Source organism: Delftia sp. DT-2 (assembly GCF_028401915.1).
GTDB classification, from domain to species: Bacteria; Pseudomonadota; Gammaproteobacteria; order Burkholderiales; family Burkholderiaceae_C; genus Comamonas; species Comamonas tsuruhatensis.
In genome coordinates, this window is the sequence record NZ_JAQOTI010000021.1 from 1 (window position 1) to 97377 (window position 97377).

Below are 97377 nucleotides of genomic sequence, written 5' to 3' on the forward strand. Positions count from 1 at the left end.
GAGCCGAGTTCCAAAGAACTTGGCTGTTCGCCTCAAACGCCCACGCTTATCGGCTGTATATTTTTAAGGATCGAAGCAGAGAATTTCTTCTTTACCTCCGACTCGCTGTGATCAGCGAAGCCTTGAATTCTAGCACAGTTTTTAGCGTCGTTGCAATCAAATTTCTTCGATCTTTTCAACACCAGCGATCTGCATCACTCTCTTCAGCAGAGCCTTGCATTGTAGCACGTTTTTTCGCGCTGTCTACAAGACTTTTCTGACTCATCGCTGTCTGCAAGGCAGTGTGGCGACGAGGGATCGAACTATAGCATGGGTTTTTACCGATGGCGTGAAATTCGTGAACTTCCTTGCAGACCAGTGAAGAAGCCACCGCCCCGCCCTCTGAAACCCGCCCGGAGCCTGCCCTGCGGGCAGGCTCCGGGCGCGGAGGCCTTGCTGCCTGCACCAGGAATCGGGCCCGCATAGATAATGCGCGCACGATGGCATTGATTACTTTGTTAGACGCCCAACTGGCGTTCGGGCATGTGGCGCTTCTCGACCACGCCCAGTTTTCCCTGGAGAGCGGCGAGCGTGTGGGCCTGATCGGTCGCAACGGCGCAGGGAAGTCCTCTTTGTTGAAGATTCTTGGCGGGCTGGCCAAGGCCGATGACGGCCAGGTCCAGACGCAGTCCGGTATCCGCATTACTTATGTGGCGCAGGAGCCGGTGCTTGCGCCCGAGCAGACAATCTTCGAGTCGGCATCCGCCGGCATAGCCGAGGTGATTGCCGTGCGCGACCGCTACCTGGCTGGCGCCGAGGGCGAGGATCTCGATGCGCTGCAGTCCCAGATCGAGGCCTATGACGCCTGGAACTGGGAGCAGCGCGTGGAGGAGACTCTGCAGCGGCTGCACCTGGATCCCGAAGCCGTGGTGGGCACCCTGTCCGGCGGGATGAAGAAGCGCGTGGCACTGGCCCAGGCCCTGGTGGCGAGACCTGATGTACTGCTGCTGGATGAGCCGACCAACCACCTGGATCTTGACGCCATCGAGTGGCTGGAAGAGTTGCTGCTGAACTTCAAGGGCAGCGTGGTGACCATTACGCACGATCGATCCTTCCTGGACCGGGTTTCCACACGCATCGTGGAGCTGGATCGTGGAACGCTGCGCTCGTATCCCGGCAATTTCGTCCAGTACCAGCAGACCAAGGAGGATCAGCTGGCCCAGGAGGCCGTGATCAATGCCAAGGCCGACAAGCTGCTGGCCCAGGAAGAGGTCTGGATCCGCAAGGGCGTGGAAGCCCGCCGCACGCGCAGCCAGAGCCGCATCGGCCGGCTTGAGCAGTTGCGGGCCAACCGCGCTGCCCGCCGCGAGGTGCTGGGTGGCGTGAAGATGGACATTGCGTCGGGCCGAGGCGACGGCTACCAGGGCAAGATCGTGGCCGAGCTGACGGATGTGGCCAAGTCCTTTGGCGACAAGAACATCGTCTCCCACTTCACCGCCACCATTTTGCGCGGAGACAAGGTGGGCCTGATCGGACCCAACGGCGCAGGCAAGACGACGCTGCTCAAGATGATTCTGGGCGAACTGGCACCTGACAGCGGCCAGGTGCGGCTGGGGGCGAATCTGCAGGTGGCGTACTTCGACCAGATGCGTCACCAGATCGACATGGATGCCACGCTGGAGGACTTCATCAGCCCCGGCAGCGAGTGGATCGAGATCGGCAGCCAGAAAAAGCACGTGAAGAGCTATCTGTCGGATTTCCTGTTCTCTCCGGCGCGCGCCCATTCCCCCGTTCGCTCGCTGTCTGGCGGGGAGCGCAACCGCCTGCTGCTGGCCCGGCTGTTTGCCCGGCCCGCGAATGTGCTGGTGCTGGACGAGCCGACCAACGATCTCGATATCGAGACGCTGGAAATGCTGGAAGACCTGCTGCAGAACTACGACGGCACCGTTTTTCTGGTCAGCCATGACCGCAGTTTCCTGGACAACGTGGTCACCAGCACCATCGCCTGGGAAGGCCCGGGCCAATGGCGCGAATATGAAGGCGGCGTGCAGGACTGGCTGGATCAGTCCCGCCGCAGCCGCGATCTGGCCGAGGCCGCGCAGCCCAAGCCATCCAAGGAAGAGGCCAAGCCCGTTGCGGCACGCAGCGACGGCAAGCCCAAGCGCAAGCTCAGCTACAAGGAGCAGCGTGAGCTCGATCAGTTGCCCGAAAGCATTGCAGCGCTGGAGGCAGAGCAGAAGTCCATTCGGGAAGCCTTGGCCGATGGTTCGCTGTATGCCAGCGACAATTCCCGCGCCGTTCAGTTGCATCAGCGCGATGGCGAGATCGATGAGCAGCTGATGGAGGCGCTGGAGCGCTGGAGCGCACTGTCGGAGTGAGCTTTCTTCGGACGAAAAAAAGAGCGCCAGGCGCTCTTTTTTTCATGGGTGCCGCCAGGACCGGCCGTTGCACTCAAATGCGGTGGTGAACCTGGTCCGAACCTATGCGCAGCTTGCCCAGCAAGGCGGAGGCGATCTGGTTGAGGGGCAGCACCTCGTCGGCCGCACCATGGGCGATGGCCTCGCGCGGCATGCCGAAGACGATGCAGCTGGCTTCGTCCTGCACGAAGTTGTAGCTGCCCGCATCGCGCATTTCACGCATGGCGACCGCGCCATCGGCACCCATGCCGGTGAGCATGATGCCGTAGGCGTTGCGGCCCGCACAGGCCGCCACCGACCTGAAAAGCACCTCGACCGAAGGTTTGTGGCGATTCACGGGCGGGCTGTCATCCACCACGGCGACATAGTTGGCACCGCTGCGCTGCACGGAGAAATGCTTGCCGCCCGGTGCGATGTAGGCGTGGCCGGGCAGCAGCCGCTCGCCCTGCTGTGCTTCCTTCACGGTCATCTGGCACAGGCTGTTGAGCCGGGCCGCGAAGCTGGTGGTGAAGCCCGGCGGCATGTGCTGGGTGATGACGATGGCCGGGCAGTCGGCCGGCAGATGGGTGAGCACTTCACGGATGGCCTCGGTGCCGCCGGTGGAGGCACCGATGGCAATCAGCTTTTCCGTGGACAGCCGCCCCAGCAGCGACGCCGGTGCAGCCTGGCGCGGCGCGCTCATGCCCGCCGAAGCGGAGACCGGCGCCAACGCGCTGCCGGTGGCGGGAGCCGCACTGCGCGGAGCGACCGGCAGGCGCCGGACCTGGGCCACGGCAGCAACGCGGATCTTGTCCACGATCTGCGCGGCCAGCTCCTGCAGGCCGTTGGACACGCCCACGCGCGGCTTGGCCACGAAGTCGATGGCGCCCAGCTCCAGCGCGCGCATGGTGACCTCGGCGCCGCGCTCGGTCAGCGTGGAGATCATGACCACCGGCATGGGGCGCAGCCGCATGAGCCGGCCCAGGAAGTCGATGCCATCCATGCGGGGCATTTCCACATCGAGCGTGATCACGTCGGGATTCATCTCGCGGATCATCTCGCGTGCGATCAGCGGATCGTTGGCCGAGCCGATGCATTCCATGTCGTGCTGGCGATTGATGATCTCGGACAGCAGACTGCGCACCAGCGCAGAGTCGTCCACCACGATCACCCTGATTTTCCTGTCCATTCCTTTGAACCTTCCTCAAAACAGGTCGACCGAGCCGCCTGCCGTATTGCGTGCCACGACGGCTGCATTGCCGCGCGTGAATTCCTGCTGTACCAGCTCCTCCGGATGGGCGTGTGCCAGGCGCTTGACCATGGCCTTGCCGCTGGCGGGGAAGAACACCACCTTGCGCGGGTAGATGTCCAGCACATCCTCCGAGACGATGGGGATGCGTTCGGTCTGCAGGTACTGCGTGACGAAGGCGGTATTGCGTTCGCCCACGTTCATGGTGGTGAAGTTGTGCATCACCTGCCCGCCGCCGAAGATCTTGGCCTGCAAAGACTCGCGCCGTGCGCCGAGCTTGAGCATTTCGTTGATCAGCAATTCCATGGCGTACGAGCCGTAGCGGCCCGACGCATCGGCGGAGTCGCCGTCGGGCAGCATGAAATGGTTCATGCCGCCCACGCGCATGGTACGGTCCCAGATGCAGGCCGAGATGCACGAGCCCAGCACGGTGACCAGGATCACGTCCTCGTTGGAGACGAAGTATTCGCCCGGCAGCACCTTGACGGCGTTGTGCTGGAAATGCGGGTCGTAGTAGAAGAACGACGCCTCGCCGGGGTAGCGCTGCTGGCGCTTGAGCTGCTCCAGCGAGGAACGCGGCACCGGGTCGCCCGGCGCCGGGTAGTCCGCAGCGGTATAGCTGTTGATGCGCGGCGTGCGGCGGCGCTCCGAAGGCGGCGGGGGCGGTGCGAAGGCGGAGCGGTCTCCGATCATGGGAAGACCCCCTTGTGTGCGGCAGGACCTGCGTCAGCGGCGCTCATAGACCGTCTTCCCCTTGAGCGTGAACAGATCGCGCGAGTCGCTGAAGTTCTCGGCATGTCCGACGAACAGCAGGCCCCCGGGCTTCATGACGCGGTGGATGCGCTCCAGCACGCGGCGCTGCGTGGCCGCATCGAAGTAGATCATCACGTTGCGGCAGAAGACCACGTCGAAGGGATCGCGGAACGGCCAATCGTCACGGATCAGATTGACGTTGAGAAACTCCACCAGGCGGCGCAGCTCGGGCTTGACGCGCACCAGGCCCGCATTGCCGGCCTTGCCCCGCAGGAAGAAGCGGTGCAGGCGCTCGGCGCTCATGCCCTTGATGCTTTCGGCGCGATAGACACCGGCCGACGCCGTGTCCAGCACACGCGAGTCGATGTCGCTGGCCTGCAACTGGAAGCTGGGCGTGGCGCCCAGCACTTCCAGGGCCGTCATGACGATGGAGTAAGGCTCTTCCCCGGTCGAGGCCGCGTTGCACCAGACCTTCCAGGCCGTGCCGGCCGGCTTGCTGCGCAGATGCTGGGCAAAGATCTCGAAATGGTGCTGCTCTCGAAAGAACGCGGTGAGATTGGTGGTCAGCGCGTTCACGAACTCCTGCCACTCCACGCCATCGGACTGGGACTCCAGCCAGTCCAGGTAGGTGGCAAAGCTGTCGTAGCCCGTCTCGCGCAGGCGCCGCGACAGGCGGCTGTAGACCATGGCGTGCTTGCCATCGTGCAGGCTGATGCCGGCCCGCTGGTAGATCAGCGCCTGCACGCGGGCGAAGTCCCGCGACGACCATTCGAATTCGCGCCCCTGGGCCAGGGGCCCGTTGGCTGCCCCGTCGTCGGCGACGGGGCGCGCGGCCAGTGCCGCATTGGAAGAACCGGATCGCATGAGGGCGCTCAGTGCAAGAACGGGTCTCAGTCGGCCGAAGCGACCAGGCCCATGTCCACGTTGTTCATGAGCTTTTCGATGTCCAGCAGGATAAGCATGCGCTCGCCCACCGAACCCAGGCCCAGGATGCAGCCGCTGTCGATGGCGCTTTCGATGTCCGGCGCGGGGCGCACGGCTTCGGGAGCCAGCTCCATCACGTCGCTGACCGAGTCCACCACGATGCCCACCACGCGGTTGCGCAGGTTCAGGATGATGACGACGGTGAAGCTGTTGTATTCGACCTGGGAGCAGTTGAACTTCAGGCGCATGTCCACGATGGGCACGATGGTGCCGCGCAGATTCACCACGCCTTTGATGAACTCCGGCGCATTGGCGATGCGCGTGGGCGGCTCGTAGCCGCGGATTTCCTGCACCTTCAGAATGTCGATGCCGTATTCCTCCTGGTCCAGGCGGAAGGTCAGGTACTCGCGCGCGCCGGTGGCGACGCCTGCAGTCTTAGCGATCACGCTCATTGCTCAGCTCCTCAACTGTCGGGCCCGCGCCGTGGTGGCGAAAGCCATGGTTTTTGGCGGCGCGCAGGCTCTGCCTGCGGCTCCGTCGTTTGTCGTCAGGTATCCCTGTCCCATTCAGTGGCGCGCGCGGCGCACCAGCGCACCCGTGTCCAGAATCAGCGCCACCGTGCCATCGCCCAGGATGGTGGCGCCCGAAACGTTGGGCACCTTGCGATAGTTCGATTCCAGGTTCTTGACCACCACCTGGTGCTGGCCCAGCAGCTCGTCGACCAGCAGTGCCACGCGGCTGCCGTCGGACTCGACCACCACCATGATGTTGCTGGACTGGCTGGTGTCGCTGCGCGGCACACGGAAGGTCTTTTCCAGCGCGAACACGGGCATGTACTCGTCACGCACCTTGACCAGTTGCGTGCCGTTGGCCACGGTGTTGACGTCCTCTTCCTTGACCAGGAAGGACTCGACCACCGAGGACAGCGGCAGGATGTAGACCTCGTCGCTGACGCCCACCGACATGCCGTCCATGATGGCCAGGGTCAGCGGCAGGCGAACGGCCACGCGCATGCCCTTGCCCTGGTTGGACTCGATCTCCACCGAGCCGCCCAGCGCCGCGATGTTGCGCTTGACCACGTCCATGCCCACGCCGCGCCCGGACACGTCGGTCACCACATCGGCCGTGGAGAAGCCCGGCGCGAAGATCAGCTGCCAGACGTCCTGATCGGGCATGCTGTCCGAGACATCCATGCCGCGCTCGCGGGCCTTCTTGAGAATCTTCTCGCGGTTCATGCCGCGGCCGTCGTCGCGCACCTCGATGACGATGGAGCCGCCCTGATGGGAGGCTGCCAGCGTCAGCGTGCCATGCTCGGACTTGCCTGCGGCCAGGCGCTCCTCGGGCATTTCGATGCCGTGGTCCACGCTGTTGCGCACCAGATGGGTCAGCGGGTCGGTGATCTTCTCGACCAGGCCCTTGTCCAGTTCGGTGGCTTCGCCCAGCGTGATCAGGTCGATCTTCTTGCCCAGCTTGCCGGCCAGGTCGCGCAGCATGCGCGGGAAGCGGCTGAACACGGTGGACATGGGAATCATGCGGATGGACATCACCGATTCCTGCAGGTCGCGCGTATTGCGGTCCAGATCGGCCAGGCCTGCCAGCAGCTGCTGGTAGGCCGATGCATCCAGCCCGTGGCTGTTTTGCGCCAGCATGGCCTGGGTGATGACCAGCTCGCCCACCAGGTTGATGAGCTGATCGACCTTGGCCACCGACACACGGATGCTGGTCGACTCCATCTGCGCCTGCTGCGCCTGGGCAGCCGTCTTGGCAGCAGGCTTGGCCGCGGCACCGGCCGGCTGGATGGCCAGCGCGCCGTCGGCCTGGGGCATGCCGGGTGCGCCGTTGAAGAAGCCGTAGGCCTCTTCGGCGGGCGGAATGGCGACCGAGGCCAGGGCGGCGTCGGGATCGTGCGCGGCATGCTCTTCGGCGACGGGGGCTTCGGCCACCTGCACCGCTTCGGTTGCAGGAGCGGCCCCGGTCGCCTCATCGGCTGCCGTAATGCGAACCTGCTCCTTGGCCACGTGGAAGGCGAACAGATCGAGCAGGTCGTCGTCGGTGGACGAGGTCTGCACGGCAAAGAGGCGGCTTTGCGGCTGATCGCAGGCCAGGTCCTCGATGCGGCCCAGGCCGGGAATGTCGCGGAACAGTTCCTTGATGGCCTCGGCCATCTCCAGACGCTCCAGCGGACCGATCAGGATGTGCAGCGAACGGCCGCCGCTGGCGGGCGCCGTTCCGACGGCGCCGCCCGATACGGGCGCGGCAGGCGCGGGCGCCTCGACCGGCGCTGCCACGGGAGCAGGCGCCGGCGCCGGTGCAGCGGCCGGGGCGGCTGTTGCAGGCACGGCACTGCGGCCTTCTGCCAACATCTCGATGCGCGCCACCAGATCCGTGGTGGACAGGGCCTCGCCCTCGTTGCCGGCCTGGTGGCGTGCCAGCAGGCTGCGGCTGGCATCGGCCGACTCCAGCAGCACGTCGACCATTTCCGGAATCGGTGTGATCTCGTGCCGGCGCAGCCGGTCGAGCAGCGACTCCATGCGGTGCGTCAGCTCGGTCACATCGGCAAAGCCGAAGGTGGCCGCGCCGCCCTTGATCGAGTGCGCGCAACGGAAAATGCCGTTGAGCTCCTCGTCGTTGGCCGCCGACAGATCCAGATTCAGCAGCATCTGCTCCATCTGGTCGAGGTTCTCGGCCGCTTCTTCGAAGAAGATTTGATAGAACTGGCTCAGGTCGAAGTCTGCGCCCGCTCCTGCCCCATCCTGGTGTAGATCCGCCATCTTTGGTCCTGCTGTTTCCTGTTGCCCGTACTTATCGGCTCAACGCATTACTTTCTGAATGACTTCGATCAAACGGTTCGGATCGAAGGGCTTGACCAGCCAGCCCGTGGCGCCCGCAGCGCGTCCGGCCTGCTTCATCTGGTCGCTGGATTCGGTGGTGAGAATGAGAATGGGCGTGTTCTGGAACTTCGGGTTTTCGCGCAGCTTGCGCGTCAGGCCGATGCCATCGAGGCGCGGCATGTTCTGGTCGGCCAGCACCAGATCGACTTGTTCGAGCTGGGCCTTTTCGAGCGCATCCACGCCGTCCACGGCCTCCACGACGCGAAATCCCGCTCCTGCGAGGGTGAACGCCACCATCTTTCGCATCGAGGGGGAATCATCAACAGCCAGAATCGATCGCATGTATAGCTCCAACAGACGGGCAATAAAAGGTGGATGGGTGCATGGTCAGCGGTCAGAACAGTTCGACCGAGCCGGCATCCATCTCGCTTTGCGTGACGGGATTGGGCCGGTCGGGTATCGCCGGCAGGCCCAGGGAATCGTCCTCTCCCTCGTCCACACCCATGGTGGCTGCGGCCAACTGGAACGCGCAGCCTTGCAAAATCTTCGTAATATGGGCGATCAGTTGGGAGGACATGTCGTGAAACTGCAACTCGGTCACCGCCAGCCTCAACGTGGACCGGGCGGCATCGAGCTGGGGCAAGGCGGCTAGCGCCTCGCCGGCCAGCTGGCCGTGGGTCTCGTCGAAACGGTCCAGCAGGTTCTGCGTTGCGTGATTGAGAAGGCCTTCCAGGCGCTGCAGATCGCGCATCGCCACCAGCAAGGCATCCTGCAGGTCTGCGGCCACCATGACGGGCATGGGAACGGCAGGCTCGCCCGAAGGCTTGTGCATTGACTGCATTGTTACTCCACCACCAGCGTTTCAGCCCAACGTGCGCCGTGCCTTGCAGCACGGCCAACCCTTGTCAATCGTTCACGGGAATGCCGCGCATCCCTTGGTGTACACGACCATTTGCATTTATGTTCCAAAATGTATCTCATGATAGCGCCCCCGGGGATGCCAGACCACCGCACAAGCCCTTGCGCATACTGCACATCGAGGATTCCGCCGCCGACCAGGCGCTGGCGCGGCTGAGCTTGCTGCGCGGCGGGCTGGTCTGCGAGATTGTCGTGGTCGACACGCTCGATGATGCCGCAGCTGCGCTGCACAACCAGGCATTCGACCTCATCCTGGCCGACTACCACCTGCCCGGCTTCACGGCGCTGGATGCCTGGGAGCTGGTTCGCCGCCAGCCCGGGCATCCGCCCTTCGTGCTGCTGTCCGGCGCCATCGGCGAGTCGGCCGCCGTGGATGTGATGCGCGAAGGCATCAGCGACTATCTGCTCAAGGACCACATCACGCGCCTGCCCCATGTGGTCTCGCATGCGCTGGAAGTGCACGAGGCCCGCCTGGCACGCCGGCGCGCGGCGGCCGAGCTGGCGGCGTCCGAGCGGCGCCTGGCCGACCTGACCGAGCACCTGCAGACCTCCACCGAGCGCGAGCGCGCCAGCATCGCCCGCGAGATCCACGATGACATCGGCGGCTCGCTGACCTCGGTGAAGTTCGACGTGGCCTGGATCGCGCGCAATGCGCCCGAGGGCGGGCTGCGCGAGCATGCGCTGGCTGCGCTGGAGATGCTGGAGCACGCGCTGGGCGCCAGCCAGCGCATCATGATGAACCTGCGCCCCCCCGTGCTGGACCAGGGACTGGTGGCCGCCGTCCAGTGGCTTGCCGAGAATTTCGAGCGCCGCACGGGCGTGCCCACCCGGGTGCGCAGCAGCCGCGAAAGCATGGACATCGCGCCCGACATCCAGGTGGTGGCCTACCGCACGGCCCAGGAGGCGCTGACCAACGTCGGCAAATATGCCCAGGCGCGCCATGTGGACATCGATCTCTCCGACCGCGAAGGTTTTCTCACGCTGGAGGTGACGGACGACGGCGTGGGCCTGGCCGACGGCGCCCGCGACAAGCCCGAATCCTTCGGCCTGCGCGGTCTGGGCGAGCGCGCGCGCACCGTTCGGGGCTGGCTGGATGTCAGCAGTCAAGCCGGACGCGGAACCTCGGTCATCGTCTCCATTCCGCTGGACGATGGCGGCGCTTGCCCTAATATCCCGGGCAATGAATGCTGAACGCCATGGCGGCGTGACCCTTTTTCCAGGAGGCCGACTTTGATCCACGTGGTGCTGTGCGACGACCATGCGGTGCTGCGCCGGGGCATCCGCGACACCCTGGCCGAGGCAGTGGACATCAGCGTCACCGCAGAAGCAGGCAGCTATGCCGAGCTGCGTGAACAGCTGCGCACCGCCGCCTGCGACGTGCTGCTGCTGGACATCAACATGCCCGGCCGCAGCGGCCTGGAGGCCCTGGCCAGCGTGCGCGAGACCCATCCGCTGATCAAGGTGCTCATGGTCTCCATGTACCCCGAGGACCAGTACGCGCTGCGCTGCCTCAAGGCGGGCGCCCAGGGATATGCCAACAAGGCGGGCGATCCGATGCTGCTGATCGAGGCCGTGCGCACGGTGGCCACGGGCCGCAAGTACCTGACGTCCGAAGTGGCCCAGATGCTGGCCGACAGCCTGGCCCAGCCCGCACCCCAGGTGCCGCATGAAAGCCTGTCCGAGCGCGAGCTGCAGACGCTGATCAAGATCGCGGCCGGGCAGCGGCTGACCGACATTGCCACCGAGCTGATGCTCAGCCCCAAGACCGTCAGCGTCTACCGGGCGCGCGTGCTGGAAAAACTGCAGATGAGCAGCAACGCCGAACTCACGGCCTACGCCATCCACAACCAGCTGATCTGAGGCTTTTGCGGCCGGCAGAGCGGAAAATCTGTTGTTTTTCACAACTGCTTACATTGAGGTGCCAAACACCGCGATGCCGCGCTGCAGCAAGGCGACCAGGGGCTGCTCGAGCAGCGGCAGCGTGGCCATCAATCCCGTCAGGCCCACGGTGAGCGTGACCGGGAAGCCCACGGCATAGATGTTCATCTGCGGTGCCACGCGCGAAATGATGCCCAGCACCAGGTTCACGAACAGCAGCATGGCGACCATGGGCAGGGCGATCCAGAAGGCGCTGGCAAAGACCGCCGCCCCCATCTCGTGCAGCCGCATCTGGTTGATGGCCTGCAGGAAGCTGCCGTCCACAGGAAACGCCTCGTAACTCTTGAGCACGGCCATCAGCACCAGCAGGTGTCCGTTGATGACGATGAACAGCAGCGTGGAAATCTGGACCATGAAGCGCGCCACGGCGCTGAGCTGGGCATTGGTCGTGGGATCGAAGAAGCTGGCGAAGTTCAGGCCCATCTGCAGGCCGACCACCTCGCCCGCCACCTCCACGGCGGCAAACACCAGGCGCACGGCAAAGCCCACGGCCAGTCCCACGCCGACCTGCTGTATCAGCGTCCCCAGCGCCTGCGGCGAGTTGATGCCGATCACGGGCTGATCGCCCAGCACGGGCTGCGCGCACACCGCGACCAGGAAGGCCAGGCCGATCTTCAGCCGCATGGGAATGACGCGCTGCGAGAACACGGGAGCCACGGAAAACATGGCCAGCACGCGCAGAAACGGCCAGAGAACTGGCGACAGCCAGGCCACCAGTTGGGCTTCGCTGAAGGTGATCACGGCGGCGTTTCCTGCGCGCGGCGAAGGGCTCAGCCCACCGCCTGCGGAATGGTCTCTATGGTGCGGCGGATGAAATCCACCAGCGTGCTCAGCATCCACGGACCGGCAATGGCAAACACCAGCACGGCGGAGATGAGCTTGGGCACGAAGGCCAGCGTGGCCTCATGCACCTGGGTCACCGCCTGGAAGACACTGACGGCCAGGCCCACGGCCAGCACCACGCCCAGCACGGGCATGGAGATCATGAGCAGCAAGGTCAGTGCCTCGCGGCCGAAGGTGAGCACGTATTGGGAGGTCATGGAAGGATTTCCAATAAAACGGGACTAGACGGCGAAGCTGGCCGCCAGCGATCCGATGAGCAGGTTCCAGCCATCGGCCAGCACGAAGAGCATGAGCTTGAACGGCAGGGCCACCAGCACGGGCGACAGCATCATCATGCCCAGCGACATCAGGATCGAGGACACGACCATGTCGATGACCAGGAAGGGGATGAAGATCATGAAGCCGATCTGGAACGCCGTCTTCAGCTCGCTGGTCACGAAGGCCGGCACCAGCACGCGCAGCGGCGCGGTCTCTGCGGTGACGCCGGCTTCGAGCTTGGCCAGGCGCGCGAACAGCGCAAAGTCCGACTGGCGCGTCTGCTTGAGCATGAAGTCGCGCATGGGCGCCTCGGCCTTTTCAATGGCCTGCTCGAAGGTCGCGGCATTCGTGGTGTAGGGCACATAGGCCTCCTGGTACACGCGGTCCAGGGTGGGTCCCATGACGAACAGCGTCAGGAACAGCGACAGGCCGATGATCACCTGGTTGGGCGGCGCCGACTGCGTGCCCAGCGCCTGGCGCATCAGCGACAGCACGATGACGATGCGGGTGAAGCCCGTCATCATCAAAAGGATGGCCGGCAGGAACGACAGCGCCGTGAAGAACAGCAGGGTCTGGATGGGCACCGAAAAACTGGTGCCACCGCTGCCCTGGCCGATGACCAGCGGCAGGCTGGCGGGCGCGCCCTGCGCCCAGGAGGCCAGGGGCGTGGCGCAGCACAGCGCCAGCGCTGCGGCGCCGGCGGCCTGGCTCAGCGTGCGCGCCGGGCGCTTACAGGAATATTCAGACATTCGCACCGTCCGCAGGCAGGCTGCGCGCTTGCGCCATCGCAGCCGAAAAATCAGCAGGGGCCGGGGCCTGCAGCACATGCAGGCACTGGATGCTTTGCGCCGTGACGCCCAGCACCAGCCGCACGGTCTGCGCGCCCTCGCCCACTTCCACCGTCACCACCCGCTGCTGCGGACCCACGCCCACGGCGCCCAGCACCCGCGACTGCAGGCCGGCTGCGCCACGCAGCGCAGCCGTGCGCTGCTGAAAGCGGCGCAGCAGCCAGGGCAGAGCAGCCATGGCCGTGACCAGGGCCACGACCGTGAGCAGGGTCGGCCACAGCGGGCCCATGCCGGCGCTCTCAGCCACGGCTGACCCGGCGCAGGCGCTCGGACGGCGTGACCACGTCGGTCAGGCGGATACCGAACTTGTCGTTGACCACCACCACCTCGCCCTGGGCGATCAGGTAGCCGTTGACCAGCACGTCCATGGGCTCGCCGGCCAGTGCGTCGAGTTCGACCACCGAGCCCTGGGCCAGCTGCAGGATGTACTTGATCGGCACCTTGGTGCGGCCCAGTTCCACCGACAGCTGCACCGGGATGTCCAGCACCATGTTGATGTCGTTGACCGGCACGTCGCCGCCACCGGCGTAGGGGCGCACGGGCTCGCCCGTCAGCGGGCCGCCCTGTTCCGCCTCCAGCTTGGCGTCGCGCTCGCGCTGCTCGTCCAATGCCTCTGCCCATCCCGAGAACGGATCGTCGCCAGCGGGCTTTTGCGTGTCTTCAGTTGCCATTGTTTTCTCCCATCCAGCCAGCATCGGCACCGCGCAGGCAGTGCTCGACACGGATTGCATACTTGTCGTTGTGAGTGCCGTACTGGCACTCGAAAATCGGAACGCCGCCGATGGAGGCGCGGATCAGCGGCTCGCGGTCGAGTTCGATGAAATCGCCGGGGCGCATGGCCAGCAGCTGCTCCACCGTGGCGTCGGCGCGCGCCAGTTCGGCCACCAGGGTCACCTCGGCGGCCTGGATTTCGCGCTTGAGCACTTTGACCCAGCGGCGGTCCACTTCAATGGAGTCGCCCTGCGTGGAGGAGTACAGGACATCACGGATGGGCTCCAGCGTCGCATAGGGCATGCAGATGTGGATGGAGCCCGAGATGTCACCGATCTCCAGCTGGAAGGCCGTGGACACGACGATTTCGCTGGGGGTGGCAATGTTGGCGAACTGCGGCTGCATCTCCGAGCGCTGGTAGCCCAGCTCCAGCGGATAGATGCCGTGCCAGGCCTTCTTGTATTCCTCGCAGATCACGTTGACCAGGCGGTTGATCACGCGCTGCTCGGTGTGCGAGAAATCCCGCCCTTCGATGCGTGTCTGCAGTCGGCCCGTGCCGCCGTACAGCGTGTCGATGACGCCGAACACCAGCGAGGGATCGCAGACCACCAGGCCGCTGCCGCGCAGCGGGCGGATGGCGACGATGTTGAAGTTGGTGGGCACCACCAGCTCGCGCAGGAAGGCGCTGTAGCGCTGCACCGACACCGTGCCCACCGACACCTCGGGGCTGCGGCGGATGAAGTTGAACAGGCCGATGCGGAAGTTGCGGGCAAAGCGCTCGTTGACGATCTCCATCGTCGGCATGCGCCCGCGCACGATGCGCTCCTGGCTGGAGATGTCGTACTGGCGGATGATGCCCGCCTCGACCTCCTCGGTCGTGGATTTCTGGCTCTCGCCGGTCACGCCCTCCAAAAGGGCATCGACTTCTTCCTGGGAGAGAAACGAATCGCTCATGGCGCCTTGCCTCCCCGGTTACTGAATGATGAAGCTGGAGAACAGCACGCGGCGCACGGGGTTCTTGCCAGGGGAGCGGCGGCGCTCGCCATCTTCGTCCTCTGCATCCTCGTCGCGGCTGCGCTTCTTGGCCTTGGCCTGGTTGCCGTAGCCCAGCGGTGCGGACACTTCGTTGAGCACGTCGGCAGCCAGGCGTTCCTTGCCGTCGCGCTCCAGCAACTCCTCGGCCGTGCGCTGGGACACCAGCATCAGGATGCCGTTGCGGATGCTGGGCAGGTACTGCTTGACCGTAGTGGCCGTCTTCTCGTCGGCCAGCTCCAGCGTGATGCCGATCTGCACGAAGCGGTCGCCGCCCGGGTCGGACAGATTGACCACCAGGCTGTCCAGCGGCAGGAAGGTGGGAACCGTGACGGCCGCCTTGCTGGAGCCGCCCTCCTCCTCATCGGCATTGCTGTGCCGCTTGGACAGCAGGATGAAGGCAGCGGCCGCGCCTATGGCCAGGACGGCGATGATGACGATCAGCACGATCAGCTTCTTGCCCTTGGCCGGGGCGGGAGCTGCATTGTTGGCGGCATTGGGTGTGGCAGACACTGGAATTCCTCTGGGTGAGCGGGACCGCCACGCGCTCGCGCATCATGCGCGGCGCCATGACGCAGCAGGCCCATGGCAGGAATTATTCGGCGATTGGACCTCGGGCCATGGCCTGAATAAGCGCATGAAACCCCGGTTTCTCGCTGGCTTGATGGCCCCCAAACGCCACAGGCCGGGCAGCTTGTCGCCACCCGGCCTGTTCTGAAAACCCGGAAAACGGCGCATGCGCCGCCCCGCAAGAAGCGCAGGAAGAATCAGACGAACAGATCCACCCCGCCTGCCGCCGCGCGGCCACCAGCCTGTGCGGCGCCATTGCCGCCCGTGACGCCGGCGGCATCGACCATGGCGCTCACGCGGCCCTGGCGCGCCTGGGCATCCGCGCCCTGGCGCCCCCCCGCTTCGCCATTGCCGGACTGGCCACCCGCGTCCACGCTGACGCCGGCCAGTTGCAGGCCCTGGGCCTGCAGCAGCTCGCGCAGCTGGTCGGCACCGTTGCCCAGCCATTCCCGCGCCTGAGATTCGCTGGCGCCAAAGCGCACATGGGCCTCGTTGCCCTGCAGGCTGACCTGCACCTGGATGGCCTTGCCCTCATGCTCGACAGACAGCGAGGCGTTCTGGCTCTTGTTGTGCACCCAGAAGGCCACCTGCTCGGACACCTGCTGCTCGCGCTCGGTGGAATTGCCCGGCTGTGCCTGGGCGTCGGGCTGGGCCAAGGCTGCGCCATTGTGTCCGGCGGCCTGCTGTCCCAGGGACTGGCCGGCGTGGGCCGCGCCCACGGCGGCTGCAACCCCATGCAATCCGTTGGCAGCAGACTCTGCGGAGCCGGTGCCACCTTCGCGGGCCCGCTCGAACAGGCCGCGCCATTCCGCGGGCCGCACCGCCGCCATGCCGTTGAGCGCAATGCCCGACGCCAGGGCCGCGTCCTGCCGTACGCCGGGCGCCAGCGCCTGGGGTGTGTGCTCATGCGTGGCCTGGGCTGCAGATGCCGTGCGCGCTGCGGCGGCCGTCAGCGCCGTATCGGACTGCACGGCGGCCAGCACATCGGCCGCCTGTGTCTGTGCCTGGGCGCCCTGGCGCGCAGCGGTATCGGCGGGCGTGCCGGCTGCAGCGGCATCGACTGCGCCAGCCAGCGCCGCCGTGTTGGCGTTCGCGGCCAGCGCCGCGCCTGCGGCATCGCCCGCTGCAGGTTGCGGAGCCATGAAGGCGGCATGCGCCACCACGCCCTGCTCCTGGCGCAAGGCCAGCATGGCGGCACTGCCCCGGCCAGACAACCAGTCGCCCGCCACGCCCTGCAGCATGTCGCGGTCGCCCTTGCCATCGAGGTGGGCGGTCTGCCCGACCAGGCTGAGCCAGGGCGCCTGGCCGTTGGCGGCCAGCAGCATGGCATCGGCCTGCGCGGAAGTGGCCATATCGGCCGTCTCCGCCTGGGGCTGCAGCGGCAATTGCGTCTGCAGCAGCCCCTGCGCCAGGCCGGACAGGTCAGCCGGATCCTTCAGGCTGCCCTGAATTGCGCCCTTGAGGTTGGCCAGCGCGCCGGCCCCTTCATCGCCGAGGACCTGGCCCAGGTCCGGCAGTCCGCCAATGCCATCCATGGCGGCCAGCAGCGAGGAAAAGCCTGCGGCCTGCTCATTGGACGGCGGCTGCGCCGCGCGCGCGGAACGCACGCCCTCCATGGTGCGCTGCATGGCGCTGCGCGCGTCGGCGCGCTGTTCGATCTGGTTGGTGGACATGCGTCATGCCTCCTGGAATGTCAGCCCGAAGCTGCGGCGGAAAAACTGGATGGCCGCACGTTCGTCGGTTTCCTTTTGCTCGCGGCGCATCTGGCCCAGCGCCAGGTCGCGGCGGCGCACCTCGACCACCTTGCGCAGGCTGCTGACCCGCAGCTCGCAGGCCATCAAGGCCTTTTGCGCGGCCTCCAGGCGGATGGCCAGGTCGGCCAGCACCCGTGTCTGCAGGCCGATGGCGTGCTGCAGGCGGTCCATGAACTGGTATTGGTGGAACATGACTTCGGGCTGCACGGACTGGTTCTGCTGCACGCCCCAGCGTGCCTGCATTTCCTGCACGTAGTGCTGCAGCTGGTCCATCTGCGCCTGCGCCGCCTGCTGCGAGCGCTGACGCTCCTGCACCGCCTGGCGCGCCTCGTCACGCTTGCGCGACGCGGCATCGATGGCCACCATCAAGGCATTCAAGGACGACATACCGGGTTTTCCTCCCTGTGTTCGCTGTTGCGTTATCTCAGTGCCGCGTCACCGCATCACTGACCACCGAGCGCGGCGGCCATGCCCGAGATGCTCTCGTCCATGGAAGCCGACTCGAACATGCTTTGCTGCAGAAAGGCCGCCATGGCCGGCTGCAGCCGTATCGCCTCGTCCATCTGCGGGTCCGAGCCCGCCATGTAGGCGCCGACCTGGACCAGGTCCCGGCCCTTCTGGTAGCGCGAATAGACAGCGCGAAAGCGCCGCGCCAGCTCGAAGTGCTCGCGCGAGACCACGTTGTGCATCACGCGCGAGGCCGATTGCTCGATGTCGATGGCCGGGTAGTGGCCCGACTCGGCCAGCGCCCGCGACAGCACGACGTGGCCGTCCAGAATGGCGCGTGCCGCATCGGCGATCGGGTCCTGCTGGTCGTCGCCCTCGGACAGCACGGTGTAGAAAGCCGTGATCGATCCCACGCCGTTGAGGCCGTTGCCGCTGCGCTCGACCAGGGCCGGCAGCTTGGCAAAACACGACGGCGGATAGCCCTTGGTGGCCGGTGGCTCGCCAATGGCCAGCGCGATCTCGCGCTGGGCCATGGCATAGCGCGTCAGCGAATCCATGAGCAGCAGCACATGCTGGCCCTTGTCGCGGAAATGCTCGGCAATGGCCGTGGCGTAGGCGGCACCCTGCATGCGCAGCAGCGGCGGCGCATCGGCCGGCGCGGCCACCACCACGGCGCGGCTGCGGTCCTGTGCGCCGAGGATGTCCTCGACGAACTCCTTGACCTCCCGGCCGCGTTCACCGATCAGGCCGACGACGATCACGTCCGCCTGGGTGTAGCGCGCCATCATGCCCAGCAGCACGGACTTGCCCACGCCCGAGCCTGCGAACAGGCCCAGCCGCTGGCCCCGGCCCACGGTGAGCAGGGCGTTGAGCGAGCGCACGCCGGTGTCCAGCGTCTCGCGCACCGGGTCGCGGTCCATGGCGTTGATGGGGTTGCGGTCCAGCAGATCGGCCGTGACGTCGGCCAGCGGCCCGCCATGGTCCAGCGGCTGCCCCTGCGAATCCACGACACGGCCCAGCAGGCCGCTGCCGATGGGCAGGCGCAGCACGCCGGCCGCCATGGACACGGGCTCTTCAGGACCGTCGCCAAAGCGCAGCGGGGCGACAAAGGGTTCGGCCGGCGTCACGATGGCGCCGCTGGACAGCCCCTGGATGTCGCCCGCAGGCATCAGGAACGCACGCTCGCCGGCAAAGCCGACGACTTCGGCCAGCACCGGGTCCTGGCCTGCCTGGCGTATCCAGCACTGCGAGCCCACCGGCACCTGCAGGCCCGTGGCCTCCAGCACCAGGCCGGTCAGGCGCGTGAGCGTACCGTGGGTTTCCAGCGGAATGTCGCTGTGCAGGCGGGCGCGGGCATTGGACAGCAGCTGCTGCCAGGGCTCGCCTGCATCGGCCAGGGAGGCATCAACCGGCATCGCGTTCTCCGTCATACCAGGTGGAGACCAGGCCCAGCGCGGCCACGGCGCGGCGCCAGCGCTTGTCCATGCCGGCATCGACCTGGGCACCGCCCGATTCCACGCGCACATCGCCCTGGGCCACGCCAGCGTCGCTGATCCACTGCACCTTGGACTGGGCGCCATGCTCGGCGCGCAGCGCCTCGTCCAGCACGGCGAAGTCGGCAGGGTTCAGGCGCACGGTGGCGGCGCGGCCGTCGGAGGCCAGCATGTCCAGCGCCTCGCGCACCACGGGCAGCAGGGCCTGGGGCTGGCTGCGCAGCTCCTGGCGGACCACCTGGCGCGCGATGTCGCAGGCCAGGTTCAGCAATTCCAGCGCCGCATCCGCCTGCAGCTGCTTGAAGCCGGCGTCCAGGCCGGACAGCAGCGCATCCACGCGCTGCGCCGTCTCGCGGCCCGTGCCGGAGACATAGTCATCCATGTGCTGCTGCCACTGCTGCCGGGCTTCCTGACGGCCTTGCTCCAGGCCCTCGGCATGGCCTTCGGCGCGTGCCTGCTCCAGCAATTCATGCAGCCGCTCCTCGTCCACGGCGGGGGTGGATGCCGCCGTGCCTGGCGCGTCGGCGTCGACATCCAGCACCATGGAATCGGCGTCCAGCCGGGGCGCATCGGAGCGCCCGGGCAGCGACAGGCTGTGGAAGCCGGACGAGGAAGCGGGTGTGCGCGCCATGCCGGCGCCACCGGGTGCAGCCTGTGCATCGGGGGCGCCCTGAATGTTCGGCAGGCCGGGCAGGCTTTGCAGGCCGCCCATGTGGTCCACGGCACCAAAGCGCCACTGCACCACCTGGCGCTCGTCAATCTCCTCGGAGGGAATGAAGCGCGAGTTCATCCCACTAGACATAGCTGTCCTCCGCGCCGCTGCCGATGGTTATCTGGCCTTCTTCGGCCAGACGGCGCACCACCTTCAGGATTTCCTTTTGCTGCGCTTCCACTTCGGACAGGCGCATCGGGCCGCGGCCTTCCAGGTCCTCGCGCAGCGACTCGGCCGCACGCATGGACATGTTGGCCAGGATCTTGTCGCGCACTTCCATCGAACCGCCCTTGAGCGCGATGATCAGCGTCTCGGACACCACTTCGCGCAGCACCAGCTGCACCGAGCGGTCGTCCAGTTTGACCAGGTCGTCGAACACGAACATCTTGTCCATGATCTTCTGGGCCAGGTCCGGGTCGTAGTTGCGGATGGTGTCCAGCACGGCCACGTCGGCATTGCCGCCGAGGTTGTTGATCATCTCGGCCGCCGTCTTGACGCCGCCCAGCGAGGTCTTGCGGATCTTGTCGCCACCGGCCAGCACCTGGAACAGCACCTCGTTGAGGTCCTTGAGCGCGGTCGGCTGAATGCCTTCCAGCGTGGCCACGCGCAGCATGACTTCGCTGCGAAAGCGTTCGGGCAGCTGCATCAGCACGGCAGCAGCCTGCTCGTGCTCCAGGTGCACCAGGATGGCAGCCACGATCTGCGGATGCTCGCCGCGCAGCAGTTCGGCCACCGACAGCGGGTCCATCCACTTCAGGCTTTCGATGCCGGAGACATCGCCGCCCTGCAGGATGCGGTCGATCAGCAGCGCGGCCTTGTCGTCGCCCAGGGCGCGCTTGAGCACCGAGCGCACATAGCCGCTGGCGTCGTCCACCAGCAGGCTTTGCGCGGCCGCGTCATCGGCAAAGCGGTTGATGACGAAGTCCACCTTCTCGCGCGAGACGCCGCGCATGTGCGCAATGGTCTCGCCGAGCTTTTGCACTTCCTTGGGTGTGAGGTGCTTGAACACCTCGGCCGCTTCCTCCTCGCCCAGGGAGACCAGCAAGATGGCGGCGTCGTTCAGGCCTCGTTCGTCCATATCTCAGCAATCCGTGTTTGGCAGGCTCAGGTGGCCTCGCCGTTGATCCAGGTCTTGACGATGTTGGCCACCGCGATCGGGTTCTGCTTGGCCAGTTGGCGCGCCTGCTCTAGGCGCACCTGCTCCTGTGTGGGAGACAGATCGACAGCGGGTCCGGCCAGCGCCGGACGGTCCAGCTGCTCGCCCTCGATGGCATTGAGCTGACCGCCCACGGCAGCCGTCTTGCGGCCCTTGAGCATGGGTCGCACCAGGCCCAGCAGCAAGATGGCGCCGAACAGGGCCAGGCCGATGGGCACGCCCAGGCTGCGGGCCATATCCAGCACTTCGGGCTGGCGCCACAGCGGCACCTCGGCCGGCGCTTCGTCCTGCACAAAGGGGGTGCTGACCAGGTTGACGGAGTCACCGCGCTCGGCGCTGTAGCCCACGGTCTCGCGCACCAGGGTCAGCAGTTGCGCCTGCTGCGCCGCCGTCAGGCCGCGCGCTGCGGCGGCAACGGTGGCGGCATCGGTGGCACCACCGGCTGCATTCGGCGCAGCGGCCGCCACCAGGGGCGCATTGATAACCACGGCGGCCGTCAGGCGCTTGATGCTGCCCGTGCTGCCGCGTGTGTGGCGCACGGTCTTGTCCACTTCGTAGTTGGTGATGGACTCGCGCTTGCTGGCAGAGCGCACGGCGTTCTGTCCATCGGCCGCCTGGGGTGCGGGATTGGCGCCATTGACCGGCGCGGACGCGTTCTGGGGCGGCTGGTTGCTGGTGGCGCCGGGGATGCCGGTGGGCTGGGGCGGCTTTTGCTCGCCCGTGCTCTCCACCACCTGCTGGCTGCGCACCACGCCCGCGTCGGAGGACTGGTTGGGGCGGTGCTGCTCCGAGGTCGATTCGGTCTGGCTGAAATCCATCTCGGCCGAGACCTGGGCCTTCACATTGTTCTTGCCGACCACAGGCTCCAGGATATCCAGGATGCGGCGCACGTACTGCTGCTCGATCTGCTGGGTGTAGTTCAGCTGCTGCATGTCCACGGCGTTGGCGTTGCCGTCGGGCGACTGCGACAGCAGCTTGCCCGAATCGTCGAGGATGCTCACGGCCGTGGGCGCCATCTCGGGCACGCTGGAGGCCACCAGGTGCACGATGCCCGCGATCTGCGTGCGGTCCAGCACGCGGCCGGGGTACAGGCTCAGCAGCACCGAGGCCGAAGGCTTTTGCTGCTCGCGGAAAAAGCCGTTCTGATTGGGCAGGGCCAGATGCACGCGTGCGCTTTGCACGGCGGCCAGGGCCTGGATGGAGCGCGTCAGCTCGCCTTCGAGGCCGCGCTGGAAATTCAGGCGTTCCTGGAACTGGGTGATGCCGAACTTGCTGTTTTCCATCAGCTCGAAGCCCGTCACCGAACCCTTGGGCAGGCCCTGGGTGGCCAGCTTCAGGCGCACATCGTGCACGCGGTCGGACGGGATGAGGATGGCGCCGCCGCCTTCCGTGTAGCGGTATGGCACGTTCATCTGCGACAGCTGGGCGACGATGGCGCCACCATCCTTGTCGCTCAGATTGGAGAACAGCACCTTGTAGTCCGGCTGGCGGTAGAACATGGCCGCCGCCCCCACGGCGACAACCAGCAGCACGGCGATCGCGCCCCAACGCAGGCGCTGGCCACGGTCCATGGCCGTCCAGCGCTGCTGCAGGGCAGGCTGGGGGACGGGAGTGGCTTGGGGGACAGGGATTTCAGCGACAGCAGACATCTTGGTTCCAGGTGTTCGAGCCCTGCACACACAGGACCCTAGCGTGCTGTCGATTATTCGAAGTCCGCCGCTTCACATTCGCCCGATAAGCGCGCCGTTTGACCTTCTATTTGCCCGGATGCGAAAACCCTGCCGACCTACGATCTCGTCATCTTGCTAACTCCGATGGAATGTGTCATGGACCTTCGCATCCCCAGTACCACCTCTCCCCTGTACGGCACCCAGCTCCCCAAAGGCGTGGGCGCAGGCGACGCATCGACCAAAGTGGCGGCTGGCGGCTTCAGCCAGGCCCTTCAAGGCGCGCTGCAGTCCGTCAGTTCAGCCCAGAACCACTCCAGCCAGCTGCAGCGTGAAGTGCAGCTGGAGAACCCGGCCGTCAGCCTCGAAGAAACCATGATCGCCATGCAAAAGGCACAGATCGGCTTCCAGGCCACGATGCAGGTGCGCAACCGGCTCGTGCAGGCCTATACCGACGTGATGAACATGCAGGTCTGAGGACGTCCGGCCCCGGCCGGACCCTCTTTGCCCACCCAGACCGCAGACCGCAGACCGCAGACCGAACAGCATTTGCGCGCACCATCGCATGGCTGCGTCTTTCCGGCACGCGCAGGATCCGGCCTTCTTCAAGGCGTTGTTCCGCTTTCGCCGAACCGGGCCTTTGCCCACCCTCCCCATTCCTGGCCGCCCGTCACCGCACGGCCCAAAGCCCCCGTCTTTTTCAGCAAGCGTGACCTCCTCCCGCGCATGGAGGGTCGCCTGCCGATGCGCAGCCCTGCCTGCACCGGCCGGCAGGCGCGTCACGCCGACGCCACCCCGGAAAAGACAAAACCCTCGGGCACGCGTGCCGGAGGGTTGATCAGGACAGGAAAAAGGAAGACGGAGGCTGCTTCAGCTGGCCGAGTGGTAGATGCGCGCCTTGCCCGGTCCGGCGTGAGGGTGTCCATACAGGTCACGTCCATACGTGGCCTGGTCCGAAGCCTGGGGAATCAGCGCCGCCGCCTGGTGCTGGGCCACCACCGCCATGCGCGCCAGCTGGTCGCGCTGCATGGCCATCTGCTCGCCCAGTGCCTGGGCGCGCTCGCGCAGCTCCTGCGTCCAGTCGGCCGCGCTGAAGCGGCGGGCCAGTTCGGAAAACGCCGCCATGGCATCGCGCAGCCGGGTGCTGGACTGCTCCAGCGCGACCGCATCCTTCGATTGCAGCGAGGCGGACACCATCCGGACCACCGCGTCCAGGGAATCGAGCATCTCGCTGAGAGTCATGGGACAGGCCTTGCTGAAAAAAGAAAGCGCGTGCTCGCGCCGGAAGGAAAAAACCGAGAAAGAACCGAACCCGCGCTCAGACGCGCGAGTGCGAGAGGAATTCCTCGGAGTTGGCCAGCAGCTTGTCGGCCACGGCGTCGGCGTTCACGCGGAAGGTGCCGTTGGCAATGGCTTCGCGGATTTCCTTGACGCGGTTGGCATCGAAGTCGGCGGTGGCACGACCAGTTTGGTCCAGTGCGCGGGCCGAGTTCGAGAACGACACGGGAACACCGGCCGCCTTGGCAGGCTGGGCCTGTGCGGAGGATTCCTCGCTGGCAATGGCGCTGGCTGTCTTGGGCTGCTTGGCGGCGGCCTGGGAGGCAGCGGCGGGCAGTTCCGGTTTTTGACCTATCTTCATCTTGATTCTCCAATCGCCCTGGCGGCGTAAGGCGCTGTGCCTAGCTTTCGACTGCCTGGAACAAAACTTGAGGTTTTTTTACTGCACCAGCACCACGCCCTCGGGATTCACCACCCCGGAGATGAGCCGGCCATTATCCATGCGAACCCGCACGGTCTGGCCTTCGCCGGCGGCAGACATGGCCTTGCCCGACGATGTGACGGAAAAACCACCACCATTGACCAGAACACGCACTTCGGCACCCACCGCGAACAGCGCCGGCGTGCGCAGCATGTTCTGGCGCAGTGTCTGGCCTGCGGCCAGCGGGCGGGAAGCCACCAGGCCCACCCAGTCCTGCTGGTTGGCGTAGACGGCGGCCGAATCCTCGGCCCAGTCCACCTCGGCCTGGACGGCGTCGTCGGCCGACAGCGGGCGGCCCGAAGGCACGCCGTTTTGCAGCACCCAGGCAGGCCCCCAGGCCTTGACCGTGAGGGGCAGGAACACATTCCAGGCCACGGCGCCCTGCAGGCAGCGCAGGCCCAGGCGGGTACGGCCCCACAGGCGCGAGCCTGCGGGCAAATAGGGCTCGACCTTGGCGCAGGCGGCCAGGCGCAGGCGGGGATCGAGCTGGCCCATCTGCACTTCCATGCGCAGGGGCAGGGCGCCCGCACCGGCCATGCCCTGCTGCAGGGCCTCGTCGGCAAAGCGCTGGCCGATCTGGCTGAGCTGGGCCGCGCCATCGGGCGCGTTCTGCGCGAACGCGCTGCCTGCCAGCGATGCTCCAGCGGCGAGCGCAGCGCATGCGGCGGCGCGGGCGAAGGCTCGGGCGGCGGAAGGCGGATGGGCGGTGCTGAAGTTCGACATGGCTGGGGCTCCTGACTTGCTCCGGCACCCGTCAGGATGGGCGGGATACATGGAGCGATGCCAGCAAATATAGGGCGGGCGCCGTTTTCCGAAGCGCCGAACTGCGCAGGCAAACGCGCTTTCTTTGCGCTTTAGCGTTCGGGCCCGATTTCCATAATCGACGCATGCCGCAGTCCGTGGGCTGCCGCCATTTCGTCAACCGATCACCGCAAATCCCAGAGGGCGAGGCCGACATGCTCGACAAGATGACTGAACGACTGGACTTCCAGAGCAAGGCGCTGGTGCTGCGCGCCGAGCGCCAGCGTGCAATCGCCAGCAACATCGCCAATGCCGACACCCCGGGCTATGTGGCACGCGACTTCAATTTCCGCGAGGCGCTGACGGCCGTCACCTCCGGCCCCTCGCCCATGACGCTGGCCAGCGTCAGCCAGGGCGGCCACATTCCGCTGCCTGCCGCCGCCTCGGGGCAGAGCGCGCAAAGCCATCTCGGCTACTCGGTGCAGGCCCAGACCAACATGGACAACAACACCGTGGACCTGGACCGCGAACGCGCCAACTTCGTCGACAACGCCGTGCGCTACGAAGCCACGCTGCGCTTTCTGAACGGCCAGGCCAAGACCATGCTGTCGGCCATCCAGGGCCAGTAAGCCGGCGCCACAGACCACAGGAGCTTTCCCATGTCCATGTTCTCCATCTTCAGCATCTCCGGCAGTGCCGTCAGCGCCCAGTCCCAGCGCCTGAACGTCGTGGCCTCGAACCTGGCCAACGTCGATGCCGTGGCCGGCCCCGACGGCAAGGCCTACCAGGCGCGCCAGGTGGTCTTCCAGACCGTGCCCATGGGCGAGGAAGGCTCCTCGGGCGTGCGCGTCAGCGCCATCAGCCAGGACAACACGCCGGGCCGCCGCATCCACGATCCCCAGCACCCGCTGGCCGATGCCGAAGGCTATGTGACGCATTCCAACGTCAGCGCCGTGGACGAGATGGTCAACATGATCTCGGCCTCGCGCTCCTACCAGAACAACGTCGAGGTCATGAACACGACCAAGTCGCTGCTGCTCAAAACCCTGCAGATGGGCCAGTGAGCCCCGTCCGCACCACATTCCAGGAGCCACTCCCATGATCTATGGCGCAGGCAGCGTAGCCAGCACGGCCGACCTCAACAGCAAGAACACCACGAGCAATTCGAACACCGACCCCGCAGCAGCGCAGGACCGCTTCCTGAAGCTGCTGGTCGCGCAGTTGAACAACCAGGATCCCATGAATCCCATGGACAACGCGCAGATGACCTCGCAGATGGCGCAGATCAACACCGTCACCGGCATCCAGCAGTTGAACAAGACCATGGAAAGCATGGCCGGCCAGTTCACGGCCATGCAGGTGCTGCAGGGCACGCAGATGATCGGCCGCACCGTGCTGACCGAGGGCAACACCCTGGGCGTGGGCAAGGAAAAGTCCTATACGGCGGCCTTCGACCTCGAAGGCCCGGCCGCCGATGTCAAGGTGCAGATCACCACGGCCGGCGGCGAGCTGGTGGACACCGTCGAGCTGGGCAGCGGCACTGCGGGCCGCAACTACTTCACCTGGGACGGCAGCAAGTACACGGGCGATGCCAGCCAGCTGCGCTACACGGTGCAGGCCACGAATGCCGACAAGGCCGTGGCCTCGACCACGCTGTCGCCCCACGCGGTGCTTGCCACGGGCACCACCGACGGCAAGCTGACGCTGGAGCTGGACGACGGCACCAACGTCGCCTACACCTCCGTCAAGGCCGTGTACTGAACACCGCACCAAACACCCCAAACCATCGCAGGAGCACACCATGGGATTCCAACAAGGCCTCTCGGGTCTGAACGCCGCCAGCAAGAACCTGGACGTGATCGGCCACAACATCGCCAACGCCAACACCACGGGCTTCAAGTCCTCGCGCGCCGAGTTCGCCGAGGCCGTGGCCAGCGCCGTCGGCTCGGCCAGCGGCCAGAACAGCGGCATCGGCGTCAATGTGGCCGCCGTGACCCAGCAGTTCCGCCAGGGTCCGATCACCACCACGGGCAACAACCTGGACGTGGCCATCAACGGCAACGGCTTCTTCGTCGTGCGCCAGCCCGACGGCAGCACGGCCTATACGCGCGCCGGCAACTTCGGCCTGGACAAGCAGGGCAACCTCAAGACCGTGCAGGGCGACAACGTCATGGGCTACCCCGTGGACGCCACCACGGGAAAGGTGCTGGCCGGCGGCCAGCCCGTGCCCATGGTCTTCCCCTCGGGCCAGCCGATCGCGGCCAAGACCACGACCAAGATCGACGTGAATCTCAACCTCGATGCCCGTGCCACCGTGGCTGCAGGCGATGCCACCAAAACGCCACCGATCCCGGCCACTCCTCGCGCCACCTATGGCACATCGGTCAATGTCTATGACAGCCAAGGCGTGGCCACACCTGTGCAGATGTACTTCGAGAAGGACGCGACCGCCAATACCTGGAAGGTCTATGACGGCCTTGATGACCCTACGGCAAACCCGCCCAAGACAGCGACCTTGCTGGCAACACTGACCTTTGACGCTGCAGGCAAGCTCAAGACAGTCGCTCCCAGCCCTGCGGTTGCCTCCATCCAGACCAACAATCCCAATTCGCCAACCCCGGGCTCCGTCAGTGTGACGCTGGACTTTTCCAATGTCTCCCAGTTCGGCACCAAGTTCGCGGTCAGCAGCCTCAAGCAGGACGGCTATACCGCTGGCGCGCTCACCGGCATCAACGTCGGCAACGATGGCTCCATCGTGGCCACCTACTCCAACGGTGTGACGCGCACCGAAGGCCAACTCGCCCTGGCCGCCTTCACCAATACCCAGGGACTGGGTGCCGTGGGCGACAACAAGTGGGTGGAGACCGCCGATTCGGGCCCGGCGCTGAACGGCACGGCCGAGTCGGGCACCTTCGGCTCGCTGCGTTCGGGCGCGCTGGAGGACTCCAACGTGGACCTGACCGCCGAGCTGGTGAACATGATGACCGCGCAGCGCGCCTACCAGGCCAATGCCCAGACCATCAAGACCCAGGACCAGGTCTTCTCGACCCTGGTGAACCTGCGCTGATAGCCAAGAACTGAGTCAGGAGAGCCGGCATGGACCGCATCATCTACACCTCCATGACGGGCGCCAACGCAGCGGCGCAGCGTCAGTCCGTGCTGGCCCACAACCTGGCCAATGCCGGCACCAATGGCTTTCGGGCCGAAATGTCCACCTTCCGCTCCGTGCCCCTGCAGGGCAGCGGCGCGGGCACGCGCGTGTTCGCGCTGGAGGCGACCTCCGGCTACGTGGACACGCCCGGCCCCACCCAGCGCACGGGCCGCGCACTGGACGCCATGGCCATGGGCCGCGCCTGGTTCGCCGTCCAGGGCCTGGACGGCCAGGAAGCCTACACACGCAACGGCGTGTTCGAGGTTTCCCCCGAGGGCCAGCTGGTCAACAGCAACGGCCAGGCCGTGCTGTCGGACGGCGGCGGCCCCATCGACATTCCGCCCGAGTCCACGATTTCCCTGGGCTCCGACGGCACGCTGACCGCCAAGACCGGCAACCAGCTGCCCGTGGCCGTGGGCCGCGTCAAGCTGGCCACGCCGGCCGAGGACGCTGCGCTGGTGCGCGGCAACGACGGCCTGTTCCGCACGGGCAACGGCGAGCCGCTGCCCAACGACGAGAACGCCCGCCTGCTGTCGGGCGCCATCGAAGGCTCGAACGTGAATTCGGTGGAGACCATGGTCGGCATGATTGCCGCCGCCCGCCAGTTCGAGACCCAGATGCGCCTGCTGCAGACCGCAGAAACCAATGACAAGACGGCCAGCCAACTCTTGAGCATGAACGGCTGAAAGCACTGAAAAGGAAAACGCCATGATCAATTCGCTGTTCATCTCCAAGACCGGCATGGAAGCCCAGCAGACCCAGCTGGACGTGATCTCCCACAACCTGGCCAACGTCTCGACCACGGGCTACAAGCGCGCCAGCGCGGTGTTCGAGGATCTGATCTACCAGAACCTGCGCCAGTCGGGCGCCCAGACCACCGAGCAGAACCAGCTGCCCACGGGTCTGCACCTGGGCCTGGGCGTGCGCACGGTGGCCACCTCGCGCAATTTCCTGCAGGGCGCCCTGCAGCAGTCCAACAATGCGCTGGACGTGGCCATCGACGGCAACGGCTTCTTCCAGGTCAACATGCCCGACGGCACCACGGCCTATACCCGCGACGGCTCCTTCCAGGTCGATGCCCAGGGCCAGCTGGTGACTGCCAGCGGCATGCCCATCGCCAACGGCGTCACCATTCCCCAGGGCGCGACCAAGGTGTCTATCAGCCCCGAGGGCGTGGTCAGCGTGACCATGGCCGGCCAGGCCGCGCCCCAGCAGGTGGGCAACATCGCGATGAGCCAGTTCATCAATCCGGCCGGCCTGGAGCCGCGCGGCCAGAACCTGTTCACGGAAACCGCTTCCTCGGGCCAGCCCCAGCAGGGCCAGCCCGGTGTCAACGGCATGGGCATGATCAAGCAGGGCTACCTGGAAGGCTCGAACGTGAACGTGGTGCAGGAGCTGGTGACCATGATCCAGACCCAGCGCGCCTATGAAATGAATTCCAAGGCCATCCAGACGTCGGACCAGATGCTGGCCAAGCTGGCGCAGTTGTAATTGATCTCTCCCCCTGAGCGGCTTCGCCGCTTCCCCCTCTCTACTCGCTTCGCGAGGGAGGGGGACGACGCCCTCGCTGCGGGGCGGCCCTTGCTCGGCGTCCCTGACCTGGGCCGCGCCGGACTCTGGGGTCGCGCCACATGCCTATGGCTCGCCAGGTTCATGCGAAGCATGGATCACTGAAACACCGGGAACATCGCCATGACCCAACGAACCTTCTCCCTTTCCGCGACGGGCACGTGCCTGGCGCTGGCGGCAGTCCTGTCGGGCTGCACGACGCTCAATGACCCGCCACCGGTGGACATGCCGTCCACGGCGCCGCCGGTGCTGCCGCAGCCCGCCCCGGTGGCGGGCAGCCCCACGGGCAGCCTGTTCAACGCGGCCAGCTACCGGCCCGGTTTCGAGAACCGGCGTGCGCGCCTGGTGGGGGACCTTGTGACGGTGCAGATCGTGGAGCGTGTGACGGCCAGCCAGAAGTCGGATTCGGGCCTCAAGCGGTCCAACAAGACCACGGCCGGGATTTCGGCGCTGCCGCTGTTTTCGGGCAATGCGCTGGCCAATCTCAAGGACCGCTCCAACATCGGCTTCAACAACAACAACGACTACACGGGCTCGGGCTCGACGTCCAGCGACAACACGTTCACGGGCGCCATCAGCACGACGGTGGTCGATGTGCTGCCCAACGGCCATCTGGTGATCGCCGGAGAAAAGCAGATCGGCGTGAACCACAACGTGGATGTGCTGCGCTTCACGGGCACGGTGGACCCGCGCACCATGCAGCCCGGCAGCCTGGTCGCATCGACCCAGGTGGCCAACGTGCGCGTGGAATCGCGCAGCCGCGGGCAGGCCGGGGAAGCGCAGTCAATTGGCTGGTTGTCCCGGTTCTTTTTGAACGTTATGCCGTTCTGATTCTCCGGAGAATGGACAGCATGAAAGTACTGTCCATGCTCCTGACATTGCGCCAAGCGCAGCGCCCCTTCTGGGTTGCAGCCGCCCTCGGCGCCAGCATGCTGACCCTGCCGGCGCATGCAACACGCATCAAGGAGGTCGCTGCCATCCAGGGCGTGCGCAGCAACCAGTTGACCGGCTACGGTCTGGTGGTCGGCCTCGACGGCACGGGCGACCAGACCACCCAGATGCCCTACACCAAGCAGGCCCTGGCCAACTACCTGGAGCAGATGGGCATCTCGCTGCCCGCCACAGGCAACGCGGGCCAGCTGCAGCTCAAGAACGTGGCGGCCGTGATCGTCACCGCCGAGCTGCCGGCCTTTGCCCAGCCAGGCCAGACCATCGACGTGGTCGTCTCCTCCGTGGGCAATGCCAAGTCGCTCAAGGGCGGCACCCTGGTGACCACGCCGCTGCGCGGTGCCGACGGCGAGATCTACGCGCTGGCCCAGGGCAACCTCGTGGTCGGCGGCGCCGGCGCCTCGGCCGGCGGCTCCAAGGTACAGATCAACCACCTGAGCGCAGGCCGCGTGCCGCAGGGCGCCCAGGTCGAACGCGCAGTTCCCACCCCCATCAACGAAGGCGACAGCATCACGCTGGGCCTGAACGCCACCGATTTCCAGACCGCCGACAAGGTGGTGCGCGCCATCAACCAGCGCATGGGCCAGGGCGTGGCGCAGGCGCTGGACGGGCGCACCGTGCGCGTATCCGCGCCCCAGGACCCGGGATCGCGCGTGCGCATGATTGCCGAGATCCAGGAGATGCCGATCGAGACCTCCAAGCCCTCGGCCAAGGTCGTGATCAACGCACGCACGGGCTCCATCGTGCTCAACCAGGCCGTGACCCTGGGCCCCTGCGCCATCGCCCACGGCAACCTGGCCATCACCATCAGCACCACGCCGGTGATCAGCCAGCCCGGCGCCTTCTCGCAGGGCCAGACCGTGGTGGCCCAGAAGTCCGATATCCAGATCAAGCAGGAGCCCGGCAACATCATCAACATGCCCGGCTCCCCGCAGCTCACCGACGTGGTGCGCGCACTCAACACGCTGGGCGCCACGCCCCAGGACCTGCTGGCCATCCTGCAGGCCATCAAGGCCGCAGGCGCTCTCAACGCCGAACTGGAGGTGATATGAGCATCGCACTTCCCAATGGATCGCAGACTGCGGCCAGCAATGCGCTGGCGGCCGACGCCCGGTCCCTCAACGCACTCAAGTTCGCGGCCGGCGAGAACAGCCCGCAGGCCGCGAAGGAAACCGCCAAACAGCTGGAATCGCTGTTCATGCGCGAGATGATCAAGAGCATGCGCGAGGCGACCATGAAGTCCGGCCTGCTCGACAGCGCACAGGGCAACCTCAGCACCGACATGCTGGACCAGCAGCTGTCGGTGGCCATGTCGGGCCAGCCCGGCGGACTGTCGGATGCCATCACGCGCCAGCTGGCCCGCACCATGGGCTCGGAAGCCGCCGAGGATGCCGAGATCTCCGTGCCCTCCACGCTGAGCATGAGCCGCATCGCCTGGCGCAGCACGGCCACCAATGCCAATGGCGCCGCTGGCGGCACCGCTGCCATCGGCGCCTGGAGCGGCAGCCGCAGCAGCGCGGCCCAGTCCGTCAACGCCTACGCACCCGCGCCCAAGGGCCGCGACAACTTCGTGGCCCACCATGGCGACGCCGCGGCGCGCGTGGCGCAGGAAAGCGGCATTCCGGCCGCCTTCATGCTGGGCCAGGCCGGCCACGAGACCGGCTGGGGCAAGAGCGAGATCAAGAACGCCGATGGCAGCAATGCCCACAACCTCTTCGGCATCAAGGCCGGCAAGGGCTGGACGGGCAAGGTCGCCGAGGTCACGACCACCGAATACATCGACGGCGTGGCGCGCAAGGTCACGGCCAAGTTCCGCGCCTACGGCTCCTACGAGGAGTCCTTCCGCGACTATGCGCGGCTGATCACCAGCAATCCGCGCTACGAGAAAGCCATGGGCAAGACCGACTCGGCCCTGGCCTATGCGACCGAGCTGCAGAAAGCCGGCTACGCCACCGATCCCGAATACGCCAGCAAGCTCAGCCGCGCCATCCAGAGCGCCGTTCAGAGCGCGGCACGCGCACAAGCCTAAACCGAGAACACGCCATGAGCCTTTTGAACGTCGGATCCCGCGCCCTGATGGCGAATCAGATCGCCCTGCAGACCACCGGCCACAACATCGCCAACGTCAACACGGCCGGCTACTCGCGCCAGAGCGTGGCCTTCCAGACCTCGCCGGGCCAGAACATGGGCAGCGGCTACATCGGCAATGGCGTGGATGTGAACACCATCCTGCGCAACTTCAACGATTTGCTGAACCGCCAGGCGGCCACGGCCAGCGCCGTGTCGGCGGCCGATTCGGCGCGCGCCACCTCGCTGGCGCAGATGCAGGAAGTGTTCAGCGGCGGCAAGACCGGCCTGGGCGCGGCCATCACGGACATGATGAATTCGTTCGGCGATGTGGCCGGCGCGCCCACCGACCCGTCGGCACGCCAGGTGGCGCTCACGCGCATGAACGAGCTGGCGGCGCGCTTTCGCTCGGCATCGGCCCAGCTCGACGAGCTGGACTACAGCGCCAAGCAGCAGATGGGCAACGATGTGACCGTGGTCAACAGCCTGGCTGGCCAGGTGGCCACGCTCAATGCGCAGATCAGCCGCTCCATCGCCTCGGGCCAGACGCCCAACGACCTGCTGGACCAGCGCGACCAGCTGGTGCGCAATATCAACAAGTATGTGCAGACCAGCCAGATCCCCGCGGACGACGGCACCATCAGCCTGTTCGTGGGCGGCAGCCAGCCGCTGGTGCTGGGCTCCAGTTCGGCCCAGCTCACGCTCAAGGAGGCCACGGAGTTTCCGGGCAGCGGCAAGATGGCCCTGTACTTCCAGCAGCCCGGCGGCCAGAGCGTGGAGCTGACGCCCTCCATGCTGGGTGGCGGCGAGATCGCCGGCCTGCTGCAGTTCCAGGGCAGCGACCTGACCGAGGGCCGCAACCTGCTGGGCCGCATGGCACTGGCCATCGGCGACACGCTGAACCAGCAAAACAACCTCGGCCTGACGCTGTCGGGACAAAGCGGCAGCAATCTGTTCAAGCTGTCCATGGTCAGCAACGGCTCGACCACGGGCGCCCAGTGGACAGGTGCCACCACGCCGACAACCACGGTGGTCGATGCCAGCCAGCTCAAGGCCTCCGACTACCAGGTCGTCTTCGGCAGCACGGCCCCAGCGGGCAAGGTCATCCGCCTGTCCGACGGCAAGGTCACGGACTTCACCGACATGGCCGACCTGAGCTCCAAAGAGATCGACGGCCTGCGCTTCGACCTCAAGGCCGAAGGCGTGCAGGGCAACTCCATCCTGTTCCGCCCCATGGCGGCAGGCGCCCACGACATCCAGGCCGCCGTGCACTCGCCCAACGACCTGGCCGTGGCCAACCCCGTGGCCGCCAGCATCAAGTCCCTGGGCGACGCCACGCTGCAGATGGGCGGCATCCAGGTCAGCGCGGGCTTCGACCTGTCGACCTTTGCCGGCGCCGAGGTGTCGTTCAGCAAGAACGGCGCCGGACAGCTGGAGTACACCATCACCCCGGCACCGGCAGGCGGCATCCCGGCCACGGGCCTGTACACCTCCGGCCAGGCCATCCAGCTGGCGCCGGGCCTGCAGGTCAAGATCACCGGCACGCCCGCCATCAACGGAACCAACAGCGACAAGGTCACGCTGGGCAAGGCCACCGATCCGCAATACGGCACGGCCTACCAGCGCGATGCCGGCAATGCCAGCTCCTTCCTGGCGCTGCGCGACAGCAAGCTCTTCGATGGCTCGACCACGCTGAGCGACGGCTTTTCCACCGCCATGGCCCAGGTGGGCACCCGCACACAGAGCGCGCAGTACGCGGCCAAGCTGTCCGAGACCATCGCCAAGAACCTGGAAGCGGACCGCACGGCCGTCTCGGGCGTGAACCTCGACGAAGAGGCCGCCAAGCTGCTGCAGTACCAGCAGTCCTACCAGGCCTCGGCCAAGATGCTGCAGGTCGCGCAAAGCATTTTCGACAGCGTTCTGCAGACCGTGGGCCGCTGATCACAGGACAGGAGCATTCCACCATGAGCATCTCCCGCATTGGCACGGCCAACATGTACGAAAGCACCATCAACAACCTGAACTCGCGCAACACGAGTCTGGTGGACCTGATGGAAAAGACCACTTCCGGCAAGCGCGTGGTGCGCGCCAGCGACGACCCCGTGGCCGCCGCCCAGGCCGAGCGCGCGCTCACGCGCATCTCCCGCTCGGAAAACGACCAGCGTGTGCTGGGCCTGCAGCGCGATGTGATGGCCCAGGGCGAATCCAAGCTGGGCACCGCCCACGACGCGCTCAAGGACTTCCGCGACCTGATCCTGCAGTCCGGCAACGGCTCCTATGACCAGAAGGCGCGCGATGCGCTGGTGCAGCAGCTCGAAAGCATACGCAACCAGGTGCTGAGCTACGCCAATGCCAAGGACTCCAACGGCCTGCCCATCTTCCGCGGACTGGGCAGCAAGGAAGACCCTCTCACCAACGGCAACCCCGGCACCAATTCCCAGCTGCAACCGGGCCAGGCCACGGGCAGCGAAAACGGCCTGCCGCTGGCGCTGGACGGCTTTGCGACCTGGATGAACGTGCCCACGGGCAACGGCGTGTTCGCCGTGACGCGCCAGTCGCCCACGGGCAGCTCGGCCTATGCCGACCTGGGCACGGTGTCGGACCCCAGCGCCATCACGGGCGCCAGCTACACCCTGAATTTCACCAAGGACGCCACGACGGGCGCCCTGAGCTACACCGTCACCTCCGGTGGCACGACCGGCCCGGCCGTTCCCTACACGGCCGGAGACACCATCACCGTGGGCGGCATGTCGATGAAGATCTCGGGCAACCTGGCCACGGGCGACAGCTTCACGCTGGGCCCCAGCCAGCGCACCGACCTGTTCAGCGTGCTGGACAACGTGATCGCGGGCGTGAAGAACGGCGCCACCGATGCCGGCGCCATGCAGCAGGCGCTGGGCCGCGGCCTCAACGAACTCGACGCCGGCATGAGCCGCGTCCAGGCCATGCGCAGCTTCGCCGGCGACCAGCTCAACCGCGCCGACCGCCTCGAAGACGACATGAAGAACCAGGCGGACCAGCAGGAAGCAGCGCGCTCGCGGGCCGAAGACATCGATATGATCAAGGCCCTCTCCGATGTGGACATGCAGAAGGTGGGCATGCAGGCGGCCTTGCAGTCCTACGCCTCGATCCAGAAACTGTCACTGTTCAACTTCATCAACTGATAACTGCCCGCGCATGCATCCATGGTCCAGTCCGTCCTGAGCTCTCTGACCCTCGGCTATAGGCCGCTCTGGAACCAGGCCCGCCGTCTGGCGGGCGTGCAGCTTTATCTTCACGAGGAGCCCGGCGTCCAGGCCGACGTGGCCCACCTGCTGCGCATACTGCGCGAGACCTGGGGCACGCAGTCGCCGCCGGTGCTGCTGTCGCCCCAATCCCGCCAGGTGCTGTGCGACCTGCTGGAGAACGCCTCCAAGGGAAGCCCCTGGATCGAGGTACGCGGCGACTGGCTGCAGGACTCCGCCATCTATGACCTGGTGCGCCAGGCCCATGCGCGCGGCCTGATGCTGGTCTGGCGCGGCCCGCTGTCCGACGTGCCCGACGCCCAGGCCGCCCACTGGTTTGCCAGCAGCCTGCTGCACCTGCCGCCCGAAGGCGCCTCGGGCATGCCCAACCAGACCGTTCTGGCGCTGCAGCAGGCCGCGCAGGCCGCCGAAGCGCCGACCAAGCTCCAGGCCCTCAAGCAGGCCGCCAGGCCCGCCCCCACCCTGCCCCCCCTGCAACTGCTGGGCGGCCAGATGTATGAAGGGCTGGAAAGCCTGGCCCTGGCCGATCTGTGCCTGGACAGCTTCCATGCGGGCGCCATCGCCGGCTGGCCCGTGGCCGATGCATTGCATGCCCAGCGCCATCACCCCGCCCTGCCCAGCCGCGACACCGTGCTTGCGCTGATGCGTGCCGTCGATGCCGAGCAATCGCTGGACGCCTTCGAGCAGATCCTGGGCGAGGACCCCATCCTGGCCTATCGCTTCATGCTCTACACCAACTCCGCGGCCCTGGGCCTGCGGGGCAATGTGGACTCGCTGCGCCGCGGCCTGGTGATGCTGGGCTACGGCACGCTGCAGCGCTGGCTGTCGGACCAGCTGCCCCACGCCTGCACCGAGCCCAGCCTGATACCCCTGCGCACCGCCATCCGGCTGCGCGCCAGCCTGACCGAACGCCTGATCGAAGCCGGCATCAGCCACGACCTGCAGCGCGAGGTCTATCTGCTTGGCCTGTTCTCGCAGCTGGACCAATTGCTGGGCGAGCCCCTGCCCACCGTGCTGCGCCGCGTACCGCTGTCCGAACGCGTCTTCGACGCGGCCGTGACGCGCACCGGCCCCTACGCGCCGGCCCTGATGATGGCCATTGCGCTGGAATCCGACGATCCTGCACCGATTCGCCAGCTGCGCGAAGACAACGACTTCGAGATCGAGGACGTCAACCGCAACCTGCTGCGCATGCTCAGCGAACTGCAGGTGCAGCCCGCACCGGCGGCCTGATCGATATACGGCGACCCACAGCGGCCGAACCTGCGGCCTGATCTGCAGCCGCTGCCATCCGCAGATTCCGCCCATGAAAAAACCGCCTGGATCTCAGGCGGTTTTTTCATGTCCGGCAGGAAGCTGCAGATGCAGCTGCCGCCGTCAGGCCATGGCTCAATGCATGGCGTGGGGCTGACCGTCGAACATGTGCTCGAACTGTGCCAGCCAGGGCTCGGCCAGCGTGCGGATCTGGGCATCGTTGCGCAGGATGCGCTGCATGATGCGGGCCTTCTCCTTGCGTTGCTCAGGCGCCAGCGGCTCGTCATGGGACTTGAGCCGCAGCTGCTCGATCAGCACGGCACAGGTGCCTTCGTAGCGCGTCACTCCCTCCCAATCCTTGTTCTGTGCGGCCTGCAGCATCTTGGCGCTGCTGTCTTCTATGGCCCGGTAAAAGTCAATCAATGTCAACTCCATTTCTAGGTCCCGGCAACGGCTGGCGTGTTGGCGATATCACGCCAACCATTGGCAATCGGAGCCAACACGTCCTGCGCGCCTTGCAGCAGCGCTGCGTCGTTGCGCAGATTGGCCAGCGTCAGCTGGGTGATGCTGTAGTCGTAGACGGAAATCAGGTTCTGCGCCAGCTCGCCGCCTTCATCGGGATTGACGGAGGCCTTCAGGCCTTCCTCCAGAATGCGCACGGCCTTGCCGATCTGCACACCCTTCTCGCCGATGTCGCCACGCTGCAAGGCTCCCTTGGCCGCGTTCAGCGCTTTCTCAAGCGCGTCGAACAGCAGCTGGATCAGTTGATGGGGCGATGCGCCGTCCACGGAGGACTGGACGCCGACCTGGGCGTAGGCACTTGCAGCACGACGGTTGAGCGATGTGTACATGTTCGTTTCCTTGATGTCTTGTTCTTCGGCTGCAATGCCCGAAAATTTAGAGGCATCGAGCATTGGTTATAGAAAACACGCCCGCCGCTCTGCCCTGCCATCATTTATTCCACTGCGCCACTTGCTGGTTCATGTAAGCGCTCAACGAGGAATAGCTGCCCATCTTGGCATCCAGGGACGCATATTGCGCACGCAGGCGCTTTTCAAGCGAATCGGCCTGGTCATTGACCCGGTCCTGGGATTTGCCGTTGTCCTTCTTGAGCGCCTGCAGACTCTTGTTCTTGTTGTCGAAGGTTCCTTCGAACTCCAGCGCCTTCTTCGTGAAGTCCTTCATGCGCGCAGCAAGGCCTTGCGTATTCGGCTGCCCATCGGTGCCGGCCGAGGCGAACATCTTGCTCATGGACTCCGGGTCCTTCAGAGCTGCCTCGAACTTGGTCTTGTCACTGGCCGTCGTCCCGAAGGCCAGCTTGCCGCCCTTCTGGATCTGTATGCCCATGTCCGACAGGCGCTTGAGCGTGTCGGATCCGCCATCGACCGTACCCGAGAGCACGCTGCGCAAGCTGTTGGTCATGCCCACCGTGGTGGCATCTCCCTGCAGCACGCCAGCGACCTTGCTCTCGGCGTCGTATTTGGTGGAGCTGCCCAGCGCATCATTGAGCGCGTTGTAGGCATCCATAAAGGCCTGGATCTTCTTCTTCATGCCCTCAGTGTCCGAGGACACCGTCACCGTCACCGGGGTGGCGGCCGCCGTCACCTGGTTCACGGTGATGTTCAGGCCAGGCAGGGTCTGCTTGAATTCGTTGGTTGTCGATTGCACCGTGATGCCGTTGACATTGATCTCGGCGTTCTGGGCGTACTGCGCCACGGAGCCCGAGGTAGCGGCGCCATTGAACGCCAGAGCAGAAAGGCTGGCATCGCCACTGGCGCCCACGGTGAAACCGGCATCCGCACCGGTGCTGCGCGAGCGCAGGACAAGACGTTCGCCCTGGGCGTCCTTGAGCACCGAAGCCACCACGCCGGCGCCCTTGCTGTTGATGGCCTGGACCACGTCCTCCAGCTTGGCGCCCGCCGCGATATCGATATCCAGGGGTGTTCCAGGATTGTTGAATTGGGTTCCGTCCGCGTTCCAGGAGCCCATTGTGATGGTGAGCTTGCCCGCGCCGAACTGTGTGGCCGCAGGCATGATGCCGGTGGCCACCGATTGGCTGCGCGCCAGCTTGCCCACCGAGATCACCGAAGATCCCGGCAGTGCATTGGCGTCCGTCACCGAAACCGCCACGGCCGTATTGGTCGAGGTGGCATTGGCCAAACGCCACGTATCGGCATTGGCCAGCGAAGTGGCCGCGTCCTGAAGCGTGGACATCAGGGACTTGATCTGCCCGAACGTGGATATCTTGGAATCCAGGACAGACGCTTTTTGCTGAAGCGGAACCAGTGCCTGCTTTTGCAGGGCCACCAGTTTGGCGATCATTGTCTCGTCCAGGCCGCTGCCGCTGATGCCAGCTGAGCTCAAGGTGGCCATGACCATCCCTTTCTAAGTGCAGAACACCTCCGCGCCACAGCGCAGAACGCGTCCTTGCGAACACGCACACCAAATGCCCGAAGGCATTCCCCGGTATCTTATCGACCGGTTTCTCCCGAACCTGAGGCTTTTTTTGGCTACGCCCTGCGCAGCCAGGCTCAAAAGCCCCGCAGGCTCCCTCTTACTGGATCAGCTTGAGCACCGACTGGGGCAGCTGGTTGGCCTGGGCCACCATCGCTGTACCAGCCTGCTGCAGGATCTGCGTGCGGCTCAGGTTCGCGGTTTCAGCGGCAAAGTCGGCGTCCATGATGCGCGAGCGTGCCGCCGATGTATTTTCTGCCGCCACCTGCAGGTTCGAGATCACAGCCTCGAAGCGGTTCTGGGCAGCACCAAAAGTGGCGCGTGTATTGTTGACGAGATCCAGCGCAGTATCGATGGCCGCCATTGACAATCGAGCGTCTCCAGCAGTGGAGGTTGGCGTGCTGCCCGTACCCGCCAGGGAGCCCAAGGCACCCACCAAGCTAGGGGGCGTGGTAGCCCCATCCACATTCAGCGCCGCCGCATCGCTGAGATCCACAGCCGAAATGGTGATCTGATTGTCTGCTCCGGTGTTGGCACCGACTTGGAACACCGTCGGACTGGAGCTGTTGAGCAACTGACGGCCATTGAAACTGGTACTGGTGACAATACGGGCAATTTCCTGGGACAGTTGCTTGAACTCCTTGTCCAGCGAACCGCGGTCGGTCGTGCCGTTGGTATCGTTGGCGGCCTGAACTGCCAGTTCACGCATGCGCTGCAGGTTCTCGCTGAGCTTGCCCAGTGCGCCTTCGGCCGTCTGCGCCATGGAAATGCCGTCATTGGCATTGCGCATGGCCACATTCATGCCTCGCACCTGGGCGTTCATGCGCTCGGCAATGGCCAAGCCTGCCGCGTCGTCCTTTGCACTGTTGACACGCAGGCCCGAAGACAGGCGCTGCATGGTGGTGCTCAGCGACGACTGGGACGTGTTGAGATTGCGCTGGGCGTTAAGCGAAACAAGATTGGTGTTGATGATGGATGCCATGGGGCAGCTCCTCGTTAGGCATGAACAATGGCCAACCGTTCGACGACCCCAAGCCGCCAGAACGCCAGAAAGCACGCCAGGACTTCCAGCTCTGCCTATCTGATGCCAATGATTGTGCGGAAAAGCCCTTGCGCCAAAGCGCCGATAAAGCCCATGATCTGGCGCCAATTCGCCCTTCGAACACCCTCTTGGCCAACCCTTTCGCCCATAAAAAAACCCCAGGCAGATGCCTGGGGCTTGGAGAATTCCGGCCGCCTCCTTCTTGGGAAGGCCACCGGACTCGCACTATCAGCGCAGCAGGGCCAGAACGCCTTGGGGCAGTTGGTTGGCCTGAGCCACCATCGCTGTACCGGCCTGCTGCAGGATCTGCGCACGGCTCAGATTGGCAGTTTCCGACGCAAAGTCGGCATCGGTGATACGGCTGCGTGCCGACGCGGTGTTTTCAGAAGCCACTTGCAGGTTGGAGATCACTGCATCGAAACGGTTCTGCGAGGCACCAAAGTCAGCGCGCTTGCCGTTGACGGCATCAATGGCGCTGTCCAGGGCAGTGACTGCCGTCAGGGCGGTGGAGGCCGTGGAACCCAGCGTTGCGCCGGCACCTGTACCCTGAGCCACGGTGCCCATGGCAGACGCCAGATCGGACGTGGTGATAGAGATCTGGTTGTCGCTTGCCGTGTTGGAGCCGATCTGGAACTGGAACGTGCCGGCATTGCCACCCGAGCCCGTCAGCAGCTCCTGGCCGTTGAACTTGGTGTTCTTGATCACGCGGGCATTTTCTTCAGCCAGCTGCTTGAATTCCTTGTCCATCGAGGCACGGTCGGCCGTGCCGTTGGTGTCGTTGGCGGCCTGGACTGCCAGTTCACGCATACGCTGCAGGTTCTCACCGATCTTGCCCAGCGCGCCTTCTGCGGTCTGCGACAGGGAGATGCCGTCGTTGGCGTTGCGCACAGCCACGTTCATGCCGCGGACTTGGGCGTTCATGCGTTCAGCGATGGCCAGGCCGGCGGCGTCATCCTTGGCGCTGTTGACGCGCAGGCCGGAAGACAGGCGCTGCATGGTGGTGGACAGCGAGCTTTGCGAGGCACCCAGGTTGCGTTGGGCGTTCAGCGATTGCATGTTGGTGTTGATGGTCATGGCCATGGTGACAGCTCCTAGTGAAATCAATACGTCGCCGCCACGGTGCCCTCGCTTATCGCAAGGCGGGCGGCGGCGGCCCAATCCAACCATCAGCCGTTTTCACATTGATTTGCAACGGCTTTTGGTGGGCTCAGGACTTTTTGTCCCTCTGCTGAGTTGGTTTTCGGAGCTGCCCCGGCGAACTTTAGGGGCGTTGCGAAGATTTTTTGATGCACCCCTCGCACACAGTCCAGAGTCGCCACGTCCCGAAGATGTTTGAGAAGTGGACTGCTCCCGGTCTGGTAGACAAATCCCTGCCTCAGGCCGAGGCGCGTTCAAAATGAACCGCTCCGGTGTATTGACCCAGTGAATTCCCTGCTCAGGTGCTAACGTCGAAGGAAACGACAATGAGCACCCTGATGGAAGACGACATCAAGCGCCGGACAGCCAAGCGCAAAACGGCTCTTGTTCTGGACATCATCCAGGGCAAGACCACGATCCTGGAGGCCAGCCGGTCCGTCGATCTGCCCCCTCCGAGGTTGAGCAGTGGGTCGGTGAAGGCAAGCGCGGCATGGAGAACACCCTGCGCACCAAGTCCCTGGAAGTCAAGGAGCAGTACGAGAAGCAACTACGCGAGTTGCAGGAGGCCTACGGCGAAGCCATGCTGGAGTTGCGTGCCCGAAACAAGCTGGCGTCCCTGCTGGGCAATGAGGACGAGCTGAGGTCGGACAACGGATTGGTGTTCACCAGCCGCAGCGACACGGCCTTGGTCGGGAGCTATGGCCTGCAGCAGGAGTTCATCACCTCCTACAGCCTGGAGCAAAACGGCATGGTCGAGCGCGTGATCAGAACGCTCGAAGACCAATGCGTGCATCGTCACCGGTTCGAAACTCTGCAGCACGCCAGCCGCGTGATCGCAGACTGGATCGACTTCGACAACCACTGGCGTCCTCACCAGGCACTGGCGACGAAGACCCCCGCCGAGACATATGCTTTGGCCGCCTGACCTGTGCAGAAACCGCTGTGTTAATACATCGGTTTCAAGAAGGCCGATTGGTTTAATTTGACACATCTGTCGAGGTATCGCTGGCAGCGAGTTGCCTCCAATCGTTGGCCTCTGCCTCTGCCGGAGGGATGCGCCCAATCGGCATGAGCATTCGGACGTGGTTGCACCAGTACCCCTTGCAGCCCCATTGCACGCCCCATTCGCTCGCCCGTGCAGCGCGCCACCTGAATCTTGGGCGCAATCCGACTCAATGGCGGCCCACACAGCGAGGGGAAGTCGGCTCGACGCTCCTGCACCGTGCGCACGGCGCGCTCGCGGACCTCCGGGGAGAACTTCGGTGACTTGATCATGGCTCCATCTTCTCAAGCGTTGGAGCCTCCTCAAATCCGGGGCGACTCAATTCGCCTACTGAGAGCAGCCCACCGTTGGGCTCAACGTTTTATCAGCAAGGCATGACCATTCAGGTTGTGAACCATCAACGCGTCAGCGGTATCCCGGATCGTTTCCGAAACGAACTGAGTCACCCCTTCGCAACCAAAAGCTCCATAGTCATCAAAGATGACCACCCCGGAAACGACCACACGCGGCCAGATCTTATCGAACGATTCTTTTGCCGAAGCATAAGTATCGACATCGATATGCGCCAAAGAGATTTTTTCAGGAAGGTCACTCAATGTATCCTCCGGAAAAATCCCCACATGGATGGCACATGAAATTGACAGGCTATCGAACAGCGCGGTTACCTGTTGGATGCTTGCATCGGAGTGTTCGCCGCCCTCATACAGGGTATCGAACCTGCTGTCGGCCTTGACAACTCCCTCAAAGGTGTCAAACAGATGGGCTGTCTTGAGAGGCATGGCACTGGCCAAAATCGCTGCCGAGCCACCTCGCCACACTCCGACCTCGACCAGATCTCCCTCTATCGAAGCCTGCTGTTTCGCCAAACTATAAAGCTCATAGCAACGATAGATATCAATCAGAGTATGAGCGCGAGCCACTTCGTAGATATTCAAGAACTCAATATCACAAACCCACGGAGAGTAAGTTGCATAAGGAATTACCTGACTATGTGGATAGCCAGGCTTTAGCGTAGAGAACCTGGTTTTCCGGAGAACATTAATTAATTCATTGCGCTCAGTTCTTAAAATTTCGAGAAATTCTGCTGGGTTACGTGCAGTTTGCAAATTTTCATCGGATTTCATTAAAATCTCATCTCAAAAAAAACTCAATGGCATCCACATCAAATACCGGCACATTACATTTCTCCATTACCTCATAGCGCTCTGGAAAATGATTGTCGATAAATATTGCATCTGGCACCACATACAAGGCCTTGGAAGAGCCATCTGTAATATGGATGATTTCATCAAAAAGATTGAGGGAGATTCTTGCCCGTGATAGCGTCTCGGCAACATTTTTCGCATGTCTGGTGATGAGTACCAGCTTCTTGCGCGCTGCGATGCTCTGGTAGATAAATGCTAGAACAGTCGGCACCGCGAACCCATCGATCACCAAGGTTTCGTCAAGATCCACAAAGACCGTCTCATAGCGGAATTCCATCTCGGCCTTAGTCACGATTCTCCGGTCCACCATTTCGACCCAGCGATTCGCAAGCGCCTTTACATCACGCTCAAGATAGTCATGTACGGCCATCAATGGAAGATTTACCCCCTTGGCGCGCTGTGCAACCATGGTTCCAGCCACACGACAGGAAAACTCCAGCAGTTTCCAACATCCTCCCCTATCCTGCTTGAGCTGGAAGAACCACGGCCCTCGAAACTTCAGGGTGGCATTGATATCCCGTGCAATACCCTCGATGCGAGCATCCAAAGGCAGCAATGAACTACGCATGGAAATACCAGCGCGAACTCGCTCCCGTGTACGCGCACCAATCCATACCAGCCGCCCTTTCCTGTCAGTAAAGCAGTCTACCGTCACCTCATCGCCAGGCAGATATTCCATTAGTACAGGGCTCGCTATCTTGGCGAACGCCATCGATGCCTCGGCCAGGTCATGCACCACCTGCACGCCCTGCCCACCCTGACCGCAGTCGGGCTTGATCACGGCAGGCCAGACATCGACCGCGTCAGGGTTGGGGAACACCTTGGGCGACCAGTCACGCGCCGCGAACATTTGATAGGTAGCACTTTTCTTTCTGGCGACAGCTGTCGTTTCCGGAGCACCATTCACAAGAAAGAAATCCATGATCTGGGTTTTCTCAGAAAGATATTCCATCACAGAGTCGTGAGTCGCAAAGACCATATCGATCTTCAGTCGTGTAATCAGCGCATCGAACTCGGCCTGGAACCCGGGCTCTTTAATGTTAGGGAGCCCTCCAACATAGTTCTCAAAAGTATATCGACCATGATCGTCCATGGACGATGCACCAAATATTTCCACATGGATTGAATACCTGAGCGCCTGATATATTTCTGTTGCATTTTCGGCGCCACAAGGAAAAACAAGCACCTTTACTTTCTTATTCATGAATTGCCCTCGCTATTTTTTCCATTTCATCGATTCCATAGCGATGATCTACAGGCAGAGGAATAAGACCCTTTACCCATCCTGCCTCGATTGCGTCGGGAGCAACTCTATTCAGCACCTCATTCCAATAGGTGGGAGTGAATATTCTCCGGGCCAAGAGCTTGCCCCTTAGTTTTTGATCAGTACAAAGGAATGGATAGCACAAGGGTGCGTCCACCTGCGTGGGAAGGCTTAGAGCATTGTGACAACCCAGCCAAGCGTGAAGCTGTGCGTAGTTCCTGTTGCGCGCTTCACGAGCACTTTGCTGATCAATCGATGCAAGTAGGCGATGGGTCAGAGAAGACATACGCCTGGGCTCCAGATCGCCAAGGCCAGCCTCTGCCGACAAATAGTCGCCGTAACCGGACTCAGGTTCCCCGGCCAGCCTTTTCAACAGATGGCCCATGCGGGAAAAACTACCCTCATCTTGGTCATGACCTAGAGCCACGCTCAGGTTTGAATAAAGGATCCCACCATCAGGGACTCCAAAGAATTTTCGCGGCGAATAAATGTTCGCCATGCAGCTGGCAGGCTCCTCGAACCATGCTTGCGAGCAATCAATGACCACCCGTTCCACAGGAAAGTGAGCCAGCGCTTTTTGGACCTGTCCGGAGCAGATGCCAAAATAATTGACATAGAGCAACCAATCATTACCCCTTAGCGCCACATCGCCCGCGATGCCGAACTCATTGTCAAGCGGGTAATAAAGTACTTCGATCCCCAATTGGCGCAATGGCGCAATCATCGCATCGCAGATGAAGTATGGCATCCATATGCGACCGGGCCTCGGTCTTGCAGACCGCAGCAAGGCGAAGAAAGCCGCACGCGCCGACTGATAGGCCAGTCCCCCCTGATGACGACCAGCCTCGCGCGAGAATGGCAACTCCAGCTCAAAATATCCGCCGATAGCAGAACCCATTAATATCCCCTCGGCTCCAGCATGCCTACCACCTCTTCGGGGGAGTTGAACATCAACACATCGATGATGGAAAGGCCGGAGTGGAACTCTGTGCCAGCCTGAGAATACTCGCGCATCGGTCCATCCAGGAACAGAAGATCCATGCCTTCGCGAGAAAAATCCGCTTGGGAATACAAATTTCGTCCGCCCGGCAAATTCACGTACACGCTGGCCGCTTCCTGCCTGCAGATATCGAGAACACGAGCCGTACCTCGGAGATTCTGATTACCATACAACTCGGAGCTGATCTCCACCACCTTGCTGATGGACAGATAATCCGCCACCGCCAGCACACTCTTCTTGGCCAAGGTGGATATATATCCATCATGAGAAAAAACCACCTTTTCGACCAAATCCCTGACAGACGTGTAATATGGTGCTTTTGAGTAGGATGCAGAAATCTGCGCCAGAATTCTTGCTTCCCATGGGATATCACTTTTAATCTTGATGCTATTTATTTTGACGAATGAACTTGCTTCGCTCAGCGGCACCGTGAAGTACCCCACTTTTCCACCCAGCAACAATCTGTTTCTATTAATCCATCCACCTTTTATAAAATTCACATCATCATAAAAGACAAACTTATCAACCGTCTGCAGCAGCCTGAAGTAACCGATGTATGGAAAAAAATAGGGCTGCATGATGGCAAGCTTCATCCCTTACACCCAATCACAACTTGGACTACATGATGAATCTGTTCATTCGTCAACCCCGGATGCATGGGAAGACATATAACCTTTTCGGCCGCCTCGGATGCCACCGGCAAATTAGATTTTTGAGCTGTATGCAACCCACGATACATGGGGAAGTCACTGATCAATGGATAAAAATAGCGGCGCGCGAAAACTCCAGCGCTCTTGAGTCGCTCATAGAGCTCATCCCGGCTTACCGGATAGGCATCATTGACAAGAATAGGAAAATAGGCATAGTTCGCGACCTTTTCCCCGGCATCTGACAGACACTGTATTCCTGGAACACCCTCCAGAAGCTGCCGATACAGTTCATCTATTTCCCTGCGCTTTAGCAAAATGCCATCGATGCGTTTCAACTGCAGAAGGCCCAGCGCAGCATTTATCTCACTCATCTTCCCATTGATGCCTGGTGCCACCACGGTGGTTTCGTTGACAAAGCCGAAGTTCTTGAGATGATCAATACGCTGCTTGGTTTTGGCATCCGGACAGATGATTGCTCCGCCTTCGAAAGTATTGAATACCTTGGTTGCATGGAAGCTCAATACCGATAAATCGCCATGGCGCAAAACACTTCCCTCATCATCGCGTACACCGAAAGCATGCGCGGCGTCATAGATCACGCGTAGGTTGTAGTTATCTGCAATCTTTTGTATCTTATCTACATCGCAAGGGTGTCCATAACAATGGACAGGCATGATGGCTGTCGTCTGAGGCGTGATGGCCGCCTCTATCCTGTCCGGATTCATGTTCAGCGTTCGCGGATCGACATCGACGAAAACCGGCTTGATGCCATTCCACAGCAATGAATGCGCAGTGGCAACAAATGAATACGGTGTCGTTATGACTTCACCGGTTATCCTCAATGCCTGAAGGGCGGTCACAAGCGCCAATGTTCCGTTGGAAAACAAAGCCAAGTGATTTACGCCAAGATATTCGCAAAGTGCCCTTTCAAACTGTTGATGAAAGGGGCCACCATTTGTCAGGATTTTGCTATCCCATATCTTTTCCAAATAAGGAATGAACTCCTCCAGAGGAGGCAACGAAGGCTGGGTGACCGGAATCGGCGTCTCGCATGCTGGAAGCCGATGAATATCGGTATCATCTACACCATTACTGAATATTTCAGCCATAGGTGCAAACGCGCTCTTCGCTGGAGCCAGCACCTCCGATGCTTGTGGAGTACGGATATGCGACATCATGCCTCTATCTCCATTTCGGCCAAGAGCTGATCCAGATCGACACTCGAACTGAGGTTGAGCTTGTCCCCACGCAGCCAGTTCAGCCACATGATGCGATAGGCTTTCTCGAGCTCACGAGTGCGCGCGGGATAGTCCATCCAGGCGCTCGACTGCATGCCTGCGCGAGCGCTGAGGCGTTGCCGCTGCAGGCGCTCGGCATCATCCATGAGCTGCAGGGTTGCCTCCACGTACTCATCAGCATCCTTGGCAACCTCTCCCCCCGATCCAAGTGCGCGAAGCAGTTGCGCAGTGCAACCGTCAACTCCTCGCTCGGCCTCCAGGGTCACGACTGAGAGCCCCATCCACAGTGCATGCCAGGTGGTCGTTCCACCGCATACAGGAAAGGTATCAAGTTGAATGTCGGCAATGTGCCCGATCTCCATGAAACGCTCCAGCGGCTGCTGGTGTAGCACGGAGACACGATCCAGCGGCATGCCAGCGGCCTCCACTCGCGGTTGCATATGGGCTTGGGCGGAATCGGCATCCTGCTCCTTGACCATAATGATGAGCCTCGCATCGGTACGGGCCTGCAGAATGCGGGACCATATGGTCAACATGTCGTCGGTGATCTTTGCGGAACTGTTGAGCGACACCAGAGTGGGATAGCCGCTCCTGAGCATGGGCAGTTCCTCGCACAACGGCGCGTGCGCAGGAGGGATGTAGCAGGCAGAGCATTCGAGCTGGAACAAAGCCTCGGAGTAGTAGGCGGCATGTTCGGGAGGGGCCGTATAGGCATCGACCAGCCGGTAGTCCATGGCCTTCATGCCCAGAGTGTTCATGTAACCGATCCAGGTCAACTGGACGGGAGCGGGCCGGCGCGCAAAAACCTCCAGCCGATGTCCTGCCGTGAATCCCGAAAGATCGACCAAGACATCGATGCCATCATCGCGGATCCGGGTATACATCTGTTCATCCGATAGATCCGCCACCTCATTCCAATGAGGAACGAGAGCACGCATCTGTGCCGTCATTGCATCGCTAAGACTGATGTTTGCATTGGAGTACACATAAACTTCAACGCAGTCAGGATCATGTTGCTCCAGCACCGGGCGCATGAAGAAAGCCACCGAATGCGTGCGGAAGTCGGCCGTGACATAGCCGACCTTGAGCCGCTTGCGCGGGTTGCGGTCACGCACCTGCAACAACGGGGCCTGGCGCGTCATGGGATCGGCGACCCTGCGCCCCCAATCCTGTGCGGAGTGGAGTGTCCTGAGGGGGTCGGTGAAGCTATGCGCATGCAGGTAGGCCCTCATCAACCAATGCGCGGGGATATCCTTGCGGTTCTTGCAGGCTTGATCGATGAGCTCGCACGCCTTGTGCTTCTGGCCAACACTGAAATAGGCCAGGGCCAGCAATCGCTGGGCGTCCGGCATCCGCGGCTCCAGTTGCAGCGCCATCTGCAAGGCTTCGATGGCCCGGGGCCACAGCCCCATCCGGGTATAGACGAAGCCGATATGCAGCCAAACCTGGGAGCTTTGCGCATGACGAATATCCTGCGCGGCCAGGGTCCCAAGCGCACCAAGTGCATCCAGAAACTGAGCGCTCTCGATCATGGACCGCACGCGGTTCAGCTCCTGAGACATGCCCGCAGCAACGGGCAGAGTGTTTTCGAGAGGGAGAAAGGACATTCTGGTGTGGACCTGACAATGAGTTTGCATGGATGCTATCCGAGCCCCCGAAGCCCCAATCACCGCTAAAACATCGAAAAACACGAGCACTTCACTCGTTTGATCGCCCACTCTTTCAAAGTCAAGGCGGGTGCTACCGACCTCAGGAACCCGAGGCTGGCATGGGATGGCGCAGCCTCAGAGCCCGGGCCTCGTCCAGGTTTCCGAGCTGCTCGTGCATCACGGCCAGATTGTGCGCCGCAAGATAGCTGCCCCGCCCCGCCACCCCGCCATGGGGACCCGCGTCCACCTCTCCGATCTCCAGGCAGCGCTCCCAGGAAGCCTGCGCCATCGAAAGCCAGTGCTCGACTTGCCCATCGAGCTTGGCGATGGCTGCATCCAGCAGGACACCGCCCAGGGCAAAGAAGAAATCCGGCGAGTCCTGCCATTTCGGCATCTGGGCCTGCGCCAGGGCCAGGCCCTCTTCATGGCGGCCCGCCTGCCCCAGGCAATAAAGGTATCTGACGCACAGATCGTGCTCATAGCCGCTCGACACTTCAAGTTGATCTATCGCCACACCATAGTATGCGCACGCTTTGGAAAATTCCTTGTTCAGTTCGCAGTCCACGCCCAGTTGGTAGTTGACGTAGGCATCACGGGGATTCCTGCCCAACTGCTGCTGCAGCAGCCGTTGATTTCGCCCCTGCTTGCGCGACATCTGCTCAGGCAGATATCCGTCATGCCGAATGACCAGCGGCACCAGCACACGTGGTAGATCAGACAAGGGCTGTTCGTGGACGACACCCTGATAGCGCACCCCCCGTGGCAAAAGCCGGGTAATCCGCGAACGGCTCACCGAGCCAGTCACGCCCATTTCGTACAGGCTCTGGACGTCGGCAACCCCGAGTTGGCGCTCCATCGTCGGCAATCCTGCCAACCACGCGCCACCCTCAACCAGCCATTCATCGGCGTCGAGAACCAGGTTCCAGTTCGCATCCGCCAGATCGAGGGCCCGGTTGCGGGCAGCGGCGAAATCATCACACCACTCAAAGCGATGCACCTGCGCACCGCAGCTGCGGGCGATCTCCATCGTGCGGTCCACGGAGCCCGTATCCAGCACCAGGACTTCGTCCACGAAGTCTTTGGCGCTGTCAATGCAGCGGGCTATCGAGCGTTCTTCATCGCGCGCGATGATGACAAGAGCAGTCTGGGGCATATGAATGGAAAAGAACGTCGGAGTCAGGTGAAGGCTGGCTACCGCCAGGCCTGCGCGCACGCGAACCTGTCTATTGCCCGGCGGCATCGACACGCACCCATTAATGTCTTGCCTGATGCCCGTCCTGAAGCTGCGATCTGACCAACGAACACCCGGGTTCTCCAGCTTTTCGTTCGAGGCAGCTATGTAGCATGCATGCGTCTGGCCGCATCCCTCCGGGTCTGCCCTACATCCGCAGCCCAAGCTGCCGATCTAACAAACAATCACCCGGCTTTTCTTCCCAACGACGCCACCGCGCGCGCTCACAATCCACTCCCATGCTTGTCATCATCGGATACATCGTCGCCTTCGGTTGCATCTTCGGCACCTATGTGCTGCACGGGGGCAACGTCCAGGTCATTCTCAAGGCACTGCCTTTTGAAATGATCACCATTGGCGGCGGCGCCATCGGCGCCTTCATCGTGTGCAACCAGCCCAAGGTGCTCAAGGCCACGGCCAAGGCCATCCCTGGCGTGATGAAGAGTTCGCGCTACACCAAGGCCCGCTTCATGGAGCTGATGGCCCTGCTGTACGAGATTCTGCAAAAGGCCCGCAAGGAGGGCCTGATGTCCATCGAAGGCGATGTGGAGGCACCCAACGAGTCGCCCATCTTCACCAAGTACCCCGAGCTGCTGGCGGACCACCATGTGGTGGAGTTCCTGACCGACTATCTGCGCATGATGGTGTCGGGCAATCTCAATTCCCACGAGATCGAGTCGCTGATGGACAGCGAGATCGAGGCCCACCACGCCGAGGCCCATGCCCCCGTCAACGCACTGACCCGCCTGGCCGGTGCCCTGCCCGCCTTCGGGATCATTGCCGCCGTTCTGGGCGTGGTGAACACCATGGGCTCGGTGGGCCAGCCTCCTTCGGTGCTGGGCGGCATGATCGCCTCGGCCCTGGTCGGTACCTTCCTGGGCATCTTGCTGGCCTATGCGCTGGTGGAGCCCATGGCCGGCCTGGTGGAGCAGCGCGCCCAGGACGCCGCCAAGGAACTGGAGTGCATCAAGACCACCTTGCTGGCCAGCATGCAGGGCTACAACCCCGCCACCGCCATCGAGTTCGGCCGAAAGGTGCTGTTCTCTACCGAACGCCCCGGTTTCCTGGAACTGGAAACCCACGTCAAGGGCAAGAAGTAATCCTGCACCCAGCAGCGTCAAGCCATGGCAGAGAAAAAGTTACAGCCGATCATCATCAAGCGCGTCAAGAAGACTGCGCATGCGCCCCACGGCGGCGCCTGGAAGATCGCCTATGCCGACTTCGTGACCGCGATGATGGCCTTCTTCCTGCTGATGTGGCTGCTGGGCTCCACGGCCAAGGGCGAGCTGCAGGGCATCGCGGCGTATTTTTCCTCGCCGCTGAAGGTGGCGATGGCCGGCGGCGACGGTGCAGGCAACAGCTCCAGCGTGATTCCCGGCGGCGGCAACGACCTGGCCAAGGTGCACGGCCAGGTACGGCGCTCCGAGGCGGCCGACAGCTCCAACCGGCGCACCAGCGTCGATTCGGGCCGCGCCGATCAGGCCCAGGTGGACTCCAACCGCATCAAGGCGCTCAAGGCCAAGGTGGACGCGATGATCACCAGCAATGCGCGCCTGAACGAATTCCGTTCTCAGATCCGCACCGACGTGACGCCCGACGGCCTGCAGATCCAGATCGTGGACGAGCAAAACCGCCCCATGTTCGACAGCGGCAGCGCCCTGGTCAAACCGTATATGCGCGACATCCTGCGCGAGGTGGGCGCGGCGCTGGCAGGCGCGGAAAACCGCATCAGCCTGTCCGGCCACACCGACGCGGCCCCTTACGGCAATGCCGACCGCGGCTACAGCAACTGGGAGCTGTCGGCCGACCGCGCCAACGCCTCGCGCCGCGAGCTGGTGGCCGCCGGCATGCCCCTGAACCAGCTGGCACGCATCACGGGCCTGGCCAGCAGCGACCTGCTGCTGCCCGACGATCCGCGCGCGCCCCAGAACCGGCGCATCACCATCACCGTGCTCACGCAGGAGGCCGAAAAGCGCCTGCTGGGCCACCGTGGGCCCGTGACGCGCAACGCCTTGCCGCCGTCATTGGCCGGCGGCAGCGGCGGCACCGCGAATGCAGCCACAGCCGAAGCCACGGCCGGCGAGACCGCCGCGCAGCCCGCTGCCGCCGCGCCCGCAGCCGCAGCCGCCCCTTCGGCGCCCGCGTCACCTGATCGTGTAACAAATTAAGGTTTGAGCCCGATGCTGCCGAAAAGCAGGAAAATTCCCACATTGCGCCAAGAAGGTTTCATATTGTTACCATCGCGGCGGATTCTTACCAGTACCGAGCACCTACCGACCGAAAGGGCCTCACGTGGCTAATGCCCTGCGTTTTTTGATCGTTGACGACTTCTCCACCATGCGGCGCATCGTGCGCAATCTGCTCAAGGAGAGCGGCTTTCCCGAAGCCGATGAAGCCGAAGACGGCGTCGTGGCACTGCACAAGCTGCGCAACAGCAAGTTCGATTTCGTGGTGACGGACATCAACATGCCGAACATGAACGGCTTCCAGCTGCTCACCGAAATCAAGCAGGACGACAAACTCAAGCACCTTCCCGTGCTGATGGTGACGGCCGAGGCCCGCAAGGAGGACATCGTGGCAGCGGCCCAGGGCGGTGCGGCAGGCTACATCGTCAAGCCCTTCACCAAGGCCACGCTGGAAGAGAAAGTCAACCTGATCCTCAAAAAGCTGGGCCTGTAGGGCGCGCGCCATGAGCAACCCGGATGTCCCCGACAGCGTCCACTACAAGGTAGGCGTTCTCACACGCCAGCTGCATGACTCGCTCAACGAGCTGGGCTATGCGGACCGATTGCGCGGCAGCATGGGAGAGCTGCCGGATGCGCAAAGCCGCCTTTCCTACATTGCGCGGCTGACCGGAGAGGCCGCCGAGAAGGTCCTCAACCGTGTCGAGCTGGCCAAGAGCCAGCAGGACCGGCTGGCCGAGCGCGTGCGCGCCATGCGCGCGCAGCTGGTCGAGGATCCCGTGGCGGCCGTGGCCAAGGGCCGGGTGATGAACTTCCTCGAAGAGGTCGAGCAGGACACGCAGCAGGCCGATGAGCACCTCACCGAGATCATGATGTCCCAGGACTTCCACGATCTCACGGGCCAGGTCATCGCCCGCGTGGTGTCGCTGGCCGCCGACCTGGAGGACCAGCTGGTGCAGCTGCTCATCCAGACCTCGCCCAACCCGCAGCAGACGGCGCTGGAGCCGCTGGAAAAGCCCAAGGAGCACCTGGCCGGCCCCGTGGTCGATCCCGAGAAGACACCCGATGTGGTGACTTCACAGTCCCAGGTGGACGATCTGCTGGCCAGCCTGGGGTTCTGACACACCCCGGGGCGCCATGCGCCTTTGCATTGGCATTTGCACGGCAACCCTTCCCGCTGCGGGGCAAGGGTTTGCCGGCGTGCCGCTGCCTGCCGCACCACACCCCAGACAGCGCATAAGCGCCGCTTGAGCCCTGCTTATCGGGGCTTCGCCCATCCGGCTTGTTCCGACAATGACGCAAATCCTTCCGTCATTGCGCCATGGACTCCAGCCAAGACAAAAACCTGCCAGCCACCGAACGCAAACTGCAGAAAACGCGTTCTGACGGCCAGGGTGCGCGCTCCCGGGACCTGTCCCACCTGGCCATCCTGGGCACGGGCGCGCTGATGATGCTGATGGGCGCCGAGCCCCTGATCCAGCACATGCGCATGGCGCTGGCCCAGCAACTGGCGTTCGACGCGCACACGGCCAAGACCCCGGCCCTGATGATGGAGCGCATGCTGTCCATGGGCAGCCTGGGCCTGAAGATTTCCCTGGGCGTTGCCGCCGTGACCACGGCCGCGGCCGTGCTGTCGGGCATGCTGGCCGGCGGCTGGATCCTGAGCCTCAAGCCCATACAGCCGCAGTTCAACCGTCTCAACCCGCTGTCGGGCCTGACCAATCTGTTTTCCAAGCAGCAGATGGTGACCGTGGCCAAGATGGTGGCGATGACGGCCATCCTCTCCTTCGTGGCCTGGAAGTTCCTGAGCAGCCACATCGCCGAGATCGCCGCCATCTCCTCCCAGCCTTCGGCCATGGCGCTGACCATGACCGGGCAGTGGCTGGCCAGCGGCGTGGCCCTGCTGCTGCTGGTGGTGTTCCTGATGGCCGTGATCGACGTGCCGCTGCAGGCCTACCTGTTCAAGTCGCGCCTGAAGATGAGCCACGAGGAAGTCAAGCAGGAGCACAAGGAGTCCGACGGCAACCCGCAGATCAAGAGCAAGATCCGCCAGAAGCAGCGCGAGATCGCCGACCGTGCCAGCGTCAACGCCGTGCCGCGCGCCGACTTCGTGGTCACCAACCCCACGCACTATGCCGTGGCGCTGCGCTACGACGAAAAGACCATGGCCGCCCCGCAGGTCATCTCCAAGGGCACGGACCTGGTGGCCCTGAAGATCCGCGAGGTCGCGGGCGCCCACAAGATACCGGTGCTCGAATCCCCGATGCTGGCGCGCGCCCTGTACGCGCACGCCGACCTGGACCAGGCCATTCCCGCCGCGCTGTACACGGCCGTGGCCCAGGTCCTGGCCTATGTCTACCGCCTGAAGGCCGCACTGCGCGGCGAAGGCCCCATGCCTGGCGATCTCGGCGAACCCGCCGTGCCCGCCGAACTCGATCCGCACCAGGGCCGCCGCGCGCCCGCCGCCGCGACCACTGAAGGTACTGCTCCATGACGACGAATCCGCTCCAATCCCTGCAATCGATGTGGTCGGGCGAGAACACCAGGTTCGCCCAGGGCCTGATGGCGCCGCTGCTGGTGGTGGCCATCCTGGCGCTGATGGTGCTGCCGATTCCGCCGTGGCTGCTGGACACGTTCTTCACGCTGAACATTGCCGTGGCGCTGATGGTGATGATGGTGGCGGCCTACATGATCCGGCCGCTGGACTTTGCGGCCTTCCCCTCGGTGCTGCTGCTGACCACGCTGATGCGCCTGTCGCTGAACGTGGCCTCCACCCGCGTGGTGCTGCTGGAAGGCCACACCGGCCCCGGAGCGGCCGGTGCGGTGATCGAGGCCTTCGGCCACTTCCTGATCGGCGGCAACTTCGCGGTCGGCCTGATCGTGTTCGCCATCCTGGTGGTGATCAACTTCGTGGTGATCACCAAGGGTGCCGAGCGTATCGCCGAAGTCTCGGCCCGCTTCACCCTGGACGCCATGCCCGGCAAGCAGATGGCCGTGGATGCCGACCTGAACGCCGGCCTGATCGACGAAAAGGAAGCCAAGCGCCGCCGCGCCGAGGTGCAGGAGGAAGCCAACTTCTTCGGCTCCATGGACGGTGCCAGCAAGTTCGTGCGCGGCGACGCGGTCGCCGGCATCCTGATCCTGGTGATCAACATCATCGGCGGCTTCGCCATCGGCATGATCCAGCACGGCCTGTCGGCCGGCCAGGCCGCCGACAGCTACATCCTGCTGGCCGTGGGCGATGCGCTGGTCGCACAGATCCCCGGCCTGCTGATCTCGGTGGCCGCGGCCATGGTGATCTCGCGCGTGGGCAAGGAAACCGACATGGGCCAGCAGATCGCGCAGCAGCTGTTCATGTCGCCCAAGGTGCTGGGCATCACGGCCGGCGTGCTGGGCCTGCTGGGTGTCATTCCGGGCATGCCCCACGTCGTGTTCCTGAGCACGGGCGCAATGCTGGGCTGGCTGGCCTGGATGCTCTCGCGCCGCCAGCAGGAACGCGCCGCCCAGCAAACCCAGGCCCCCGCCCCCGTGGCCGCGCCCAGCGACGGCGAAGCCACCTGGGACGACCTGCAGCCCGTGGACCTGCTGGGCCTGGAGCTGGGCTACCGCCTGATCACTCTGGTGGACAAGGGCCGCCAGGGCGACCTGCTGACCCGCATCAAGGGCGTGCGCCGCAAGTTCGCACAGGAAGTGGGCTTTCTGCCCCCGGCCGTGCACGTGCGCGACAACCTGGAGCTCAAGCCCAGCGCCTACCGCATCACCCTGCGCGGCGTGATGGTGGGCGAGGGCGAGGCCTTCCCCGGCATGTTCCTGGCCATCAATCCGGGCGGCATCAGCACCCCGCTGATCGGCACCCAGACCACCGACCCGGCCTTCGGCCTGCCCGCCCACTGGATCGACGAACGCCAGAAGGAAGCGGCACAAATGGCAGGCTTTACCGTGGTTGATTCGGAAACCGTGATGGCCACCCATTTGTCACACTTGATGCAAGTGCATGCCGCCAAGCTGATCAGCCGTACCGAGACGCAGCAGTTGGTGGAGCATGTGGCCAAACTGGCTCCCAAGCTGATCGAAGAAGTCATTCCGAAAATGGTGTCCATCACGACGTTCCAGAAAGTGCTCCAGCTGCTGCTGGAAGACTCGGTGCACGTGCGTGACATCCGCACCATCATCGAGACGCTGGCCGAGCACTCCTCGACCACGCAGGACCCTGTCGAGCTGGCCCGCCGCGTGCGCATTGCACTGTCGCCGTCCATCGTCCAGCAGATCTACGGCCCGACCCGCGAGCTGAACGTCATCGCCATCGAGCCCGGACTCGAACGCCTGCTGGTGCAGGCCCTGTCCAACCCCGGCTCCCCCTCACTGGATCCCGGCGTGGCCGAGATCCTCACCCAGAAGGCGGCCGACATGGCCAACCAGCAAGAAGAGCTGGGCCTGCCTGCCTGCCTGCTGGTTCCCGATTCCATCCGCAATTCCATTGCCCGCCTGGTGCGCCGCGTGGCGCCGCGTCTGCAGGTTCTCGCCCACAGCGAGATCCCCGAAACGCACACCATCCGCATCGGCTCGATTCTTAAAGGTGCATCCGCATGAACATCAAACGCTTCTACGCCCCCACCTCCCGCGAGGCCCTGGCCAAGGCGCGCATGGCTTTCGGAGCGGGCACCCTGATCCTGTCCAACCGCAGCACGCCCGATGGCGTCGAGGTCATGGCCACGGCCGAGGACACGCTGGAGCACAGCAAGGCCGCCGCCAGCAGCACGCCGCTGCAGCAGGCCATCGAGCGCCGCTCGGCCGAGGAGACCACGGGCCTGCGTCCCCAGCTGCAGGCCCAGCTGATCCAGGCGCATACCCAGCCGCGCACGGCACAGCAGGCTTCGCCGACGCCCTCACAGGCGGCTTCGCTGGCAGCCTCGCTGTCGGCAAATGGTGCCGAGCCCGCCGGCCTGCGCCAGAGCGTGCAGGAAGACACCGAGCAACTGGCCATGAGCACCCTGTCCTTCCAGGACTACGTGCGCGAACGCATGCTGCGCCGCCGCCACGAGGCCGGCGTCGACGAGCCCCTGCCCAGCTTTGCCCAGCGCCGCAGCCTGGGCGACGCCCTGCGCGAAGCGCCGGCCGCCGCGCCCATGGCCGCACAGCAGCCGTTCAAGGCACAGCCCGCGCCTTCCGTGGCCCGCCACAATCCGCTGCGCGCCAGCGCCGAGGCGCCGCTGCGCGAGCCCCTGCGCAGCGAACCCGCTCCAGCCATGGCCTCCCAGGCGCTGCGCGATGAGCTGCAGTCCGTGCGCGACCTGATCGAAGAGCGCTTCAACACCCTGACCTGGCTGGGCCAGACGCGCCAGAACCCCATCCACGCCAATCTCACGCACAAGCTGATCCGCGCGGGCTACTCCCCCGTGCTGGCCCGCGCCCTGGTCGAGCACATGCCCCAGGACCTGTCCGCCGGCGACGCCGTGCGCTGGCTGATGCAGGTGCTGGAACGCAATCTGCGCACCGACGCCGGCCAGGAGCCGCTGTACGAGCAAGGCGGCGTCTTCGCCCTGGTGGGCTCCACCGGCGTGGGCAAGACCACGACCACGGCCAAGCTGGCGGCCCTGTGCGCGGCCAAGTACGGCGCCTCCAGCGTCGGCCTGATCACCCTGGACACCTACCGCGTCGGCGCCCACGACCAGCTGCGCTCCTACGGCCGCATGCTGGGCATGGTCGCCCACCTGGCCCATGACCGCGCCGCGCTGCAGGACCTGCTGGGCCTGCTGGCCAACAAGCAGCTGGTGCTGATCGACACCACGGGCGTGGCCCCGCGCGATCCGCGCAAGGACGAAATCCTGGACCTGCTGGACCTGCCCGGCGTGCAAAAGCTGCTGGCCGTGAACGCGGCCGGCCAGGGCGATGCGCTGGACGATGTGATGCAGGCCTTCAAGGCACGCGGATCCAGCCAGGCCATCCTCACCAAGGTGGACGAGGCCGTGAAGCTGGGCCCCTCGGTGGACACGCTGATCCGCCACCAGATGCAGCTGCGCGGCGTGACCAACGGCCAGCGCGTGCCCGAAGATTGGGAGCGCGCCGATGCGCAGCAGCTGGTCTCCGCCTCCATGCGCGCCTCCACCCGCTCGGCCTTCGATCCCAAGGCGCTGGACCTGGACTTCTTCTTCACCCCGTCCAGCCCCAGCACCATGGACAGCGAGGTCAGCCATGCTTGAGACCTTCCCCCAGCTGCACCAGGGCCTGGGCCTGCACGGCCAGCCCGGCGCCGCAGCACCGTCCAGCCTGCGTGTGCTGGCCATGCTGCGCGACACGGCGGCCGACCCTGAAGGCCAGTCCGAGCAATCCCTTCTGTGGCCGGTCTGCGCCAGCCTGCAGCGCCTGGGCATGCCCGTCCTTGTGCTCGATGCCAGCCAGGGCGAGGCGGCCGACGCGCCTGGCCTGGCCCAGCTGCTGCAGCAAAGCGCCTGGCAGGCCCGTACCGGCCTGCACCCCGACCCCCGTCACAGCTCGGTGGCCGTGCTGCCTGCCCGCCAGGGCCTGGAGCTGCTGCCCCTGCAGGCACGGCAAGCCGGCATGACGCCCATGCAATGGCTGCAGCGCCATGTGCGCGGCTATGCCATCGTCATGCTGTATGCCGATGCCGACACACTGGCCCGCAATCTTCCCGGCCAGGCCGTGCACCCGCTGATGGTGCTGCCCGAACACGGCCCCCGCGTGCTGGGCTGCTACCGCCAGCTCAAGCAGCTGGCCGTGCATGCCGGCCTGCGCTGCCTGCTGGCGCCGCTGCTGCCCGGCGCTGACCCCGTGGATGTGACCAGCTACGATTGGCGCCGCGGACAGACCGGTGCCCGCAGCCAGGCCGAGGATGCGCAACGGCGCCAGTCACAGATCGACGCGCTGCTGCGCTGCGCACAGCGCCATCTGGGCCACGCGCCCGGGCTGCTGCCCGTGCGCCTGCACCATGCACCGGACCTGCAGCGCCTGGCGCTGCAGTTGCTCAACCATGCGGGCAGCGTATTGCCGCATGGCGGCCAGGACCTGGCCGCCGGCTACGCACCGCTGCCTGCATCCCATGCCTGGAGCCACTGACTGCCATGTACACCGCCAAAGGCCAACTCGACCGCGATGCACTGATCCGTCGGCATGTACCCCTGGTACGCCGGATCGCGCTGCACATGATCGCCAAGCTGCCTCCCAATGTGGAGCTTGATGATCTGATACAGGTCGGAATGATCGGCCTGGCCGAAGCCCTGTCCCGCTTCGAGAGCGAGCAGGGCGTGCAATTCGAGACCTTCGCCAGCCAGCGCATCCGCGGCGCCATGCTTGATGAACTGCGCGAGGGCGACTGGATGAGCCGCAGCTCGCGCAAGAGCCAGAAGGACATAGAGCACGCGCTGCACCGCCTGGAGCAGCGCCTGGGACGCACCCCGCTGGAGTCCGAGATCGCCGACGAGCTGGGCATGGACCTGGACGACTACCAGTCGCTGCTGGGCAAGGTGCGCGGCACTCAGCTGGTGTACCTGGAAGACATGTCAGGCGGCGACGAGGGCGAGGACTTCCTCGAACGCCACGTGGCCGACAGCGGCGCCGACCCCTTTGCGCTGCTGCGCGACCACCGCCTGCGCGTGGCCCTGGTCGAAGCCATCAAGGCCCTGCCCGAGCGCGAGCAGTACATCATGGGCATGTACTACGAGCACGACATGAACCTCAAGGAAATCGCCGCCGTGCTGGGCGTGACCGAATCGCGTGTGTGCCAGCTGCACAGCCAGGCGATTGCGCGCCTGCGGACGAAGATGCGGGCGCATTGACTGGGGGCACCCCCTGAGGCGCTGACGCGCCTTCCCCCTCTCTACCCGCTTCGCGGGGGAGGGGGACGACACCCTCGCGGCGGGGCGGCCCTTGCTCGGTGTCCCTCGCTTTGGGCCTCGTCGGTTTTTTGCGCTGCTGGTCTGATCTATGTTTGCGGGTCGATACAGCCTTCCCCGCCTTCCGCCCCCTCTCCTCTCTCCCATTCCCCTTTTCTATGCGCTGCCGCGCATGGCCTGGACTTCGCGTTCGAAGATGCGCCAGAAGGCGGGTTCCTGCGTAGTGGCGAAGTTGATGCGCATGCAGGTGCTGGGCTGGCGGCCGGCGTGGAACATGGAGCCGGGGGCGATGAAGTAGCCGGCGTCCAGCAGGCGCTGGGCCAGGGTTTCGGTGTCCACGCCGGTGTCCACCCAGCCGAACATGCCGGCCGGCTCGGCCGCGAAGCGGGCTCCGGCCTGCTGGGCCAGTGCCACGCTGCGCATGCGGGCCTGGGCCAGGTGCTGGCGCAGGCGCTCGGCATGGCGGCGCAGCTGGCCCTGGTCCATGCAGTGGGCCAGGGCGCGTTCCGTCAGTGCGGGGGTGGTCAGCGTGGACAGCAGCTTGGTGTCCACCAGGCGCTCCACCAGCGCAGGCGGCGGCGCCAGATAGCCCACGCGCCAGTTGGGCGCCAGCAGCTTGGCGAAGCCGCTCACGTAGATGCTGTGGCCCAGGCGGTCCAGCACGGTCATGCGTGCGGCGTGGTCGGGCGCGATCTCGCCATAGGTATCGTCCTCCACCACGTAGAAGCCGAATCGCCGCGCCAGCTGCAGCACCTCGTGGGCGCTGGCCGGCGACAGGCTGTAGCCGGTGGGGTTGTGCAGCACGCTCACGCTGACGTAGAGCTTGGGCGCGCAGCTTTCGCAGTACCGCTGCATCACGGCCAGGTCCGGCCCGTCGGGGCCGCGCGGCACGGGCAGCACGCGCATGCCCAGCGATGCCAGGCGCGCGAACTCCACGGCCCAGCCGGGCTCCTCCACCATCACCGGATCGCCCGGCTGCAGCAGGGCCCGGCTGACCACGTCCAGCCCATGCGTTGCGCCCATGGTGGTGATGATGTGCTGCGGCGCCGCCGCAATGCCCAGGCGCGCCAGGCGCCGCGACAGCGCCTCGCGCAGGCTGATGTCGCCCAGCGGGTCGCCATAGCCCACGCAGGAGTCGTGCAGGGATTTTCCCGAGCAGGCCTTGCGCATGGCAGCGGCCAGAAAGCCTGCCTCCAGCCATTGGGCCGGCAGCACGCCCGCGCCGGGCTGGGGCCTGCCGCCCACGCTCTGGTGGAACATGCCGCGCACCAGCATGGAGGCATTGATGCGCGTGCCCTTGGGCGCGCCGGTGGCCTCGTCCGCAGGCGCGGCGCGGGCCTGTTCGGACTGCAGCAGCGGTGCGTCCTGCACGAAATCGCGCACGAAAAAGCCGCTTTGCGGCCGCGCCTCGACCAGGCCCTGGGCCTGCAGCAGGTCATAGGCGGCCACCACCGTGTGCGTGCTCACGCCCTGCTGGCGCGCGCATTCGCGCACCGAGGGCAGGCGTGCGCCCGCCGGCAGCAGGCGCATGCGGATGCGCTCTCCCAGGCGTTCGGCCAACTGGGTACTCAGGGTCTGCGGCGCCAGCCGCGAAAGGGGAACGGGCATGAGAGGGTCACCAAAACGTCACTGTATCGGGATGGGCGCCGATACAGAACATGCAATTGAGGGTTCAACTGTATTGGTACTGTACAGGTCTTGCACCTATATTGCAGGCATTCGTGCTGCGGAGCAGGCCTGCCGTGCCCTCCTCCCCAACAGCCCCTTGCCGCCTGTATGGAGACCTCCGGGGCCACCGCCTCATGCCACCGTCCGAACTCACCGCCTTGCTGCTGCTCGCCGCTTCCATGAGCTTCAGCCCCGGCCCCAACACCACGCTGTCCACGGCCCTGGCCGCCAACCACGGCCTGCGCCCGGCGCTGCGCTTCGTCCTGGCCGTGCCCGTGGGCTGGTGCTTGCTGCTGGTGCTGAGCACGGCCGGCGTGGGCGCGGCGATCGTGGCGGCACCGCTGCTGCTGTGGCTGGTCAAGGCCGCCGGCATCGGCTACCTGCTGTGGATGGCCTGGCGCCTGAGCCGCAGCGCACAGATGGCGTCACTGCAATCGCAGCAGCAGCTGCAGGTGGGTTTCTGGCAGGGCGTGGGATTGCAATTCGTGAACATCAAGGCCTGGCTGCTGGCCCTGGCCATCGTGGCCGGCTGGCTGGCGGGGCACGACGACCTGAGCGAGCGCCTGTCCGTGGTGCTGCCCGTCATGGCCGCCTATGCCTTCTCCAGCAATCTGCTGTATGCCTGCGTGGGCGCACTGCTGCGCCACTGGCTGGCCCAGGGACGCAGGCTGCTGTGGTTCAACCGTGCCATGGCGGCCATGCTGGCGCTGACGGCGATGTGGATGGTGGCAGCATGAGGGTCTGCCATCCACACCCAGGCAAAGGCCGTACTGGCCTGCCCAGCTATTGAAGGGAGGATGCGCAGACCCTTCACGGCCGCGACAAAATACCCTCATTGCCGGCGCAAGAGCGAAAGCACCATCCGCACTGCGCTCTTCACATGCGGCCGGCCCGTGCCCCACGACGGCATGGCAACCCATACCAGCCCGCCCGCATGGCGGGCACCGCAAAGACCTGGAACTGCTTTTTTTATGACGACCTGGACGCTGGCAGACCGTGCTGCCAAGATGAACCCCTCCGCCATCCGCGAAATCCTCAAGCTCACCGACCGTCCCGGCATCATCAGCATGGCGGGCGGCCTGCCCTCGCCGCTGGCCTTCCCGCTGGACGCGTTCACCCAGGCCTGCCAGACCGTGATGCAGCGCGATGGCGCAGCGGCCCTGCAATACGCCACCAGCGAAGGCTTCGCGCCCCTGCGCCAGGCCGTGGCCGACTTCCTGCCCTGGGAAGTGGACCCCGACCAGGTGCTGATCACCACGGGCTCGCAGCAGGCGCTGGACCTGATCGGCAAGGTCTTCCTGGACCGCGGCAGCCGCATGCTGGTCGAAAAGCCCACCTACCTGGGCGCGCTGCAGGCCTTTGCGCCGCAGGAACCGATTCCCGTGGGCGTGGACAGCGATGACGACGGCATCCTCGTCGAGGACTTCGCCGCCAAGGCCGGCACCGGCGCCGACAAGGCCCGCCTGGCCTACGTGCTGCCCAACTTCCAGAACCCCACCGGCCGCACCATGGCCGAGGCACGCCGCCAGGCCCTGGTGGACAAGGCGCGTGAACTCGACATCCCGCTGATCGAGGACAACCCCTATGGCGACCTGTGGTTTGAGCAGCCCCCTGCCCTGCCGCTGGCCGCGCGCAACCCCGAAGGCGTGATCTACCTGGGCTCGTTTTCCAAGGTGCTGGCCCCTGGCCTGCGCATCGGCTTCCTGGTGGCGCCCAAGTCCGTCTACAACAAGCTGCTGCAGGCCAAGCAGGCGGCCGACCTGCACACGCCCGGCTTCAACCAGCGCGTGGTGTCCGAGGTCATCAAGGACGGATTCCTGGACCGCCACGTGCCCACCATCCGCGCCATGTACAAGCGCCAGCGCGACGCCATGCTGGCCGCGCTGGAACGCGAAATGGCCGGCCTGGACGTGCAGTGGACCCGTCCCGTGGGCGGCATGTTCCTGTGGGTTCGCCTGCCCAAGGGCATGGATGCGCAAAAGCTGCTGCCCGCCGCCGTGGAACGCGGCACGGCCTTCGTGCCCGGCGCGCCGTTCTATGCGGACGAGCCCCAGGCCAACACGCTGCGCCTGTCGTACGTGACCGTGTCGGCCGAGCAGATCGACAAGGGCATCGCGGCCCTGGCTGCCGCCATCCGCTCGCAGCTGTCGGCCTGATACGCACAGCCCCGGCTGTTCCCTGAAAGCCGGCTTTGCGCCGGCTTTCTTCATCCTGCATTGCCCATCGCAACCCTGCCCCTTGCCATGACCTCCACCGCCGCTCCCCGCCAGCGCTCCTTCATGACCGTGGACGTGTTCACGGCACGGCCCTACCTGGGCAATCCGCTGGCCGTCGTGCTCGACGCCACCGGGTTGACCGATGCGCAGATGCAGTCCTTCGCGGCCTGGACCAATCTGTCCGAGACCACCTTCGTGCTGCCGCCCACCGAGGCCGGCCGCGCCGCAGGCGCCGACTACCGCGTGCGCATCTTCACGCCGGGCGGCGAGCTGCCCTTTGCCGGCCATCCCACGCTGGGCAGCTGCCACGCCTGGCTGGCGCAGGGCGGCGTGCCGCAGCAGGCGCAGCGCATCGTGCAGGAATGCGCCAAGGGGCTGATCTCGATTGCGCGCCAGGACGGACGCCTGGCCTTCCAGGCACCGGCCACCGACATCGGCGCCGTGGAGCCGGGCCTGCTGGCCGAGGTGGCTGCCGCGCTGGGCGCGGAGCCCGGCCAGATCCTGCGCGCCGCCTGGCTGGACAACGGCCCGCGCTGGATGGGCGTGCTCTTCGAGCATCCCGACCAGGTGCTGGCGCTGGAGCCCGACCATGCAAGGCTCAAGGCGCTGAACACCAAGGTGGGGGCCTGCGCGCTGTACGAAAGCGCGCAAGATGCACCGGCACTGATCGGCCGCAGCAGCCGCGAGGCACGCGCCTTTGCCACGGGCCAGCGCCCGGCCGGGGCCGATGCGGATGCCGCCCCCAGCCTGGAAGTGCGCGGCTTCGCCAGCCCCGTCGGCGTCACCGAAGACCCCGTCACCGGCAGCCTCAACGCCAGCCTGGCCCTGTGGCTGCGCGGCGAAGGCCTGCTGCGCGCGCCCTACATCGCCAGCCAGGGCTGCTGCGTGGGCCGCGACGGCCGCGTGCATGTCAGCGAGGATGCCCAGGGCGCGCTGTGGATAGGCGGCCATGTGGTGGAGTGCGTAAGCGGCCAGGTGCTGTTGTAGGGCCTGCCGGGCTGCTGGAATCTGTCGCCAAGGCGGCAGCCAGTCGCCCGCAGGACAAACGCCGGCGCCAGCGCTGGCCACAATCCGCGCCATGGGAACCCTCTATCTTGTGCGCCATGGCCAGGCCTCGTTTGGTGCCGAAGACTACGACCAGCTCAGCGAACGCGGCCAGGCGCAATCGCAAAGGCTGGGTGCCTACTGGCGAGAGCGCGGCCTGCGCTTCGACACGGTCTACACGGGCACGCTGCGCCGCCATGCGCAGACGCTGGCCGGCATTGCCGAAGGCCTGGGCAGCCTGCCTGCCGAGCAGCACCGCACCCAGGCGCTTGCGGGCCTCGATGAATACGACAGCGGCGCGCTGCTGCAGGCCATCCACCCAGCGCCCCTGCCCAAGCCCGACACGCCCGAGCTGTACCGCCACCACTTCCGCCTGCTGTGCGATGCCCTGGCCCAGTGGATGGCCGGCACCATCAGCCCCAAGGGCATGCCCAGCTGGGACGACTTCTCCGGCGGCGTGCGCCAGGTGCTGGAGCGTGTGCGGCATGAACATGCCGACGAAAACGTGCTGCTAGTCAGCAGCGGCGGCCCCATCTCCACCGCCGTGGGCCATGTGCTGGGCACCTCGCCGGAGGTCACCATTGCGCTGAACATGCGCATCCGCAACAGCGCCGTGACCGAGTTCACCACCAGCCCCAAGCGCCTGATGCTGCAGACCTTCAACACGCTCAACCACCTGGACACGGACGAGCACCGCAGCTGGATCACGCACGCCTGATCCAGCCCCCGGCCAGGCTGCCACACGGCTATTGCGCCAGGGCATAGCAGCCAGAACACGGGCGATCTGGGCCGGCCTGCGCTTTTGCGCCACACTGGCCGGCCAGGAGACAAAAGACCCATGAACAAACGCCGCTTCACGCGCAGCGCCCTGGCCTGCGCGGCCCTGCTGCTGGCCGCCATCACCAGCCAGGCACAGCCCCTGTCGAACAAGCCCATCCGCATCGTCGTGCCCTTTGGCGCAGGCGGCGTGGCCGACGTCACCTCGCGCGTCGTTGCGCAAAAGCTGGCCTCGCAGTTGGGCCAGCCCGTCATCATCGACAACAAGCCCAGCGCGGGCGGCATCGTCGCAGCCGACACCGTGGCCAAATCCGCACCTGATGGACACACGCTGTTCCTCATGTCCAACGGCAGCGCCGTCACCGTGGGGCTGTTCAACCAACTGCCCTTCGACATGGTCAAGGACTTCACGCCGATATCCACCCTGGGCTACTTCGACATCGGCGTGCTCACCGCCAGCGACTCGCGCTTCAGGAACCTGGGCGAGCTGGTGGCCTGGGCCAAAGCCCACCCCGGCAAGCTCAACATCGGCAGCATCGCCATCGGCAGCACCCAGCACCTGGCGGCCGAACTGTTCAAGACCACGGCCGGCATCGACGCCCAGATCGTGCCCTTCAATGGCACGCCTGCCGTGGTCACGGCCCTGCGGGGCAGGCAGATCGACGCGGCCGTCGAAATCCTCACGCCCATCATGGGCCAGATCAACCCCAAGGCCGTCAACCTGCTGGCCATCACCGGCGACAAGCGCTCGGCCCTGCTGCCCGGCGTGCCCACGGCCCAGGAGTCAGGCATCAAGGGCTTCGTCGCCTCTTCCTGGAACGCCCTGGCCGCCCCCGCCAAGACCCCTCCGGAAATCATCGCCCGCCTGAACAAGGAAATCGCCGCCGCCGTGAACTCCCCCGAAGTCACGCAGAAACTGCGCGAAATGAACGTCCAGGCCCAATCCAGTACGCCCGAGCAGACCGCGCAATTGCTGCAATCGGAAATCAAACGCTGGGGCGACGTGATCGTCCAGGCCAAGATCCCCAAGCAATAAAGCAATAAAGGAATAGGCCGAGCGAAGCAAAGGCCCGAGCAAACTCCCCGTATGTCAGCGCCTGCGTCGTGGCGGTTGCCCCGCAGCGAAGCGAAGGGGTCGCGGACATCCGGGGCGCCTTTGCTTTGCCTACTTTCCTTCGGCCGGCGTACCGGTGGCGAAACAAAGGAAAGTAGGTCGGCCGCCGGGCCGAGACCCGGCCTCGAAAAACCACCACCCGGCAGGGTCCAAAAAAGGCCCAAAACTAAAGAGGCTCCGGCGCCCTTCCCACAGTATCCGCAGGCAGCGCAACCATCTCGGACAACAACCGCACCAACCCCCGAGCCGAAGTCTCCACCATCAAGGCCCCCCGCTCGGCCGTAGCCCCCGCAGCATTCCCCACCGCCCCGCAAACGTTGTAATCCTCGATGGCCCAGCCCATCTTGGCGCTTCGCCCATTGCCCAGCAAGGCATGCCGCTGCGCCCGATCCTCCGAAGTGGAATGAAAGTCCCGCGCATGCTCCATGCGCACGGTCTCCTGCGCCAGGTGCAGCATCATCGACGTCTCCACCTCGCCGCCATGGATGCCGAAGCGGTGCTCATGCGCGCTGAACTGCGCATTGGCCGCATCGTCCACCAGGCCGAACCAGCTGCTGCTGTAGACCAGCAGGCCGTGGCGCATGCGCAGCTCGCGCGCCACGATGTCCATCACGCTGACCTGTCCGCCATGGCCGTTGAGCAGCAGCAGCCGGCGCACGCCGGCCCGCGCCACGCAGGCGCCCAGCTCGGTCCACAGCGCGATCACCGTGGCGGGCGACAGCGTCAGCGTGCCGGCAAACGATTGGTGCTCCACGCTGAAGCCGATGTTCTGCGGAGGAAGAAAGAGCACGGGCAGGTCGGCCGGCAGCAGCGGCAGGGCCGCATCGATCACGCCCTGCAGCAGGCGGGCATCGACGGACAGCGGCAGGTGCGGCCCATGCTGCTCCACGGCGGCCACGGGCAGCACCGCCACGGTTTCCGCGGCAAGCCCCGCCTGGGCCAGCGCGAAATCGCGCGCCGATACTTCGGCCCACCAGCGCGATGGCCAGGTACCGAGGGACGTGTGTGGAGGCGGGGAGCTTGGCATGGCCATGATCTTAGCCCCCGCCCCGCGTCTCATTCGACCTTGAAGTTGGATTCCCTGACGATGCGCTTCCAGCGCTCGTTGTCGGATTCGATCAGCCGCGCGAACTCCTCGGGCGTGCCCCGGCGCGGCACATAGCTGTAGCTGCGCAGCTTGGCCAGCACGTCGGGCATCTGCATGACCTTGTCCATCTGCTGCGCGAGCTGGGCCACGATGTCGCGGGGCGTGCCCTTGGGCGCGAGCAGGCCCGACCAGGAGCTGAAGCCCATGCCGTCCACGCCGGCCTCCTTGATGGTGGGTACCTGGGGAAAGACTTCGGCGCGCTGGGGCAGCAGCACGGCCAGGGCCTTGACCTTGCCCGTGCGGATCATCTCCACCGAGGTGAAGGAGTCGAACGAGAAATCCACCTCGCCCGCCACCACGGCCTGCATCTGCGGCGCCGTGCCCTTGTACTGGGCGTTGACGATGCCCGGCGCGCCAATCACCTTCTTGAACTGCTCGGTGATCAGCGAAATCATGCTGCTGCCCGAGGACACGCTCAGCGGCTTGCCCTGTTTGGCCATGTCAACCAGCTCCTGCAGGCTGTTCACGGGCAGGTCCTTGCGTGCGATAAGGACGAATCCCACGTCGCACAGATGGCTGATGGGCTCGAAGCTGGACAGCGCCTCGTAGCTGGTCTTGTAGAGCACAGGGCTCAGCGTCTGCGCGCCGGCCGTGTTCATCAGCAGGGTGTAGCCGTCAGGCGTGGCGCGGGCGGCCAGTTCCGTGCCGATGACGCCGTTGGCACCGCCCTTGTTGTCCACCACGAAGGACTGGCCGGTCAGCTCCCCGAGCTTTTGCATGGCCAGCCGCGCCACCACGTCGGTGGTGCCACCGGCGGGAAAGGGCACGATCACGCGCACGGACTTGTCGGGATAGGCGGCTGCTGCGCGCGCGTGCTGCGGCAGTCCCCAGGCTGCGGCCGCTGCCGCGCCGGCGGCCAGGAAGTGGCGGCGAGATGTCTCCTGCATGGCTTGTCTCCTTGTGTTGCTCTATCCCGGATGGGTGGCCGGTCCATGATGGGCAACGGACATATCGCCTGTCCAATACCAAGCGCCTATGCAACGATATCTTTTGCCAATCGTCCTGCAGCAGGCCACAGGCGATCTCTCTGGACGGCCCGCTACCATCGCAGCCTGCAGCCGGGGGAACCAAAGACCATGCCCCTGGCTCCCACAGTCCGCCATGCCGCACCAACCACCTCTTCGCCACACTGCCCCCCAGCACCTCGCCTTCTGGCTCCTCGCCTTTTTCCTTGCCGCCGCCAGCCTGCTTGCCACCCCTGCCGGCGCGCAGCTGCGCCTGAAGACCGGCAGCGGGGCGGCCGCGGCCGTGGACACGCCACGCGTGCGGGCCGAGCTTGTGGCCCAGGCACCCGAAGGCGTTCAGCCCGGCCAGACGCTGTGGCTGGGCCTGCTGATCACCCACCAGCCCGAATGGCATACCTATTGGAAGAACGCCGGTGACTCCGGCCTGGCCACCGAGCTGAACTGGCAGCTGCCTGCAGGCCTGACGGCTGGCGAGATCCAGTGGCCCGTGCCCGAGGCGCTGCGCGTGGGCCCGCTGCTCAACTACGGCTATGAGGGCCAGGTGCTGCTGCCCGTGCCCGTGCAGGTGGCCGCCGACTTCAAGCCGCCCGCGTCCGGCATGCTGGACCTGCGCCTGCATGCGAATTGGCTGGTCTGCCGCGTGGAGTGCATTCCCGAGGAAGGCGATTTCCAGCTGCAGCTGCCCGTGCAGGGCAGCACGGCAGGCCAGGGTCAGGCCTTCACCCAGGCCTGGGCGCTCAAGCCCCAGGCGCTGTCCGCGCCAGCCCAGGCCAAGGTGGTGCCGGCCAGCCAGCCTGCCGCACAAGGCAGGACGCCCGACGAGCGCGTGCAGCTGCGCATCGAGGGCCTGCCGGAATCCCTGCAGGGCCGCACGCTGGACTTCTATCCCGAATCTTCCGACACCTTCCACCACGCGGCCGAACTGGGCAAGGACTGGCAGCAGCATTGGGACGGCACAGCCTGGGTGGCCGAACTGCCGCTGTCCGACATGCGCGGCGACACTCCGGCCAAGCTGCCCGTGGTCCTGGCCCTGCCGCCCGCCGAGCGCGCCGCAGCGCTGGAGCAGGGCCAGCCCGTGGCCTGGCGCGCCGAGGCCCCGGTCGAGGGCCGCTGGACGGCTGCCGCCATGGCCAGCGTCTCGCCCGCACTGGCTGCGGCCCTGGCGGCCAACCAGGCCGCTGCGCCTGCTGCCAGCGCCGTCAGCGCCACCAGCCTGTGGATGGCCCTGCTCGGTGGCCTGGTGGGTGGACTGATCCTCAACCTCATGCCCTGCGTCTTCCCGGTGCTGGCCATCAAGATCCTGGGCTTTGCACGCCATGGACAGGACCGCCGCGCCCAGCGCCTGGGCGGGCTGGCCTATACGGCCGGCGTGGTGCTGTCCTTCCTGGCCCTGGGCGGGCTGCTGCTGGCGCTGCGCGCGGCAGGCGAGCAGCTGGGCTGGGGGTTTCAGCTGCAGTCGCCGGCCATCGTGGCCCTGCTGGCAGCCCTGTTCACGCTGCTGGGCCTGAACCTGGCCGGCCTGTTCGAGTTCGGCTCCATGCTGCCCGGGCGTTGGGCTGCGGCGCATGCGCGCCACCCGGTGGCCGATGCCTTTCTGTCCGGCGTGCTGGCCGTGGCCATTGCCTCGCCCTGCACGGCGCCGTTCATGGGCGCCTCGCTGGGCTTTGCCATCGACATGCCGGCCCTGCAGGCGCTGACGGTGTTCGCCGCCCTGGGCCTGGGCATGGCCCTGCCCTATCTGCTGGCCAGCTTCGTTCCCGCCGTAGTGCGCTGGCTGCCACGCCCTGGCGCCTGGATGGACACTTTCCGCCGTGCCATGGCCTTTCCCATGTTCGCCACCGTGGTCTGGCTGGTCTGGGTGCTGGGGCACCAGAGCGGCATCGACGCCGCCACTGCGCTGCTGGCCCTGCTGCTGGCATTCAGCGCCCTGGTCTGGACGCTGACGCTCAAGGGCCGCACGCGCGCCGTGCTGGCCACGCTGGCCGTGGTGCTGGGGGGCGCGCTGCTGGCCACCACCGCACCGCTGATCGCCACACCTGCCCAGGCGGAGGGCACGGGCATGGCGTCCGCTGCAGGCCAGCGCTGGCAGCCATGGTCGGCCGCCCGCGTGGCCGAGCTGCAGGCGGCGGGCAAGCCCGTGTTCGTGGACTACACGGCCGCCTGGTGCGTGACCTGCCAGGTCAACAAGCGCACCACGCTCAACCAGGAGGAGGTGCTGGCCGCCTTCGACAGGCACGGCGTGACCCTGCTGCGCGCCGACTGGACGCGCCGCGACCCGGCCATCACCGCCGCGCTGCAGCAGCTGGGCCGCAGCGGCGTGCCCGTCTATGTGCTGCATGCGCCGGGCAAGCCGCCGGTGGTGCTCAGCGAACTGCTGTCCAAGGGCGAGGTGCTGGGGGCGCTGGCCGCGCTTTGACGGCACCCCCTCCTGGGACAAACCCCGATTTTGGGTAGGTGCAAGACCTACATCTGTTGCAGTGCACGCCGTCCTAGACTGGATCCATCCGGGGAATACCGCAATCCGAACGCTAGGCGCCGCGGCTGCCGCCCGACTCCGGACCCGCCCGCACGGCAACTGCCCGCCCTGCACGACACAGGAGGTGGACCATGCATGCACTGATCACCCATTCGCACCCTTCGGGGGTGCACCATCGTTCACGCGGCAAGGGATTGCTGCTGGCGCTGGGACTGGCCAGCCTGGCTGTGGCGGGGATCGTCCTGCCCTTTGTGTGGGATCTGCTGGGCTTCGTCAACGGATTGCCCAAGATGGAGTGGCTGCAGTCCATCCTGGCGGTCTCGCCGGTGTTCAGCTGGCTGATGATGTTCGCCTGGGGCCTGGCCGTTCCCGTGGCGCTGATCTATGCGCTCTACCACCCGCAGACCCATCCCTGGGCCAACGCCGCCATGGTGGCGGGCGCCATGCTGGTGGCCATCACCTGGTACGTGCACATGCCGGCCGCATCGCAATGCACGGCCATGTATCCGCAGACCGGCATGGCCTGCTCGGTGCTGCAATGGGGCTTCAGCATGAGCCTGGGCGTGGCTACGGCGGCCTATGTGTTCCTGGTCTTCATGATTGCGCTGTCCTCGCTGGGGCTGCTGGCCGAATGCGTCTCGCGCAATGAGCCGCCCAGGCCCTGAATCCGCAGGGTCTTGCGCAAGAGTCCCGGCCGCCGATTTTTTGCCGCCGGGCCGCCCCAAGGCAAAAAGCGGCCCCCTCGGGGGGCAGCGGACCTTGCGCAGCAAAGGGGGCGTGGGGGCTTCTTTTATAATGGCGGCTGGGTGTCCAGACCGCATGGGGCGGCAGGACAGGTGTTGATAGCGCAGGTCGGGCCGCCTGCGCACCGGGGCCGCAAGGCCCCTTTGCTGCTTTGCACATGAACACCTACACGACCCCGCGGCCGTCCGGCCCGCGCATGCCCCTTTTCCTGTCTTTCGCCGATCGCGTCGGCGCCTTCCTGTCCCGCTGGTCCCATGCCGAGGCCGCGGGCGGCATCGTGCTGCTGCTGGCAGCGGCCGCCGCCCTGCTCTGGGCGAACTCCGGCTGGGCCGGCTCCTACGAGGCGCTGTGGCACACGCCGCTGAGCGTGGGCCTGGGCCCGTGGCAGCTGTCGCAATCCCTGCATTTCTGGGTCAACGATGCGCTGATGAGCGTGTTCTTTCTCGTGGTCGGCATGGAGATACGCCGCGAGATGCATTCCGGCGCACTGGCCCAGCCGCGCCAGGCGTTGCTGCCCGTGATGGCCGCGCTGGGCGGCGTGGTGGCGCCGGCGCTGATCTTCCTGGCCTTCAACGCCGCGCCGCCGCTGCGCAACGGCTGGGCCGTGCCCACGGCCACCGACATCGCCTTTGCCATGGGCGTGCTGGCCCTGCTGGGCCGGGGCCTGCCGCCCGCGCTGCGCGTGTTCCTGCTGGCGCTGGCCATCATCGACGACCTGGTGGCCGTGCTCATCATTGCGCTGTTCTATTCGGGCGGGCTGCAATGGAGCCAGCTGCTGGTGGCCGCCGCCGGCCTGGCCGGCGTGTTCCTGCTGCAGTCGCTGGGCGTGCGCCGCGCCTGGGCCTATGTGCTGCCGGGCGCCGTGCTCTGGTGGGGCATCTGGCAGACCGGCGCCCATCCCACGCTGGCCGGCGTGGTGCTGGGCCTGGTGACGCCCGTGCATGCGCTGGCCGGCCGCGAAAGCGCCGCGCCCGTGGAGCGCGTGCAGGCGGACCTGCATCCCTGGGTGGCCTTTGGCGTGATGCCGCTGTTTGCGCTGGCCAATGCCGGCGTGCCGCTGCAGGGGGCGGGCACCGCTGGCATCGATGCGGCGGGCACCTCGGCCGTGATGTGGGGCGTGGCCCTGGCCCTGGTGCTGGGCAAGCCGCTGGGCGTGCTGATCAGCTGCTGGCTGGCCGTGCGCCTGCGACTGTGCGCGCTGCCGCCAGGCATGGGCTGGGGCGACACGCTGCTGGCAGGCCTGCTGGCAGGCATTGGCTTCACCATGGCCATCTTCATCGCCACGCTGGCCTTTGACAGCGAGGCCCTGCTCAATGCCGCCAAGCTGGGCGTGCTGTTGGCCTCGGCCACGGCCGCCGTGCTGGGGCTGGGCTGGGGGATGGTGCTGCGCCGGCGCCATGCTGCGGACGCGACAGCCCTGCCCGCCTGAACGGCAGGCGCTGCGTACACTGCGGCGCATGAGCGACACAGCAACAGACTCCCGCCTGCGCGACATCCTCGTGCAGTGCCGCACCCTGGCCGTGGTCGGCCTGTCGCCGCAGCCCGAGCGGCCCAGCCACCAGGCCTCGCAGTACATGCAGCGTCATGGCTACCGCATCGTTCCCGTCAACCCCGTGGTGGCACGCGAAGGCGGCCTCATCCTGGGCGAGCCCGCGCATGCCAGCCTGGCCGACGCTGCGGCCGCGCTGGCCGCACAGGGCCTGCGCATCGACATGGTCGATTGCTTCCGAAAGAGCGAAGACATCCCGCCGCTGGCCGCCGAGGCCGTTGCCGTCGGCGCGCGCTGCCTGTGGCTGCAATTGGGCGTGGTCAACGACAAGGCCCTGGAACTGGCCCGCGCTGCGGGCCTGTGGACCGTGCAGGACCGCTGCGTGAAGATCGAACACCAGCGCCTTCTGGCCGATGCCCCGCCCACTGCCCGGTAACTCAGGAATTGCCCATGAAAAAGGCCGCAGCCCCGAAGAGGCTGCGGCCTGCAATTGGCGTGGACCAAGGCCCGGTCAGTCCGGTGCAGGTTACCTGCCTCCGTCCGGGTGTCTGCTTCAGCCCACATCCAGCATCATGCACGGTCTTTGTGACAGCCCTGTGATGCACATCACGGTCCGGCCCATTGCACAAGAAGCCGGCTCCGCCCTCTCTTTCCGAAAATTCCCAATTTCCCCAAAACGCTGCGACGGCCTCAGCCGCGCCGCGTGAACAGGCGCAGGTAGCGCGAAGGCAGGTCCTGCATGCGCATCATGATGGGCAGGTCGGCCGTGTTGAAGTCGCTGTCCCAGGCCGGCGCGCCCAGCACCTTGGCCCCCGTGCGCAGATAGCCCTGGATCAGCGCAGGCGGCTCCACGCTCATGCCGCTGGTGCTGACGGATGCCAGCTCCTCGGGCAGGGCTACGCGGGGACGCACCTGCAGCTCGGGCTCGGCCAGATGGGTCTGGCGCAGTTGCTGCCAGACGCGCGCCGGGCCCTCGCCATGGGCCAGCCCCGGGTACTGCATGGGGATGCTGGCGCAGCCGACCATGGCGTCGAGCCGGTTGCGCTGCATGAATTCGGCCAGCGCGCCCCACAGCGCCAGGATCACGCCGCCCTGGCGGTGCGATGCATGCACGCAGCTGCGGCCCAGTTCCACCATGCGCGGGCGCCAGGCGTGCAGCGGGGCGAGGTCGAATTCCTGGTCGGAGTACAGGCCCCCGGCGCGCAGCGCCTGGGTGGGAGTGAGCAGGCGGTAGGTGCCGATGACCACGCCCTTGTCGGCATCGCAGACCATGAGGTGCTCGCAGAAGTCGTCGAAGGCGTCGATGTCGTGTCCGGCCAGCGGCGTCTGCAGCACGGCGCCCATCTCGGCGGCGAACACCGCGTGGCGCAGGCGCTGCACCTGGCGCACCTCGTCGAGATGGCGGGCCCAGCGCACATCCAGCCGCAGCGGTTTGTCCGCGGCCTGGGGTGGCTGGAGAAGCGCGGAAAGCGGGGGCTTGGCGATCTCGATCGCCGCGTTGCGAAGGGTGTCCAGAACGTCCATATGCCCGCCTTCCTCGTCATGTTGGACGCAGTCGGTGACCTGCCTGTGCCACTCGGTTTGCCTGCGTGCCGCCATTGTGGAAAGCGGCCATGAAAGTCCCGCGACGGTTGCGTTACAGCAACATGTCACACCGCACTGCAATGGTGCACTGCAGCAAATGCCTCTATGACAGGTGCTGCGCGCAAGTTGGTGCACGCCACCACAGGGTTGGCATGTCGTCAAAAATGAAACAAATTGTGCGTTAATGACAGGGCCGCATGCCCGGCCATTGCGGCTTGCGGAGTCCTCAGTCTTCCCTTGCCGCGCCATGCTCCAGACCCTTCGCTCCAAGATCCTTGCCATCAGCACAGCCACCGTGGTCGGCGCCCTTGCCATCACGGGGGCTGCCACGTACCACATCGTTCGCGGCAGCACTTTCCACACCATTGAACAGGACCTGGACGCCATCACCGCCGGCAACACCATGGCCATCGACCAGTGGGTGGCCTCCAAGGCACGCGCCGTCAGCGCCGCCGCCGCCGTGATCGAGCACGGCGACCCGCAGGGCTTTGCCGCCCACATGGGCCAGGCCAGCGGCTTTCCCATCACCACGGTGGGCTGGGAAGACAAGACCTACAAGTCCACCACCAGCACTCCGCCCGACTACGACCCCACGGCCCGCCCCTGGTACAAGAGCGCCGTGCAGGCCGGCAAGCTGGCCCTGACCAAGCCCTATGGCGACTCCACCACGGGCGTGCCCTATGTGGCCTTCGTGGCGCCCATGCTGCGCGGCGGCGCGCTGCAGGGCGTGATCAGCGGCGCCGTGCCGCTGGAGGGCGTGCGCGAGGTGGTCTCCGCCATCCGCCCCACGCCCGGCAGCCTGGGCTTCGTGGTCAGCCGTGACGGCCAGGTGCTGGCGCATGCCGATGCCAAGCTGCTGCTCAAGCCCACCTCCGACCTGTCCGAGCTGCTGACGCCGGCTGCGCTGACCGCGCTGGCCAGCGCCACGGCGCCGCTGGAAGTGAACCTGGGCGGCAGCGCCAAGCTGCTCAAGGCCCGCCCGGTGCAGGGCACGGACTGGCTGCTGGTGGTGGCGCTGGACAAGGCCGAGGCCACGACCGGCCTGCAAAGCGTGCTCAAGACGCTGGCCATCGCCATCGTGCTGCTGGCCTGCCTGGCCACGGCCGTGGCGGCGGCGCTGACGGCCCAGTCCTTCCGGCGCCTGTCCCAGGTGCGCGACGCCATGGACAAGATCGGCTCGGGCGGCGGCGACCTGACGCAGCGCCTGCCGGTGTCGGGCAATGACGAAGTGGCGCAGATCGCCTCGTCCTTCAACGGCTTCGTCGAGCAGATCGGCACCGTGCTCAAGGATGTGCGCAACGGCGTGGAGTCCATGAAGACCGCCACCGACGAGATCAAGCTGGGCAACCTGGACCTGTCCAACCGCACCGAATCCTCGGCCAGCAGCCTGCAGGAGACCTCGGCCTCGCTGTCGCAGCTGACGGCCAATGTGCGCCAGTCGGCCGAGGCGGCCGCCATGGCCACGCGCCTGGCCCAGTCGGCCAGCAGCTCGGCCACCAAGGGTGGCGACGTGGTGGGCAGCGCCGTGAGCACCATGGACGACATCTCCAAGGCCTCGTCCAAAATCGGCGAGATCATCGGCGTCATCGACGCCATCGCCTTCCAGACCAACATCCTGGCGCTCAATGCCGCCGTCGAGGCCGCCCGCGCCGGTGAGCAGGGCCGGGGCTTTGCCGTGGTGGCGGCAGAAGTGCGCAGCCTGGCCCACCGCAGCGCGGCGGCCGCCAAGGAGATCAAGACCCTGATCGACGCCTCCGGCGCCAGCGTGGCCATGGGCACGGAGCGCGTGCGCGCGGCCGGCCAGACCATGGGCGAGATCGTGGACGGCATCCAGCGCGTCTCCCAGATCATTGTCGAGATCAACGGCGCCATGACCGAGCAGAGCGTGGGCATCGGCCAGATCAACCAGGCCGTGGCCGACATGGACCGCGCCACGCAGCAGAACGCCGCGCTGGTGGAGGAGTCCACCGCCGCATCGTCCGTGCTCAACGAGCAGGCTCACCACCTGTCGCGCACGGTGGCCGGCTTCACGCTGGAAGGGCGTGCGCCTGCCCGGGACCAGTTGCTGCTCACGCACTGAGCCTTGACCAAGCGCCACTGAACCCCACCGGGGGCTGCGCGCTCAGGCCTGGGCCGGCGCTCCCAGGCGCTGGGACAGGCTGCGCGCCTGGGCCTGCAGCAGCCGGGCCGGCCGGCCCTGGGGGTCCAGATCCAGCGTGGCCGAGGGGCCGATGGCGGCAATGGCCAGCACCAGCTGGCCAAAGCCGTCGAACACCGGCACGGCCAGCGCGCTCACGCCTGACAGCAGCTGGTTCTCGACCCGGCTCAGGCGGCTGGCGCGGATGGCGGCCAACTCCTTTGCAAAGGCGGGCTCCTCCAGGCTGTGGCCTTCCGCGTCCAGCAGGGGCGCAATGCGCCCGGGCTCGCCAAAGGCCGCAAAGATCTTGCCCGTGGCCGTGTGGCGCAGCGATGCGGGCGTGCCGTGGCGCATGGCCACATAGACATGGGTGGGCCCCTCTTCCACGCGGATGATGGTCGGCCCCTGGCCGCTCCACATGGCAATCGACACCGTGCTGCCCACCTCCTGCGCCAGCGCGGGCAGCTCGGCAATCGCCAGGCGCACGGGATCGGCCTGCTGCAGGCTGATCAGCCCCATCTGTATGGCCAGCGGCCCCAGGCCGTAGTGGCCGCTGGCACGGTCCTGCTCCATCAGGCCCAGTTTGCAAAAGCTCACCAGGTAGGGGTGGGCCTTGGCCGCCGTCATCTCGGCCTCGCGCGCCAGATCCTTGAGCGCCATGCGCCGGCCCGTGCGTGCCAGTGCCTTGAGCAACTGGCCGCCGACTTCCACGCTCTGGATGCCGCGCGGGCCGCGCGCGGGCTCGTCATCGCTGCTGTCAGGAAGGAAGACGGGGCTGGTCGGGGAAGAGGCGGCATCGGACATGGCAGGCATTGTGAAGGCTGGAACCCGGAGTTTGCGGCTCCGAGGGTTTTTCACTATGCCAAACGAATTGTTCAATGTTGAATTTTTCCCTAGCATTCAGGCATTCGATAAAAACAAATGCGTTTGTCCATTTCAAAAGCAGGATGCCCATGACCACCAAGACCTTTGCCTCCGCCGCCGACCTCGAAATCAAGCAGGTCAGCTTCGACAAGCTCTCCGAGCACGCCTACGCCTACACGGCCGAGGGCGACCCCAACACCGGCATCATCATTGGCGACGACGCCGTGATGGTGATCGACACCCAGGCCACGCCCGTCATGGCGCAGGACGTGATCCGCCGCATCCGCGAGATCACCGACAAGCCCATCAAGTACGTCACGCTGTCGCACTACCACGCGGTGCGCGTGCTGGGCGCCTCGGCCTTCTTCGCGGAAGGCGCCGAGCACATCATTGCCAGCCAGGACACCTATGACCTGATCGTGGAGCGCGGCGAGCAGGACAAGGCCAGCGAGATCGGCCGCTTTCCGCGCCTGTTCCAGAACGTGGAAAGCGTGCCCGACGGCATGACCTGGCCCACCCTGACCTTCACCGGCAAGATGACGCTGTGGCTGGGCAAGCTGGAAGTGCAGATCCTGCAGCTGGGCCGCGGCCACACCAAGGGCGACACCGTGGTCTGGCTGCCCCAGGACAAGGTGCTGTTCAGCGGCGACCTGGTGGAGTTCGGCGCCACGCCCTATGCGGGCGATGCCTACTTCCAGGACTGGCCGCACACGCTGGACGCCATTGCCGCCCTGCAGCCCGAAAAGCTGGTGCCCGGCCGGGGCGCCGCGCTGCAGACGCCGGCCGAGGTGCAGGCCGGCCTGGCCGGCACGCGCGACTTCATCAGCGACCTGTGGACCGAGGTCAAGGCCGGCGCCGACGCCCAGCAGGACCTGCGCAAGGTCTACGAGGCCGCCTTCGCCAAGCTGCAGCCCAAGTACGGCCAGTGGGTGATCTTCAACCACTGCATGCCCTTCGATGTGACCCGCGCCTACGACGAGGCCTCGGGCCATGCCGACCCGCGCATCTGGACCGCCGAGCGCGACCGCCAGATGTGGGAAGCGCTCGAAGGCTGATCCACGGCGGCGTGCCGGTCCTGAGCACCGGCACGCCTGCCCATCGCACCCGCCCGCGCACCGGCATTCCCTGATGCCGGCGGGGATGGCTGCGCCTTTTCTCTCTCATACGCCCACGACAGAGGACGAACCCCATGTCCCACCCCGCCATCTCCCTGCAAGCGCTGCGCGGCAGCGGCGCAGACATACAGGCCATCCACATCCCCTACGAGCGCCATGCCGACCAGGACGCCGGTGCGGACACGCCCGCCCGGCATCCCGTGGTCATCGTCGGCGCCGGCCCCGTAGGCCTGTCGCTGGCCATCGACCTGGCCCAGCGCGGCCAGCGCGTGGTGCTGCTGGACAACGACTGCCGGCTGTCCACGGGCTCGCGCGCCATCTGCTTTTCCAAGCGCACGCTGGAGATCTGGGACCGCCTGGGCGTGGGCCAGCCCATGGTGGACAAGGGCGTGTCCTGGAACCTGGGCAAGGTCTTCTTCAAGGACCAGCCGCTGTACCGCTTCGACCTGCTGCCCGAGGACGGCCACGAGCGCCCGGCCTTCATCAACCTGCAGCAGTACTACGCCGAGGCCTACCTGGTCGAGCGCGCACTGCAGCTGCCGCTGATCGACCTGCGCTGGCACAGCAAGGTCACGGCGCTCGAACCGCAGGCCGAGGGTGCGCTGCTGACCGTGGAGACACCTGACGGCAGCTACCGCATCGATGCGCAATGGGTCCTGGCCTGCGACGGCTCGCGCTCGCCGCTGCGCGGCCTGCTGGGCCAGGAAAGCCATGGCCGCATCTTCCGCGACCGCTTCCTGATCGCCGACGTGAAGATGCACGCCGAATTCCCCACCGAGCGCTGGTTCTGGTTCGACCCGCCCTTCCACCCGGGCCAGAGCGTGCTGCTGCACCGCCAGCCCGACGATGTCTGGCGCATCGACTTCCAGCTGGGCTGGGACGCCGATCCCGAGGAAGAGAAAAAGCCCGAGAACATCATTCCCCGCATCCGCGCCCTGCTGGGCAAGGACGCGCCGTTCGAGCTGGAATGGGCCAGCGTCTACACCTTCGCCTGCCTGCGCATGGACCGCTTCGTCCATGGCCGCGTGGTCTTCGCGGGCGACAGCGCCCACGGCGTCTCGCCGTTTGGCGCACGCGGCGCCAACAGCGGCGTGCAGGATGCCGAGAACCTGGCCTGGAAGCTGGACCGCGTGCTGCGCGGCCAGGCCGATGCCTCGCTGATCGCCACCTATGGCGCCGAGCGCGAATACGCGGCCGACGAGAACATCCGCAACTCCACGCGCGCCACCGACTTCATCACGCCCAAGAGCGAGATCAGCCGCCTGTTCCGCGACGCCGTGCTCGACCTGGCGCGCGACCATGAATTCGCGCGCCGCATCGTCAACAGCGGGCGGCTGTCCGTGCCGGCCACGCTGCATGGCTCGGCGCTCAACACGCCCGACACCGACACCTTCGACGGAACGCAGCTGCCCGGCGCCGTGCTGGCCGATGCGCCCATGCGCCGGCCCGGCGCAGACGGCACGGCCTGGCTGCTGCGCGCACTGGGACCGGACTTCACGCTGCTGCACTTCGGCCCCACGCCGGCCTGGGCGCAGGCGCTGCCCGGCGTGCTCAACCTGTCCATCGCGGCCGAGGGAGAGGCCCATGCACCAGACGCCGACCTCATCGATGCGCGCGGCCTGGCGGCCAGACGCCTGGATGCGCGCCCCGGCACCAGCTACCTGCTGCGGCCCGACCAGCATGTCTGCGCGCGCTGGCGCCGCCCCGACGAGGCCGGCGTGCGCGCCGCTCTCCAAAGAGCCTGCGGCGCCGCCGCCACGGCCTGAACCTCTTACGCCCCATCCACAGGAGACCGCCATGCTGCTGTCCACCCACCCCAACCTGCAGGCCTGCGACGATTTCTACGAAGCCCTGATCGCCACCCACCAGGGGCTCGACACCGCGCAAAGCCATGCCCTCAATGCCCGCCTCGTGCTGCTGCTGGCCAACCACATCGGCCACCAGGGCACCTTGCTGCATGCGCTCGAACTGGCCCGCGCCAGCGCAGGACTTGCCCCTGCCGGCGCGGACCCCGCCGAGCGCGGCGCCGTGACACCGGTCGCCCCGGTGCACGCGGCCGCCTGAAGCCGCGCGCCGCCGCCCGTGCGGCGGCCTGCCATCCCCACAAAGGCGCCCGCCTCACACCTTGGACATCTCACAAGGGCGCCGCATACAACATGGAGACAAGGATGCAACGCAAGCAGTTTCTGGCCGCACTGGCCTGCTCGGGCCTGGCCCTGGCCGCAGGGCCTGCCGCCCTGGCACAGGACAAGCCCCTGGAATGGGTCGTCGGCTATGCGGCCGGCGGCGGCTCGGACGTGGTCGCCCGCGTCATCGCCGAGGCCATGGGCCGCAACCTGGAGCGGGTCATCGTCATCAACAACAAGCCCGGCGCAGGCACCAACATCGCGGCCGAGTACAGCGCCCGCTCGCGCGACCACGGCAACCTCATGTTCACGGCCGACTTCGCCACGCTGGCGGCCAACCCCTTCCTGTTCAGCAAGCTCAACTACAACGCCGAGCGCGACTTCAAGCCCGTGGGCATGCTAGTGCGCTTTCCCATGCTGCTGGTGGTCAACAACGAGGTGCCCGCCACCAACCTCGCCGAATTCCTGGCCTGGGCCAAACAGCAAAAGACCGGCGTGAGCTGGGGCTCGGCCGGCCTGGGCAGCCCCCACCATCTGGTGGGCGAGCTGTTCCGGGAGCAGGCGGGCCTCACCAACATGACCCATGTGCCCTACCGCGGAGCGGCCCCTGCCGTGCAGGACGTGGTCGGCGGCCAGATTCCCGCCATGTGGGCCGACAGCGCCACCATCATTCCCTTCCTGAGCGAGAAAAAGCTCAAGGCCATCGGCGTGGCCAGCCCTGCGCGCGTGGACGTGCTGCCCCAGGTCGCCACGCTGCAGGAGCAGGGTCTGAAAGGTTTCGAGGGCTATGCCTGGCAGGGCATCGTCGTGCCCACGGGCAGCTCGGCCGAGGTGGTCAAGAAGTTCAGCCAGTCGCTGCAGCAGGCCCTGGCCGACACCCGCACCAAGGCACGCCTGGCCGCCATGGGCGTGGAGCCCATGCCCGGCAGCGCCGAGCAGATGGGCCAGTTCGTGCGCGCCGAGCGCGGCAAGTGGGGTCGGGTGATCGCGGCCAACAACATCAAGCTGGATTGAGCGGACATATGTTCTAGCTCTTGAGTCCGCCCTGTAAATTCACTTCTTCATTCAGGCAATCATCGATGTCTGAACACGCAGACGCTGGAGCAGCGGGGCAAGGACGGTAGTCAGCCTTGAGCAACAGCTGGCGCAATAGAACCTTGCGCCTTGTGTCATACATCACGGCCTGGATACCATCGCCAAGCGATCCAGCATTTCAGCTAACTACGGCCATCATATGGGTGCCCGGCATTGTGAGCGCATGCCCATTGCCTGGCTTTCCTTCAACGTGGTGGCGATTCTCACCTTCGCTTCCAATTCGTGCGATGTCCTGGCTTTTCCCTTTGAGGTGCACTCCACTCGCGCATGCTGGGAATACAGCTAGTTCTCTTTTTTAGGGAACTGGCGGAAGGTGCGGTCCGTGTACTGCGGCAGTGGAGCCGAGCATGCTCGGGCACTCAATCAATCTGGGACCGCACGACCCATGCACACTTTCCAAGCTCGAGCGCCGGGTACACGGCCAAGCGCATGCTATTGAATTGCCTGGGATGGGCATACCTGCCGATTTGCGCGGCCGGCCAGAGCGCGACACATTTGCGCTGCTAGCGAAGGCGTAGACCGTATTGCTAGGCGGCTTGCCCAAGTATTGCCGGGTCTTGTCCATTAGGTGGCCCTCAATGGGACGCACCACCACTTTGGATAACACGCGTCGGCATCCACACCCGCTACACGCAGGCCTTGTTGATGAGTCCAAGGCCCTGAACGCTCACCAGCGTTAACGGGCAGCAGCAACACATCAACATCTTGCCCGCCGGTATGCTAGTAATTGGCCAAAGGACCCATGAAGGCCTGTCGCCAATTGAAGTTCAGCGCAGATACGCATGTTGTATGGACCTGTCATGCAGGCGGATTTCTATACGTTCTCTAGTTCAAAGCGAAGAACTCACATCCAAGCAAAACTCTCCGTTGAGTCACACTTCCACCATTCGGAAGTCCTTGAATTTCTTGTTCAACCATCTTCTAGGACTAATCTGAGCAACCACGTCGTAAATAAGATTAATCCTACTCTTTACAGGTACATTTTAAGAATCTTCCCTATTTATTTTTTGGCAAAAAAATATTTCAATTTAATCTTCTCAGAAGTCACGGATTTTGAAAAATAAGTCTTAACAAAATTCCTTTACACGATCTTCCCTCGTCAGAAGGACCTATATTTATTAAGTAAAAAATATTACTACCGTCAATACATATCGCATAAAGCAAATTAATTTTAATTACTGAAATTGCTCTAAGATTTAGCATATTTACGAACCATGAACATAGGCATTACCAGAGAAGAATTTATTAAAAATTATTTTGAGCAGAATTTCCTTTTTTGCCATAATGCACTATATCCACATAAAATTGATTGGAATCATATAAATGAGGTGCTATTCTCATCAGATCCTAGTGATGGGATGCTAAGCATTTTCAAAGATGGACTAATTCCGATCGAAAAATATACTGAAAACTTTATAGATTTCAATATAAGAAAAACCCGCATCACAAAGAGTTTATTCAATGAATATATGCGCAATGGTGCGACGCTGGTAATTAACCGAATAGAAACCAAATCCTCTCTGATCAACGAAATTACACGAAGATTCGGCAAATTCATTGGAGAGAGGACTGTCGCAAACGGTTACGCTGCATTCGGCGGAGAAGGAACATTCTCCAAACATTGGGATACTCATGATGTATTTGCTGTTCAACTAATTGGACAGAAACGATGGAAAATCTTTGAGCCAACATTTCCACTGCCACTCCCTCATCAGAGAAGCAAGAATTTCAAGCATGAATGCCCTGAAACACCTGTTTTTGACCGTGTGCTAAACGAGGGCGATGTACTCTATATCCCAAGAGGCTGGTGGCATGAAGCGGCTCCTATAAAAGATAGGGAGACTTTTCACATTGCAGTTGGAGTTCACACACTTCACATAGTTGACTACATACTATGGTCCTGCATTAATACATTTTCAGAAATCCCCGCATTAAGAAAGACAATCAAACACGAAGACTATTCCACAAATGTAATAGAGAAATCAATTCACTTCATTAAAGACATATTAATCAAGCAAGACAACTTAGAAGAATTCAAAAACCATCAGATTAGCCAGGAGAGAATTCCCTCAGAATTCAATATCCAAGATACTTTCAAGAAAAAACTGTCATCTCAATATTTAACCAGATCAATTAAATTTAACTCCTCGCTATATTCACCACACAGCAAAAAGATACACGCAAACGGAATAGCAATCTCCTCCGACGAGATATCCAAATCAATATTTTTACAAATTTTAAACAACCCTGGAGATAGCATAGAAAAAATCATCAGAAATATTGATCCAAATTTTCAAGAAAGAGCACTATCCCTAATAAAAAATTTAATAGAAAACGACATAATTTATTTAGATTAGCCAGAAACAAAATTCACAGCAACGATATCGGAGAGTTAAATGCGCGAACTAGTAATTTCAGAGATGGAAGTCGTAAATGGCGGAACAGACTGGGGGGAAGTAGGGACGGGACTTGCTGGTGTTGGTTTAGGCATCGCAATAGTCTCTACTCCCGTTGGAATAATCGGACTCCTCGGAGCGGGATTGGTAAGTTATTGGGGAGGAGTAGCGATCGGCGACGGCCTCATCGATGGGAAAGCCTTTGATTTTGACGGTGATGCATAGTAAATAAAAAATGGCCAATCAACTCACTGATTGGCCATTAATTTACCGCAAAAATCATCCAACACAACATGACCGAAACTCAGAAATTACTCGCAATCATAAACTTAATAGTTTTCATCGTAATAGCAATAATATACGCAGCAACAAACAAGAATTTACTTAGCAGAAAAATCACCAATAACCGCAAAATATTTATACTAGCCATATTTATAACTATTTTCACACCAATAATCATAACATTTCTTGTAAAGAAATAAATTAATATTCATAAATTTGATTACATCTAAAATAATGAAGGCAAAATAATCTCAGATGCCATTATTCCGAAAAGAATCCCTTGATTCCAAGAGATTTAAACTGGACGGCCATGTCTTGATGATTCGTCCATTTTCCTTCGCAGTTTTAACGACATTCTCCATTACAGCCTTCCTATCGATAGCAATAATTCTTTTATTTTCAACCTATTCCAGACACTCAACAGTTAAAGGTCAACTCCTTCCAGCTACGGGGCAGATCAGAGTTTTTTCTCAACAGCCAGGTGTTGTTATTGCAAAGTATGCAAAGGAGGGGCAATACGTCGAGAAAGGCGATATTCTTTATAAAATCTCCAGTGAGCGTTTTGGTGAAGATGCGGTAGCAGTTTTTTCTCAAATCACCCGAAGCCTGGAACAAAGGCGAGAATCGCTCATTGACGAGCATACGAAATTTCTGCAGCTGCATCTCGCGGAGCGGCAAACATTGAATAGAAAAATTGCAAGCATTCGCGTAGAACTGTCAGTGCTAGCGGAGCAGGTTAAAAGCCAGCGGAATCTACTTGCCCTAGCAGACAACGCCATTCAGAGATACCAAGGATTGTTGGACAAAGGCTATATCTCAAAGGATCAGTTTCAGCAACGTCAGGCGGAGCAACTAGGTCAAATACAGGTGCTTCAGCGCTTACGTCGTGAACAGACAAGCTTGGAGCAGCAGGCGGTAGAGCGCACCAATGAACTCGCAGGGCTTGACAGTCGACAGAAGAATCAACTAGCACAGATCAACCGACAACTTTCGATGCTCACACAGGAACTCACGGAGAGCGAAGCGAGGCGAGCCTTCGTCATTACCGCACCAGAGGCAGGCACGGCAACCGCGGTATTCGCTGAAGTTGGCCATAGCATTGATGCACGCCTGCTCCTGATGCTTATTGTTCCAACGGACTCATACCTTGTGGCAGAGCTCTATGCACCAAGTAAAGCCATTGGTTTTATAAAACTAGGCGACCCCGTTAATATTCGCTACCAAGCCTATCCATATCAAAAATTCGGAATCCACCGGGGTAGGTTGGCTTCTATCTCTCGTACGAGCCTTTCACCTTTCGATTTTTCCAATACTGTCAACCTGCTCCCAGGTTCTGGAGAAGTAGCGGAGCCACTGTATCGGCTACGAGTAGAACTTGATAGTCAAGCCGTCACTGCGTATGGGAAGGCGCAGGAACTTCAGAGCGGCATGCTGCTTGAAGCAGATATTCTTCAAGAGTCTCGCCGTCTCTACGAGTGGATTCTGGAGCCGATTTACAGCATTTCAGGAAAATTTCCAAAATAACCATGATTTCTTTAGATAGGCTAGCACTGCGCTTCGGAAAGCACTTGCCGATTATCTTGCAGACAGAAGCCGCTGAGTGCGGTCTGACTTGTCTGGCAATGATCACAAGCTATCATGGACACAGCGTAAATTTAAGGGAAATGCGCCAGCGTTTCAGCATTTCACTCAAGGGAATGAGCCTTGCCCACGTGGTTCAGGCTGCGCATCGCTTTCGCTTGGGCACCCGGGCTGTGCGCTTGGAGCTGAATGAGCTTTCAAAACTGATCGTGCCCTGTGTACTGCATTGGAACATCGATCATTTTGTGGTTTTGAAATCCGTTAGCGCCCGAGGCGCGGTAATACACGATCCTTCAATCGGAGCTCGCCAAGTCAGCCTCGAAGAGTTGTCGCATAAATTCACTGGAGTTGCTCTGGAACTTTGGCCGAATAAAGATTTCGAGCAAAAGAAAGAAAAGCCAAAGGTCAAGCTACTTAGTTTGATTGGGGAAATCAGCGGATTACGCCGCTCACTGCTGCAAGTGTTAGTGATGGGCGTGGCACTGCAGATGATCGCGCTCATCAGTCCGTTCCTGCTTCAATGGACCATAGACAATGCGATTGTCGGTGACGATCGACATCTGCTGGCCACCCTGATTCTGGGTTTTTCGATTGTCTTGCTGATACAGGTTTTTATTAGCACCGCCCGGGCCTGGGCACTTATATACCTGGGCACGCTATTCAGCCTGCAATGGCGGAGCAACGTGCTCAGCCATATGCTGCGCCTGCCCAGTCAATTCTTCGAGAAGCGCCACCTTGGTGATGTAGTCTCACGATTTGGATCCGTCGATCAGATACAGCAAACCCTGACCGCAAGCTTTTTCTCGATCATTCTTGATGGGATGATGGCACTTTCCACCTTGGTGTTGATGCTTATATACAGCCACCAGTTGGCGGCAGTGGTCTTCTGCACCATAGTGCTCTATGGACTGATTCGCTGGGCGTGGTACTACCCGCTGCGAAACGCCACCGAGGAACAGATCGTTCATGGGGCCCGCCAGCAAAGCCACTTCCTCGAATCAGTGCGAGGTATTCAGGCATTGAAGCTATTTCAGAAGCTTGATATACGCAGGTCGATATGGCTGAGCCTCTTCGTAGAGCAGATCAACGCGGGCCTGAAGTCTCAGAAGCTACAACTTTTTTATGGGCAAGCCAACGCATTGCTATTTGGTGCCGAGAACCTGCTGGTCGTTTGGCTAGGCGCAACCATGGTGATGGATGGACAATTCAGCGTAGGCATGTTGATGGCCTTCTATTCCTACAAGTCTCAGTTCGGCAGTCGAGTCGGCAGCCTGATTGATCAACTCTTCGAGCTGCGCATGTTGCAGCTACATAGCGAGAGGCTGGCCGATATTGTTCTTCACCCGCCCGAAGAAGAGGCTTGCGCACTCGTCACCAAGGAACGCAACAATCGGGCAGATATTGAAGTTCGAGCTGTGGGTTATCGCTATGGTGACCAAGAACCCTGGATCCTGGATGACGTTAACTTCAGCATCGCTGCAGGCGAAGCCGTGGCAATCATTGGTCCATCAGGCTGTGGCAAAAGTACGTTGTTCAAGGTGCTGTTGGGTATGCTGCCAGCGGCAAGAGGGAGCATTCGCGTTGCTGGCCATGAGCTCGACGGACAGAACCTATCTGTGCTTCGGAGCCTATCCGGTTGCGTGATGCAAGACGACGCGCTTTTTGCGGGAAGCCTTGCAGAGAATATCTGCTTCTTCGATCCTCAACCAGACTCGCAATGGATGCGACAGTGCGCGCGCACCGCAGGAATCCATGGCGACATCGAACACATGCCCATGGGCTACAACACCTTGGTTGGAGACATGGGCACAGTGCTTTCCGGCGGACAAAAACAGCGAATACTGCTGGCGCGCGCGCTGTACAAGAAGCCCCGAATTCTGTTCCTCGATGAGGCAACCAGCCATCTAGACGTGGCAGCCGAACGGCAGGTCAACGCCGCGATCCAAGCACTCGATATCACTCGGATCGTGATTGCCCACCGTCCAGAGACAATTGCCTGCGCAGACAGAGTCATCGAATTGGGCCATGGCAGGGTGATCAACGATGTGCGAGTACGAGCAATACAGCACAGGCACCAGCAGGGGGAGTGACTGTGCACCAGCTGCGCCTTCTTGTCTTCGTTGCCGGTGTAGTGCTGCTCAATTCTGTGTACGCCATGTCTTCATATGATGCGTTCTCCACGGAAGGCCTCGCAATGTCTCCACCAATGGCCTCAGCAGCAAGAGTGGGCATCTGCCCTATCGGCAAATTGCCGGAACAGCTGACCGTGCATGAAGCAATCACACGAATCCTGTGCCAGGACCCGGCCATTCGGCAAGCTTGGTCAACAGCCCGAATGCGAGCAGCCCAACTAGGTTTGCGCAAGTCCGAATATTTACCGCGTCTGGATGCACGGCTGAGCCGCTCAGCAAACCGCAGCTACGATGGCTATGCGGAAGCGATACACAGCAACAACAGTACGGGCAACTTCAGCCTGAGTTGGGTTCTATTCGATTTTGGACGCCGGGACGCGGCACTGGCTTCTGCTCATCAATTGCTGTCAGCAGCTAACGCCGATCAGAACGCGGCCATCCAGAACGCATTTCTAGGTGCCGCTCAGCTGTATTTTGCGGCGCAGGCAAGCAACCAGCGGCTTGCTGCTGCTCAGCAGGTAATGGATTTGGCCAAAGACACTTATATTGCCGCAGCAGAGAAGTACAAAGCCGGTGCGGCAGCCCTGTCCGATCGCTTGCGAGCCAAGACGGCCTACACTCAGGCCAGTTTGCATGTATCCCAGGAAAGAGGCGCGCTGTCCAGTTCTTTGGGCACTATGGCGCTTCGCATGGGTCTGCCTGCGCATACTCTCGTACGCCTAGATGAGCATGTCGAAGCTTTGCCTTCATTGGACTTAATTATTGAGGTCGACGAACTCATCCGCCTTGCGGGCCAGCAGCATCCCCGCCTTGTTGCGGTCGAAGCTCGCACAAAAGCCGCCCAAGCTGCAGTACAAGAAGCCAGCGCGATGGCTAGGCCAAAGATTGCTCTGACCAGCAGTTTTGGGGTCACTGATTACTCCGTGCATGGTCGCGGCAGTCGGCGCAAGGATATGAACATAGGCCTGCAACTGAGCATTCCATTGTTTTCCGGATTCGAGCAGACTTATCAGATCCGGGCGGCTAAGGCTCAGGCAGCCACTTATGCTGAAGAGGCAGAGGTTGCGCGCTTGCGATTGTCAGTGGATGTCTGGACTCAACACAACGGTCTCCGCACGGAAGCAGAAAACCTTGTACACACCTCAGACCTTGTCAATCAATCCAAGCAGGCTATGGACATCGTGCAAGGCCGTTATCAGTCTGGTGTAGGCAGCATGACCGAAGTTCTGAACGCCATGGAGACCTATGCCAAAGCGCAGGAACAACATATCAGTGCGATGGCAAACTGGCGGGCATTGCGCTTGTCACTGGCAGCTCAATTGGGGCGTTTGGGGTTCTGGGACCTTGACTAGAGGCGAGACCCCTTTAACTCAGGCCGCCGCACTGCGCCCCATCCCCAGATAGGTATCGATGATGCGCCGGTCGTGCAGCAGATCCCTGGCCGCGCCGCTGAGGGCCACGGCGCCCATCTCCAGCACGTAGGCACGGTCGGCCACCTTGAGGGCGGCGCGCGCGTTCTGCTCGACCAGCAGCACCGAGACGCCGTGGTCGCGCAGGCCGGCCACGACCTGCAGCACCTCGCGCACGATCAGCGGCGCCAGGCCCAGCGAGGGCTCGTCCAGCAGCAGCAGGCGCGGGCGCGCCATCAGCGCGCGGCCGATGGCCAGCATCTGGCGCTCGCCGCCCGACAGGGTGGAGGCCATCTGCGGGCGCCGCTCCCTCAGGCGCGGGAAGATGGCGAAGACCTCGTCCATGCGCTGCGCCTGGTCGCGCAGGCCCCGGCGCCAGCGCGAGAAGCCGCCCAGCAGCAGGTTGTCCTCCACCGACATCTCGCCGAACAGCTCGCGCTTTTCGGGCACCAGGGCCACGCCGTTGGCCACCATGACCTCGACGCCGGGGCGTGCGATGCGCTTGCCGTCCAGATGGATCTCGCCGCGCGAGGGCAGCAGGCCCATGGCGGCCGACAGCAGCGTGGTCTTGCCCGCGCCGTTGGGGCCGATGACGGTGACGATCTCGCCGCTGCGCACATCCAGATCCACCTGGTGCACCGCCTCCACGGGACCGTAGGACACGCTCAGGCCCTTGAGCTGCAAAAGGGTGTCGCTCATGCCGTCTCTCCGGTTGCCTCGTCGTCGTCGCCGCCGCCCAGGTAGGCATCCAGCACGCGCTGGTTGACCTGGATCTGGGCCGGCGTGCCTTCGGCGATCACGGTGCCGAACTCCAGCACCGTGATGCGGTCCGCAAGATTCATGACGAACTCCATGTCGTGCTCCACGACGAGAATGCCCAGCCCCTCGGCGCGCAGCTGGCGCAGCAGGTCGGCCAGGGCCTGTTTTTCCAGGTGGCGCAGGCCGGCTGCCGGCTCGTCCAGCAGCAGGGCCGCAGGCTGTCCGGCCAGGGCGCGTGCGATCTCCACGATGCGCTGCTGGCCCAGGGCCAGCGAGGCGGCCGGCACATCGGCGAAGGCGCCCAGGCCGCAGCGCTCGATCTGGCGGCGCGCCTCGGCCAGCACCGAGGCCTCCTCGGCCCGGTCCAGGCGCAGCATGGAGGCCAGCCAGCCCCGGTGCGCACGCCGGTGCGCGCCCACGGCCACGTTCTCCAGCACGCTGCGCTGGCCCAGCAGGCGCACATGCTGGAAGGTGCGGCCCAGGCCCAGGGCGGCAAAGCGGCGCGAGGGCGCATCGTTCATGGCCTGGTCCATGAAGCGCACCTGGCCCTCGGTGGGCGAGTCCACGCCCGAGATCATGTTGAAGAAAGTGCTCTTGCCCGCGCCGTTGGGGCCGATCAGCGCATGCACCTCGCCGGCCCTGAGCGTCATGGCCACATCGTTGTTGGCCACCAGGCCGCCAAAGCGCTTGGTCACATGCTCGGCCGCCAGCAGCACCTGGCCCGCCGCGGGCAGCGCGCGCTGCGCCAGCGGCGCAGCGTCCGCCAGCTTGAGATCAGACACGGGCCGGCGCACCCAGCGCGCCGTGAGCGCCTGCAGCGTGGGCCACAGGCCTTCTGCAAAGCGCTGCAGCACCAGCACCATAAGCAGGCCGAAGACGATGACCTCGAAGTTGCCGCTGGTGCCCAGCAGGGCCGGCAATATGTCCTGCAGCTTTTGCTTGATCAGCGTGATCAGCGTGGCGCCCAGCACCGCGCCCCACAGGTGGCCGGCGCCGCCGACCACGGCCATGAACAGGTACTCGATGCCCACGTTCAGGTTGAAGGGCGCCGGGCTCACGAAGCGCTGCATGTGGGCGTAGAGCCAGCCCGACAGCGTGGCCAGCAGGGCCGCCAACACGAAGAGCTTGACGCGGTAGTGCGCCGTGTCGATGCCCATGGACTCGGCCATGACGCGGCCGCCGCGCAGCGCGCGGATGGCCCGACCCTCGCGCGAGTCCAGCAGGTTGTGCAGCAGCCACAGCGCCACCAGCAGCACGGCCCAGATCACCACGCCCATGGCGCGCGGCGAGGCCAGCGAGACGCCGCCGATCACCAGCGGCGCAATGCCCGTGATGCCGGTCTGCCCGCCCAGGAACTCCATGTTGCCGAACAGGTAGTACAGGCTCAGCCCCCAGGCGATGGTGCACAGCGGCAGGTAGTGGCCCTGCAGCTTGACCGTGACCGCGCCCAGCAGCCAGGCCACGACGAAGGTGATGAGCAGGCCCAGCGCCAGGCCCACCCAGGGCAGGCCCGCCGCGCCCACCAGCCCGCCCAGCGCGGCCACCGAGGCCGGTGCCGTGCAGACCCAGGCCGTGGCATAGGCGCCGATGCCCACGAAGGCCGCCTGGCCGAACGAGGTCATGCCGCCCACGCCGGTCAGCATCACCAGGCCTGCGGCCACCATGGCGAACAGGCCGATGTAGCTGAGGATGACGACGGTGAAATCGGGCAGAAAGCCCCAGGACGCGGCCAGCAGCGCAATGGCGGCCACCGTGAGCACGCGCGTGCTGATGCCGCCCGAGGCGGCCTTGGCAGGCGCCGCGGCCTGCGAGGAAACGGGGGCGCTCATTCTTCTTCCTCCACATGGTGGCTATTGCGCGATCGCCACCACAGCACCGGGATGATCAGCGTGAACACCAGCACCTCCTTGTAGGCACTGGCCCAGAACGACGAGAAGGCCTCCAGCAGCCCGACCAGCAGCGCGCCGGCCAGGGCCAGCGGGTAGCTGGCCAGCCCGCCCACGATGGCGGCCACGAAGCCCTTGAGGCCGATCAGAAAGCCGGTGTCGTAGTACACCGTGGTCAGCGGCGCGATCAGCAGGCCCGAGATGGCGCCGATCAGCGCGGCCAGCGCAAAGCTCACGTCGCCGGCCATGGCCGTGGGAATGCCCATGAGGCGTGCACCCACGCGGTTGATGGCCGTGGCGCGCAGCGCCTTGCCGATCATGGAGCGCTCGAAGAACACGAACAGCAGGGCCACCAGCACCAGGGTCACGCCCACCACCACCAGGGACTGGCCCGAGATCGTGATGTCGCCCAGGCGCAGCTGCGCCTCGGAAAACGCGGGGGTGCGCGAGCCTTCGGCACCGAAGAACAGCAGCCCCAGGCCGACCAGCACGCCGTGCATGGCCACCGAGACGATGAGCAGCATCAGCACCGAGGCATGGGCCAGCGGCCGGTAGGCCAGGCGGTACAGCAGCGGCCCCATGGGCGTGATCAGCACCAGGGTGGCCAGCGCCTGCAGCATCAGCGAGGACGGGCGCAGCCCCCAGGCCAGGGCCACGGCAATGGCCGGCAGCGCCAGGCACCACAGGAAGGTGGCGGGCCAGCTCACCTGGCTGCCCGCGCGCCAGCGCAGCAGGTCCACCACCAGCACGGCGGCGGCCAGGGCCAGCAGCAGCCACAGCGTGGTGGGCACGCGTCCGGCCTGCATCATGGCCAGGGTGAGCGCGCCGAAGGCGACGAACTCCCCCTGCGGGATGAAGATGATGCGGGTGACCGAGAACACCAGCACCAGGGCCAGCGCCATCAGGCCGTAGACGGCGCCGTTGACGATGCCGTCCTGCCCCAGCAGCAGGGCGATTTGCAGATCCATGATCGACTTTCGAGCAGACGCGGCCAAGCGCCACAGCGGCCGCCGCCAGGCGCGGCAGCCGCTGCGGCCTCAGGCCTGCAGGTTCAGGGCTGGTACTTCCAGGTACCGTTCTCGATCTTGACCATGACGGCCGCGCGCTGGTCCAGGCCCAGGTGGTCGGTGGGCGTCATGTTGAAGATGCCGTGGGCGCCGGCCACGTCCTTGGTCTGCTCCAGCGCATCGCGCAGCGCGGCGCGGAACTCGGCCGTGCCGGGCTGGGCCTTCTTGAGCGCGGCGGGAATCGCCGCTTCGAGCACGCGGCCCGCATCCCAGGAATGCGCGCCAAAGGTCGAAGCCGTGCCCTTGCCGTTGGCGGCCTCGTAGGCCTCCACATAGGAGACGGCGGACTTCTTGACCGGGTTGCTGTCGGGCAGCTGGTGGGCCACCAGCACGGGGCCGGCGGGCAGCAGCGTGCCTTCCACATCCTTGCCGCCCACGCGCAGGAAGTCGGCATTGGCCACGCCGTGGGTCTGGTAGATCTTGCCCTGGTAGCCGCGCTCCTTGAGCGATTTCTGCGGCAGCGCGGCCGGCGTGCCCGAGCCTGCGATCAGCACCGCATCGGGCTTGGCGGACATGAGCTTGAGCGTCTGGCCCGTGACCGAGGTATCGCTGCGCGAATAGGCCTCGGTGGCGGTGAGCTTGAGGCCCTTGGCCTCGGCCACCTTGCGGAACTCCTGCAGCCAGCTTTCGCCATAGGCGTCGTTGAAGCCGATGTAGCCCACGGTCTTGATGCCGGCCTTGGCCATGTGCTCGCCGATGGCGGCGGCCATCATGGCGTCGTGCTGGGGCGTCTTGAAGACCCAGAACTTCTTGGCATCCACGGGTTCGACGATCTTGGCCGAGGCGGCCAGCGTGATCATGGGCGTCTTGGCCTCGGAGACCACGTCCACCATGGCCAGCGAGTTGGGCGTGATGCTGGAGCCCAGGATCACGTCGACCTTGCTCTCGCTGATCAGCTTGCGCGTGTTGGCCACGGCCGCCGTGGTGTCGGAGGCGTCGTCCAGGATGATGTAGTTGACCTTCTGGCCCGCCACCGTGCGCGGCATCAGCGCCACCGTGTTCTTTTCGGGAATGCCCAGCGACGCGGCCGGACCGGTGGCCGAGACCACCACGCCCACGTTGATGTCGGCCAGGGCCGAGCCCCACACCGTGGCCAGGGTTGCGGCCAGCAGGCCCAGTTTTGTCATGCGCTTCATGTCTGTCTCCTTTGTGTTGGATGGGGCGCGGTGCCGTCAGGCGCCACAATTTACCGTGGTAACTATTTTTTTGCCAGCGGTTTGATGCACGGGTTTGCCTGGGGTCTGCACGGCCGGCAAGCCTCCGAGGAACAGGTCGGCCACCACGGGGGCCATGGCCTCGTGGTCCAGCGTTCCGTCGGGCCGCAGCCAGGTGAACATCCAGTTCATCATCCCGAACAGCAGCATGGCCAGCGCCTTGGACAGGCCCGCGCCGTCGGCGTCCGGCCGCAGCTGGGCCACCGCCTGGGCAAAGGCCTCGACCACGGCGCGCTCCTTGCCCACCACGCGCTGGCGGTCCTCGTCCTGCAGGAAGCGCACGTCCTCGGTCAGCACGCGGTGGGCATGGCGGGCATGGGCGTACTCCTGCACGAAGCGTTCGATCAGCATGCGCAGCCGCGGCTCGGGCGGCAGGCCCATGGCCTGCACCTCGTCCACCAGGGCCTGCAGCCGCGTCATGTGGCCATCGGTGATGTCCACCAGCAGCGCGTACTTGTCGCGGAAGTAGTGGTAGATGGTGGGCTTGGACAGGCCGCAGGCCTGGGCCACCTCGTTCATCGAAGTGCCGGGGTAGCCGCTGCGCGCGAACAGCGCGGCGGCATGGCCCAGGATCAGTTCGCGCTGGTCGTCGTATCCGGAAGATCGGCCTCGGGCCATGGGACTCCTGTGCGTGCTCAGCGGCTGCGGTGGTCGATCACGCGGCGGGCCTTGCCCACCAGGGTGCGCTCTATGGAATCGGGCCGTAGCACCTCGACCTCGGCGCTCACGCCGACCAGGGTCTTGATGCGCTGCTGCACCCACAGTGCCAGCGCCTCGGTGTCGCCCTGCGTGCCCGGCTGCATCTCGCAGCGCACGGCCAGCCGGTCCAGGTTGCCCTCGCGCGTGACCACCAACTGGTACTGGCCCGACAGCTGGGCGTTCTGCAGCACGATCTCCTCGATCTGGGTCGGAAAGACGTTGACGCCGCGGATGATCATCATGTCGTCGCTGCGCCCCACGATCTTGCCCAT

The 97377-nt window shown here is 64.4% G+C and carries 91 protein-coding genes and 1 pseudogene; 46 read left to right on the top strand and 46 right to left on the bottom strand.

Translation table 11 applies throughout. The annotated features are described in order from the left end of the window. Positions 1-479 precede the first annotated feature (479 nt). The gene (locus tag PO605_RS27440; RefSeq protein ID WP_047472390.1) at positions 480-2357 is read left to right on the top strand and encodes an ATP-binding cassette domain-containing protein; all 1878 of its coding nucleotides are present in this window, start codon (positions 480-482) and stop codon (positions 2355-2357) included. Positions 2358-2430: 73 nt separating this feature from the next. Here PO605_RS27440 and PO605_RS27445 read toward each other — a convergent pair whose 3' ends face one another. The 7 genes from PO605_RS27445 to PO605_RS27475 form a co-directional block, all read right to left on the bottom strand. Next, positions 2431-3564, bottom strand: coding sequence for a protein-glutamate methylesterase/protein-glutamine glutaminase (locus tag PO605_RS27445; RefSeq protein WP_047472391.1), 1134 nt, complete (start codon positions 3562-3564; stop codon positions 2431-2433). 15 nt (positions 3565-3579) lie between these two features. Then, positions 3580-4317 carry a chemoreceptor glutamine deamidase CheD gene (cheD, locus tag PO605_RS27450; protein ID WP_016449335.1) on the bottom strand — a complete coding sequence of 246 codons (738 nt, stop codon included), beginning with the start codon at positions 4315-4317 and terminating at the stop codon, positions 3580-3582. 33 nt (positions 4318-4350) lie between these two features. Further along, positions 4351-5241 (bottom strand): CheR family methyltransferase, encoded by an 891-nt coding sequence (locus tag PO605_RS27455; RefSeq protein ID WP_016449334.1) that lies wholly within the window; start codon positions 5239-5241, stop codon positions 4351-4353. Between the two features lie 26 nt (positions 5242-5267). Beyond that, positions 5268-5753, bottom strand: a complete 486-nt coding sequence (locus PO605_RS27460) for a chemotaxis protein CheW (protein WP_016449333.1) — start codon at positions 5751-5753, stop codon at positions 5268-5270. 114 nt (positions 5754-5867) lie between these two features. Further along, positions 5868-8072, bottom strand: coding sequence for a chemotaxis protein CheW (locus PO605_RS27465; protein WP_272207197.1), 2205 nt, complete (start codon positions 8070-8072; stop codon positions 5868-5870). Between the two features lie 39 nt (positions 8073-8111). Beyond that, positions 8112-8474 (bottom strand): response regulator, encoded by a 363-nt coding sequence (locus PO605_RS27470; RefSeq protein WP_016449331.1) that lies wholly within the window; start codon positions 8472-8474, stop codon positions 8112-8114. A 52-nt stretch (positions 8475-8526) separates the two neighbouring features. Beyond that, the gene (locus PO605_RS27475; protein WP_016449330.1) at positions 8527-8973 is read right to left on the bottom strand and encodes a hypothetical protein; all 447 of its coding nucleotides are present in this window, start codon (positions 8971-8973) and stop codon (positions 8527-8529) included. A gap of 119 nt (positions 8974-9092) precedes the next feature. Here PO605_RS27475 and PO605_RS27480 point away from each other — a divergent pair, with 119 nt between their 5' ends. Both PO605_RS27480 and PO605_RS27485 read left to right on the top strand, forming a co-directional pair. Continuing rightward, positions 9093-10241 carry a hybrid sensor histidine kinase/response regulator gene (locus PO605_RS27480; RefSeq protein WP_016449329.1) on the top strand — a complete coding sequence of 383 codons (1149 nt, stop codon included), beginning with the start codon at positions 9093-9095 and terminating at the stop codon, positions 10239-10241. Positions 10242-10280: 39 nt separating this feature from the next. Then, on the top strand, positions 10281-10910 hold the full coding sequence (locus tag PO605_RS27485) for a response regulator (RefSeq protein WP_016449328.1): 630 nt from the start codon (positions 10281-10283) through the stop codon (positions 10908-10910). Between the two features lie 48 nt (positions 10911-10958). Here PO605_RS27485 and fliR read toward each other — a convergent pair whose 3' ends face one another. The 13 genes from fliR to fliF form a co-directional block, all read right to left on the bottom strand. Beyond that, positions 10959-11729 (bottom strand): flagellar biosynthetic protein FliR, encoded by a 771-nt coding sequence (fliR, locus tag PO605_RS27490; protein WP_012202582.1) that lies wholly within the window; start codon positions 11727-11729, stop codon positions 10959-10961. Between the two features lie 29 nt (positions 11730-11758). After that, positions 11759-12028: a flagellar biosynthesis protein FliQ gene (gene fliQ, locus PO605_RS27495; protein ID WP_012202581.1), complete on the bottom strand. Its 270-nt coding sequence runs from the start codon at positions 12026-12028 to the stop codon at positions 11759-11761. Between the two features lie 24 nt (positions 12029-12052). Next, entirely contained in the window at positions 12053-12838 is a 786-nt protein-coding gene (gene fliP, locus PO605_RS27500) for a flagellar type III secretion system pore protein FliP (RefSeq protein ID WP_016449327.1), read from the bottom strand. Next, the gene (locus tag PO605_RS27505; protein ID WP_012202579.1) at positions 12831-13166 is read right to left on the bottom strand and encodes a FliO/MopB family protein; all 336 of its coding nucleotides are present in this window, start codon (positions 13164-13166) and stop codon (positions 12831-12833) included. The genes fliP and PO605_RS27505 overlap by 8 nt, the downstream gene beginning before the upstream one ends. Before the next feature lie 10 nt (positions 13167-13176). After that, a complete protein-coding gene (gene fliN, locus PO605_RS27510) occupies positions 13177-13608 on the bottom strand; it encodes a flagellar motor switch protein FliN (protein WP_016449326.1) in 432 nt (143 codons plus the stop codon). Beyond that, positions 13598-14602: a flagellar motor switch protein FliM gene (fliM, locus tag PO605_RS27515; RefSeq protein WP_016449325.1), complete on the bottom strand. Its 1005-nt coding sequence runs from the start codon at positions 14600-14602 to the stop codon at positions 13598-13600. Before fliM ends, fliN begins: the two co-directional genes overlap by 11 nt. A gap of 18 nt (positions 14603-14620) precedes the next feature. Then, positions 14621-15193: a flagellar basal body-associated FliL family protein gene (locus PO605_RS27520; protein WP_016449324.1), complete on the bottom strand. Its 573-nt coding sequence runs from the start codon at positions 15191-15193 to the stop codon at positions 14621-14623. A gap of 254 nt (positions 15194-15447) precedes the next feature. After that, on the bottom strand, positions 15448-16923 hold the full coding sequence (locus PO605_RS27525; RefSeq protein ID WP_016454328.1) for a flagellar hook-length control protein FliK: 1476 nt from the start codon (positions 16921-16923) through the stop codon (positions 15448-15450). A 3-nt stretch (positions 16924-16926) separates the two neighbouring features. Further along, positions 16927-17391, bottom strand: coding sequence for a flagellar export protein FliJ (fliJ, locus tag PO605_RS27530; RefSeq protein ID WP_016449322.1), 465 nt, complete (start codon positions 17389-17391; stop codon positions 16927-16929). 56 nt (positions 17392-17447) lie between these two features. After that, positions 17448-18866, bottom strand: a complete 1419-nt coding sequence (gene fliI / locus PO605_RS27535) for a flagellar protein export ATPase FliI (RefSeq protein ID WP_047469786.1) — start codon at positions 18864-18866, stop codon at positions 17448-17450. Beyond that, positions 18856-19746, bottom strand: coding sequence for a FliH/SctL family protein (locus PO605_RS27540; protein WP_047469789.1), 891 nt, complete (start codon positions 19744-19746; stop codon positions 18856-18858). The genes fliI and PO605_RS27540 overlap by 11 nt, the downstream gene beginning before the upstream one ends. Further along, positions 19739-20734 carry a flagellar motor switch protein FliG gene (fliG, locus tag PO605_RS27545; protein ID WP_012202571.1) on the bottom strand — a complete coding sequence of 332 codons (996 nt, stop codon included), beginning with the start codon at positions 20732-20734 and terminating at the stop codon, positions 19739-19741. The genes PO605_RS27540 and fliG overlap by 8 nt, the downstream gene beginning before the upstream one ends. A 26-nt stretch (positions 20735-20760) precedes the next feature. Continuing rightward, complete coding sequence (fliF, locus tag PO605_RS27550; RefSeq protein WP_026062017.1) at positions 20761-22461, bottom strand: flagellar basal-body MS-ring/collar protein FliF; 1701 nt, start codon at positions 22459-22461, stop codon at positions 20761-20763. Positions 22462-22638: 177 nt separating this feature from the next. Between fliF and fliE the strand changes: the two genes are divergently transcribed. Continuing rightward, positions 22639-22956, top strand: coding sequence for a flagellar hook-basal body complex protein FliE (gene fliE / locus PO605_RS27555; RefSeq protein ID WP_016449318.1), 318 nt, complete (start codon positions 22639-22641; stop codon positions 22954-22956). 393 nt (positions 22957-23349) lie between these two features. Here fliE and PO605_RS27560 read toward each other — a convergent pair whose 3' ends face one another. The 3 genes from PO605_RS27560 to flgA all read right to left on the bottom strand — a co-directional run bounded on the left by PO605_RS27560 (position 23350) and on the right by flgA (position 24961). Further along, positions 23350-23721, bottom strand: a complete 372-nt coding sequence (locus PO605_RS27560) for a hypothetical protein (protein ID WP_016449317.1) — start codon at positions 23719-23721, stop codon at positions 23350-23352. A gap of 76 nt (positions 23722-23797) precedes the next feature. Then, a complete protein-coding gene (flgM, locus tag PO605_RS27565) occupies positions 23798-24118 on the bottom strand; it encodes a flagellar biosynthesis anti-sigma factor FlgM (protein WP_016449316.1) in 321 nt (106 codons plus the stop codon). Positions 24119-24196: 78 nt separating this feature from the next. Continuing rightward, complete coding sequence (flgA, locus tag PO605_RS27570; RefSeq protein WP_047469793.1) at positions 24197-24961, bottom strand: flagellar basal body P-ring formation chaperone FlgA; 765 nt, start codon at positions 24959-24961, stop codon at positions 24197-24199. Between the two features lie 233 nt (positions 24962-25194). On the opposite strand from flgA, the gene flgB reads away from it, so the two are divergent. The 12 genes from flgB (at position 25195) to PO605_RS27630 (ending at position 37192) form a co-directional block, all read left to right on the top strand. Next, positions 25195-25608 carry a flagellar basal body rod protein FlgB gene (gene flgB / locus PO605_RS27575; RefSeq protein ID WP_013800365.1) on the top strand — a complete coding sequence of 138 codons (414 nt, stop codon included), beginning with the start codon at positions 25195-25197 and terminating at the stop codon, positions 25606-25608. 30 nt (positions 25609-25638) lie between these two features. Next, on the top strand, positions 25639-26043 hold the full coding sequence (flgC, locus tag PO605_RS27580; RefSeq protein ID WP_016449314.1) for a flagellar basal body rod protein FlgC: 405 nt from the start codon (positions 25639-25641) through the stop codon (positions 26041-26043). 34 nt (positions 26044-26077) lie between these two features. Further along, positions 26078-26740: a flagellar hook assembly protein FlgD gene (locus tag PO605_RS27585; protein WP_016449313.1), complete on the top strand. Its 663-nt coding sequence runs from the start codon at positions 26078-26080 to the stop codon at positions 26738-26740. Positions 26741-26780: 40 nt separating this feature from the next. Beyond that, positions 26781-28046 (top strand): flagellar hook protein FlgE, encoded by a 1266-nt coding sequence (flgE, locus tag PO605_RS27590; protein ID WP_016449312.1) that lies wholly within the window; start codon positions 26781-26783, stop codon positions 28044-28046. 29 nt (positions 28047-28075) lie between these two features. Further along, positions 28076-28816, top strand: coding sequence for a flagellar basal body rod protein FlgF (locus tag PO605_RS27595; RefSeq protein WP_016449311.1), 741 nt, complete (start codon positions 28076-28078; stop codon positions 28814-28816). Between the two features lie 22 nt (positions 28817-28838). Continuing rightward, on the top strand, positions 28839-29621 hold the full coding sequence (flgG, locus tag PO605_RS27600) for a flagellar basal-body rod protein FlgG (protein ID WP_012202560.1): 783 nt from the start codon (positions 28839-28841) through the stop codon (positions 29619-29621). 201 nt (positions 29622-29822) lie between these two features. Then, on the top strand, positions 29823-30530 hold the full coding sequence (locus PO605_RS27605) for a flagellar basal body L-ring protein FlgH (RefSeq protein ID WP_012202559.1): 708 nt from the start codon (positions 29823-29825) through the stop codon (positions 30528-30530). A 20-nt stretch (positions 30531-30550) separates the two neighbouring features. Further along, on the top strand, positions 30551-31699 hold the full coding sequence (locus PO605_RS27610) for a flagellar basal body P-ring protein FlgI (RefSeq protein ID WP_016449310.1): 1149 nt from the start codon (positions 30551-30553) through the stop codon (positions 31697-31699). Further along, positions 31696-32676, top strand: a complete 981-nt coding sequence (gene flgJ / locus PO605_RS27615) for a flagellar assembly peptidoglycan hydrolase FlgJ (protein ID WP_016449309.1) — start codon at positions 31696-31698, stop codon at positions 32674-32676. Before PO605_RS27610 ends, flgJ begins: the two co-directional genes overlap by 4 nt. A gap of 14 nt (positions 32677-32690) precedes the next feature. Continuing rightward, positions 32691-34655, top strand: coding sequence for a flagellar hook-associated protein FlgK (flgK, locus tag PO605_RS27620; protein WP_047469800.1), 1965 nt, complete (start codon positions 32691-32693; stop codon positions 34653-34655). Positions 34656-34678: 23 nt separating this feature from the next. Continuing rightward, positions 34679-35878 carry a flagellar hook-associated protein FlgL gene (gene flgL, locus PO605_RS27625; protein WP_016454332.1) on the top strand — a complete coding sequence of 400 codons (1200 nt, stop codon included), beginning with the start codon at positions 34679-34681 and terminating at the stop codon, positions 35876-35878. Between the two features lie 21 nt (positions 35879-35899). Further along, positions 35900-37192, top strand: coding sequence for an HDOD domain-containing protein (locus tag PO605_RS27630; RefSeq protein WP_272207198.1), 1293 nt, complete (start codon positions 35900-35902; stop codon positions 37190-37192). A gap of 156 nt (positions 37193-37348) precedes the next feature. On the opposite strand, the gene PO605_RS27635 is transcribed toward PO605_RS27630, so the two are convergent. From PO605_RS27635 to PO605_RS27655, 5 genes are all read right to left on the bottom strand, one after another. After that, on the bottom strand, positions 37349-37648 hold the full coding sequence (locus PO605_RS27635) for a flagellar protein FliT (RefSeq protein ID WP_016449305.1): 300 nt from the start codon (positions 37646-37648) through the stop codon (positions 37349-37351). 2 nt (positions 37649-37650) lie between these two features. After that, a complete protein-coding gene (fliS, locus tag PO605_RS27640) occupies positions 37651-38064 on the bottom strand; it encodes a flagellar export chaperone FliS (protein WP_016449304.1) in 414 nt (137 codons plus the stop codon). A 100-nt stretch (positions 38065-38164) separates the two neighbouring features. After that, on the bottom strand, positions 38165-39586 hold the full coding sequence (fliD, locus tag PO605_RS27645; RefSeq protein WP_046238673.1) for a flagellar filament capping protein FliD: 1422 nt from the start codon (positions 39584-39586) through the stop codon (positions 38165-38167). Positions 39587-39767: 181 nt separating this feature from the next. Beyond that, positions 39768-40649: a flagellin domain-containing protein gene (locus PO605_RS27650; RefSeq protein WP_016449302.1), complete on the bottom strand. Its 882-nt coding sequence runs from the start codon at positions 40647-40649 to the stop codon at positions 39768-39770. Between the two features lie 288 nt (positions 40650-40937). Further along, positions 40938-41789 carry a flagellin domain-containing protein gene (locus tag PO605_RS27655; protein WP_016449301.1) on the bottom strand — a complete coding sequence of 284 codons (852 nt, stop codon included), beginning with the start codon at positions 41787-41789 and terminating at the stop codon, positions 40938-40940. Between the two features lie 383 nt (positions 41790-42172). Here PO605_RS27655 and PO605_RS27660 point away from each other — a divergent pair. Then, a pseudogene (locus PO605_RS27660) lies at positions 42173-42483 on the top strand (DUF1153 domain-containing protein); the annotation flags it as partial. A gap of 21 nt (positions 42484-42504) precedes the next feature. Next, positions 42505-42771, top strand: coding sequence for an integrase core domain-containing protein (locus tag PO605_RS27665; protein ID WP_269431536.1), 267 nt, complete (start codon positions 42505-42507; stop codon positions 42769-42771). Positions 42772-43202: 431 nt separating this feature from the next. Here PO605_RS27665 and PO605_RS27670 read toward each other — a convergent pair whose 3' ends face one another. From PO605_RS27670 to PO605_RS27700, 7 genes are all read right to left on the bottom strand, one after another. After that, positions 43203-43973, bottom strand: coding sequence for a TylF/MycF/NovP-related O-methyltransferase (locus tag PO605_RS27670; protein ID WP_047473754.1), 771 nt, complete (start codon positions 43971-43973; stop codon positions 43203-43205). 7 nt (positions 43974-43980) lie between these two features. Further along, entirely contained in the window at positions 43981-45258 is a 1278-nt protein-coding gene (locus PO605_RS27675) for an ATP-grasp domain-containing protein (protein ID WP_047473755.1), read from the bottom strand. Beyond that, a complete protein-coding gene (locus PO605_RS27680) occupies positions 45251-46216 on the bottom strand; it encodes a hypothetical protein (RefSeq protein WP_016449297.1) in 966 nt (321 codons plus the stop codon). Before PO605_RS27680 ends, PO605_RS27675 begins: the two co-directional genes overlap by 8 nt. Beyond that, positions 46216-46911, bottom strand: coding sequence for a WbqC family protein (locus PO605_RS27685; RefSeq protein WP_016449296.1), 696 nt, complete (start codon positions 46909-46911; stop codon positions 46216-46218). The genes PO605_RS27680 and PO605_RS27685 overlap by 1 nt, the downstream gene beginning before the upstream one ends. Further along, positions 46908-48146 (bottom strand): DegT/DnrJ/EryC1/StrS family aminotransferase, encoded by a 1239-nt coding sequence (locus tag PO605_RS27690; protein ID WP_231574503.1) that lies wholly within the window; start codon positions 48144-48146, stop codon positions 46908-46910. The genes PO605_RS27685 and PO605_RS27690 overlap by 4 nt, the downstream gene beginning before the upstream one ends. Next, positions 48143-49813 (bottom strand): O-linked N-acetylglucosamine transferase, SPINDLY family protein, encoded by a 1671-nt coding sequence (locus PO605_RS27695; protein WP_047473757.1) that lies wholly within the window; start codon positions 49811-49813, stop codon positions 48143-48145. The genes PO605_RS27690 and PO605_RS27695 overlap by 4 nt, the downstream gene beginning before the upstream one ends. Before the next feature lie 142 nt (positions 49814-49955). Continuing rightward, entirely contained in the window at positions 49956-51095 is a 1140-nt protein-coding gene (locus tag PO605_RS27700; protein ID WP_052195857.1) for a glycosyltransferase family 2 protein, read from the bottom strand. Between the two features lie 230 nt (positions 51096-51325). Here PO605_RS27700 and motA point away from each other — a divergent pair, with 230 nt between their 5' ends. The 9 genes from motA (at position 51326) to PO605_RS27745 (ending at position 61062) form a co-directional block, all read left to right on the top strand. After that, positions 51326-52186 (top strand): flagellar motor stator protein MotA, encoded by an 861-nt coding sequence (gene motA / locus PO605_RS27705; RefSeq protein ID WP_016449292.1) that lies wholly within the window; start codon positions 51326-51328, stop codon positions 52184-52186. Between the two features lie 24 nt (positions 52187-52210). Then, positions 52211-53254 (top strand): flagellar motor protein MotB, encoded by a 1044-nt coding sequence (gene motB, locus PO605_RS27710; protein WP_016449291.1) that lies wholly within the window; start codon positions 52211-52213, stop codon positions 53252-53254. A gap of 124 nt (positions 53255-53378) precedes the next feature. Beyond that, positions 53379-53765 (top strand): chemotaxis response regulator CheY, encoded by a 387-nt coding sequence (gene cheY, locus PO605_RS27715; RefSeq protein WP_012202534.1) that lies wholly within the window; start codon positions 53379-53381, stop codon positions 53763-53765. 10 nt (positions 53766-53775) lie between these two features. Beyond that, positions 53776-54390, top strand: coding sequence for a protein phosphatase CheZ (locus PO605_RS27720; protein WP_016449290.1), 615 nt, complete (start codon positions 53776-53778; stop codon positions 54388-54390). Positions 54391-54590: 200 nt separating this feature from the next. Then, a complete protein-coding gene (locus tag PO605_RS27725) occupies positions 54591-55763 on the top strand; it encodes an EscU/YscU/HrcU family type III secretion system export apparatus switch protein (RefSeq protein WP_047471001.1) in 1173 nt (390 codons plus the stop codon). Further along, positions 55760-57859: a flagellar biosynthesis protein FlhA gene (flhA, locus tag PO605_RS27730; RefSeq protein ID WP_047470999.1), complete on the top strand. Its 2100-nt coding sequence runs from the start codon at positions 55760-55762 to the stop codon at positions 57857-57859. Before PO605_RS27725 ends, flhA begins: the two co-directional genes overlap by 4 nt. Then, positions 57856-59469: a flagellar biosynthesis protein FlhF gene (flhF, locus tag PO605_RS27735; protein WP_047470997.1), complete on the top strand. Its 1614-nt coding sequence runs from the start codon at positions 57856-57858 to the stop codon at positions 59467-59469. The genes flhA and flhF overlap by 4 nt, the downstream gene beginning before the upstream one ends. Further along, positions 59462-60343, top strand: a complete 882-nt coding sequence (locus PO605_RS27740; RefSeq protein WP_016449286.1) for a hypothetical protein — start codon at positions 59462-59464, stop codon at positions 60341-60343. The genes flhF and PO605_RS27740 overlap by 8 nt, the downstream gene beginning before the upstream one ends. Before the next feature lie 5 nt (positions 60344-60348). After that, the gene (locus PO605_RS27745) at positions 60349-61062 is read left to right on the top strand and encodes an RNA polymerase sigma factor FliA (RefSeq protein ID WP_012202528.1); all 714 of its coding nucleotides are present in this window, start codon (positions 60349-60351) and stop codon (positions 61060-61062) included. A 213-nt stretch (positions 61063-61275) separates the two neighbouring features. On the opposite strand, the gene PO605_RS27750 is transcribed toward PO605_RS27745, so the two are convergent. Continuing rightward, a complete protein-coding gene (locus PO605_RS27750; protein ID WP_016449285.1) occupies positions 61276-62727 on the bottom strand; it encodes an aminotransferase-like domain-containing protein in 1452 nt (483 codons plus the stop codon). Positions 62728-62921: 194 nt separating this feature from the next. Here PO605_RS27750 and PO605_RS27755 point away from each other — a divergent pair, with 194 nt between their 5' ends. The 5 genes from PO605_RS27755 to PO605_RS27775 all read left to right on the top strand — a co-directional run bounded on the left by PO605_RS27755 (position 62922) and on the right by PO605_RS27775 (position 67860). Then, on the top strand, positions 62922-63524 hold the full coding sequence (locus PO605_RS27755) for a LysE family translocator (protein ID WP_016449284.1): 603 nt from the start codon (positions 62922-62924) through the stop codon (positions 63522-63524). Between the two features lie 234 nt (positions 63525-63758). Further along, positions 63759-64943, top strand: a complete 1185-nt coding sequence (locus PO605_RS27760) for an aminotransferase-like domain-containing protein (RefSeq protein WP_047473792.1) — start codon at positions 63759-63761, stop codon at positions 64941-64943. 87 nt (positions 64944-65030) lie between these two features. Beyond that, on the top strand, positions 65031-65990 hold the full coding sequence (locus PO605_RS27765) for a PhzF family phenazine biosynthesis protein (RefSeq protein ID WP_047473791.1): 960 nt from the start codon (positions 65031-65033) through the stop codon (positions 65988-65990). A gap of 91 nt (positions 65991-66081) precedes the next feature. Continuing rightward, positions 66082-66765 (top strand): histidine phosphatase family protein, encoded by a 684-nt coding sequence (locus PO605_RS27770; RefSeq protein ID WP_047473790.1) that lies wholly within the window; start codon positions 66082-66084, stop codon positions 66763-66765. 120 nt (positions 66766-66885) lie between these two features. Further along, entirely contained in the window at positions 66886-67860 is a 975-nt protein-coding gene (locus PO605_RS27775; protein ID WP_047473789.1) for a Bug family tripartite tricarboxylate transporter substrate binding protein, read from the top strand. 244 nt (positions 67861-68104) lie between these two features. Here the strand turns inward: PO605_RS27775 and PO605_RS27780 are convergent, their stop codons facing one another. Then, complete coding sequence (locus PO605_RS27780) at positions 68105-68965, bottom strand: creatininase family protein (RefSeq protein WP_047473794.1); 861 nt, start codon at positions 68963-68965, stop codon at positions 68105-68107. Positions 68966-68994: 29 nt separating this feature from the next. Next, positions 68995-69972, bottom strand: coding sequence for a Bug family tripartite tricarboxylate transporter substrate binding protein (locus tag PO605_RS27785; RefSeq protein WP_047473788.1), 978 nt, complete (start codon positions 69970-69972; stop codon positions 68995-68997). 214 nt (positions 69973-70186) lie between these two features. Here PO605_RS27785 and PO605_RS27790 point away from each other — a divergent pair, with 214 nt between their 5' ends. The 4 genes from PO605_RS27790 to PO605_RS27805 all read left to right on the top strand — a co-directional run bounded on the left by PO605_RS27790 (position 70187) and on the right by PO605_RS27805 (position 75195). Beyond that, entirely contained in the window at positions 70187-72466 is a 2280-nt protein-coding gene (locus PO605_RS27790; protein ID WP_272207199.1) for a protein-disulfide reductase DsbD family protein, read from the top strand. Positions 72467-72657: 191 nt separating this feature from the next. Further along, complete coding sequence (locus PO605_RS27795; RefSeq protein WP_016449276.1) at positions 72658-73191, top strand: hypothetical protein; 534 nt, start codon at positions 72658-72660, stop codon at positions 73189-73191. A gap of 236 nt (positions 73192-73427) precedes the next feature. Continuing rightward, a complete protein-coding gene (gene nhaA, locus PO605_RS27800; protein WP_047470898.1) occupies positions 73428-74699 on the top strand; it encodes a Na+/H+ antiporter NhaA in 1272 nt (423 codons plus the stop codon). Between the two features lie 28 nt (positions 74700-74727). Further along, the gene (locus PO605_RS27805; protein WP_046984879.1) at positions 74728-75195 is read left to right on the top strand and encodes a CoA-binding protein; all 468 of its coding nucleotides are present in this window, start codon (positions 74728-74730) and stop codon (positions 75193-75195) included. A 254-nt stretch (positions 75196-75449) separates the two neighbouring features. Here the strand turns inward: PO605_RS27805 and PO605_RS27810 are convergent, their stop codons facing one another. Continuing rightward, positions 75450-76283 carry a GNAT family N-acetyltransferase gene (locus PO605_RS27810; protein WP_047470902.1) on the bottom strand — a complete coding sequence of 278 codons (834 nt, stop codon included), beginning with the start codon at positions 76281-76283 and terminating at the stop codon, positions 75450-75452. A 307-nt stretch (positions 76284-76590) separates the two neighbouring features. On the opposite strand from PO605_RS27810, the gene PO605_RS27815 reads away from it, so the two are divergent. Next, positions 76591-78423: a methyl-accepting chemotaxis protein gene (locus PO605_RS27815; RefSeq protein ID WP_272207200.1), complete on the top strand. Its 1833-nt coding sequence runs from the start codon at positions 76591-76593 to the stop codon at positions 78421-78423. Positions 78424-78465: 42 nt separating this feature from the next. On the opposite strand, the gene PO605_RS27820 is transcribed toward PO605_RS27815, so the two are convergent. Next, a complete protein-coding gene (locus PO605_RS27820) occupies positions 78466-79284 on the bottom strand; it encodes an IclR family transcriptional regulator (RefSeq protein ID WP_438831794.1) in 819 nt (272 codons plus the stop codon). A gap of 149 nt (positions 79285-79433) precedes the next feature. On the opposite strand from PO605_RS27820, the gene PO605_RS27825 reads away from it, so the two are divergent. The 9 genes from PO605_RS27825 (at position 79434) to PO605_RS27865 (ending at position 91423) form a co-directional block, all read left to right on the top strand. Continuing rightward, positions 79434-80399 carry an MBL fold metallo-hydrolase gene (locus PO605_RS27825; protein ID WP_043790848.1) on the top strand — a complete coding sequence of 322 codons (966 nt, stop codon included), beginning with the start codon at positions 79434-79436 and terminating at the stop codon, positions 80397-80399. Between the two features lie 134 nt (positions 80400-80533). Then, complete coding sequence (locus PO605_RS27830; protein ID WP_272207201.1) at positions 80534-82225, top strand: FAD-dependent oxidoreductase; 1692 nt, start codon at positions 80534-80536, stop codon at positions 82223-82225. Positions 82226-82256: 31 nt separating this feature from the next. Then, a complete protein-coding gene (locus PO605_RS27835) occupies positions 82257-82523 on the top strand; it encodes a DUF2783 domain-containing protein (protein ID WP_013800326.1) in 267 nt (88 codons plus the stop codon). 104 nt (positions 82524-82627) lie between these two features. Continuing rightward, entirely contained in the window at positions 82628-83599 is a 972-nt protein-coding gene (locus PO605_RS27840) for a Bug family tripartite tricarboxylate transporter substrate binding protein (RefSeq protein ID WP_017406071.1), read from the top strand. 1295 nt (positions 83600-84894) lie between these two features. Next, positions 84895-86037: a JmjC domain-containing protein gene (locus tag PO605_RS27845; RefSeq protein WP_082001453.1), complete on the top strand. Its 1143-nt coding sequence runs from the start codon at positions 84895-84897 to the stop codon at positions 86035-86037. Between the two features lie 39 nt (positions 86038-86076). Next, a complete protein-coding gene (locus PO605_RS27850; protein ID WP_082001454.1) occupies positions 86077-86301 on the top strand; it encodes a hypothetical protein in 225 nt (74 codons plus the stop codon). A gap of 312 nt (positions 86302-86613) precedes the next feature. Beyond that, complete coding sequence (locus PO605_RS27855; RefSeq protein WP_082001455.1) at positions 86614-87882, top strand: HlyD family secretion protein; 1269 nt, start codon at positions 86614-86616, stop codon at positions 87880-87882. A 2-nt stretch (positions 87883-87884) separates the two neighbouring features. Next, positions 87885-90029, top strand: a complete 2145-nt coding sequence (locus tag PO605_RS27860; RefSeq protein ID WP_272207202.1) for a peptidase domain-containing ABC transporter — start codon at positions 87885-87887, stop codon at positions 90027-90029. Next, complete coding sequence (locus PO605_RS27865) at positions 90026-91423, top strand: TolC family protein (RefSeq protein WP_272207203.1); 1398 nt, start codon at positions 90026-90028, stop codon at positions 91421-91423. The genes PO605_RS27860 and PO605_RS27865 overlap by 4 nt, the downstream gene beginning before the upstream one ends. An 18-nt stretch (positions 91424-91441) precedes the next feature. On the opposite strand, the gene PO605_RS27870 is transcribed toward PO605_RS27865, so the two are convergent. The 6 genes from PO605_RS27870 to PO605_RS27895 all read right to left on the bottom strand — a co-directional run. After that, positions 91442-92179, bottom strand: a complete 738-nt coding sequence (locus PO605_RS27870; protein ID WP_047468326.1) for an ABC transporter ATP-binding protein — start codon at positions 92177-92179, stop codon at positions 91442-91444. Then, entirely contained in the window at positions 92176-94068 is a 1893-nt protein-coding gene (locus PO605_RS27875) for a branched-chain amino acid ABC transporter ATP-binding protein/permease (RefSeq protein WP_017406074.1), read from the bottom strand. The genes PO605_RS27870 and PO605_RS27875 overlap by 4 nt, the downstream gene beginning before the upstream one ends. Next, positions 94065-95093: a branched-chain amino acid ABC transporter permease gene (locus PO605_RS27880; protein ID WP_012202505.1), complete on the bottom strand. Its 1029-nt coding sequence runs from the start codon at positions 95091-95093 to the stop codon at positions 94065-94067. Before PO605_RS27880 ends, PO605_RS27875 begins: the two co-directional genes overlap by 4 nt. Positions 95094-95176: 83 nt before the next feature. Continuing rightward, entirely contained in the window at positions 95177-96328 is a 1152-nt protein-coding gene (locus PO605_RS27885; protein ID WP_047468329.1) for an ABC transporter substrate-binding protein, read from the bottom strand. Between the two features lie 36 nt (positions 96329-96364). Further along, positions 96365-97024, bottom strand: a complete 660-nt coding sequence (locus tag PO605_RS27890) for a TetR/AcrR family transcriptional regulator (protein WP_016449263.1) — start codon at positions 97022-97024, stop codon at positions 96365-96367. Between the two features lie 17 nt (positions 97025-97041). After that, the coding region (locus PO605_RS27895) for a phenylacetate--CoA ligase family protein (RefSeq protein ID WP_442874766.1) at positions 97042-97377 on the bottom strand (336 nt) is incomplete at its 5' end.

Bases quoted from the DNA above. Each gene is read 5' to 3' on its own strand.
- PO605_RS27440 (WP_047472390.1), top strand. From the start codon at position 480: ATGGCATTGATTACTTTGTTAGACGCCCAACTGGCGTTCGGGCATGTG.
- PO605_RS27445 (WP_047472391.1), bottom strand. From the start codon at position 3,564: ATGGACAGGAAAATCAGGGTGATCGTGGTGGACGACTCTGCGCTGGTG.
- cheD (WP_016449335.1), bottom strand. From the start codon at position 4,317: ATGATCGGAGACCGCTCCGCCTTCGCACCGCCCCCGCCGCCTTCGGAG.
- PO605_RS27455 (WP_016449334.1), bottom strand. From the start codon at position 5,241: ATGCGATCCGGTTCTTCCAATGCGGCACTGGCCGCGCGCCCCGTCGCC.
- PO605_RS27460 (WP_016449333.1), bottom strand. From the start codon at position 5,753: ATGAGCGTGATCGCTAAGACTGCAGGCGTCGCCACCGGCGCGCGCGAG.
- PO605_RS27465 (WP_272207197.1), bottom strand. From the start codon at position 8,072: ATGGCGGATCTACACCAGGATGGGGCAGGAGCGGGCGCAGACTTCGAC.
- PO605_RS27470 (WP_016449331.1), bottom strand. From the start codon at position 8,474: ATGCGATCGATTCTGGCTGTTGATGATTCCCCCTCGATGCGAAAGATG.
- PO605_RS27475 (WP_016449330.1), bottom strand. From the start codon at position 8,973: ATGCAGTCAATGCACAAGCCTTCGGGCGAGCCTGCCGTTCCCATGCCC.
- PO605_RS27480 (WP_016449329.1), top strand. From the start codon at position 9,093: ATGTTCCAAAATGTATCTCATGATAGCGCCCCCGGGGATGCCAGACCA.
- fliQ (WP_012202581.1), bottom strand. From the start codon at position 12,028: ATGACCTCCCAATACGTGCTCACCTTCGGCCGCGAGGCACTGACCTTG.
- fliP (WP_016449327.1), bottom strand. From the start codon at position 12,838: ATGTCTGAATATTCCTGTAAGCGCCCGGCGCGCACGCTGAGCCAGGCC.
- PO605_RS27505 (WP_012202579.1), bottom strand. From the start codon at position 13,166: ATGGGCCCGCTGTGGCCGACCCTGCTCACGGTCGTGGCCCTGGTCACG.
- fliN (WP_016449326.1), bottom strand. From the start codon at position 13,608: ATGGCAACTGAAGACACGCAAAAGCCCGCTGGCGACGATCCGTTCTCG.
- fliM (WP_016449325.1), bottom strand. From the start codon at position 14,602: ATGAGCGATTCGTTTCTCTCCCAGGAAGAAGTCGATGCCCTTTTGGAG.
- PO605_RS27525 (WP_016454328.1), bottom strand. From the start codon at position 16,923: ATGTCCACCAACCAGATCGAACAGCGCGCCGACGCGCGCAGCGCCATG.
- fliJ (WP_016449322.1), bottom strand. From the start codon at position 17,391: ATGTCGTCCTTGAATGCCTTGATGGTGGCCATCGATGCCGCGTCGCGC.
- fliI (WP_047469786.1), bottom strand. From the start codon at position 18,866: ATGCCGGTTGATGCCTCCCTGGCCGATGCAGGCGAGCCCTGGCAGCAG.
- PO605_RS27540 (WP_047469789.1), bottom strand. From the start codon at position 19,746: ATGTCTAGTGGGATGAACTCGCGCTTCATTCCCTCCGAGGAGATTGAC.
- fliG (WP_012202571.1), bottom strand. From the start codon at position 20,734: ATGGACGAACGAGGCCTGAACGACGCCGCCATCTTGCTGGTCTCCCTG.
- fliF (WP_026062017.1), bottom strand. From the start codon at position 22,461: ATGTCTGCTGTCGCTGAAATCCCTGTCCCCCAAGCCACTCCCGTCCCC.
- fliE (WP_016449318.1), top strand. From the start codon at position 22,639: ATGGACCTTCGCATCCCCAGTACCACCTCTCCCCTGTACGGCACCCAG.
- PO605_RS27560 (WP_016449317.1), bottom strand. From the start codon at position 23,721: ATGACTCTCAGCGAGATGCTCGATTCCCTGGACGCGGTGGTCCGGATG.
- flgM (WP_016449316.1), bottom strand. From the start codon at position 24,118: ATGAAGATAGGTCAAAAACCGGAACTGCCCGCCGCTGCCTCCCAGGCC.
- flgA (WP_047469793.1), bottom strand. From the start codon at position 24,961: ATGTCGAACTTCAGCACCGCCCATCCGCCTTCCGCCGCCCGAGCCTTC.
- flgB (WP_013800365.1), top strand. From the start codon at position 25,195: ATGCTCGACAAGATGACTGAACGACTGGACTTCCAGAGCAAGGCGCTG.
- flgC (WP_016449314.1), top strand. From the start codon at position 25,639: ATGTCCATGTTCTCCATCTTCAGCATCTCCGGCAGTGCCGTCAGCGCC.
- PO605_RS27585 (WP_016449313.1), top strand. From the start codon at position 26,078: ATGATCTATGGCGCAGGCAGCGTAGCCAGCACGGCCGACCTCAACAGC.
- flgE (WP_016449312.1), top strand. From the start codon at position 26,781: ATGGGATTCCAACAAGGCCTCTCGGGTCTGAACGCCGCCAGCAAGAAC.
- PO605_RS27595 (WP_016449311.1), top strand. From the start codon at position 28,076: ATGGACCGCATCATCTACACCTCCATGACGGGCGCCAACGCAGCGGCG.
- flgG (WP_012202560.1), top strand. From the start codon at position 28,839: ATGATCAATTCGCTGTTCATCTCCAAGACCGGCATGGAAGCCCAGCAG.
- PO605_RS27605 (WP_012202559.1), top strand. From the start codon at position 29,823: ATGACCCAACGAACCTTCTCCCTTTCCGCGACGGGCACGTGCCTGGCG.
- PO605_RS27610 (WP_016449310.1), top strand. From the start codon at position 30,551: ATGAAAGTACTGTCCATGCTCCTGACATTGCGCCAAGCGCAGCGCCCC.
- flgJ (WP_016449309.1), top strand. From the start codon at position 31,696: ATGAGCATCGCACTTCCCAATGGATCGCAGACTGCGGCCAGCAATGCG.
- flgK (WP_047469800.1), top strand. From the start codon at position 32,691: ATGAGCCTTTTGAACGTCGGATCCCGCGCCCTGATGGCGAATCAGATC.
- flgL (WP_016454332.1), top strand. From the start codon at position 34,679: ATGAGCATCTCCCGCATTGGCACGGCCAACATGTACGAAAGCACCATC.
- PO605_RS27630 (WP_272207198.1), top strand. From the start codon at position 35,900: ATGGTCCAGTCCGTCCTGAGCTCTCTGACCCTCGGCTATAGGCCGCTC.
- PO605_RS27635 (WP_016449305.1), bottom strand. From the start codon at position 37,648: ATGGAGTTGACATTGATTGACTTTTACCGGGCCATAGAAGACAGCAGC.
- fliS (WP_016449304.1), bottom strand. From the start codon at position 38,064: ATGTACACATCGCTCAACCGTCGTGCTGCAAGTGCCTACGCCCAGGTC.
- fliD (WP_046238673.1), bottom strand. From the start codon at position 39,586: ATGGCCACCTTGAGCTCAGCTGGCATCAGCGGCAGCGGCCTGGACGAG.
- PO605_RS27650 (WP_016449302.1), bottom strand. From the start codon at position 40,649: ATGGCATCCATCATCAACACCAATCTTGTTTCGCTTAACGCCCAGCGC.
- PO605_RS27655 (WP_016449301.1), bottom strand. From the start codon at position 41,789: ATGGCCATGACCATCAACACCAACATGCAATCGCTGAACGCCCAACGC.
- PO605_RS27670 (WP_047473754.1), bottom strand. From the start codon at position 43,973: ATGAAATCCGATGAAAATTTGCAAACTGCACGTAACCCAGCAGAATTT.
- PO605_RS27675 (WP_047473755.1), bottom strand. From the start codon at position 45,258: ATGAATAAGAAAGTAAAGGTGCTTGTTTTTCCTTGTGGCGCCGAAAAT.
- PO605_RS27680 (WP_016449297.1), bottom strand. From the start codon at position 46,216: ATGGGTTCTGCTATCGGCGGATATTTTGAGCTGGAGTTGCCATTCTCG.
- PO605_RS27685 (WP_016449296.1), bottom strand. From the start codon at position 46,911: ATGAAGCTTGCCATCATGCAGCCCTATTTTTTTCCATACATCGGTTAC.
- PO605_RS27690 (WP_231574503.1), bottom strand. From the start codon at position 48,146: ATGATGTCGCATATCCGTACTCCACAAGCATCGGAGGTGCTGGCTCCA.
- PO605_RS27695 (WP_047473757.1), bottom strand. From the start codon at position 49,813: ATGTCCTTTCTCCCTCTCGAAAACACTCTGCCCGTTGCTGCGGGCATG.
- PO605_RS27700 (WP_052195857.1), bottom strand. From the start codon at position 51,095: ATGCCGCCGGGCAATAGACAGGTTCGCGTGCGCGCAGGCCTGGCGGTA.
- motA (WP_016449292.1), top strand. From the start codon at position 51,326: ATGCTTGTCATCATCGGATACATCGTCGCCTTCGGTTGCATCTTCGGC.
- motB (WP_016449291.1), top strand. From the start codon at position 52,211: ATGGCAGAGAAAAAGTTACAGCCGATCATCATCAAGCGCGTCAAGAAG.
- PO605_RS27720 (WP_016449290.1), top strand. From the start codon at position 53,776: ATGAGCAACCCGGATGTCCCCGACAGCGTCCACTACAAGGTAGGCGTT.
- PO605_RS27725 (WP_047471001.1), top strand. From the start codon at position 54,591: ATGGACTCCAGCCAAGACAAAAACCTGCCAGCCACCGAACGCAAACTG.
- flhA (WP_047470999.1), top strand. From the start codon at position 55,760: ATGACGACGAATCCGCTCCAATCCCTGCAATCGATGTGGTCGGGCGAG.
- flhF (WP_047470997.1), top strand. From the start codon at position 57,856: ATGAACATCAAACGCTTCTACGCCCCCACCTCCCGCGAGGCCCTGGCC.
- PO605_RS27740 (WP_016449286.1), top strand. From the start codon at position 59,462: ATGCTTGAGACCTTCCCCCAGCTGCACCAGGGCCTGGGCCTGCACGGC.
- PO605_RS27745 (WP_012202528.1), top strand. From the start codon at position 60,349: ATGTACACCGCCAAAGGCCAACTCGACCGCGATGCACTGATCCGTCGG.
- PO605_RS27750 (WP_016449285.1), bottom strand. From the start codon at position 62,727: ATGCCCGTTCCCCTTTCGCGGCTGGCGCCGCAGACCCTGAGTACCCAG.
- PO605_RS27755 (WP_016449284.1), top strand. From the start codon at position 62,922: ATGCCACCGTCCGAACTCACCGCCTTGCTGCTGCTCGCCGCTTCCATG.
- PO605_RS27760 (WP_047473792.1), top strand. From the start codon at position 63,759: ATGACGACCTGGACGCTGGCAGACCGTGCTGCCAAGATGAACCCCTCC.
- PO605_RS27765 (WP_047473791.1), top strand. From the start codon at position 65,031: ATGACCTCCACCGCCGCTCCCCGCCAGCGCTCCTTCATGACCGTGGAC.
- PO605_RS27770 (WP_047473790.1), top strand. From the start codon at position 66,082: ATGGGAACCCTCTATCTTGTGCGCCATGGCCAGGCCTCGTTTGGTGCC.
- PO605_RS27775 (WP_047473789.1), top strand. From the start codon at position 66,886: ATGAACAAACGCCGCTTCACGCGCAGCGCCCTGGCCTGCGCGGCCCTG.
- PO605_RS27780 (WP_047473794.1), bottom strand. From the start codon at position 68,965: ATGCCAAGCTCCCCGCCTCCACACACGTCCCTCGGTACCTGGCCATCG.
- PO605_RS27785 (WP_047473788.1), bottom strand. From the start codon at position 69,972: ATGCAGGAGACATCTCGCCGCCACTTCCTGGCCGCCGGCGCGGCAGCG.
- PO605_RS27790 (WP_272207199.1), top strand. From the start codon at position 70,187: ATGCCGCACCAACCACCTCTTCGCCACACTGCCCCCCAGCACCTCGCC.
- PO605_RS27795 (WP_016449276.1), top strand. From the start codon at position 72,658: ATGCATGCACTGATCACCCATTCGCACCCTTCGGGGGTGCACCATCGT.
- nhaA (WP_047470898.1), top strand. From the start codon at position 73,428: ATGAACACCTACACGACCCCGCGGCCGTCCGGCCCGCGCATGCCCCTT.
- PO605_RS27805 (WP_046984879.1), top strand. From the start codon at position 74,728: ATGAGCGACACAGCAACAGACTCCCGCCTGCGCGACATCCTCGTGCAG.
- PO605_RS27810 (WP_047470902.1), bottom strand. From the start codon at position 76,283: ATGGACGTTCTGGACACCCTTCGCAACGCGGCGATCGAGATCGCCAAG.
- PO605_RS27815 (WP_272207200.1), top strand. From the start codon at position 76,591: ATGCTCCAGACCCTTCGCTCCAAGATCCTTGCCATCAGCACAGCCACC.
- PO605_RS27820 (WP_438831794.1), bottom strand. From the start codon at position 79,284: ATGTCCGATGCCGCCTCTTCCCCGACCAGCCCCGTCTTCCTTCCTGAC.
- PO605_RS27825 (WP_043790848.1), top strand. From the start codon at position 79,434: ATGACCACCAAGACCTTTGCCTCCGCCGCCGACCTCGAAATCAAGCAG.
- PO605_RS27830 (WP_272207201.1), top strand. From the start codon at position 80,534: ATGTCCCACCCCGCCATCTCCCTGCAAGCGCTGCGCGGCAGCGGCGCA.
- PO605_RS27835 (WP_013800326.1), top strand. From the start codon at position 82,257: ATGCTGCTGTCCACCCACCCCAACCTGCAGGCCTGCGACGATTTCTAC.
- PO605_RS27840 (WP_017406071.1), top strand. From the start codon at position 82,628: ATGCAACGCAAGCAGTTTCTGGCCGCACTGGCCTGCTCGGGCCTGGCC.
- PO605_RS27845 (WP_082001453.1), top strand. From the start codon at position 84,895: ATGAACATAGGCATTACCAGAGAAGAATTTATTAAAAATTATTTTGAG.
- PO605_RS27850 (WP_082001454.1), top strand. From the start codon at position 86,077: ATGCGCGAACTAGTAATTTCAGAGATGGAAGTCGTAAATGGCGGAACA.
- PO605_RS27855 (WP_082001455.1), top strand. From the start codon at position 86,614: ATGCCATTATTCCGAAAAGAATCCCTTGATTCCAAGAGATTTAAACTG.
- PO605_RS27860 (WP_272207202.1), top strand. From the start codon at position 87,885: ATGATTTCTTTAGATAGGCTAGCACTGCGCTTCGGAAAGCACTTGCCG.
- PO605_RS27870 (WP_047468326.1), bottom strand. From the start codon at position 92,179: ATGAGCGACACCCTTTTGCAGCTCAAGGGCCTGAGCGTGTCCTACGGT.
- PO605_RS27875 (WP_017406074.1), bottom strand. From the start codon at position 94,068: ATGAGCGCCCCCGTTTCCTCGCAGGCCGCGGCGCCTGCCAAGGCCGCC.
- PO605_RS27880 (WP_012202505.1), bottom strand. From the start codon at position 95,093: ATGGATCTGCAAATCGCCCTGCTGCTGGGGCAGGACGGCATCGTCAAC.
- PO605_RS27885 (WP_047468329.1), bottom strand. From the start codon at position 96,328: ATGAAGCGCATGACAAAACTGGGCCTGCTGGCCGCAACCCTGGCCACG.
- PO605_RS27890 (WP_016449263.1), bottom strand. From the start codon at position 97,024: ATGGCCCGAGGCCGATCTTCCGGATACGACGACCAGCGCGAACTGATC.